The sequence below is a fragment of the Thiemannella venezuelensis genome (genome assembly GCF_014203605.1).
In the GTDB taxonomy this organism is placed as follows: domain Bacteria; phylum Actinomycetota; class Actinomycetes; order Streptosporangiales; family Streptosporangiaceae; genus Planomonospora_A; species Planomonospora_A venezuelensis.
Genome location: NZ_JACHJJ010000001.1, coordinates 443,036 through 555,732 on the forward strand (window position 1 = coordinate 443,036; position 112,697 = coordinate 555,732).

Annotated in this window: 111 protein-coding genes and 3 tRNA genes (2 of these 114 running past the window's edge); 78 read left to right on the forward strand and 36 right to left on the reverse strand. The window is 71.1% G+C overall.

Going from position 1 to position 112,697, the window contains the following annotated elements:
* Window positions 1-177 carry the 5' portion of a hypothetical protein gene (locus FHS22_RS02265; protein ID WP_221473087.1) on the reverse strand. It extends 102 nt beyond the left edge of the window, so only the first 177 of its 279 coding nucleotides appear in the window; the start codon lies at window positions 175-177; the stop codon falls past the left edge of the window.
* A gap of 360 nt (window positions 178-537) precedes the next feature.
* Here FHS22_RS02265 and FHS22_RS02270 point away from each other — a divergent pair, with 360 nt between their 5' ends.
* The 19 genes from FHS22_RS02270 to FHS22_RS02360 all read left to right on the forward strand — a co-directional run bounded on the left by FHS22_RS02270 (window position 538) and on the right by FHS22_RS02360 (window position 20,338).
* Window positions 538-1,413: a helix-turn-helix domain-containing protein gene (locus FHS22_RS02270; protein WP_184937862.1), complete on the forward strand. Its 876-nt coding sequence runs from the start codon at window positions 538-540 to the stop codon at window positions 1,411-1,413.
* 66 nt (window positions 1,414-1,479) lie between these two features.
* The gene (locus FHS22_RS02275) at window positions 1,480-1,689 is read left to right on the forward strand and encodes a DUF397 domain-containing protein (protein ID WP_184937864.1); all 210 of its coding nucleotides are present in this window, start codon (window positions 1,480-1,482) and stop codon (window positions 1,687-1,689) included.
* Between the two features lie 171 nt (window positions 1,690-1,860).
* Window positions 1,861-2,067 carry a DUF397 domain-containing protein gene (locus FHS22_RS02280; protein ID WP_338047557.1) on the forward strand — a complete coding sequence of 69 codons (207 nt, stop codon included), beginning with the start codon at window positions 1,861-1,863 and terminating at the stop codon, window positions 2,065-2,067.
* Between the two features lie 252 nt (window positions 2,068-2,319).
* Window positions 2,320-3,597, forward strand: coding sequence for a geranylgeranyl reductase family protein (locus tag FHS22_RS02285; protein WP_184937868.1), 1,278 nt, complete (start codon window positions 2,320-2,322; stop codon window positions 3,595-3,597).
* Window positions 3,598-3,717: 120 nt separating this feature from the next.
* A complete protein-coding gene (locus tag FHS22_RS02290) occupies window positions 3,718-4,077 on the forward strand; it encodes an NADH-quinone oxidoreductase subunit A (protein WP_031169666.1) in 360 nt (119 codons plus the stop codon).
* Window positions 4,078-4,081: 4 nt separating this feature from the next.
* The gene (locus FHS22_RS02295) at window positions 4,082-4,633 is read left to right on the forward strand and encodes a NuoB/complex I 20 kDa subunit family protein (protein WP_184937870.1); all 552 of its coding nucleotides are present in this window, start codon (window positions 4,082-4,084) and stop codon (window positions 4,631-4,633) included.
* Complete coding sequence (locus FHS22_RS02300) at window positions 4,630-5,316, forward strand: NADH-quinone oxidoreductase subunit C (RefSeq protein WP_184937872.1); 687 nt, start codon at window positions 4,630-4,632, stop codon at window positions 5,314-5,316. Before FHS22_RS02295 ends, FHS22_RS02300 begins: the two co-directional genes overlap by 4 nt.
* Entirely contained in the window at window positions 5,313-6,638 is a 1,326-nt protein-coding gene (locus FHS22_RS02305) for an NADH-quinone oxidoreductase subunit D (protein WP_184937874.1), read from the forward strand. Before FHS22_RS02300 ends, FHS22_RS02305 begins: the two co-directional genes overlap by 4 nt.
* Complete coding sequence (gene nuoE / locus FHS22_RS02310) at window positions 6,635-7,417, forward strand: NADH-quinone oxidoreductase subunit NuoE (protein WP_184937876.1); 783 nt, start codon at window positions 6,635-6,637, stop codon at window positions 7,415-7,417. Before FHS22_RS02305 ends, nuoE begins: the two co-directional genes overlap by 4 nt.
* A complete protein-coding gene (gene nuoF, locus FHS22_RS02315) occupies window positions 7,414-8,700 on the forward strand; it encodes an NADH-quinone oxidoreductase subunit NuoF (protein WP_184937878.1) in 1,287 nt (428 codons plus the stop codon). Before nuoE ends, nuoF begins: the two co-directional genes overlap by 4 nt.
* A gap of 58 nt (window positions 8,701-8,758) precedes the next feature.
* A complete protein-coding gene (locus tag FHS22_RS02320) occupies window positions 8,759-11,182 on the forward strand; it encodes an NADH-quinone oxidoreductase subunit G (protein WP_184937880.1) in 2,424 nt (807 codons plus the stop codon).
* Window positions 11,183-11,265: 83 nt separating this feature from the next.
* Window positions 11,266-12,663, forward strand: a complete 1,398-nt coding sequence (gene nuoH, locus FHS22_RS02325) for an NADH-quinone oxidoreductase subunit NuoH (RefSeq protein ID WP_184937882.1) — start codon at window positions 11,266-11,268, stop codon at window positions 12,661-12,663.
* A complete protein-coding gene (gene nuoI, locus FHS22_RS02330; RefSeq protein ID WP_184937884.1) occupies window positions 12,650-13,165 on the forward strand; it encodes an NADH-quinone oxidoreductase subunit NuoI in 516 nt (171 codons plus the stop codon). The genes nuoH and nuoI overlap by 14 nt, the downstream gene beginning before the upstream one ends.
* Window positions 13,158-14,009 (forward strand): NADH-quinone oxidoreductase subunit J, encoded by an 852-nt coding sequence (locus tag FHS22_RS02335; RefSeq protein ID WP_184937886.1) that lies wholly within the window; start codon window positions 13,158-13,160, stop codon window positions 14,007-14,009. The genes nuoI and FHS22_RS02335 overlap by 8 nt, the downstream gene beginning before the upstream one ends.
* Complete coding sequence (gene nuoK / locus FHS22_RS02340; RefSeq protein WP_184937888.1) at window positions 14,006-14,302, forward strand: NADH-quinone oxidoreductase subunit NuoK; 297 nt, start codon at window positions 14,006-14,008, stop codon at window positions 14,300-14,302. Before FHS22_RS02335 ends, nuoK (FHS22_RS02340) begins: the two co-directional genes overlap by 4 nt.
* 71 nt (window positions 14,303-14,373) lie before the next feature.
* On the forward strand, window positions 14,374-16,218 hold the full coding sequence (nuoL, locus tag FHS22_RS02345) for an NADH-quinone oxidoreductase subunit L (protein ID WP_184938347.1): 1,845 nt from the start codon (window positions 14,374-14,376) through the stop codon (window positions 16,216-16,218).
* Complete coding sequence (locus FHS22_RS02350; protein WP_184937890.1) at window positions 16,218-17,777, forward strand: NADH-quinone oxidoreductase subunit M; 1,560 nt, start codon at window positions 16,218-16,220, stop codon at window positions 17,775-17,777. Before nuoL ends, FHS22_RS02350 begins: the two co-directional genes overlap by 1 nt.
* Window positions 17,774-19,330, forward strand: a complete 1,557-nt coding sequence (gene nuoN / locus FHS22_RS02355) for an NADH-quinone oxidoreductase subunit NuoN (protein WP_338047558.1) — start codon at window positions 17,774-17,776, stop codon at window positions 19,328-19,330. The genes FHS22_RS02350 and nuoN overlap by 4 nt, the downstream gene beginning before the upstream one ends.
* 12 nt (window positions 19,331-19,342) lie before the next feature.
* Window positions 19,343-20,338 carry a polyprenyl synthetase family protein gene (locus tag FHS22_RS02360; protein WP_184937892.1) on the forward strand — a complete coding sequence of 332 codons (996 nt, stop codon included), beginning with the start codon at window positions 19,343-19,345 and terminating at the stop codon, window positions 20,336-20,338.
* A gap of 18 nt (window positions 20,339-20,356) precedes the next feature.
* On the opposite strand, the gene rarD is transcribed toward FHS22_RS02360, so the two are convergent.
* A complete protein-coding gene (rarD, locus tag FHS22_RS02365) occupies window positions 20,357-21,295 on the reverse strand; it encodes an EamA family transporter RarD (protein WP_184937894.1) in 939 nt (312 codons plus the stop codon).
* A gap of 136 nt (window positions 21,296-21,431) precedes the next feature.
* Between rarD and msrA the strand changes: the two genes are divergently transcribed.
* The 3 genes from msrA (at window position 21,432) to FHS22_RS02380 (ending at window position 25,232) form a co-directional block, all read left to right on the forward strand.
* Window positions 21,432-22,094, forward strand: a complete 663-nt coding sequence (msrA, locus tag FHS22_RS02370; RefSeq protein ID WP_184937896.1) for a peptide-methionine (S)-S-oxide reductase MsrA — start codon at window positions 21,432-21,434, stop codon at window positions 22,092-22,094.
* 927 nt (window positions 22,095-23,021) lie between these two features.
* The gene (locus FHS22_RS02375) at window positions 23,022-23,453 is read left to right on the forward strand and encodes a Clp protease N-terminal domain-containing protein (protein WP_184937898.1); all 432 of its coding nucleotides are present in this window, start codon (window positions 23,022-23,024) and stop codon (window positions 23,451-23,453) included.
* A gap of 759 nt (window positions 23,454-24,212) precedes the next feature.
* On the forward strand, window positions 24,213-25,232 hold the full coding sequence (locus FHS22_RS02380; protein WP_184937900.1) for an eIF2A-related protein: 1,020 nt from the start codon (window positions 24,213-24,215) through the stop codon (window positions 25,230-25,232).
* Window positions 25,233-25,365: 133 nt separating this feature from the next.
* Here the strand turns inward: FHS22_RS02380 and FHS22_RS02385 are convergent, their stop codons facing one another.
* Both FHS22_RS02385 and FHS22_RS02390 read right to left on the reverse strand, forming a co-directional pair.
* The gene (locus tag FHS22_RS02385) at window positions 25,366-26,283 is read right to left on the reverse strand and encodes a DUF6891 domain-containing protein (RefSeq protein ID WP_184937902.1); all 918 of its coding nucleotides are present in this window, start codon (window positions 26,281-26,283) and stop codon (window positions 25,366-25,368) included.
* A 182-nt stretch (window positions 26,284-26,465) separates the two neighbouring features.
* Window positions 26,466-26,813: a DoxX family protein gene (locus FHS22_RS02390; protein WP_184937904.1), complete on the reverse strand. Its 348-nt coding sequence runs from the start codon at window positions 26,811-26,813 to the stop codon at window positions 26,466-26,468.
* A gap of 291 nt (window positions 26,814-27,104) precedes the next feature.
* Here FHS22_RS02390 and FHS22_RS02395 point away from each other — a divergent pair, with 291 nt between their 5' ends.
* From FHS22_RS02395 to FHS22_RS02410, 4 genes are all read left to right on the forward strand, one after another.
* Window positions 27,105-28,529, forward strand: a complete 1,425-nt coding sequence (locus FHS22_RS02395) for an amidase (RefSeq protein WP_184937906.1) — start codon at window positions 27,105-27,107, stop codon at window positions 28,527-28,529.
* Between the two features lie 56 nt (window positions 28,530-28,585).
* On the forward strand, window positions 28,586-29,281 hold the full coding sequence (locus FHS22_RS02400) for an NUDIX domain-containing protein (RefSeq protein ID WP_184937908.1): 696 nt from the start codon (window positions 28,586-28,588) through the stop codon (window positions 29,279-29,281).
* A gap of 299 nt (window positions 29,282-29,580) precedes the next feature.
* Complete coding sequence (locus FHS22_RS02405; RefSeq protein ID WP_184937909.1) at window positions 29,581-30,570, forward strand: LysR family transcriptional regulator; 990 nt, start codon at window positions 29,581-29,583, stop codon at window positions 30,568-30,570.
* 129 nt (window positions 30,571-30,699) lie between these two features.
* Window positions 30,700-34,191: a M28 family peptidase gene (locus FHS22_RS02410; RefSeq protein ID WP_338047559.1), complete on the forward strand. Its 3,492-nt coding sequence runs from the start codon at window positions 30,700-30,702 to the stop codon at window positions 34,189-34,191.
* Between the two features lie 84 nt (window positions 34,192-34,275).
* Here FHS22_RS02410 and FHS22_RS02415 read toward each other — a convergent pair whose 3' ends face one another.
* On the reverse strand, window positions 34,276-34,890 hold the full coding sequence (locus FHS22_RS02415; protein ID WP_184937911.1) for a GNAT family N-acetyltransferase: 615 nt from the start codon (window positions 34,888-34,890) through the stop codon (window positions 34,276-34,278).
* 121 nt (window positions 34,891-35,011) lie between these two features.
* On the opposite strand from FHS22_RS02415, the gene FHS22_RS02420 reads away from it, so the two are divergent.
* Window positions 35,012-35,533: a GNAT family N-acetyltransferase gene (locus tag FHS22_RS02420; RefSeq protein ID WP_184937913.1), complete on the forward strand. Its 522-nt coding sequence runs from the start codon at window positions 35,012-35,014 to the stop codon at window positions 35,531-35,533.
* A gap of 99 nt (window positions 35,534-35,632) precedes the next feature.
* Here the strand turns inward: FHS22_RS02420 and FHS22_RS02425 are convergent, their stop codons facing one another.
* Both FHS22_RS02425 and FHS22_RS02430 read right to left on the reverse strand, forming a co-directional pair.
* Window positions 35,633-35,989: a DUF742 domain-containing protein gene (locus tag FHS22_RS02425; protein ID WP_184937915.1), complete on the reverse strand. Its 357-nt coding sequence runs from the start codon at window positions 35,987-35,989 to the stop codon at window positions 35,633-35,635.
* On the reverse strand, window positions 35,986-38,268 hold the full coding sequence (locus tag FHS22_RS02430; RefSeq protein ID WP_184937917.1) for a sensor histidine kinase: 2,283 nt from the start codon (window positions 38,266-38,268) through the stop codon (window positions 35,986-35,988). The genes FHS22_RS02425 and FHS22_RS02430 overlap by 4 nt, the downstream gene beginning before the upstream one ends.
* Before the next feature lie 174 nt (window positions 38,269-38,442).
* Between FHS22_RS02430 and FHS22_RS02435 the strand changes: the two genes are divergently transcribed.
* Window positions 38,443-38,784, forward strand: a complete 342-nt coding sequence (locus FHS22_RS02435) for a hypothetical protein (protein ID WP_184937919.1) — start codon at window positions 38,443-38,445, stop codon at window positions 38,782-38,784.
* Here the strand turns inward: FHS22_RS02435 and FHS22_RS02440 are convergent.
* Window positions 38,694-39,056, reverse strand: a complete 363-nt coding sequence (locus tag FHS22_RS02440; RefSeq protein ID WP_221473088.1) for a barstar family protein — start codon at window positions 39,054-39,056, stop codon at window positions 38,694-38,696. The genes FHS22_RS02435 and FHS22_RS02440 overlap by 91 nt on opposite strands.
* A 145-nt stretch (window positions 39,057-39,201) precedes the next feature.
* On the opposite strand from FHS22_RS02440, the gene FHS22_RS02445 reads away from it, so the two are divergent.
* The 7 genes from FHS22_RS02445 to rfbD all read left to right on the forward strand — a co-directional run bounded on the left by FHS22_RS02445 (window position 39,202) and on the right by rfbD (window position 45,792).
* On the forward strand, window positions 39,202-40,050 hold the full coding sequence (locus FHS22_RS02445; protein WP_184937920.1) for a DMT family transporter: 849 nt from the start codon (window positions 39,202-39,204) through the stop codon (window positions 40,048-40,050).
* On the forward strand, window positions 40,047-40,670 hold the full coding sequence (locus FHS22_RS02450) for a GntR family transcriptional regulator (protein ID WP_184937922.1): 624 nt from the start codon (window positions 40,047-40,049) through the stop codon (window positions 40,668-40,670). Before FHS22_RS02445 ends, FHS22_RS02450 begins: the two co-directional genes overlap by 4 nt.
* 110 nt (window positions 40,671-40,780) lie before the next feature.
* Entirely contained in the window at window positions 40,781-41,140 is a 360-nt protein-coding gene (locus tag FHS22_RS02455) for a hypothetical protein (protein ID WP_338047560.1), read from the forward strand.
* Between the two features lie 329 nt (window positions 41,141-41,469).
* Window positions 41,470-42,927 (forward strand): sugar transferase, encoded by a 1,458-nt coding sequence (locus tag FHS22_RS02460; RefSeq protein WP_184937926.1) that lies wholly within the window; start codon window positions 41,470-41,472, stop codon window positions 42,925-42,927.
* Window positions 42,928-42,929: 2 nt separating this feature from the next.
* Complete coding sequence (locus FHS22_RS02465) at window positions 42,930-43,997, forward strand: glucose-1-phosphate thymidylyltransferase (protein WP_184937928.1); 1,068 nt, start codon at window positions 42,930-42,932, stop codon at window positions 43,995-43,997.
* Window positions 43,994-44,953 (forward strand): dTDP-glucose 4,6-dehydratase, encoded by a 960-nt coding sequence (gene rfbB, locus FHS22_RS02470; protein WP_184937930.1) that lies wholly within the window; start codon window positions 43,994-43,996, stop codon window positions 44,951-44,953. Before FHS22_RS02465 ends, rfbB begins: the two co-directional genes overlap by 4 nt.
* Entirely contained in the window at window positions 44,950-45,792 is an 843-nt protein-coding gene (gene rfbD / locus FHS22_RS02475; protein WP_184937932.1) for a dTDP-4-dehydrorhamnose reductase, read from the forward strand. The genes rfbB and rfbD overlap by 4 nt, the downstream gene beginning before the upstream one ends.
* Here the strand turns inward: rfbD and rfbC are convergent.
* Complete coding sequence (rfbC, locus tag FHS22_RS02480; RefSeq protein ID WP_184937934.1) at window positions 45,753-46,376, reverse strand: dTDP-4-dehydrorhamnose 3,5-epimerase; 624 nt, start codon at window positions 46,374-46,376, stop codon at window positions 45,753-45,755. The genes rfbD and rfbC overlap by 40 nt on opposite strands.
* Before the next feature lie 198 nt (window positions 46,377-46,574).
* Here rfbC and FHS22_RS02485 point away from each other — a divergent pair, with 198 nt between their 5' ends.
* The 9 genes from FHS22_RS02485 to FHS22_RS02525 all read left to right on the forward strand — a co-directional run bounded on the left by FHS22_RS02485 (window position 46,575) and on the right by FHS22_RS02525 (window position 56,171).
* On the forward strand, window positions 46,575-47,780 hold the full coding sequence (locus tag FHS22_RS02485; protein WP_184937936.1) for a class I SAM-dependent methyltransferase: 1,206 nt from the start codon (window positions 46,575-46,577) through the stop codon (window positions 47,778-47,780).
* Window positions 47,777-48,592 (forward strand): sugar phosphate nucleotidyltransferase, encoded by an 816-nt coding sequence (locus FHS22_RS02490; RefSeq protein WP_184937938.1) that lies wholly within the window; start codon window positions 47,777-47,779, stop codon window positions 48,590-48,592. Before FHS22_RS02485 ends, FHS22_RS02490 begins: the two co-directional genes overlap by 4 nt.
* A 2-nt stretch (window positions 48,593-48,594) precedes the next feature.
* On the forward strand, window positions 48,595-49,236 hold the full coding sequence (locus FHS22_RS02495) for a PIG-L deacetylase family protein (RefSeq protein ID WP_184937940.1): 642 nt from the start codon (window positions 48,595-48,597) through the stop codon (window positions 49,234-49,236).
* A 9-nt stretch (window positions 49,237-49,245) separates the two neighbouring features.
* Complete coding sequence (locus tag FHS22_RS02500) at window positions 49,246-50,268, forward strand: NAD-dependent epimerase/dehydratase family protein (protein WP_184937942.1); 1,023 nt, start codon at window positions 49,246-49,248, stop codon at window positions 50,266-50,268.
* Window positions 50,265-51,527 carry a DUF4910 domain-containing protein gene (locus FHS22_RS02505; protein WP_184937944.1) on the forward strand — a complete coding sequence of 421 codons (1,263 nt, stop codon included), beginning with the start codon at window positions 50,265-50,267 and terminating at the stop codon, window positions 51,525-51,527. Before FHS22_RS02500 ends, FHS22_RS02505 begins: the two co-directional genes overlap by 4 nt.
* Window positions 51,524-52,519 (forward strand): hypothetical protein, encoded by a 996-nt coding sequence (locus FHS22_RS02510; RefSeq protein WP_184937946.1) that lies wholly within the window; start codon window positions 51,524-51,526, stop codon window positions 52,517-52,519. Before FHS22_RS02505 ends, FHS22_RS02510 begins: the two co-directional genes overlap by 4 nt.
* Window positions 52,520-52,522: 3 nt before the next feature.
* Complete coding sequence (locus FHS22_RS02515) at window positions 52,523-53,416, forward strand: glycosyltransferase family 2 protein (RefSeq protein WP_184937948.1); 894 nt, start codon at window positions 52,523-52,525, stop codon at window positions 53,414-53,416.
* A gap of 81 nt (window positions 53,417-53,497) precedes the next feature.
* The gene (locus FHS22_RS02520; protein ID WP_184937950.1) at window positions 53,498-55,021 is read left to right on the forward strand and encodes an oligosaccharide flippase family protein; all 1,524 of its coding nucleotides are present in this window, start codon (window positions 53,498-53,500) and stop codon (window positions 55,019-55,021) included.
* 70 nt (window positions 55,022-55,091) lie between these two features.
* A complete protein-coding gene (locus FHS22_RS02525; RefSeq protein WP_184937952.1) occupies window positions 55,092-56,171 on the forward strand; it encodes a hypothetical protein in 1,080 nt (359 codons plus the stop codon).
* A gap of 8 nt (window positions 56,172-56,179) precedes the next feature.
* Here FHS22_RS02525 and FHS22_RS02530 read toward each other — a convergent pair whose 3' ends face one another.
* Complete coding sequence (locus FHS22_RS02530) at window positions 56,180-57,061, reverse strand: DUF6492 family protein (RefSeq protein WP_184937953.1); 882 nt, start codon at window positions 57,059-57,061, stop codon at window positions 56,180-56,182.
* Window positions 57,062-57,291: 230 nt separating this feature from the next.
* On the opposite strand from FHS22_RS02530, the gene FHS22_RS02535 reads away from it, so the two are divergent.
* Complete coding sequence (locus FHS22_RS02535; RefSeq protein ID WP_184937955.1) at window positions 57,292-57,948, forward strand: hypothetical protein; 657 nt, start codon at window positions 57,292-57,294, stop codon at window positions 57,946-57,948.
* Window positions 57,949-57,955: 7 nt separating this feature from the next.
* The gene (locus FHS22_RS02540) at window positions 57,956-59,368 is read left to right on the forward strand and encodes an O-antigen ligase family protein (RefSeq protein WP_184937957.1); all 1,413 of its coding nucleotides are present in this window, start codon (window positions 57,956-57,958) and stop codon (window positions 59,366-59,368) included.
* On the opposite strand, the gene FHS22_RS02545 is transcribed toward FHS22_RS02540, so the two are convergent.
* A complete protein-coding gene (locus FHS22_RS02545; RefSeq protein WP_184937959.1) occupies window positions 59,331-60,290 on the reverse strand; it encodes a glycosyltransferase family 2 protein in 960 nt (319 codons plus the stop codon). The genes FHS22_RS02540 and FHS22_RS02545 overlap by 38 nt on opposite strands.
* Before the next feature lie 217 nt (window positions 60,291-60,507).
* On the opposite strand from FHS22_RS02545, the gene FHS22_RS02550 reads away from it, so the two are divergent.
* Genes FHS22_RS02550 through FHS22_RS02560 form a run of 3 tightly spaced genes read left to right on the forward strand, consistent with a single transcriptional unit; the run spans window position 60,508 to window position 63,866 of the window.
* Window positions 60,508-61,314, forward strand: a complete 807-nt coding sequence (locus FHS22_RS02550; RefSeq protein WP_338047561.1) for a WecB/TagA/CpsF family glycosyltransferase — start codon at window positions 60,508-60,510, stop codon at window positions 61,312-61,314.
* Between the two features lie 22 nt (window positions 61,315-61,336).
* Window positions 61,337-62,539, forward strand: coding sequence for a glycosyltransferase (locus FHS22_RS02555; protein ID WP_184937961.1), 1,203 nt, complete (start codon window positions 61,337-61,339; stop codon window positions 62,537-62,539).
* Between the two features lie 43 nt (window positions 62,540-62,582).
* Complete coding sequence (locus FHS22_RS02560) at window positions 62,583-63,866, forward strand: hypothetical protein (protein WP_221473089.1); 1,284 nt, start codon at window positions 62,583-62,585, stop codon at window positions 63,864-63,866.
* A gap of 43 nt (window positions 63,867-63,909) precedes the next feature.
* Here the strand turns inward: FHS22_RS02560 and FHS22_RS02565 are convergent, their stop codons facing one another.
* From FHS22_RS02565 to FHS22_RS02575, 4 genes are all read right to left on the reverse strand, one after another.
* Entirely contained in the window at window positions 63,910-64,956 is a 1,047-nt protein-coding gene (locus FHS22_RS02565) for a 2-oxoacid:ferredoxin oxidoreductase subunit beta (protein ID WP_184937965.1), read from the reverse strand.
* Window positions 64,949-66,805, reverse strand: coding sequence for a 2-oxoacid:acceptor oxidoreductase subunit alpha (locus FHS22_RS02570; RefSeq protein WP_184937967.1), 1,857 nt, complete (start codon window positions 66,803-66,805; stop codon window positions 64,949-64,951). Before FHS22_RS02570 ends, FHS22_RS02565 begins: the two co-directional genes overlap by 8 nt.
* 205 nt (window positions 66,806-67,010) lie before the next feature.
* Window positions 67,011-67,100 (reverse strand): putative leader peptide, encoded by a 90-nt coding sequence (locus FHS22_RS39520; RefSeq protein WP_377295935.1) that lies wholly within the window; start codon window positions 67,098-67,100, stop codon window positions 67,011-67,013.
* A 138-nt stretch (window positions 67,101-67,238) separates the two neighbouring features.
* The gene (locus tag FHS22_RS02575) at window positions 67,239-68,708 is read right to left on the reverse strand and encodes a polysaccharide deacetylase family protein (protein ID WP_184937969.1); all 1,470 of its coding nucleotides are present in this window, start codon (window positions 68,706-68,708) and stop codon (window positions 67,239-67,241) included.
* Between the two features lie 299 nt (window positions 68,709-69,007).
* Here FHS22_RS02575 and FHS22_RS02580 point away from each other — a divergent pair, with 299 nt between their 5' ends.
* The 4 genes from FHS22_RS02580 to FHS22_RS02595 are packed head-to-tail and all read left to right on the forward strand — an operon-like array spanning window position 69,008 to window position 71,511.
* The gene (locus FHS22_RS02580; RefSeq protein ID WP_184937971.1) at window positions 69,008-69,379 is read left to right on the forward strand and encodes an NADH-quinone oxidoreductase subunit A; all 372 of its coding nucleotides are present in this window, start codon (window positions 69,008-69,010) and stop codon (window positions 69,377-69,379) included.
* Between the two features lie 22 nt (window positions 69,380-69,401).
* Window positions 69,402-69,923: an NADH-quinone oxidoreductase subunit NuoB gene (locus tag FHS22_RS02585; RefSeq protein ID WP_184937973.1), complete on the forward strand. Its 522-nt coding sequence runs from the start codon at window positions 69,402-69,404 to the stop codon at window positions 69,921-69,923.
* 43 nt (window positions 69,924-69,966) lie between these two features.
* On the forward strand, window positions 69,967-70,512 hold the full coding sequence (locus FHS22_RS02590; protein WP_184937975.1) for an NADH-quinone oxidoreductase subunit C: 546 nt from the start codon (window positions 69,967-69,969) through the stop codon (window positions 70,510-70,512).
* 45 nt (window positions 70,513-70,557) lie between these two features.
* The gene (locus FHS22_RS02595; RefSeq protein ID WP_184937977.1) at window positions 70,558-71,511 is read left to right on the forward strand and encodes a complex I subunit 1/NuoH family protein; all 954 of its coding nucleotides are present in this window, start codon (window positions 70,558-70,560) and stop codon (window positions 71,509-71,511) included.
* Between the two features lie 39 nt (window positions 71,512-71,550).
* Here the strand turns inward: FHS22_RS02595 and FHS22_RS02600 are convergent, their stop codons facing one another.
* Complete coding sequence (locus FHS22_RS02600) at window positions 71,551-72,912, reverse strand: serine/threonine-protein kinase (protein ID WP_184937979.1); 1,362 nt, start codon at window positions 72,910-72,912, stop codon at window positions 71,551-71,553.
* A 244-nt stretch (window positions 72,913-73,156) separates the two neighbouring features.
* Between FHS22_RS02600 and FHS22_RS37700 the strand changes: the two genes are divergently transcribed.
* The 8 genes from FHS22_RS37700 to htpX all read left to right on the forward strand — a co-directional run bounded on the left by FHS22_RS37700 (window position 73,157) and on the right by htpX (window position 82,766).
* Entirely contained in the window at window positions 73,157-74,170 is a 1,014-nt protein-coding gene (locus FHS22_RS37700; protein ID WP_260407573.1) for a 4Fe-4S binding protein, read from the forward strand.
* On the forward strand, window positions 74,167-74,706 hold the full coding sequence (locus tag FHS22_RS02610; protein WP_184937981.1) for an NADH-quinone oxidoreductase subunit J family protein: 540 nt from the start codon (window positions 74,167-74,169) through the stop codon (window positions 74,704-74,706). The genes FHS22_RS37700 and FHS22_RS02610 overlap by 4 nt, the downstream gene beginning before the upstream one ends.
* Before the next feature lies 1 nt (window position 74,707).
* Window positions 74,708-75,085, forward strand: coding sequence for an NADH-quinone oxidoreductase subunit NuoK (gene nuoK, locus FHS22_RS02615; RefSeq protein WP_184937983.1), 378 nt, complete (start codon window positions 74,708-74,710; stop codon window positions 75,083-75,085).
* A complete protein-coding gene (locus FHS22_RS02620; RefSeq protein WP_184937985.1) occupies window positions 75,082-77,055 on the forward strand; it encodes an NADH-quinone oxidoreductase subunit 5 family protein in 1,974 nt (657 codons plus the stop codon). The genes nuoK (FHS22_RS02615) and FHS22_RS02620 overlap by 4 nt, the downstream gene beginning before the upstream one ends.
* Before the next feature lie 67 nt (window positions 77,056-77,122).
* A complete protein-coding gene (locus tag FHS22_RS02625; protein WP_184937987.1) occupies window positions 77,123-78,856 on the forward strand; it encodes a complex I subunit 4 family protein in 1,734 nt (577 codons plus the stop codon).
* Window positions 78,853-80,598 carry an NADH-quinone oxidoreductase subunit N gene (locus FHS22_RS02630; RefSeq protein ID WP_184937989.1) on the forward strand — a complete coding sequence of 582 codons (1,746 nt, stop codon included), beginning with the start codon at window positions 78,853-78,855 and terminating at the stop codon, window positions 80,596-80,598. The genes FHS22_RS02625 and FHS22_RS02630 overlap by 4 nt, the downstream gene beginning before the upstream one ends.
* Before the next feature lie 48 nt (window positions 80,599-80,646).
* Entirely contained in the window at window positions 80,647-81,726 is a 1,080-nt protein-coding gene (locus FHS22_RS02635) for a C45 family autoproteolytic acyltransferase/hydrolase (protein ID WP_184937991.1), read from the forward strand.
* Between the two features lie 188 nt (window positions 81,727-81,914).
* Window positions 81,915-82,766: a zinc metalloprotease HtpX gene (htpX, locus tag FHS22_RS02640; protein ID WP_184937993.1), complete on the forward strand. Its 852-nt coding sequence runs from the start codon at window positions 81,915-81,917 to the stop codon at window positions 82,764-82,766.
* 53 nt (window positions 82,767-82,819) lie between these two features.
* On the opposite strand, the gene FHS22_RS02645 is transcribed toward htpX, so the two are convergent.
* The 7 genes from FHS22_RS02645 to FHS22_RS02675 all read right to left on the reverse strand — a co-directional run bounded on the left by FHS22_RS02645 (window position 82,820) and on the right by FHS22_RS02675 (window position 89,368).
* Window positions 82,820-83,983 (reverse strand): TolB-like translocation protein, encoded by a 1,164-nt coding sequence (locus tag FHS22_RS02645; protein WP_184937995.1) that lies wholly within the window; start codon window positions 83,981-83,983, stop codon window positions 82,820-82,822.
* Complete coding sequence (locus FHS22_RS02650) at window positions 83,980-84,498, reverse strand: SigE family RNA polymerase sigma factor (protein WP_184937998.1); 519 nt, start codon at window positions 84,496-84,498, stop codon at window positions 83,980-83,982. The genes FHS22_RS02645 and FHS22_RS02650 overlap by 4 nt, the downstream gene beginning before the upstream one ends.
* Window positions 84,499-84,570: 72 nt before the next feature.
* Window positions 84,571-85,146, reverse strand: a complete 576-nt coding sequence (locus tag FHS22_RS02655; RefSeq protein ID WP_184938000.1) for a pyridoxamine 5'-phosphate oxidase family protein — start codon at window positions 85,144-85,146, stop codon at window positions 84,571-84,573.
* A gap of 21 nt (window positions 85,147-85,167) precedes the next feature.
* Complete coding sequence (locus FHS22_RS02660) at window positions 85,168-86,184, reverse strand: hypothetical protein (protein ID WP_184938002.1); 1,017 nt, start codon at window positions 86,182-86,184, stop codon at window positions 85,168-85,170.
* 158 nt (window positions 86,185-86,342) lie between these two features.
* Window positions 86,343-87,848 (reverse strand): tripartite tricarboxylate transporter permease, encoded by a 1,506-nt coding sequence (locus tag FHS22_RS02665; protein WP_184938004.1) that lies wholly within the window; start codon window positions 87,846-87,848, stop codon window positions 86,343-86,345.
* Window positions 87,849-87,870: 22 nt separating this feature from the next.
* Window positions 87,871-88,332, reverse strand: coding sequence for a tripartite tricarboxylate transporter TctB family protein (locus FHS22_RS02670; protein ID WP_184938006.1), 462 nt, complete (start codon window positions 88,330-88,332; stop codon window positions 87,871-87,873).
* 1 nt (window position 88,333) lies between these two features.
* Window positions 88,334-89,368, reverse strand: coding sequence for a tripartite tricarboxylate transporter substrate-binding protein (locus tag FHS22_RS02675; RefSeq protein WP_221473090.1), 1,035 nt, complete (start codon window positions 89,366-89,368; stop codon window positions 88,334-88,336).
* A 173-nt stretch (window positions 89,369-89,541) separates the two neighbouring features.
* Between FHS22_RS02675 and FHS22_RS02680 the strand changes: the two genes are divergently transcribed.
* Together FHS22_RS02680 and FHS22_RS02685 are read left to right on the forward strand one after the other, a co-directional pair.
* Window positions 89,542-90,225: a response regulator transcription factor gene (locus FHS22_RS02680; RefSeq protein WP_184938008.1), complete on the forward strand. Its 684-nt coding sequence runs from the start codon at window positions 89,542-89,544 to the stop codon at window positions 90,223-90,225.
* 6 nt (window positions 90,226-90,231) lie between these two features.
* Window positions 90,232-91,746: a sensor histidine kinase gene (locus FHS22_RS02685; RefSeq protein ID WP_184938010.1), complete on the forward strand. Its 1,515-nt coding sequence runs from the start codon at window positions 90,232-90,234 to the stop codon at window positions 91,744-91,746.
* A 26-nt stretch (window positions 91,747-91,772) separates the two neighbouring features.
* Here FHS22_RS02685 and FHS22_RS02690 read toward each other — a convergent pair whose 3' ends face one another.
* Window positions 91,773-92,732, reverse strand: a complete 960-nt coding sequence (locus FHS22_RS02690; protein WP_184938012.1) for a TAXI family TRAP transporter solute-binding subunit — start codon at window positions 92,730-92,732, stop codon at window positions 91,773-91,775.
* 191 nt (window positions 92,733-92,923) lie between these two features.
* Window positions 92,924-93,418 carry a YajQ family cyclic di-GMP-binding protein gene (locus FHS22_RS02695; RefSeq protein WP_184938014.1) on the reverse strand — a complete coding sequence of 165 codons (495 nt, stop codon included), beginning with the start codon at window positions 93,416-93,418 and terminating at the stop codon, window positions 92,924-92,926.
* A gap of 278 nt (window positions 93,419-93,696) precedes the next feature.
* On the opposite strand from FHS22_RS02695, the gene FHS22_RS02700 reads away from it, so the two are divergent.
* Window positions 93,697-93,781 (forward strand) — tRNA-Tyr (locus tag FHS22_RS02700).
* Window positions 93,782-93,867: 86 nt separating this feature from the next.
* On the opposite strand, the gene FHS22_RS37705 is transcribed toward FHS22_RS02700, so the two are convergent.
* Both FHS22_RS37705 and FHS22_RS02710 read right to left on the reverse strand, forming a co-directional pair.
* Entirely contained in the window at window positions 93,868-93,996 is a 129-nt protein-coding gene (locus FHS22_RS37705) for a hypothetical protein (protein WP_260407575.1), read from the reverse strand.
* Window positions 93,997-94,128: 132 nt separating this feature from the next.
* Complete coding sequence (locus FHS22_RS02710) at window positions 94,129-94,476, reverse strand: hypothetical protein (protein WP_221473091.1); 348 nt, start codon at window positions 94,474-94,476, stop codon at window positions 94,129-94,131.
* Between the two features lie 297 nt (window positions 94,477-94,773).
* On the opposite strand from FHS22_RS02710, the gene FHS22_RS02715 reads away from it, so the two are divergent.
* The gene (locus FHS22_RS02715; RefSeq protein WP_184938016.1) at window positions 94,774-95,358 is read left to right on the forward strand and encodes a DUF6461 domain-containing protein; all 585 of its coding nucleotides are present in this window, start codon (window positions 94,774-94,776) and stop codon (window positions 95,356-95,358) included.
* 209 nt (window positions 95,359-95,567) lie between these two features.
* Here FHS22_RS02715 and FHS22_RS02720 read toward each other — a convergent pair whose 3' ends face one another.
* The gene (locus tag FHS22_RS02720; RefSeq protein ID WP_184938018.1) at window positions 95,568-96,029 is read right to left on the reverse strand and encodes a hypothetical protein; all 462 of its coding nucleotides are present in this window, start codon (window positions 96,027-96,029) and stop codon (window positions 95,568-95,570) included.
* A 545-nt stretch (window positions 96,030-96,574) separates the two neighbouring features.
* Complete coding sequence (locus FHS22_RS02725) at window positions 96,575-97,459, reverse strand: sigma-70 family RNA polymerase sigma factor (protein WP_184938020.1); 885 nt, start codon at window positions 97,457-97,459, stop codon at window positions 96,575-96,577.
* A 93-nt stretch (window positions 97,460-97,552) separates the two neighbouring features.
* Here FHS22_RS02725 and FHS22_RS02730 point away from each other — a divergent pair, with 93 nt between their 5' ends.
* From FHS22_RS02730 to FHS22_RS02745, 4 genes are all read left to right on the forward strand, one after another.
* Window positions 97,553-98,002 carry a carboxymuconolactone decarboxylase family protein gene (locus FHS22_RS02730; protein WP_184938022.1) on the forward strand — a complete coding sequence of 150 codons (450 nt, stop codon included), beginning with the start codon at window positions 97,553-97,555 and terminating at the stop codon, window positions 98,000-98,002.
* A gap of 137 nt (window positions 98,003-98,139) precedes the next feature.
* Entirely contained in the window at window positions 98,140-100,008 is a 1,869-nt protein-coding gene (locus FHS22_RS02735; RefSeq protein ID WP_184938024.1) for an acyltransferase family protein, read from the forward strand.
* Window positions 100,009-100,031: 23 nt separating this feature from the next.
* Window positions 100,032-100,475, forward strand: a complete 444-nt coding sequence (locus FHS22_RS02740) for a helix-turn-helix transcriptional regulator (protein ID WP_184938025.1) — start codon at window positions 100,032-100,034, stop codon at window positions 100,473-100,475.
* A 10-nt stretch (window positions 100,476-100,485) separates the two neighbouring features.
* Window positions 100,486-100,896, forward strand: coding sequence for a VOC family protein (locus FHS22_RS02745; RefSeq protein WP_184938026.1), 411 nt, complete (start codon window positions 100,486-100,488; stop codon window positions 100,894-100,896).
* An 81-nt stretch (window positions 100,897-100,977) separates the two neighbouring features.
* Here the strand turns inward: FHS22_RS02745 and FHS22_RS02750 are convergent, their stop codons facing one another.
* Entirely contained in the window at window positions 100,978-101,265 is a 288-nt protein-coding gene (locus tag FHS22_RS02750; protein ID WP_184938027.1) for a YciI family protein, read from the reverse strand.
* A gap of 34 nt (window positions 101,266-101,299) precedes the next feature.
* A complete protein-coding gene (locus FHS22_RS02755) occupies window positions 101,300-101,911 on the reverse strand; it encodes a TetR/AcrR family transcriptional regulator (RefSeq protein WP_184938028.1) in 612 nt (203 codons plus the stop codon).
* Window positions 101,912-102,148: 237 nt separating this feature from the next.
* On the opposite strand from FHS22_RS02755, the gene FHS22_RS02760 reads away from it, so the two are divergent.
* Entirely contained in the window at window positions 102,149-102,841 is a 693-nt protein-coding gene (locus FHS22_RS02760) for a formylglycine-generating enzyme family protein (RefSeq protein WP_377295923.1), read from the forward strand.
* A gap of 122 nt (window positions 102,842-102,963) precedes the next feature.
* Here the strand turns inward: FHS22_RS02760 and FHS22_RS02765 are convergent, their stop codons facing one another.
* The 4 genes from FHS22_RS02765 to FHS22_RS02780 all read right to left on the reverse strand — a co-directional run bounded on the left by FHS22_RS02765 (window position 102,964) and on the right by FHS22_RS02780 (window position 105,887).
* A complete protein-coding gene (locus FHS22_RS02765) occupies window positions 102,964-103,863 on the reverse strand; it encodes a hypothetical protein (RefSeq protein ID WP_184938029.1) in 900 nt (299 codons plus the stop codon).
* A gap of 74 nt (window positions 103,864-103,937) precedes the next feature.
* Window positions 103,938-104,561 carry a hypothetical protein gene (locus FHS22_RS02770; RefSeq protein ID WP_184938030.1) on the reverse strand — a complete coding sequence of 208 codons (624 nt, stop codon included), beginning with the start codon at window positions 104,559-104,561 and terminating at the stop codon, window positions 103,938-103,940.
* Between the two features lie 308 nt (window positions 104,562-104,869).
* Window positions 104,870-105,295: a protein-tyrosine phosphatase family protein gene (locus FHS22_RS02775; protein WP_184938031.1), complete on the reverse strand. Its 426-nt coding sequence runs from the start codon at window positions 105,293-105,295 to the stop codon at window positions 104,870-104,872.
* 280 nt (window positions 105,296-105,575) lie between these two features.
* Window positions 105,576-105,887, reverse strand: a complete 312-nt coding sequence (locus tag FHS22_RS02780) for a hypothetical protein (RefSeq protein ID WP_184938033.1) — start codon at window positions 105,885-105,887, stop codon at window positions 105,576-105,578.
* A 67-nt stretch (window positions 105,888-105,954) separates the two neighbouring features.
* On the opposite strand from FHS22_RS02780, the gene FHS22_RS02785 reads away from it, so the two are divergent.
* On the forward strand, window positions 105,955-109,314 hold the full coding sequence (locus FHS22_RS02785) for an ATP-binding protein (RefSeq protein WP_184938034.1): 3,360 nt from the start codon (window positions 105,955-105,957) through the stop codon (window positions 109,312-109,314).
* 95 nt (window positions 109,315-109,409) lie between these two features.
* Here FHS22_RS02785 and FHS22_RS02790 read toward each other — a convergent pair whose 3' ends face one another.
* Window positions 109,410-110,045 carry a hemerythrin domain-containing protein gene (locus FHS22_RS02790; protein ID WP_184938036.1) on the reverse strand — a complete coding sequence of 212 codons (636 nt, stop codon included), beginning with the start codon at window positions 110,043-110,045 and terminating at the stop codon, window positions 109,410-109,412.
* A 210-nt stretch (window positions 110,046-110,255) separates the two neighbouring features.
* Here FHS22_RS02790 and FHS22_RS02795 point away from each other — a divergent pair.
* From FHS22_RS02795 to FHS22_RS02825, 7 genes are all read left to right on the forward strand, one after another.
* Window positions 110,256-110,331 (forward strand) — tRNA-Thr (locus tag FHS22_RS02795).
* 199 nt (window positions 110,332-110,530) lie between these two features.
* Window positions 110,531-110,604 (forward strand) — tRNA-Met (locus tag FHS22_RS02800).
* Between the two features lie 79 nt (window positions 110,605-110,683).
* Window positions 110,684-110,848 (forward strand): 50S ribosomal protein L33, encoded by a 165-nt coding sequence (rpmG, locus tag FHS22_RS02805; protein WP_030921771.1) that lies wholly within the window; start codon window positions 110,684-110,686, stop codon window positions 110,846-110,848.
* Window positions 110,849-111,196: 348 nt separating this feature from the next.
* A complete protein-coding gene (locus FHS22_RS02810) occupies window positions 111,197-111,643 on the forward strand; it encodes a MaoC family dehydratase N-terminal domain-containing protein (RefSeq protein WP_184938038.1) in 447 nt (148 codons plus the stop codon).
* Between the two features lies 1 nt (window position 111,644).
* Window positions 111,645-112,073, forward strand: a complete 429-nt coding sequence (locus tag FHS22_RS02815; RefSeq protein ID WP_184938040.1) for a MaoC family dehydratase — start codon at window positions 111,645-111,647, stop codon at window positions 112,071-112,073.
* A gap of 121 nt (window positions 112,074-112,194) precedes the next feature.
* Complete coding sequence (locus FHS22_RS02820; RefSeq protein WP_184938043.1) at window positions 112,195-112,566, forward strand: hypothetical protein; 372 nt, start codon at window positions 112,195-112,197, stop codon at window positions 112,564-112,566.
* Between the two features lie 70 nt (window positions 112,567-112,636).
* Window positions 112,637-112,697: the start of a UDP-N-acetylmuramate dehydrogenase gene (locus FHS22_RS02825; RefSeq protein ID WP_184938044.1), read on the forward strand. It continues 980 nt past the right edge of the window; the window shows 61 of its 1,041 coding nt (coding positions 1-61); it begins with the start codon at window positions 112,637-112,639; its stop codon lies beyond the right edge, outside the window.

Below are 112,697 nucleotides of genomic sequence, written 5' to 3' on the forward strand. Positions count from 1 at the left end.
GAGCCGGTCGAAGCGGGGGTCCCGGTACCGCCTGACGAAGAGGCTCGCCCTGGTGGCCCGCCAGCCGTTCCGCTCGGCGAACCGGTCGTCGTCGCCCCAGATCCGCCGGTCGGCCGCCTCGACGGCGCGTTCTCGCAACCCCTTGCGGGGTCGTGGTGATGGATTAGTGTTGGACATGTTCTACGGCTCCTCGTTCCCGTCGCTGATGAGATGAGGGGGCTGCGGGACTTCCGGGCGGATGGGTCGCAGCCATCCGCCCGTTCGCATGGATGGCCGTTGAACGGCGTGGCGGGGGATCCCGGCCGCGTGAGGAGCGTGCCGCCGTCTCGGCCGGAGATTTCCTGCCCCTCTTGGCCACGTGCACCTCTTGTGTCGGTCCGGGGTACTACTGTGAGGGTGTGCCTCCGGGATGTTCGATGCAATTCCCGCGGGGATTACTTCAGGGATGCCCGACGGAAGTTGTTTCAACCCTGTAAGTGAGGGTTGTGAGCTCTGCCGTACGGGTACCACTTGATGACGGTTCGTGAGGAGAGCTGAGTGGCGCGCGAGGTCAGCCCCACCGTCAGCCGGCGCCGACTCGCCGCAGAGTTGCGCCGACTCCGCGAGGATGCCCATCTCACCGGCGGCCAGGTGGCCAAAGCCCTCGGCTGGTCAACCTCCAAGATCTCCCGGATCGAGAACGCCCAGGTCGGCGCACAGAAGGACGACGTCGCCGCGTTGGCCTCCCATTACGGGGTGTCCGGGGAATGGCGTGATCTGCTCCTGGAGTTGTCCCGCGAATCGGAGGAGCGGGCATGGTGGGAAGACTACGCAGACGTACTGTCCGACTCCTACTCCACCTACATCGGTTTGGAGGCGGGCGCTGCATCAATGCTGACATGTCAGACTCTCGTCTTCCCCGGCCTGCTCCAGATTCCCGATTACGCCCAGGCGACGATGGGAACGGCGAAGTCCGTCAATGCTCCCTCACCCGGTGAGGCCGCACGTCGCGTACAGGTCCGGATGCGGCGTCAGCGCCTGCTCGATGGCCCTGATCCGCTGCACTTCACTGCGCTGATCGACGAATCAGTCCTGCATCGCCGGTTCAGCACGGCAGAGGTCATGCAGCGCCAGTTGCGCCACGTCATGGAAGTGGCCGCCCGCCCCCATGTCGTGATCCGCATCCAGCCGCTCGGCATAGACCACTCCTTGATGCTTCCGAGCTTCGTCCTGCTGAAGTTCTCCGAGAGAGAGCGATTGGGAAGACTGCATGACGACATCGTCTATCTGGAGAACGCCATGGATGCGACCTTTGAGGAAGACGAGGTGACGACCTACTCCTTCGACCGAGCTTTCCGCCACATGGCCTCCGAAGCCTTCTCGAAGGAGCAGTCGCTGCGCTTGATAACGGACGCCCTACGCCGAACAACTTAGGACAAGGGGCGAATTGCGACCTTACACCCGGGGTATCTCTAACCTGCCCGAGGTAAGGATGTGGTGATGGAGGCGGTGACCTCTCCCAAGATCGTATGGCGCAAGAGCAGCCTCAGCGCCCTCGCCAACGAGTGCGTCGAGACCGGTAGGACCGCGGATGGACGTGTCGCGATCCGAGACTCAAAAGACCCAAAAGGGACAATTTTGGTCTTTGGTGCCAAGGAGTGGGGCAAATTCATCGAAACAGTGAAGAAGGGTAACGTCTTCAGCGTCTAAGGGTGAAGGTGCGCCTTCTTTAAACGTTGATCTAACAACGTTGCTGTAACGTTTGAGTGTCGATGCTTCATTTTCGATCTTGCTTACCAGGTAACATGCTCATGACTCAATGGCAAGGTTCCTCGCTCGAGAACCTTCATCGGAATGAGATATGTGCCTGTGGAGACCCGTGTGACTCTGAACGATCCTGATGGCGTCTCCTGGGTGAAGAGCACTTTGAGCAACCTCAGCAACGAGTGTGTGGAGGTTGCCCGCCCGGCAGGTGGGTCCGTGTTTGTCCGCGACTCTAAGGATCCTTCCGGTCTCATGCTGACGTTCACGCAGGGTGAGTGGCGGGCGTTCCTGGCGGGGGTGCGGAACGGCGAGTTCGACGTCTGAGGCTTATCGATCATGAACCCCCGCGGGCCGTACGGCGGCGCGCGGGGGTTTTCGTGTGCCCGGGCGGGGCAGCGGCGAAGGGGCCGGAGCCGAGGAGCGGGACCGGGGATGCAAGTGATCGTTGATCCCGCCTGACATCGGGCCCCCGGAAGGCGTTAGACTGCCGCCCGACAAGTTTGTGAAGACCTTCACAAAGGAACGAAAGGCCCCTTACCCCGAGGCCGTCAAAGCATGTAGGACAGGACAGGTCCCGTGACCGTGCCAGCCGCCCCGCGGCGGAGTCCCGCTGAGGCTGACGCCGACGTCATCGTCGTCGGCGCCGGGCCCGCCGGATCGACGACCGCTTTTCACCTCGCCCAGGCCGGACTCGACGTCCTGCTGCTCGAGAAGACCACATTCCCCCGCGAGAAGGTCTGCGGCGACGGGCTGACCCCCCGGGCGGTCAAGCAGCTCATCGCGATGGGGATCGACATCGACGCCCCCGGCTGGGTCAGGAACAAGGGCCTGCGCGTCGTCGGCGGAGGGATGCGCTTCGAGCTCGACTGGCCGGAGCTGTCCAGCTACCCCGACTTCGGCCTGGTCCGCACCCGCCAGGACTTCGACGAGATCCTGGCGGGCAACGCCGTGCGCGGCGGGGTCCGCCTGCTGCAGGGCGTCAACGTCACCGGCCCGGTCCTCGACGAGCGCAGCGGGCACATCGTGGGCGTCACCGCGAGGAAGGACGGCGAGCCGGTGACGTACCGCTCCCGGCTCGTGGTCGCCGCCGACGGCAACTCCACCCGGATCTCCCTGGCGATGGGGCTGCACAAGCGCGAGGACCGCCCGATGGGCGTCGCCGTGCGGACCTACTTCACCAGCCCGCGCCACGACGACGACTACCTGGAGACGTGGCTGGAGCTGTGGGACGGCGACCAGTTGCTGCCCGGCTACGGCTGGATCTTCGGGGTCGGGGACGGCACCTCCAACGTGGGCCTGGGACTGCTGAACACCAGCGAGTCCTTCAAGGGTATGGACTACCGTGACCTGCTCAAACGTTGGGTCAAGAACATGCCTCCGGAGTGGGGTTACACCGAGGAGAACATGACGACCCCGATCCGGGGTGCCGCGCTGCCGATGGCCTTCAACCGCCAGCCGCACTACACGCGGGGCCTGGTGCTGGTCGGCGACGCGGGCGGCATGATCAACCCGTTCAACGGGGAGGGAATCGCCTACGCGATGGAGACCGGCCAGATCGCGGCCGAGACCATCGTCCAGGCGCTGGGCAGGACCACGGCCGCCCAGCGCGAGCGGGTGCTGCGGGCGTACCCGCAGATCCTCAAGGACGCCTACGGCGGCTACTTCACGCTCGGCCGGGGCTTCGTGGAGCTCATCGGGAGGCGCGGGGTGATGAACTTCGCCACCCGTCACGCGCTGCCCCATCCCCGGCTGATGCGGTTCGCGCTCAAGCTCCTTGCTAATCTCACCGACCGGCGAGGCGACGCGTCCGACAGGATCATCAACGCTCTGTCGAAGGTCGCGCCACCGGCATGACCTCACAAAACATGCAAACCCGGAGCGAGCCGAGATGATCGCCCTGCCTAGACTTGTGAAACACACCACTGTGACGAGCTGCGCGCCGGCGCGCGTGGAGATGGGAGAGGAGGCGTAGCGATGGAGCTGTACGCACCCATCCTGGTGCTCGCCGTTCTCGCGGCGGGATTCGCGATCTTCTCGGTGACGATCGCCCCCTTCACCGGACCCAGGCGCTGGAACCGCGCGAAACTCGACGCCTACGAATGCGGCATCGAGCCCACGCCCCAGCCGGTCGGCGGCGGGCGCTTCCCGCTGAAGTACATGATCACCGCGATGCTCTTCATCGTGTTCGACATCGAGATCATCTTCCTCTACCCGTGGGCGGTCGCCTTCGACCAGCTCGGGATGTTCGGGCTGGTCGAGATGGTGCTGTTCATCGTCACCGTGCTCGTGGCCTACGCGTACGTGTGGCGCCGCAAGGGCCTGGACTGGGATTAGGACTATGGGACTTGAAGAGAAACTCCCGAGCGGCTTCCTGCTGAGCACGGTCGAGCAGGTGGCCGGCTGGGCGCGAAAGAACTCGGTCTGGCCGGCGACCTTCGGCCTGGCCTGCTGCGCGATCGAGCTGATGTCGACCGGCGGTCCCAAGCACGACCTGGCGCGCTTCGGCATGGAGCGCGCCTCGGCCTCCCCGCGCCAGGCCGACCTGATGATCGTCGCGGGCCGGCTCTCCCAGAAGATGGCCCCGGTCCTGCGCCAGATCTACGACCAGATGGCCGAACCCAAGTGGGTCATCGCCATGGGCGTGTGCGCCTCCAGCGGGGGCATGTTCAACAACTACGCGATCGTGCAGGGCGTGGACCACGTCGTCCCGGTCGACATCTACCTGCCCGGCTGCCCGCCGCGGCCCGAGATGCTCATCGACTCGATCGTCAAGCTGCACGACAAGATCCAGAACATGAAGTTCGGCGCGCACCGCGCCAAGCAGATCGACGAGCTCGAACTGCAGGCGCTCCGGACGCTGCCGCTGATCGACCAGGGGAACGCCAAATGAGCAGCGGCGAGACCGACAACCTTCCCGAGGTACCGCAGGAGCCGGTCGCCCGCCTGGGCATGTTCGGCGCCCAGGACTCCGGTGACACCTCCGGCTACGGCGGCCTGGTCGTACGGCGGGCGCCCCGGCTGTCCACGCCCCGCCCCTACGGCGGCTACTTCGACGCGATCGCGGACGAGCTGGAGCGCGCCCTCGGCGGGGACCTCGCCGACGCGGTCGAGCGCGTGGTCGTGGACCGCGGCGAGCTGACCTTCCACGTCAGGCGCGAGCGCCTGCTGGACGTCCTGCAGCACCTGCGCGACGACCCCGCGCTCCGCTTCGAGCTCTCCCTGGGCGTCTCCGGCGTGCACTACCCCCACCTGGAGGGGGAGGAGCTGCACGCGGTGTACCACCTCTGCTCGATCACGCACAACCGGCGGCTGCGCGTCGAGGCCTCCTGCCCCGACGGTGACCGGCACATCCCGTCCAGCGTCTCGATCTACCCGACGCACGACTGGCACGAGCGGGAGACCTGGGACTTCTTCGGGATCATCTTCGACGGTCACCCGGCGCTGACCCGGATCATGATGCCGGACGACTGGGACGGCCACCCGCAGCGCAAGGACTATCCGCTCGGCGGCATCCCGGTCGAGTACCGCGGCGCTGAGATTCCCCCGCCGGACCAGAGGAGGTCGTACAAGTGAGCGCCCCCTACGAGGAGACGGCCGAAGGCAGGGTCTACACCGTCTCGGGCAACGACTGGACCGAGCTGGTCGGCACGCTGAGCGGCCAGCAGGACGAGCAGCTCGTCGTCAACATGGGTCCGCAGCACCCGTCCACGCACGGCGTGCTCCGCCTGATCCTGAACCTGGACGGCGAGACGGTCACCGAGGCCCGCACGGTCATCGGCTACCTGCACACCGGCATCGAGAAGACCTGCGAGTACCGGACCTGGACCCAGGGGACCACGCTGGTCACCCGGATGGACTACCTCTCGCCGATCTTCAACGAGACCGCCTACTGCATGGCGATCGAGAGGCTGCTGGGCATCACCGAGCAGATCCCGGAGCGGGCCCAGGCCATCCGGGTGCTGACGATGGAGCTCACCCGCATCTCCTCGCACATGGTGGCCATCGGCACCTTCGGCATGGAGCTGGGCGCGACCACGCCGTTCCTCTTCGGGTCCCGCGAGCGCGAGATGGTGCTCGACGTGATGGAGTACATCACCGGCCTGCGGATGAACATGGCCTACATCCGGCCCGGCGGCGTCTCCGTCGACCTGCCGGCCGGCGCCGTGGACAAGGTCGCCGAGCTGCTGAAGGTCATGCCGGAGCGCATCAAGGACATGCGCAAGCTGCTCGACGCCAACCCGGTCTACCTGGCCCGGACCAAGGACGTCGCCTACCTCGACCTCACCGGCTGCATGGCGCTGGGCGTCACCGGCCCGATGCTGCGGGCCGCGGGCCTGCCCTGGGACCTGCGCAAGTCGCAGCCCTACTGCGGGTACGAGACCTACGAGTTCGACGTGCCGACCGAGAGGACCGCCGACGTCTACGGCCGCTACCTCGTCCGGGTGGCCGAGATGGAGGAGTCGCTCAAGATCATTGAGCAGGCTCTCGACCGGCTCTCCGGCCCGCTCAAGGGCGGCCGCGTGATGGTGGACGACAAGAAGATCGGCTGGCCCGCCCAGCTCGCGCTCGGCCCCGACGGCTTCGGCAACTCGCCCGACCACATCGCGCACATCATGGGCACCTCGATGGAGGCGCTGATCCACCACTTCAAGCTGGTGACCGAGGGCTTCCGGGTCCCGGCGGGACAGGCCTTCGCGAGCGTGGAGTCCCCGCGCGGCGAGCTCGGCGCCCACGTGGTCAGCGACGGCGGCACCAAGCCGTACCGGGTGCACTTCCGTGACCCGTCGTTCACGAACCTGCAGGCCGTACCGGCGACGTGCGAGGGCGGCATGGTCGCCGACGTCATCTCGGCGGTGGCCTCGATCGACCCCGTTATGGGAGGTGTGGACCGATGAGCGGCGAGCCGGAGAAGAGTGCGGCGAGCTTCGCGAGCCACGAGGGGAGCGCGACCTTGGACCCCGCTGAGAAGGGGGTCGCGAAGGTGAGCCCGGGCGAGGAGGGACGCACGACCGCGGGTGCCGGTTACTCACCGGAGACCCGCGAGCGTCTGGAGCGGGACGCCAAGGAGATCATCGGCCGCTACCCGAGGCCGCGGTCGGCCCTGCTGCCCCTGCTGCACCTGGTGCAGTCGGAGGACGGCTACGTCTCCGACCGCGGCCAGGAGTTCTGCGCCGAGATGCTCGGCCTGACCAAGGCCGAGGTCGTGGGCGTGGCCACGTTCTACACGATGTACAAGCGCAAGCCGATGGGCGACTACCACGTCGGCGTCTGCATCAACACGCTCTGCGCGGTCATGGGCGGCGACCAGATCTGGGACGAGCTCTCCGAGCACGTCGGTGTCGGCCACGACGAGGCGACCGCGGACGGCAGGATCTCGCTGGAGCGGCTGGAGTGCAACGCCGCCTGCGACTTCGCCCCCGTGATGATGGTCAACTGGGAGTTCTTCGACAACCAGACCCCGGCGTCGGCCAAGCAGCTCGTCGACGACCTGCGGGACGGCAAGGACGTCTCGCCGACCCGCGGCCCGAAGAAGCTGGCCACCTTCAAGGAGGCCTCCCGGGTGCTCTCCGGTCTGCCCGACGACCTGGCCGGCGACGGCCCCGCGGCGGCCGGCGCCTCCCTGGAAGGGCTCAAGGTCGCCAAGGCCAACGGATGGAAGGCCCCTGAGGCATGACGACTCTCACCCCGGTCCTCACCGCGAACTGGGACCGGCCCGACTCCTTCACCCTGAACGGCTACGGGGAGTACGCCGCCGCGAAGAAGGCGCTGAGGATGGACCCCGACGCCGTCATCCAGGCGGTCAAGGACTCCGGACTGCGCGGCCGCGGCGGCGCGGGCTTCCCCACCGGCATGAAGTGGGGCTTCATCCCCCAGGGCGACGGCAAGCCGCACTACCTGGTCGTCAACGCCGACGAGTCCGAGCCCGGCACGTGCAAGGACATCCCGCTGATGATGGCCAACCCGCACTCGCTGGTGGAGGGCGTGATCATCACGTCCTACGCCATCCGGGCGAACCAGGCCTTCATCTACGTGCGCGGCGAGGTCCTGCACGTCATCCGCCGTCTGCACGCGGCCGTGCGCGAGGCCTACGAGGCCGGCTACCTCGGCAAGGACGTCTTCGGCACCGGATACGACCTGGAGCTGGTCGTGCACGCGGGCGCGGGCGCCTACATCTGCGGCGAGGAGACGGCTCTCCTCGACTCGCTGGAGGGGTACCGCGGCCAGCCTCGTCTCAAGCCTCCGTTCCCGGCGGTGGCGGGCCTCTACGCCTGCCCCACTGTGATCAACAACGTCGAGTCGGTCGCGAGTGTTCCCTCGATCATCGCCAACGGCGCCGAGTGGTTCGCGGGCATGGGCACCGAGAAGTCGGCCGGGTTCGGCATCTTCTCGCTCTCCGGCCACGTCACCCGCCCCGGCCAGTACGAGGCCCCGCTGGGCATCACGCTGCGCGAGCTCCTCGACATGGCGGGCGGCATCCGCAAGGGCCACCGGCTGAAGTTCTGGACCCCCGGCGGGTCGAGCACCCCGATCTTCACCGAGGAGCACCTGGACGTGCCGCTCGACTTCGAGTCGGTCGGCGCCAAGGGGTCCATGCTCGGCACCCGGGCCCTGCAGATCTTCGACGAGACGACCTGCGTGGTCCGCGCGGTGATGCGCTGGACCGAGTTCTACGCGCACGAGTCCTGCGGCAAGTGCACCCCCTGCCGGGAGGGCACCTACTGGCTCAAGCAGGTGCTCAAGAGGCTGGAGAAGGGTCAGGGCACCGAGGAGGACCTGACCACGATCACCGACATCGCCGACAACATCCTGGGCCGCTCCTTCTGCGCCCTGGGCGACGGCGCCACCAGCCCCATCCACTCGTCGGTGAAGTACTTCCGCGACGAGTACCTCAAGCACTTCGAGATCGGCGGCTGCCCGTTCGATCACGCCCCGTCCACGGTGTGGGGGGCCAAGTGATCGCGAGAGCCGGCGAGCAGAGCACCGTTTCGGTCATGGGGCCGACGGAGGAGGCACCATGAGCGTCGAACCCACCACCCCGGCGCAGCAGCCGGTGGAGCTGGTGACCCTGACGATCGACGGGTTCCAGGTGAGCGTCCCGAAGGGGACGCTCATCATCCGGGCGGCGGAGCTGCTCGGCATCCAGATCCCGCGCTTCTGCGACCACCCGCTGCTGGACCCGGCCGCCAACTGCCGCCAGTGCCTGGTGGAGATCCCCGACGCGGGCAACGGCCGCGGTTTCCCGAAGCCGCAGCCGTCCTGCGCCATCGAGGTCGCCCCGAACATGGTGGTCCAGACCCAGCTCACCTCCCCGGTCGCGGAGAAGGCGCAGCGCGGTGTCATGGAGCTGCTGCTCATGAACCACCCGCTCGACTGCCCGGTCTGCGACAAGGGCGGCGAGTGCCCGCTGCAGAACCAGGCCATGTCCAACGGCCAGGGCGAGTCCCGCTTCCACGAGCACAAGCGCGTCTTCGCCAAGCCGGTCCCGCTCTCCACCCAGGTGCTGCTGGACCGCGAGCGCTGCGTGCAGTGCGCCCGCTGCCTGCGCTTCTCCGACGAGATCGCCGGCGACCCGCTGATCGAGTTCTTCGAGCGCGGCGCCAAGGAGCAGGTCGGCACCGCCGACGGCAGGCCGTTCGAGTCCTACTTCTCCGGCAACACCGTGCAGATCTGCCCGGTGGGCGCGCTGACCAGCGCCGCCTACCGCTTCCAGGCCCGCCCGTTCGACCTGGTCTCCACCCCCTCCGTCTGCGAGCACTGCGCCGGCGGCTGCTCGCTCCGGGCCGACCACCGGCGCGGCCGGATCACCCGCCGCCTGGCCGGCAACGATCCGGAGGTCAACGAGGAGTGGAACTGCGACAAGGGGCGCTTCGCCTTCACCTACGCCACCCAGCCCGACCGGCTGAAGACCCCGCTCATCCGTGACGAGGACGGCCACCTCGTCCCGGCCTCCTGGCCCGAGGCGCTCGCCGTCGCGGCCAAGGGGCTCGCGGCGGCCCGCGGCCGCGCGGGCGTGCTGGTCGGCGGCCGGGTCACGGTCGAGGAGGCGTACGGCTACGCGAAGTTCGCCCGGATCGCCCTCGCCACCAACGACATCGACTTCCGCTCCCGGCCGCACTCCGCCGAGGAGACGCAGTTCCTCGCGCACGCCGTCGCGGGCAAGGGCATCGAGCTGCGCTACCGCGACCTGGAGGCGGCACCGGCCGTGCTCCTGGCCGGGCTCGAGCCCGAGGAGGAGTCGCCGATCGTCTTCCTGCGGCTGCGCAAGGCCTGGCGGAAGAAGGGCCTGAAGGTCTTCTCCGTCGGACCGTTCGCCACCGCCGCGCTGGCCAAGATGGGCGGCACGCCGGTCCCGTCGGTGCCCGGAGCCGAAGCCGAGGCCATCGAGGACCTGATCTCCGGCGGTTCGCCCGCCGCCGAGGCGGTCAAGCAGCCCGGTGCGATCATCCTCGCCGGCGAGCGGCTCGCCACCTCTCCGGGCGCGCTCTCGGCGCTGCTCCGGCTCGCCGAGGCGAGCGGTGCCCGGCTGGCCTGGGTCCCGCGCCGGGCCGGCGAACGCGGCGCCGTCGAGGCGGGGGCGATGCCGAACCTGCTCCCGATCGGCCGCCCGGTCGCGGACGAGGCCGCCCGCGCCGAGGTGGCCCGGGTGTGGAACGTCGCCTCGCTGCCCGAGACCCCGGGACGCGACACCTCCGCCATCCTGGCGGCGGCGCTGCACGAGGACCTCGACGCCCTCGTCATCGCCGGTGTCGACCCCTACGACCTGGCCGACCCGGACGCCGCGCTGGCGGCCCTGGAGAACACGCCGTTCATCGTCAGCCTGGAGCAGCGCGCCAGCGCGGTCACCGACCGCGCCGACGTGGTGCTGCCGGTCGCGGCGGTGGCCGAGAAGTCCGGCACGTTCGTCAACTGGGAGGGGCGCGGCCGTACCTTCGAGGAAGCCCTGCCGGTCCCCGGCGTGATGAGCGACCTGCGGGTGATCTCCTCGATCGCCGACCACATGGACGTGCACCTGGGCCTGCCGGACCCGGCCGCCGCCCGCCGCGAGCTCGGCTCGATCGGCGCGTGGCGGGGCGCCCGGCCCGAGGCCCCGCGGGTGAGCTTCCGCAAGGGCTCCGCCGCGCAGGCCGGCGAGGCCGTCCTCGCCACCTGGCACCAGCTGCTCGACGACGGCCGCCTGCAGGCCGGCGAGCCGTACCTCGCGGGTACCGCGCACGCCGCCGAGGCGCTGCTCTCGGCCGCCACCGCGGCCGAGGCGGGCATCGCCGACGGTGACAAGATCACTGTCACCTCCGGGAAGGGCTCGCTGAGCCTGCCGGTGCGGATCGCCGACCTGCCCGACCGGATGCTGTGGCTGCCGGCCAACTCCGGCGGCCGCTCGGTCACCCGTGACCTGCGCGCCGTCGCCGGTGACATCGTCAAGATCGGAAGTGCCTCATGAGCGGGAGAGAACCCGACGCAGTGAGCGAAGCGGTCCGCGAGGTGCGGGCGGCCCGCGTGGCGAATGGGGAGTGGTGAGGACCTATGAACGCATGGTCTCTGCTCGCGGCCGCGCCGGTCGAACCGGCCCTTCCGAGCATCGACGACTTCGGCAAGGACCCGATCGGGATCGTCATCCTGAAGTCCGCGGTCATCTTCATCGTCCTGATGCTGGGCGTGCTCTTCGGCGTGTGGTACGAGCGCAAGCTCATCTCCCGCATGCAGAACCGGTACGGCCCCAACCGGGCGGGTAAGTTCGGCCTCCTCCAGTCGGTGGCCGACGGCCTGAAGATGGGTCTCAAGGAAGACCTGATGCCGCGGACCGTGGACAAGGTGATCTACTTCATCGCCCCGGTCGTCCTGGGGGTCCCGGCCTTCCTGGCCTTCTCCGTCATCCCGATGGGCCCGAAGGTCAACATGTTCGGCGTCGAGACGCCGCTGCAGCTGACCGACCTGCCCGTCGCGGTGCTGCTGGTGCTGGCCATGGCCTCCATCGGCGTCTACGGCATCGTGCTCGCCGGATGGGGCTCGCGCTCGCCGTACGCCATGCTGGGCGGCCTGCGCGCGAGCGCGCAGGTGGTCTCCTACGAGATCGCGATGGGCCTGTCGTTCGTGGGCGTGTTCCTCTTCGCGGGCACGCTCTCCACCTCGGGGATCGTCGCCGCGCAGGCCAGCGGCAACACGCTCACCCTGGGCGGCCTCGACATCCCGATGCCCTCGTGGTACATGGTCCTGCTGCTCCCGTCCTTCCTGATCTACATCGTCACGATGCTGGGGGAGACCAACCGCGTCCCGTTCGACCTGCCCGAGGGCGAGGGCGAGCTGGTCGGCGGCTTCCAGACCGAGTACTCCAACTCGCTGAAGTTCGCGGTCATCATGCTCGCCGAGTACGTCAACGTCTTCGTGGTCTCGGCGGTGTCGATCACCCTGTTCATGGGCGGCTGGCGGGCCCCGGCCCCGATCACGACCTTCTGGCCGGAGGCCAACACCGGCTACTGGCCGCTGCTGTGGTTCTTCCTGAAGATGGTGCTCCTCTTCTCCTTCTTCATCTGGGCCCGCGCCTCGCTGCCGCGGGTGCGCTACGACCAGCTCATGTCGCTCGGCTGGAAGATCCTCATCCCGGTCAACCTGGGCTGGATCCTGCTGGTCGCCACCGTGCGCGCCATGCAGATCGAGGGCGTCAACCGGACCATGGTGATGATCCTGGGCGCCCTGGTGGTCGTCGGGTGCTTCGCGATCTGGCTGCGCTTCGACACCGTCCTGCAGCGGCGCAAGGAGGACAGGGCCGCGCAGGTCGAGGCGGAGTTCGAGCAGCTCCAGGCCGAGCCGGCGGCCGGCGGCTTCCCGGTTCCCCCGCTCGACCTGCCGCACTACCGCGGCGTCGCGGCCGCGGCGGAGACGCGCGCAAACAAGACAGCGGAGGTTCCCAGTGGGAGCAACTGATTGGCTCAACCCCATCAAGGGGTTCGGCGTGACCTTCCACACGATGTTCAAGAAGGTCGAGACGGTCAACTACCCCGAGGACAAGCGGCCCACGGCTCCGCGCTTCCACGGCCGGCACCAGCTCAACCGCTGGCCCGACGGCCTGGAGAAGTGCGTCGGCTGCGAGCTGTGCGCCTGGGCGTGCCCGGCCGACGCGATCTACGTGGAGGGCGCCGACAACACCGAGACCGAGCGCTTCTCCCCGGGGGAGCGCTACGGGCGCACCTACCAGATCAACTACCTGCGGTGCATCCTGTGCGGCCTGTGCATCGAGGCCTGTCCGACGCGCGCGCTCACCATGACCAACGAATACGAGCTCGCCGACACGAGCCGTGAGAGCCTTATCTACACCAAGGAGATGCTGCTCGCGCCGCTCGGCCCCGGCATGGAGGCTCCGCCCCACGCCATGCGTCTCGGCGAGACCGAAGAGGACTACTACCGGCTGGGACGTAACAATGGGTGAGACCATCACGTTCTGGGTGCTGGCGGTCGTTTCCGTGGCCGCCGCCCTCGGACTCGTCTTCAGCCGCAAGGCGGTCTACTCGGCCCTGATGCTGGGCGTGGTCATGCTCTCGCTGGCCGTGCTCTACGCCGTCCAGGACGCGCCCTTCCTCGCCGCGGTGCAGATCATCGTCTACACCGGCGCGGTCATGATGCTCTTCCTGTTCGTGCTGATGCTCGTCGGCGTGGACTCCTCCGACTCCCTGGTCGAGACGATCAGGGGGCAGCGCTTCTGGGCGGTCGTCGCCGGCCTGGGCTTCGCGGTCCTGCTGGCCCTGGCGATCGGCAACGCGGTGTTCAGCCCGGCGGCGGGCCTGGGACGGGCCGTGACCGGCCGGGACGGCAACGTCCCCGCGCTGGCCGCGGAGATCTTCACCCGGCACGTGTTCGCCTTCGAGGTCACCTCGGCGCTGCTGATCACCGCCGCGCTCGGCGCGATGGTGCTGGCCCACCGCGAGCGGGTCCGGCCCAAGGCCACCCAGCGGTCCCTGGCCCGCACCCGCTTCGCCGGCCCGCAGCCCTCGCCGCTGCCGGGTCCCGGCACCTACGCCCTGCACAACGCCATCGACATGCCGGCTCTGCTGCCCGACGGCTCGGTGGCCGCCACGTCCATCAACCGGGTGCTCGCCCGGCACGAGCTGGACGAGGGCTTCGCCCCGACCGATCCGGAGAAGGCCGCGCTCATCAGGCAGGTCCTGGAGAAGGACGCGGCCGAGGACGCGGAGCCGGTCGAGGGTGACAAGCCCATCCAGGTGAAGGACGCGCTCTCCGACGAGAACGCGCTCTCCGAGGAGGACGGCAAGTGACCACCCACTACCTGGTGCTCTCCGCGCTGCTGTTCGCGATCGGCGGCATCGGCGTGCTGGTGAGGCGCAACGCGATCGTGGTGTTCATGTGCGTGGAGCTGATGCTCAACGCCTGCAACCTGGCGTTCGTCACCTTCGCCCGGCAGCACGGCAACCTGGACGGCCAGCTCATCGCGTTCTTCGTGATGGTGGTGGCCGCTGCGGAGGTCGTGATCGGCCTCGCCATCATTGTGATGATCTTCCGAACCCGCAGGTCGGCGTCCGTTGACGACGCCAACCTGCTGAAGTACTAGAGGGGTGCCCGGTGCAATCTCCTGCTGAGATCGACCTGCACTCCGGTGGGGTGATCGGGCTCTCCTGGCTGATGATCGCGCTGCCGCTGCTCGGCGCCGCGGTCCTGATGCTGGGCGGGCGCCGTACCGACAGGTGGGGCCACCTCCTCGGCGTGCTGATGTCGCTGGGCGCGTTCGCGGTGGCCGCGGCCTCCTTCGTGGAACTGCTCGGCATGTCGCCGGCCGAGCGCCGCCGCGAGGTCGGGCTGTACGAGTTCATCCCCGGCATGGCGGACCTGGGCCTGCTGATCGACCCGCTCTCGATCAGCTTCGCCCTGCTGATCACAGGTGTCGGATCGCTGATCCACATCTACTCGATCGGCTACATGTCGCACGACCACGACCGCCGCCGGTTCTTCTCCTACCTCAACCTGTTCGTCGCGGCCATGCTCCTGCTGGTCCTGTCGGACAACTACCTCGGCCTGTTCGTCGGCTGGGAGGGCGTGGGTCTCGCGTCCTACCTGCTGATCGGGTTCTGGCAGTTCAAGCCGAGCGCGGCCACCGCCGCGCAGAAGGCGTTCATCGTCAACCGCGTCGGCGACTTCGGCCTGCTGATCGGGATCTTCACGATCTGGACGACGTTCGGCTCGCTCGGCTTCCGCGAGATCTTCTCGCAGGACCCGGGAACGGCCTCCAGCGGCACCATGACCGCGATCGGCCTGCTGCTGCTCGTCGGCGCCTGCGGCAAGTCCGCCCAGCTCCCGCTGCAGTCCTGGCTGCTGGACGCGATGGAGGGCCCGACCCCGGTCTCGGCCCTCATCCACGCCGCGACCATGGTCACCGCCGGCGTCTACCTGGTGGTCCGCTCGGGCTTCTTCTTCGAGGCCTCCGCGACCGCGCAGCTGGTCGTCACGATCGTCGGCGTCGCCACGCTCCTCGCCGGTGCCATCATCGGTTGCGCCAAGGACGACATCAAGAAGGGCCTGGCCGGTTCGACGATGTCGCAGATCGGCTACATGATGCTCGGCGCGGGCCTCGGCCCGGCGGGCTACGCCTTCGCGATCGGCCACCTGATCACGCACGGCTTCTTCAAGGCCAACATGTTCCTCGGCGCCGGCTCGGTCATGCACGCCATGAACGACGAGGTCGACATGCGCCGGTACGGCGGGCTGTTCTCGGTGATGAAGATCACCGCGGTCACGTTCGTCATCGGCTACCTGGCCATCATCGGCTTCCCGCTGCTGTCCGGTTACTTCACCAAGGACGGCATCATCGAGACGGCGATGCACCACAACCAGATCCTCGGCTGGCTCGCGGTGGCCGGCGCCGGTCTGACCGGCTTCTACATGTCGCGGATGGTCTTCATGACCTTCTTCGGCAAGAAGCGCTGGGCCGACGACGCGCACCCGCACGAGTCGCCCGCGGTGATGACCTGGCCGCTGATCATCCTGGCGATCGGCTCGATCGGCCTGGGCGCGTTCCTGGTCCTGGGCAACCGGTTCATGACCTTCCTCGCCCCGGCCGTCGGCCTGCCGCAGGAACTGCCGGAGTTCCACTTCGTCAGCACCCCCGGCCTGGCCACGCTCGCGCTGGTCGCCGTCGGCGCGGCCTTCGCCTGGTTCCGGTACGGCGCCGCCGAGGTGCCCGTCCTGGCCCCGCGCGGCTCCTTCCTCACCGCCTTCGCCCGCCGCGACCTGTACGGCGACGCCCTGAACGAGGCGCTGCTCATGCGCCCCGGCCAGTGGCTGACCCGCATCGCGGTGTTCTTCGACAACCGCGGCGTCGACGGCCTGGTCAACGGGCTGGCCGCGGGGATCGGCGGGACCTCCGGGCGGCTGCGCCGCGTGCAGACCGGCTACGTCCGGTCGTACGCGCTGTCCATCCTCTTCGGTGCCGCCGCCGTCGTTGGCGCGCTGCTCTACGTAGGGAACATGTGATGCCCTGGCTCTCGATCCTGATGGCCGTGCCCGTACTGGGCGCGGTCGGGGTGGCACTGCTCCCCAAGGGCAGTGACAAGCTCGCCAAGCAGGTGGCGCTGCTGGTCTCGCTGGTCGTGCTGGCACTGACCATCGCGATGGCGGTGCAGTTCAGCCCGAACGGCAACCGCTTCCAGTTCGAGGAGAAGTACTCCTGGATCCCCAGCTTCGGGGTCCACTACGGCGTCGCCGTGGACGGCATCGCGCTCGTGCTGATCGCGCTGTCGGCGGTCCTCGTGCCGATCGTCGTCCTCGCCTCCTGGCACGACGCCGAAGGCGCCACCCGGGCGCTCGACCTCAAGAGCGAGCTGATCCCGCCCAAGCGCTCCGCGAAGACCTACTTCGCGCTGCTGCTGGTGCTGGAGGCCATGATGATCGGCGTCTTCGCGGCGACCGACATCTTCCTCTTCTACGTCTTCTTCGAAGCCATGCTGATCCCGATGTACTTCATGATCGGGTCGTACGGCGGCGTGCAGCGGTCCTACGCGGCCGTCAAGTTCCTGCTCTACTCGCTCTTCGGCGGCCTGCTCATGCTGGTCGCGGTGATCGCGCTCTACGTGGTCGCCGAGAAGAACACCTTCATGTACCCCGAGCTGATCGGGGTCATCCAGGACCCGACCACGCAGAAGTGGCTGTTCGCCGGATTCTTCATCGCCTTCGCGGTCAAGGCCCCGCTCTGGCCCTTCCACACCTGGCTGCCCGACGCCGCCGCGCAGGCCCCGGCCGGTGCCGCGGTCCTGCTGGTGGGCGTGCTGGACAAGGTCGGCACGTACGGCATGCTCCGCTTCTGCCTGGAGCTGTTCCCGGACGCGTCGAAGTTCTTCACCCCGCTGGTGATCGTGCTCTCGGTGATCGGCATCATCTACGGCGCGATCGTGGCCATCGGCCAGACCGACATGAAGCGCCTGATCGCCTACACCTCGATCTCGCACTTCGGCTTCATCGCCCTGGGCGTCTTCGCGATGACGCAGAACGCCCAGGCCGGCGCCACGCTCTACATGGTCAACCACGGCTTCTCGACCGGCGCGCTCTTCCTGCTCGCCGGGTTCCTGATCCACCGCCGCGGTTCCAGCCAGATCGCCGACTACGGCGGCGTGCAGAAGGTCGCCCCGCTGCTCGCGGGCTCCTTCCTGATCGCCGGCCTGTCCGGCCTCGCGCTGCCGGGCCTGTCCTCGTTCGTCAGCGAGTTCATGGTCCTGATCGGCACCTACGAGCGCTACGCGATCCCGGCGATCATCGGGGCGCTCGGCGTCATCCTGGCGGCCATCTACATCCTGTGGATGTACAAGCGCACGATGAACGGCCCCACGGCCGAATCGGTCAAGGGCTTCACCGACCTCGACGGCCGGGAGAAGTGGGTGGTGGCTCCGCTGATCGCGGTGATCATCGCACTCGGGTTCTTCCCCAAGCCGGTGCTCGACGTGATCAACCCCGCGGTGGACAAGACCCTCGACAGCGCCCAGGTGCTGGACAAGAAGCCCGTCTCCACCGTCGCTGAGAAGAAGGGGGCCGGCCAGTGAACGGCGGCACCATCGAGGCGCCAACGATCGAGTACGCCCTGCTCGCTCCGATGCTGATCGTCTTCGGCGCGGCGATCATCGGCGTGCTGGTCGAGGCGTTCGCACCTCGCCACCTGCGCAAGGCGATCCACATGCCGCTGACGCTGGTGGCGCTGCTCGGCGCGTTCCTGCTGACGATCCTCCAGGCGGTCCGGGACGGCGTCCCCACCACGCCCGCGGCCATGGGCGCGGTCGCGGTGGACGGCCCCGCCCTGTTCATCTGGGGCATCATCCTCATCCTGGCCTTCGTCAGCACGCTGCTGATCAACGACGACGAGCAGTTCGTCGCGCAGGCGGCGGCCGTACCGGGGAGCAACGACGAGGAGGAGGCGGTCCGCAGCGGCTACGCGCAGACCGAGGTCTACCCGCTGCTGCTCTTCTCGGTCGGCGGCATGCTGCTCTTCCCGGCCGCCAACGACCTGCTGGTCATGTTCGTGGCCCTGGAGGTCCTCTCCCTCCCGCTGTACCTGCTGTGCGGCCTGGCCCGCCGGCGCCGCCTGCTCTCGCAGGAGGCCTCGCTCAAGTACTTCCTGCTCGGCGCGTTCTCCTCGGCCTTCTTCCTGTACGGCACGGCCCTGATCTACGGCTACGCCGGATCGATCGACCTGAGGGCCATCAGCTCCTCGCTGGGCACCGTCGCCGGCCAGGACACCCTGCTGTACATCGGCACGGCGCTGCTCGGCGTCGGCCTGCTCTTCAAGATCGGCGCCGCGCCGTTCCAGGCCTGGAAGCCCGACGTCTACCAGGGCGCGCCCACCGCGGTCACCGCCCTGATGGCCTCCACCGTCCTGGTGGCGGCCTTCGGCGCGGTGCTCCGGGTCTTCTGGGTCGCCCTGGGCAACCTCGACTGGGACTGGCGGCCGGTCATGTGGGGTGTGGCGATTCTCACCATGGTCGTCGGCGCGATCCTGGCCATCACCCAGACCGAGATCAAGCGCATGCTGGCCTACTCCTCGATCGCGCACGCGGGCTTCCTGCTCACCGGCGTGATCGCCACGGGCGCCGTCGAGCAGAACCGGGACGCCCTCTCGGCGATCCTGTTCTACCTCGCGGCGTACGGCTTCACCACGGTCGGCGCCTTCGCGGTGGTCACCATGGTCCGCGACGCGGGCGGCGAGGCCGGGCACCTGTCCCGGTGGGCCGGTCTCGGCAAGCGGGCCCCGGTGCTGGCGGGCATCTTCGCGTTCTTCCTGCTGGCCTTCGCGGGAATCCCGCTGACCAGCGGTTTCTTCGGGAAGTACGCGGTCTTCTCGGCTGCGGTCGCCAGTGACGCGCTGCCGCTGGTCGTCGTGGGCGTGGTCAGCTCGGCCATCGCCGCGTTCTTCTACGTCCGCGTGATCGTGCTGATGTTCTTCAGCGAGCCGGCCGCCGACGGCCCGAGCGTCGCGGTGCCGACCGTCGGCACCTCGGCTGTGGTCGCGCTGGCCGCAGCGGCTACCGTAGTGCTGGGCGTCTTCCCGGAGCCCGTGCTGAGCCTGGCTGACCAGGCCGCCTCCGCACTGTTCGTTCGCTAGGGAGTAGAACTCATGGCTGCGCCACCGGTTGTCGATCTACCGCTCGTCGACGAGCGGCTGGCGCAGGACCTGGCCGTCGGCCTGGCCCAGGTCGAGAAACTGCTCCGCTCCTCCGTGGAGAGCGAGGACGCCTTCGTCACGGAGACGTCCAGGCACCTCATCGAGGCGGGCGGCAAGCGGTTCCGGGCGATGCTCGTGCTGCTCGCCGCCCAGTTCGGCTCGCCGGACGCCCCGGGCGTGGTGCCCGGGGCGGTGGTGATCGAGCTGACCCACCTGGCGACGCTGTACCACGACGACGTCATGGACGAGGCCCCGGTCCGCCGGGGCTCGCCGTCGGCCAACGCCCGGTGGGACAACACCGTGGCCATCCTGACCGGCGACTACCTGTTCGCCCAGGCCTCCGAGATCCTCGCCGACCTCGGCGCGGACATCATCCGGATCCAGGCCCAGACCTTCTCCCGCCTGGTCCGCGGCCAGATCCGCGAGACCACCGGCCCCCGTGACGGGGAGGACCCGGTCCGGCACTACATCGACGTGCTGGCCGACAAGACCGGTTCCCTGATCGCCACCTCCGGCCGGTTCGGCGCGCTGCTGAGCGGCGCCTCACCCGACGTGGTCACCCGGGTGACCAGCGCCTGCGAGGCCATCGGCGTCGCCTGGCAGCTCAGCGACGACCTGCTGGACGTCGCCTCCGAGTCGGCCGAGTCCGGCAAGACGCCCGGCACCGACCTGCGCGAGGGCATCCACACGCTCCCGGTGCTGTACGTGCTGTCCGGCGACGAGCCGGCCGACGCCCGCCTGCGCGAGCTGCTCTCCGGCCCGGTCGCCGAGGAGGACGTCGAGGAGGCCCTGAGCCTGCTGCGCGCCAACCCCGCGATGGACCGGGCCCGCGCCGAGCTGATCTCCTGGACCGACCGGGCCCGCGCCGACCTGTCCGGCCTGCCGGACATCCCGGCCCGCGCCGCCTACCTCGCCCTCTGCGACTACGTGGTCGAGCGCTCCGGCTGACGGGCCGCGGCCGGCGGGTCAGGCGGGGACGGACTCCGCCTCCCGCTCCAGCCCGGCCTCCCGCTCCCGCTCGGTACGGCGGGCCTCGTGCGCGGCACGCAGGCCGTCCCAGGTGAAGACCGACAGGGCCAGCCAGACGATGGCGAACCCGGCCCAGCGGCTGGCGGGCATGGTCTCGTGCGCGATGAACACGCCGCAGAGGAACTGCAGCACCGGGGCGATGTACTGCAGCAGGCCGATCGTGGTGAGCGGGACCCGGATCGCGGCGGAGGTGAAGGCGAGCAGCGGGACGGCGGTGACGACCCCGGCGCCCGCCAGCAGCAGCGCGTGCCCCGCGCCCGCCGAGCCGAAGGTGCTCGCCCCCTGCTGCCCCAGGTAGAGCAGGTAGCCCAGCGCGGGGAGGAGCAGGACGAGCGTCTCGACGGCCATGCTCTCCGCCGCGCCGACCTGGGCGGTCTTCTTGACCAGGCCGTAGGTGCCGAAGCTGACGGCCAGCACCAGCGCGATCCACGGCAGCCGGCCGTAGTCGAGGGTGAGCACGACGACGGCCAGGGTGCCCAGGCCGACCGCGACCCACTGCCAGCGGCGCAGCCGCTCCTTGAGCAGGAAGACGCCGAAGACCACGCTGACCAGAGGGTTGATGAAGTAGCCCAGGGCGCTCTCGACGACGTGCCCGGTGTTCACGGCGTAGATGTAGACGCCCCAGTTGACCGTGATGATCACGGCGGCGAGGACCAGCAGACCGAGCTTGCGGGGAGTGCGGAGCATCTCCCTGACCCAGGACCAGTGGCGCCGTACCGCGAGGATGGCGACGACCGCGACGAGCGACCACGCCATGCGGTGGGCGAGGATCTCCAGCGCGCCGGAGGGCTTCAGGAGCGGCCAGTACAGTGGGAACAGGCCCCACATGGCGTAGGCGGCGACACCGTACAGGACCCCACGACGCGATTCAGGCATGTCACCCATTTTTGCTGCTTACCGTATTTAACACAAGTTAGTAATTCTTGCCCGATCGCTTAGCGATTCTTACGGGAACACTCCGGCGGTCGGGACGGTTGTGCACGTCGGAGAAAGTGCCAGGAGGAGGTTCACGATGGGCTGGTTGTTCGGCAAGGACAAGACTTCCATGGTGTCCCCGGAGAACGCGCTCCCGGGCCGCGAGGCGACGATGCCGGTGCCCGCGCGGCACGCGGTCCTCGACGCCCCGCTCGCCCCGCCGTACCCCGAGGGCACCGAGATCGCCGACTTCGCCCTGGGGTGCTTCTGGGGCGCCGAGCGCAAGTTCTGGCAGACCCCCGGCGTCGTCTCCACCTCGGTCGGCTACGCGGGCGGATACACCCCCAACCCCACCTACGAAGAGGTCTGCACCGGCCTGACCGGTCACACCGAGGTCGTCCGCGTGGCCTTCGACCCGGCCGAGGTCTCCTACGAGGAACTGCTGCGGGTCTTCTGGGAGGCCCACGACCCCACCCAGGGCATGCGCCAGGGCAACGACGTCGGCACCCAGTACCGCTCGGCGGTCTACACCCACTCGCCCGAGCAGGAGAAGGCGGCCCTCGCCTCACGGGACGCCTACGAGAAGGTGCTCGCCGACGCGGGGTACGGCCGCGTCACCACCGAGATCGCCCCGGCCGGTGACTACTTCTATGCCGAGGAGTACCACCAGCAGTACCTTTTCAAGAACCCCGGCGGCTACTGCGGCATCGGCGGCACCGGGGTTTCCTGCCCGGTGGGCATCGCGCCTGCGGGTGAGTGAACCGGGAGGTCTTCAACGAGGTCTCGGTCCTCTGGGCCGAGCACAGCGGGCAATGGTGTCCCGACGACCTGCGTGACTTCGCGATCGACGGCAGGCCGGTCATGTTGCTCGACCTCTACATGGCAGGGTGCCTGACCAGCTACGTCGGCAGTCGGCAAGGCGAGCTGCCGGCTGATCAGCTACGGACCGTACGCGAGTGCGCCCGTGATCTGCGGGCGCTCTTGCCCCGTGTCCGCCGCCGTGGGAACCGTCCGTACGTGGCACGCCTGCTCCGGATAGCCGACCTGATCCTCGGCGATGCAACCCACCAGGAGTCCTCACTCTAGGTGGTGGCGGCGAGGATTTTCTCTACAGGGTCAAGGCGACCCGCCTGCGGCGGCGCGCCAGGCGGCCAGCGGGCCGGTCACGCGGCTCTCCGGCCGGTCCCGGCCCGCGCCGCCCACGCGCTGATGTCCCGCCGGGGGAGCGCTTGGGCCGGGAAAGCCTTCCGGCAGGTCGTATTGATCTCTGCCGGAGGCGGCCGCCGTCAACGGCAGCCCGCGAACCATTGCATGGTTTCGGCGAGCCCTTCCCAGTGCGTGTACGCCTCAGGAGCGAGCACCTCATCGTGGGGACGTGGCCGGACCGGACCCGTCAGAGGTTCATGCCTGTTGGTTGCCTCTACCTAGTCTGACAGGGAGGGGATGGGTTCCGGTCGGTGAGCTCGATTCGCTACCGGTGCATTCGACGCAGCGGCTCAGGTTGTCCCACTTCACCGAGGGCCGTGAGTGGCCGTACGTTGGCTGAGCAGGAGAACGCGCCCTCCTCGGATCACGGGAAGGGCGCATTCTCGATCGCCGTTTGGCCTTGCAAGTGGGTCGGTGACTTGTGGAGCCGCTACGCGGTTGTGGTGAGAGACCTGAGACGCTATCCCCGTGAGGAGGCGCCGTGCTGCGGAAGCTGCTATGGAAGAGGAGGAAGAGGGCGGTCCTTCACCATCCCCTGGAGCGTCTCTTGACGGCTCTTGCTCAGCAGGTGCTGGACCTGGCCGAGCAGGAAGCCCGCACCCGGGGCGACGACCGCGCTACCGCAGAGCACCTCCTGACGGGGTTGGCTCGACTGGATGAGGGTGTGGCCGTCAGGACGCTCAGCAGTCTTGGCATCGATATCGACGCTACACGCAGCCGGGTGGCAAGGGCGGAGCTGGGCCGCATTGTCGAGCGGGCCCGCTGTGAGGCTGCCGAACTCGGTCACCGATACATCGGGACCGAGCACCTCCTACTCGGCGTCATCTGTGAGGAAGGAACCGAGGCTCTGGGCGTCAGCCTCCACCAGGCCCGCGATCAGGTCATCAAGGTGCTCCATGGTCGCGTCTTCTGAAATAGCCGGTCGTCAGTCGTATACGCCTTGCTGGCGGAGGAACTCATCGTGCGCCGCGCGTCGGACGCCTCGCGGGGGAGGCCCGCTGGTGTTGGTCCGGTAGACGTGGCTCACGGTTCCCGGACGTAAGACGCCGCCTTGGGCGGTAGGCACGCGATCGGTATTGAGGGCGTCGGCGACCGACCGCCAGGTCTGCCCGCTGTCCCGAATGGTGATGATCCGCTCCACCACTTCGTCAGGTGGCAGGCGGGGACGGTCCAGCCGTACGCCCCTCGCCCGCGCGGCGGCCAGCCCTTCCCTGGTGCGTCGCGAGATGGGTTCTCGCTCCGGCTCGGCGAACGCTGAGTCGCCTGCGCCCGGCAAAGTCGTTGCCTGAAGCGAAGCGCCGCCGCCGGCAGTACTTGTTCAAGAACCTCGGCGGCCGGTACGGCACCAGCGTCAAATCGGGTGGCCCGTCCGAGTGGGCCTGCAGACGGGCCTGACGGGCTCGGAGACGAGGGACCGGGGTGGGTGCTCGCCTGAGTCGACGCGTGCACGTACGACCTCGTGGATCCGCACCCACTCGGGCCGCGTCGGGTCGTGGTCGATCATGCGGGCAACTGCAGGCGGCTGCGTACGGCATGCACGGGACGCGCCCACGATCACCGAGCGTGCTTCCCCGTCCGCCCGGTCACGTACGAGCCGATCGGCCCCGGCGGGCAGAGGGTGTTGCAGAGACATACAAGCCGATCTCAAGCATGATCCCCTACACCTGGGGATGTGAACACGATCCATCCGCGGCAGCGCCGATCATTGTCTCGCCGTACCCTGCTCCTGGGCGGGCTCGGCGCCCTGGCCGCCGTCGGTGTGCCGATCACGGCCGCCTGCACCCCCGGCCCCGCAGCAAACGCCGCCGACTTCGCACTGAGCGCCACTCTCACCGGCCACGACAGCTTCGTCTTCTCGGCGGCGTTCAGTCCGGACGGCAAGACCCTCGCCACCAGCAGCGCCGACAGCACGGTGCGGTTGTGGGACGTGGCCGGCCGCAGCACCGTCGCCACTCTCACCGGCCACACCAGCAGTGTCTTCTCGGTGGCGTTCAGTCCGGACGGCAAGACCCTCGCCACCGGCGGCCTCGACAAGAGTGTGAAGTTGTGGGACGTGGCCGGTCGCAGCGCTCTCGCCACTCTCACCGGCCACACCAGCGAGGTCTACTCGGTGGCGTTCAGTCCGGACGGCAAGACCCTCGCCACCGGCGGCCTCGACAGCACGGTGCGGTTGTGGGACGTGGCCGGTCGCAGCGCTCTCGCCACTCTCACCGGCCACACCGGCACTGTCTCCTCGGTGGCGTTCAGCCCGGACGGTGAAACCCTCGCCACCGGCAGCGCCGACAAGAGTGTGAAGTTGTGGGACGTGGCCGGCCGCAGCGCTCTCGCCACCCTCACCGGCCACACGGACCATGTCCACTCGGTGGCGTTCAGCCCGGACGGTGAAACCCTCGCCACCGGCGGCAACGACAAGAGTGTGAAGTTGTGGGACGTGGCCGGCCGCAGCGCTCTCGCCACCCTCACCGGCCACACGGACCATGTCTATGAGGTGGCCTTCAGTCCGGACGGTGAAACCCTCGCCACCGGCGGCCTCGACAAGAGTGTGAAGTTGTGGGACGTGGCCGGCCGCAGCACCGTCGCCACTCTCACCGGCCACACCGACTCCGTCACCTCGGTGGCCTTCAGCCCGGGCGGCGAAACCCTCGCCACCGGCGGCAACGACAAGAGCGTGAAGTTGTGGCAGGCCCGCTGATCCCGTAGGTCATCACCGCTGCAGCCTTACCGCCGCAATCCGGTCCGATCCTTCCCGGAGACCGCGATCGCGGCCGTGGGCTGGTGGCCGGGCGGTGGCCTCGAGACGCTGCGTCACGGGTGCGCGTGCGGCATCACCCGATGAGGCGTTTGCGCCAGTCGAGGGGGGTGACGGCGATGCTCCGCGCGGGATCGCCGTTCCACTCCACCGAGAGGCCGGTCTCTCTGAGCGCGGCCACGACCTCCCGGCCGATGGACGCCGTCGTATCCGGTGAACCGTCGAACCCGCCGTACAGGAGTGCCAGCCCGTGCCCGGCAGCGGCCGAGTCCGTGCACTGGCTGTGGAAGTAGACATAGCCGCGGGCGTCCGGCGAGCCTGCCGCTCCGATCTCCGCCTGGCCGCAGGTGCGGCAGCAGGTGAAGTCCTCCCTCGCCGTGATGCCTGAGGCCTCCAGGGCGGCGAAGGCCCGGCCGAGCCGTTCCGGATCCGTCTCCCCCCGCCAGGAGGCCTGCTCCTCGACGCGGTCCAGCCACATCCTGTCCACCAGCAGGCGTGCCTGGCCGGGGGAGACCGGCCGGCGGTCGCCTGAGACGAGGTAGTCCTCCGCGAGCCCGGCCAGTTGCGCCCGCGTCGCGTAACCGCCCACGATCACTTCACGGACGCGCGCATCGAGCCGTGCGCGTTCGTCCTCGTCAAGATCGAGCGGGGGCGGAGGCTCGGGGGCACCCAGGTCCAGCGCGGTCCAGTCCAGTCCGGAACCCCAGTCGTCCTCCAGTCGCGCCCACCGGGTCATGGCCGCGATCACCGGGCCGGGTCCGCCGAGTGTCGCCTGGAAGTGCCGATCGGGCGCCCCGTCGCGGTGTTCCAGCACGTAGTCGCCCCCGTCCTCGTGCCACACCTGGATGAAGACCTCGGGCAGGTCGGGAATCCGCTGGACCACCAGGAACCTGTCGTCCCGGCCTCCCAGCCGGCCGACCAGTCCGGCGAGTTCCCCGGCGTCCGCCCGGACGTGCCGGCGGCCTTCCTCTGTCAGCACGGTGATTGCGAACATACCGGCCACTCTGGCACAGGGCACGGACAGACGATCATCAGCATCCGTCCTCAGCCCGCCCGCGTCACCGCCGGCCGACCTGCCGGAGCGGTACGCCCGTGCCGCGACGGGCAAGGGGCACGAGTGCCTCGCCGTGAACAACGACGTGGATCTGCGGCTGCCGTACCCGGGTTCGGGCGGGATCAGTGGTAGGCCAGGTTGACGCCCAGGGCGGCCACCGCCAGGGAGAAGAACAGGGCCCAGGCGCCGAAGTCGTGGTCGCGGGCGCGCAGGTGGGCGCCGAACGCGCCGAGGAAGTACAGCACGAGGCCGCCGGCGGCGAGCGTGCCCAGCACCGGTACGGCGAACCCGGCCAGCAGGCCCAGTGAGCCCGCGGCCAGCAGGGCGCCCAGCGGGAGCGTCCAGGACCGGGGCACGCGGAGCTTGTCCGCCTGCCTCTTGGGGTAGTCGTGGCCGATGAGGTTGGCGACGGCGGCCACGGCGATGACGGCTGAGGTGAGGAGGGTGACCACGACGTAAGCGGTGAACATCGAGGACTCCTTTCCGTGAGGGATGACGGGCTGCTGTCCGTCCTGCAGACGCGGCCCCCTGCCGGGGACGTGACATGCATCCGTACGAAGCGGGACGCCGGGCCGGGGCCCGGTGGCGTTCGGGGGCGCGTCGGCCGTCGTCCCGGCGGGGTTGGCGGGGTAAACCGTTGGACGCGTCCCGCGGAGGGCGAGCAGGATGCGTTCGGAAGGGTCGTCCCGGCGCACCTGCCGGGCGCCGGTGCCACCGGCGTCCATCGGGGGCCGGGCTCTCCGGCGGACGGGAGAAGCGCCATGGAGCTCCACGAGTACGCGAGGTACGACGCCGTCGGGCTCCGCGAGCTGATCGGCAGGGGCGAGGTCACCGCGGCGGAGGTGGAGGCCGTGGCGCGGCGGGCGCTCGAATGGGCCGATGCCAGGGTCAACGGCCTGACCATGCCGGTGTTCGGGACCGCGCTCGGCCACTGCGGCGACGGCCCGCTCGGCGGAGTGCCGTTCCTGATCAAGGACCACGGCCCGGTCGCCGAGGGGGTGCCGTTCTCCCTGGGCAGCCGCGCCCTGCAGGAGGTCGCGGCCTGGCACGACACCGATCTGATGAAGAGGTTCAGGGCCGCCGGGCTGGCCACGCTCGGGGTGACCACGGTGCCGGAGATGGTGGTGGACTTCGTCACCGAGTCGGACAGGTACGGGATCACCCGCAACCCCTGGGACCTGGACCGCACCCCGGGCGGGTCGAGCGGCGGCGCGGCGGCGCTGGTGGCGGCCGGCGCCGTACCGCTCGCGCACGCGAGTGACGGCGCGGGCTCGATCCGCGTCCCCGCCTCCTGCTGCGGGCTGGTGGGCCTCAAACCGAGCCGGGGCCGTGTCACGAGCGGCCCGGACATGGGCGAACCGATGTTCGGGATGGCCTACGAGTTCGGGCTTGCCAGGACCGTCAGGGACGCGGCATGCCTGCTCGACGCGGTGCACGGCCCCGCGGTGGGCGACAAGTACACCGCGCCGCCGCCGCTGCGGCCGTACGTGTCCGAGCCGGGCGCGGACCCCGGCCGGCTGCGGGTCGCGGTGACCACCGCCTCCTGGTCGGGCTCGCCGGTGGACCCGGAGGTGGCCGCCGCCGCGGTCGCCGTGGGGACCGTGCTGGAGGAGATGGGGCACCACGTCTCCGACGGCGGTCCGGTGGTCGACTGGGAGGCGACGGTGCGGGCCATGGACGCCCAGCGGGTCGCGATCGCCTCGACCGTGCTGCTGGCGCCCCGGGAGCCGGACCCGGCCCTGCTGGAGCCCTCGACCAGGCGCATGCTCCAGGACGCGCGGGAGACCAGCGCGCTCGACCTGATCATCGGCTTCCACGCCCAGAACCGGGTGACGCGCTCGGTCAGCGCGTTCTTCACCGGGTGCGACCTGCTCGTCACGCCGGTGCTGGCGCAGTTGCCGGTGCCGCACGGGACGTTCCGCTACGACGAGGAGAACCATCCGGCGCCGGCCGAGCGGCTGGCGAGGATCTTCGACTACGGGCCGTTCACGATGGTGTTCAACGTCTCGGGGCACCCGGCGATCAGCCTGCCGCTGGGGTGGAGCGGGAGCGGCCTGCCGATCGGGGTGCAGCTGGCGGCCCCCTACGGGCGGGAGGACCTGCTCCTGCGGGTCGCGGCTCGGCTGGAGGAGGCCGTGCCGTGGCGGGACAGGGTCCCGGGCGTGTCCGTCCTGCGCGCGAGGTGACGCCCGCCCGACGGTCCCGGGCCCCGGAGGGTCCGGGACCGCGGGATGCTGGGGGCATGACATCAGAGGACCGTGTGCCCGGCGGGACGCCGGGAGTGGACGTGCCCGACCGGCGGGGCCGTACCGGGCTGGACCGGGCGGGGCTGGACCTGACCGGCAACCCCCGGGTGCGGGTGCGGGAGGTGGAGCTCCTCTCGTCGAGCTGGTACGTGCTGCGCAGGACGCGGTTCGACTACCGGCGCTCGGACGGGAGCTGGAGCGTCGAGGAGCGCGAGACCTACGACCGCGGCAACGGCGCGACCGTCCTGCTCTACGACGCCGAGCGGGCGACCGTGCTGCTCACCCGGCAGTTCCGCTACCCGGTCTACGTCAACGGGCACCCCGACGGGATGCTGCTGGAGACCGCGGCGGGGCTCCTCGACGACGACGACCCGGAGACCGCGATCCGGCGTGAGGCGGCCGAGGAGACGGGATACGGGATCGGTGAGGTCCGGCACGTCTTCGACGTCTACATGAGTCCCGGCTCGGTCACCGAGCGCGTGCACTTCTTCGCGGCGCCGTACGGCTCGGAGAGCAGGACCGGCGAGGGCGGCGGGCTGGCCGGCGACGGCGAGGACATCGAGGTGGTGGAGCTGCCCTTCGAGAAGGCGCTGGAGATGGTCGGGACGGGGGAGATCGCCGATGCGAAGACCATCATGCTGCTGCAGTGGGCGGCGCTGTCCGGTCCGTTCGCCCGTCCTACCGGAAAATGACGGCGGTGTCCCGTCCAGGGGTGCGCGGCCGGCGGACGGATTTTATCGTGGGACTGACAAGCGGGCTCCGATAAAAGCGCTTTCCGGATGGGCGTTCCCCGGCCTCCGGTGGATTCGATGGAAAGGCGCGCTGCCTGCCCGGCTGACCTGGTCTGATCCGAGCTTGGGAACGGTCCATAAATGGGCGGCCGACCACGGGAACGGTTACCGGTTGCGACTTAACATCGGCCTTTCGATGTTGTCAAAATGTCATTCACGTTCATCTTCGTCGATGTGGTCGGTTTCTTTACCATGTCCGCATGGACTTGGAAGTGCGCCATCTTCGGGTCGTCCATGCCATCGCCGGGCATGGCAGCATCTCCAAGGCGGCCTCCTCCCTCGGGCTGTCCCAGCCGTCCCTGGCCGGCCAGCTCCAGAGGATCGAGCGCATGCTCGGAGGACGCCTCTTCGAGCGGGTCCCCGAGGGGAGCCGCCCCACGCCGCTGGGTGAGTGGATCATCGAGCGCTCCAGCTCGATGCTCCACGCCTTCGACACCCTGCAGCGCGACGCCCGCCACTACGTCGAGAGGGGTGCCGGGAACCCGGTGATCCGGGTGGGGTGCGCGGACACGGCCCTGGCCGGTCACGTCAGCACCTGCATGTACGACCTCTTCCCCGACGGGAACTTCACCATCCGCACCGAGGAGTGCCTCGACACCCTGCCCGCGCTCCTGGAGTCCAGGAGGCTGGAACTGGCCGTGCTGGCCGACTACCCCGGCCACGAGCTGGTCTCCTCTCCCGAGGTGGTGTACGAGGCCTCCACCGTCGAGCCGCTCTTCGTCGGGCTCTCCGCCGCCCACCCGCTGGCCGCCCGGGCGGAGATCGACCTGGCGGACCTGGCGGAGGAGAACTGGGCGATGCAGCCCAACGCCGAGACGGGGTACCGCGAGCACTTCTGGACGGTCTGCCACCGGTACGGCTTCGCCCCGCGCCTGTCCTTCTCCGTCAACGGCCCGCTCGCCCGCGACCTGATCAGGGCCGGCAAGTGCGTGGGACTGTTCCTGCCCACCTCCCGGGAGCAGCCGGGCATCGTCGTCCGCCCGCTGGCGGGCTCGCCCCTGCTGATGCGCAACGTCCTGGGCTGGACTCCGTACGGCCTGCCGGCCGGGACCATGGTCTCGCTGGTGAGCGCGGTGATGCGCACGTACTGGAGCGAGGCCGCGAAGGTCCCCCGGTACGCCGAGTGGCTCGAACGGCGCGCCCTGGCCCCGCTGGACGACTCCTTCACCTGCGCGGTGGGGGGCCTATAGGCCGAACCTATGGAGGTCTGGGGGGTTCTGTGACAGGCGGTGCCGATGTCACGTTGGTCACGCCCTGGCCGGCCACGGCTCCTACGTCCCCAACACCCCCCAGGGGACGCGCGAAAGGAGTCATCCAGAGTGAAGACCAAGGTCAAGTTAGGGGCTGCGGCCGTACTGGCCCTCGCAGCCCTGACCACGCCCATGCTCGTGGGCACGGCAGGCGCCGCAGGCATGTCTGCGGCGCCCGGGTCCGACGCCCGCTCCACCGCGACCGACCCGGTGCCCCTCGGCGACGTGCAGGAGAACCGGGAGGCCTTCGCGCCCCCGGACCCCGCCGAGCGCAGGCGCGCGATCGCCAGTGCCGACAAGGCGCTGGCCGCCCAGCCCGGCAGCCTGCGAAAGGCCCCGGAGGACAGGTTCGAGCGGGTCCGCGCCACCGCGGGGACCCGCGGGGTCCAGTACATCCACTACAAGCGGGTCTACGGCGGCCTGCCGGTGTACGGCGGCGACGTGATCGTCGTGACGGACCAGAGCGGTGCCGAGGTGCAGAGCCTCGCCTCGGGCCAGCGCGCGGAGATCACCGTGGACACGCGGGCCGAGGTCAGCGCCAGGGCCGCCGCCGCCACCGCGCGCGGCGAGCTCAGGACCGTCGAGACCGCCGGCAAGCCGGTCCTCGTCGTGCACGCGGCCGCGGCCGAACCCCGGCTCGCCTGGGAGGTGCTGGTCACCGGGCAGGGCGCGGAGGCGCCGAGCGTGCTGCACGTCTACGTGGACGCGAAGACCGGTGCGGTCATCGACAAGGTCGACGAGGTCAAGGCCGGGACCGGGAACGGCCACTACAACGGCAACGTGAGCATCACCACCTCCGGCTCCGGCGGTTCCTACTCGATGACCGACGCCTCCCGCCCGGGGCTGCGCTGCGGCGGCCAGAACGGCTCGGCCTACACCGGCACCGACGACGCCTGGGGCAACGGCCAGGGCACCAACCTGGAGACCGCCTGCGTCGACGCGATGTACGCGGCGCAGAAGGAATGGGACATGTTGCGTGAGTGGTTCGGGCGCAACGGGTTCAACGGAAGCGGGGGCGCCTTCCCCGCCCGCGTCGGCCTCAACGACGTCAACGCCTTCTGGAACGGCTCCTACACCAACTACGGCCACAACCAGGCCAACACCAAGCAGGCCACCCCGATCGACGTGGTCGCCCACGAGTACGGCCACGCGGTCTTCCAGCACTCCGGCAGCGGCGGGGCGGGCAGCGGCAACGAGACCGGCGGCCTGAACGAGTCCACCGGCGACATCCTGGGCGCGCTGACCGAGCACTACATCAACGCGCCGGCCACCTACGACGAGCCGGACTACCTGGTCGGCGAGGAGGTCAACCTGGTCGGGCAGGGCCCGATCCGCAACATGTACAACCCGGGCGCGCTCGGCGACCCCAACTGCTACAGCTCCTCGATCCCCAACACCGAGGTGCACGCCGCGGCCGGCCCGCAGAACCACTGGTTCTACCTGCTGGCCGAGGGCACCAACCCGCCCGGCAAGCCGTCCAGCACCGTCTGCTCCGGTCCGGCGACGCTGACCGGCATCGGCATCCAGAAGGCCGGGCAGATCTTCATGGGCGGCCTGAACACCAAGACCATCCCCTGGAACCACGCCAAGGCGCGGGTGGCCACGCTGAACGCGGCCAAGACGCTGTTCCCGGGCAGCTGCGTGGAGTTCGACGCCACCAAGGCGGCCTGGAGCGCGATCAACGTCCCGGCGCAGAGCAACGAGCCGACCTGCCAGCCCACCGGCAACGACTTCTCGGTCTCGGTCGCCCCGTCCTCCGGCACCGTCGAGCCGGGCGGCTCGGCCACGGCCACGCTCTCCAGCGCGGTCGTCTCGGGCAGCGCGCAGACCCTGACCCTGTCGGCGACCGGGGCGCCCGCGGGCACCCAGGTGAGCTTCAACCCGGCCTCCATCACGGCGGGCCAGAGCTCGACGGTGACGATCAGCACGTCGGCGAGCACCCCGGAGGGGAGCTCCCAGATCGTGCTGAAGGCCACGAGCCCGTCCACGAGCAAGACCGCGGCCTTCGCCCTGACCGTCGACGGCGACGGCGGGCCCGGCCCGGTCGAGCCGCCGGACATCAGCCTCGACAAGGTCAAGGCGCACCTGCAGCAGTTCCAGACCATCGCCACCGGCAACGGAGGCAACCGCAGGTCCACCGGAGCGGGCTACACCGCGTCGGTGACCTATATCGAGCAGAAGCTGACCGCCGCCGGCTACACCGTGCGCCGGCAGGCCTGCACCTCGGGCTGCACCGCCGGGTCCGGGCCCAACCTGATCGCGGACTGGCCCGGCGGTGACGAGAACCAGGTCATCATGGCCGGCGCCCACCTCGACAGTGTCTCGGCCGGTCCCGGCATCAACGACAACGCCTCGGGCTCGTCGGCGCTGCTGGAGGTCGCGCTGACCCTGGCGGAGAAGAAGCCGGAGATGGCCAAGCACGTGCGGTTCGGCTGGTGGACCGACGAGGAGCAGGGTCTCAACGGCTCGGAGTTCTACGTCAACTCGCTCGGCGCCACCGAGCGGAGCAAGATCAAGGTCTACCACAACTACGACATGGTGGGCTCGGTCAACGGCGGCTACTTCATCAACAACATCAACACCGAGGCCGCGCGGTACCTCAAGGAGTTCTACGACGGGCTGAACCTCCGGCCCGAGGAGAACACCGAGGGAGCCAACCGATCCGACGACGCCTCCTTCCGCAACGCGGGCATCGCCACCTCCGGGGTGGCGGCGGGCGCCAGCGCCACCAAGACCTCGGCGCAGGCCTCCAAGTGGGGCGGCACGGCCGGTCAGTCGTACGACCCCTGCTACCACCGGTCGTGCGACACCCTGAGCAACATCAGCGACACGGTCCTGGACCGGGCCTCCGACGCCGCGGCGTACGGGATCTGGAAGCTGGCCGTGGGCGAGGGCACCCCGGGCGAGGACGACTTCTCCGTCTCGGTGAACCCGTCCTCCGGCACCGTCCAGGCGGGCGGCTCGACCACCGCGACGCTGGCCACCGCGGTCACCCGCGGCGCGGTCCAGGACGTCGCGCTCACCGCCTCCGGCGCCCCCGCCGGGGTCACCGTGGCCTTCGACCCGGCGACGGTCAAGGCGGGCGAGAGCTCGACGGTGCGGATCACCGCCGCCGCGGGCACCGCGGCGGGCACCTACCCGATCACCCTCAAGGGGACCGGCGCCTCGGCGAGCCACTCCGTCACCTACACCCTGACGGTCGGCGGGGACGGCGGCGGGCGGGTCTTCACCAACGACACGCCGTTCCAGATCATGGACGGGTACCAGGACGAGACCAGCATCCCGGTCGCGCTCTCCGGCTCCCCGAACTCCACGTTCGAGGTCGCGGCGGACATCAGGCACACCTGCGCGCAGGACCTGCGGCTGACCCTGGTCCAGCCGAACGGGACGGCGCGGGTGCTGAAGTACGAGTCGTACGGCAGCTGCACGCCGTACAACGGGCCGGTGAAGTTCACGGTGAGCAACACCGCCCGCCTCGGCAACGGCACCTGGACCCTGCGCGTCGGCGACTACTTCCGCGGTGACACCGGCACGTTCAACGGCTGGAAGATCACCTTCTAGCCGCTCCCGCACGGAAGGAAGGCGGACCCGGGCGGCCCGGACGGATCTCTCTCCGTCCGGGCCGCCGTCGTCGCGCGGGGACCGTCACCCCTCCCGGACCGTGCTCCGGCCGAGGTAGGTGAGGGGGCCCGGGTCGGGGACCGGGATCTCGTGGAAGCCGAGGCGGTCGTAGAAGGCGCGGGCGGGCGCGTTGGCGGTGACCATGGCCAGGTGCACGGCCGGCACCCCCTTGCGGTGCAGGGCGTCGAGGAAGGCGTTCATCAGCGCGCGGCCGTGCCCCTTGCGCTGGTGGCCGGGGAGCAGGTCGATGTGGAGGTGGGCCGGGTAGCCGGCGGTCTCCGGGACGATCATGCGCTCCGGGCGGTACATGAGGTCGATCATCACCTCGCTCGGGGTCGCGGGCGGCCCGGTCAGGGCGGGGAAGCGTTCTCTCATGCGGGGCAGCCAAGAGGCGCGGTAGGCCGCCACGAAGGCGGCGGTGTCGGCGGTGCCCAGGACGTAGCCGACCGCGCGCTCCCCGTCGTCGAGGACGAAGGCCAGGTCCGGCTCCAGCTCGGCGTAGGGAGCGGCGAAGATGCTGGGCATCAGGTCGAGGTCGGGATAGATGCGCCGTGAGTCCCCGCCCTCGTGCGCGGTCCGCACGCAGATGTCGTAGAGGGCGGCGCGGTCGTCGGGGCGGTAGGGCCGGACGGTCGTCATGGAGGCCATGATGCCTTGTGTGAGAGCGCTCTCACAAGATCCTGCGGCCCGTCGGCGGGTGTTCTCCGGTGAGGCGGAAGTATGTGGTGACCAGGGAGGATCACCCTGTTACCCTCTCGCCATGGCCGAGGTGGAGCTGCGGGGCTGGCGCCCCGACGACGTGCCCGTGGTGCTGGCGGCCTTCCGCTCGCCCGACATGGCCCAGCAGGCGGCCCGTCCGATCGACACCCCCGCCGCGGCGCTGGAGTGGATGGCGTTCTGGGGATTCCGGGACGACGCCCGGGCCTTCGCCGTCACGGTGGCCGGCGAGGTCGTGGGGAACGTCGCGGTGAGCAACATCGACGCGCACGACACCGGCTGGGTCTCCTACTGGACCGCGCCGCACGCCCGGGGGCGCGGGATCGCGGCGGCCGCCGCGGTCAAGCTGGCCGAGTGGGCGTTCACCGAGCGCGGGCTGTTCCGGCTGGAGCTGGGGCACCGGCTGAACAACCCCGCCTCCTGCGCGGTGGCGACCAGGGCCGGGTTCGCGGTCGAGGGGGTCGAACGCGCCAAGCTCAGGTACGGCGGCGAGCGCCACGACGTGGAGCGCCACGCCCGCCTGGCCACCGACCGGTTCGCCGTACCGGGGGCCGGAGGGCGCTGAGAGGCCGGAGCCGCTCCGGAGGGCGGTGCGGGGGAGAGGGGCGATCAGGGGGCTCCCCTCGGAGGGACCCTTCAGCGGGGGCCCCTTCAGCGGGCCCCCTCAGAGGGCCCTGAGACCGGCGAGGACGTCGCGCAGGATGCTCTCGCGGGGGGCGGCGACGGCCGCGGCGGGGATGCGGACGGTCAGCAGGCCGGAGTCGCGCAGGTCGCCGAGGAGCACCTGGACCACTCCGACGGCCAGTCCGGTCGTCGAGGCCGCCTCGGCGACCGAGATCGGCCGGCGGCAGGCGGCCAGGACGCGCCGGTGCTCGGGGGGCAGGTCGGGCGGGGCGGGCCGGATCGCCGAGACCGTGGCGATCAGGTCGAAGCTGTCGCCCCTGGGGCGGGTCCGGCCCCGGGTGACCGTGTAGGGGCGGACGATGGGCCCGGCGTCCTGGTCCATCCAGCGCTCGGTCATTCGCCGTCACCCTCTTCCTCCGCGCGGCGCCAGCCCGCGCGGAACGACGTGAGCACGGTGCTCGGGGAGACCGCCGCGCCGTTTTCGGCATGCCGCGGGCCGGCGGCCTGCCCGTTGGTCTGGGGATCACCGGGGCTTCGCGCGTCCGCGGTGTTCCGGACGCGCCGGGGCAGCCCGCCGGGGCCGGAGCGCGCTCCGGGGGTCCCCGGCGCGGCCCCCTCCCCGGGTACGGCCTCCGCCGCGGGCACGGGGGCCTGCCCGGGCACGGACCGGGAGCCGGGGGCGTGCTCCGGCACGGCCCTGCGGACCCGCTTGGGCAGACCGCCGCCGTCGGCGGGCACCCGCTCGACCTCGACCGTGTAGGAGATCGGGGACTCCGGCGTCAGGGCCGCCGGGACGCGGGGGGCGAGGGGCTCCGGAGCCCGGGCGACCAGCTCGCCGGGGATGAGCACGATCGCGGTGACCCCGCCGAACGGCGACGGCCGCAGGGAGACCCGGATGCCGTGGCGGGCGGCGAGCCTGCCGACCACGAACAGGCCGAGCCGGTCGCTGTCGGCCAGGTCGAACTCGGGCGGTTCCGCCAGCCGCGCGTTGAAGTAGGACATCTCCGCGGGGGTCATGCCGAGGCCGCGGTCCTCCACCTCGATCGCGTAGCCCTTGGCCACCACCTCGCCGTGCACGCGCACCGTGGTGCTGGGCGGGGAGAAGATCGCGGCGTTCTCCACGAGCTCGGCGACCAGGTGGATCACGTCGGTGACGACCGTGCCGACGAGCGCCGGGCCGTGCGGCACGGTGATCGCGACGCGGAGGTAGTCCTCGACCTCCTCGACGGCGGCGCGCACCACGTCGTAGATCGTGACCGGCACCCGCCAGCCGCGCCCGGGGACCGATCCCGACAGGATGATCAGGCCCTCGGAGTGGCGCCTCATGCGGGTGGTCAGGTGGTCCAGGGCGAACAGGTCGTCGAGGACCTCGGGGTCGGTGGTGCGCTGCTCCATCGCCTCCAGCATGGCGAGCTGCCGGTGCAGGAGCGACTGACTGCGCCGGGCCAGGTTCACGAAGACCTTGTTGACGCCCTTGCGCATCTCGGCCTGGCCGACGGCCGCCTCGACGGCGGTGCGCTGGACCGAGGAGAACGCCTCGCTGAGGCTCACGACCTCCGCGGTGGTGCCGTGCTCCAGATCGGGGCTCTCGGACTTCGCGCAGACGTCCTCCCCCCTGCGGAGCCGGGTGACGATGTCGGGCAGGCGCCGGTCCGCCAGGTCGAGGGCCGCCTGCTGCAGGCCGACGAACTCGGTGCTGATCCGGCGGCCGAAGCGCACCGAGATGAAGATCGACGCGGCGACCGCGACCAGGCCGAGCCCGGCCGCGACGCCGATCTGGACCATGATGGCGGCGGCCAGGGGCGAGGCGCGGTCGGCGAGGCGCTGGCTGACGTCGCCGGCGACGCGGTCGAAGGAGTCCGCCAGCGCGGCGGCGCCCGTCGCCCAGGAGACGTCGGCGCGCTTCGCGGTGGGGAAGGCGTCCTCGATCCGCTCGAACGCGGCGGCGGGGGCGGACCGGGCGAGCCGCCGGTAGGACTCCTGGAACTCCGGGTCGAGCTGCTCGAAGCCGATGGAGTAGAGCATCCTGCGGCCGGTGGTCAGTTCGGCGAACCTCGCGCGCTCCCGCGCGCCGACGGGCCCGGCGGCGACCCCGGAGATCAGCGCCGCCTGCTGGCTCAGCAGCTCGCGGCTCCGTCCCACCAGGGTGACGGCCCGGACCTGGTCGATCAGGTCGATGTCGGCGGAGGTCCGCAGCTTCTCGTAGACGTCGAAGGCGAGCTGGATGACGGGGCTGTAGGCGTCGAGGGCGTCCAGCAGGGTGCTGGAGCGGCTGTCCACCCCGCTGCGGGCCTCGGTGAGCCGGTCCGCCGCGGCCAGCAGCCGGACGATCCGCTCCCACAGGGGGTCCGGGATGTCCGCCCGGCTCTCCGCGGCGAGCCGTTCGAGCTCCTCCCGCGCGGCGTTGGTCCGGGTCCGCTGGGCGTCGAGGGCGGAGCGCGAGCCGGAGGGGTCGCCCAGCAGGGTCAGGGAGAGCAGCCGCTCATGCTGGAGCGCGGTGGTGAACGCGCGGGTGGGGACGGTCACGTGGTCGTGGACCGCGCTGACGGCGAGGAGTTCCTGGCCGCTCCGCACGGTGATCGCCGCCGCGAACCCCCAGATCGTCACGAGTGAGACGAGAGGCACCAGGAGCAGGGCGAAGATCTTCGCCTTGATCGAATACTTGCGGCCGGCCATGGTACCTCGCATTGCGGATATGCGCGGTTAACAGTGGCGAAACCCTAGCAATGCCGACGAGATAGGACCAGAGACCCGTGCGATCGGCCGGAAGAAAGGGTTTGTGTCTCCGCGGTGATGCGGAACCCCGGGCCCTCCGGGCACGTCTGTAGTTGTCAGGAAGGGGAGGCGCCCATGATGAGGGTTGCGGAACTGGTCGAGTCGGAGCTGGCCCGCGCGGCGGAGGCGGTGCTGACCAGGGGCGGCGAGCTGGAACGCGCGGGGAGGGTGCAGCTGGTCAGGTTCGGCCCGCGGCTCATGACCGCCGAGGTGGACGACGGCGCCGCGTGCGTGGAGTTCCGCATCGCCGACGGCTCCCTGGAGTGGTACTGCACCTGCGCCGAGGGCCGCCGGGGCGTGTTCTGCGCCCACTGCGCGGCGACGGCTCAGTCGGTCAGGAGGAGGACGGACAAGAACGCCTCCTGCGGCGTGCCGTCGGTGACGGCCTCGGAGAGCACGGTCCGGATCGCGTCGTAGGACGGCCGGTGCGCGCCGCGCAGCACCGACGGCTCCGACCAGACCAGCACGTGCTCGCCCGGCGGCAGCCAGGACAGGTCGGTCAGGCAGTCGTACAGCGCGTCGAGGTTGTGCCCGAAGCGGCCGGGGAACGACAGCGCCTCGGCGATCGCGGTCATGGCCTCGGCCGAGGTGGTGACCGCCGAGCCGTCCAGCCGGTGCGGCGCGACGGCGCCGAGCATCTCCTCGTAAGCCGCCATCGGACCCCGCTCGAACATTCCCCTGGACGTCACCGGCCACCCCCGTACGTTCGCCCTCGCCCTGTCCCGGCAGGCTACCCAGCCGGGAGATCCCGACAAACGGGCAAAAGATTCACTTAACCGACTCTGTGCATATATTTGGGTGGACATCAGTGTCTGGTTGTCTGACAATCAGACCATGAAACTCGCCGTCGTCGGGGCCGCCGTCCTCTGGGGCACCGCAGGGACCGCCGGGCTCCTGGTCGCGGGCGTCGACCCGGTCTCCCTCGCCGCCGCCCGCCTGGTGGTCGGCGGGCTGGTGCTGGCCGCCGCCGCGGGCGCGGCCGTCCGGGTGCTGCCCCGCCGGGGCCTGCTCGCCGCGGCGGCGCTGGGCGTGGCCGCCTACCAGCTCTGCTACTTCGCCGCGGTCAGCCGCACCGGAGTGGCCATCGGCACCGTGGTCGCCATCGGCAGCGGCCCGGTCTTCACCGGACTGCTCTCCTGGCTGCTCGACCGGGTGCCGCCCACCCGGCGCTGGGCCGGGGCGACCGCGGCGGCGATCGCCGGCTGCGCCGTCCTGACCGGCGGGGGAGGCGAGGCCCGCGCGGACGGGATCCTGCTCGCGCTCCTCGGCGGCCTGATCTACGCCGGCTACTCGGTGGCCGCGGCCCGGGTGATCGGCACCGGAGCCTCCTCCGACGCGGTGATGGGCGCGATGTTCGGCGGGGCCGCGCTCGTCATGCTCCCGGTCCTGCTGCACACCGGGACCGGCTGGCTCGCCGATCCGCGCGGCCTGCTCACCGCGCTCTACCTGGGCTGCGCCACCACCGCGCTGGCCTACTTCCTGTACGGCAGGGGCCTGCGCACCACCCCGGTGGCGACCGCCGCCACCCTCGCCCTGGCCGAGCCCGCCGTCGCCACCCTGCTCGGCGTCGCCGTACTCGGCGAGACGCTGACCCCGGTCTCGGCCGCCGGGCTGCTGCTGCTCGGCGGGAGCCTGGTCGTGGTCGCCCTGCCCGGGAGGGAACCGGCAGAATCATTCGCGTGACCCTCCCCATCCGTCCCGTCTCCGCGGTCGCCGCGCTGGCCGACGCGCTCCGCGGCCGGGTGCTCTCCGGCGAGATCGCGCCGGGCACGGCCCTGCCCGAGCAGGAGCTCTCCGCGGTGTACGGCGTGGCCCGCCCGACCGTCCGCGAGGCGCTGGCGGTCCTGGTCCACGAAGGGCTGCTCCGCAGGGAGCGCAACCGCAGCGCCCAGGTGGCCGAGGTGACCGTCGCCGACCTCGACGACCTGATGTTCGTCCGGCGCCCGCTGGAGGACCTGATGGCCCGCTCGCTGGCCGGCCGGCGGGTGGCGGAGGCGGACGGGGCGCTGGCGCGGATGGCCGCGCTGCCCGGCGGCGCCCCCTGGTCCGACGTGGTCGCCGAGCACATGGCGCTGCACCAGGCGCTGATCGTCGCGGTGGGCAGCCCCCGCCTGGAGCGGCTCTACGCCACGCTGGCGGCCGAGACCAGGCTCGGCCTGGTCCGGCTCCGCGCGCTCTACGCCGACCGGGACATGCTGGTGGCCGAGCACCGGGAGCTGCTCGACGCCATCGCCCGGGGCCCGTCCGGAGAGGCCCGCCGCGCGGTCGCCGCCCATCTCGACCACGGCTGGGGCGAGCGCTGACCGTACGACTTGGGCGGTTCTATTGCACGACAAGCCCTCAAGTCGTCAGAATCGCGGCCATGCACGGCAATTCCATGCCGGATAACTACGTATACGTCACCGAAGAAGGCGTGACCCGCCACTACGCGGACGGCAGCGTCGACGCCCTCGCGTGGGAGGACGTCGTCGAGGTACGGGTCGTGGGGAACTCCCCGGGGGGCGGCGCGGGGACCCCCGCGGCCGGCACCGCGACCGGTGCCGCGGGTGACGCGGAAGCAGACGTCCTGTACATCCTTCTCGACCGTGAGGGCCAGGGCTGCGTCGTGCCCAGATCGGCCACCGACGGAGCCTTCCTCAGCAGGCTCCGCTATCTGCCGGACTTCGACCTCGACCGGCTCAGCGCGGCGATGGACGCCGCCCGCGGCTCCTCCGTCGTCGTCTGGCGCAGCCCCGATCCGCCCTCGGCGCTGCCGGACCTGGAGTACGACTAGCCTCTCCCGCGGCCGGACGGGAGGCCGCCCCGCCGGCCGGTCCGGCGCGGGCGGGGGCCGTCCGGTGAGGGGGCGGGAGAGGCCGCCCTCCGATCACCCGATGGATTCAGGTGATCTGGCGCGCATGTTTGGACCGTTCCGTCAAGGCGTGACGATGTGCTTATTTCGGCCAATAGTGGACAGCTGTCTCGTATTCCACTCGTGAACCTTGATCACTATCATTTCCACTGTTACTAACGCGCCTGATGCATTTGAGAAATCTGTAAACCACTGAGACTCGGTGCACGTCTTTTTCAGCGGTCGATGCTGGGGCAGTTGGGTGGGGTGGTATGCGGGTGGGGACAGAGGAGCCCGCCGTCGTGCTCCTCGATGGCGATGTGGCACGTTCCGCGCCGAGCATCTGGACGCGGTCCTATGCCCGGGTCCTGGTGGCCGGCGACCTTGCGTGCGCGGTGCTCGCGTGCGAGTCGGTGCTGGGCACCAGGCTCTGGTTCGGCGCCTACATCCCGGTGACGGAGGCGCTGCTGGGCCTGGGGCTCGCCCTGGCGTGGCCGCTGGCGATGGCCCTGGGCGGCGCCTACCGCCGGCGTGCGCACGGCGAGGGGACGGAGGAGTTCCGAGGGGTCTTCGAGGGAGGCGTCGGCCTCACGGCCGCCGTCGCGATCGGCGCTTACGCGACACAGACCAGCATCGCCAGGAGTTTCGTCATGGCGATGCTTCCCGCGGCCCTCATCCTCACGATTTTTTTCCGTTACCGCATGCGCAAGAGGCTGCACCGGCGGCGCGCCGCCGGAGAATACCTCCGCCACGTGGTCGCCGTCGGCCACCGGGAGTCGGTGCTCGACCTGGTGATCCAGCTGCGCAGGCAGCCGTACCACGGGATGACCGTGGTCGCCGCGTGCCTGCCGGAGGGGGCCGAGCGGAGGGACGTCGACGGGGTCCCGGTGCTCGGCGACTTCTCCGGGGTCCTCGAAGCGGTGACCAAGGCGCAGGCCGACGCCGTCGCCGTCCTGGCCTGCCCCGAGCTGGACGGCGCCGCGCTGCGCCGGCTCGCCTGGGATCTGGAGAACGACCGCACCGACCTGTTCGTGGCGCCCGCGCTGATGGACGTCGCGGGTCCGCGCGTCAGCATCCGCCCGGTGGCGGGGATGCCGCTGCTCCACGTCGAGCATCCCGAGTTCACCGGCACCAAATACTGGATGAAGTCCCTGTTCGACCGCTGCGGCGCCGGACTGGCCCTGCTCGTGCTGGCGGTGCCGATGCTGGTGATCGCGGTGCTGATCCGGTCGACCAGCCCGGGGCCGGCGCTGTTCCGGCAGACCCGGGTCGGAAAGGACGGCCGGGAGTTCGAGGTCGTCAAGTTCCGCACCATGGTCGTCGACGCAGAGCGCCTCAAGACGCAGCTCCAGGGCGAGAACGAGTTCGACGACGTGCTCTTCAAGATCCGCAACGATCCGCGGGTCACCCGGGTGGGGGCCTTCCTCCGCCGCTACTCCCTCGACGAGCTGCCCCAGCTCCTCAACGTGGTCCGCGGTGAGATGTCGCTGGTCGGGCCGCGCCCTCCGCTGCCCGCGGAGGTCGAGCAGTACGGCGCCGACGTCCGCCGCCGCCTGGTGGTCAAACCGGGCATGACCGGCCTGTGGCAGGTCAGCGGCCGCTCCGACCTGTCATGGGAGGAGTCGGTCCGGCTCGACCTGCGCTACGTCGAGAACTGGTCCCTCTTCCTGGACCTGCAGATCCTCTGGAAGACCTGGAGCGCCGTCGTCAGCGGAGAAGGGGCGTACTGAACGTGAAAGCACTCGTGCTGGCCGGCGGGTCGGGCACGCGGCTGAGGCCGATCACCCACACCTCCGCCAAGCAGCTCGTGCCGGTGGCCAACAAGCCCGTGCTCTTCTACGGGCTGGAGGCCATCGCCGCCGCGGGCGTCCGGGAGCTGGGCCTCGTGGTCGGCGACACCCACGCCGAGATCGAGGCGGCCGTCGGCGACGGCTCCGCGTTCGGGCTGCAGGTGACCTACCTGCGCCAGGAGGCTCCGCTCGGGCTCGCCCACGCGGTGCTGATCGCCCGCGACTACCTCGCCGACGACGACTTCGTCATGTACCTCGGCGACAACTTCATCGTCGGCGGCATCGACGGCATCGTGGAGCGGTTCGGCCGGGACCGCCCCGCCGCGCAGATCATGCTCACCCGGGTCGGCGACCCGCGGCAGTTCGGCGTCGCCGAGCTCGACGCCTCGGGGCGGGTGGTCGGGCTGGAGGAGAAGCCGGCCGAGCCCAAGAGCGACCTGGCGCTCGTCGGCGTCTACCTGTTCACCCCCGCCATCCACGAGGCGGTGGCCGAGCTCAAGCCCTCCTGGAGGGGAGAGCTGGAGATCACCGACGCGATCCAGTGGCTGATCGAGGAGGGCCTGAGGGTCGAGTCGGACGTCATCACCGGCTACTGGAAGGACACCGGCAACGTCGCCGACATGCTGGAGGTCAACCGGCTGGTCCTGGAGTCCCTGGAGACCCGGGTGGACGGCCGGGTGGACGGCGCCAGCGAGCTGATCGGCCGGGTGGTCGTCGAACCCGGCGCCGTGGTCGAGCGCTCCCGCATCGTCGGCCCGGCGGTCATCGGTCCCGGGGCACGGGTCTCCGGCAGCTACGTCGGCCCCTTCACCTCCATCGCCGCGGACTGCGTGGTCAGCGGCAGTGAGATCGAGTACTCGATCGTGCTGCCCAGGGCCTCGATCTCCGGAGTCTCCAGGATCGAGGCCTCGCTCATCGGCCACGACGTCGAGGTCACCCCCGCACCCGCCGCACCCCGAGCCCACCGCCTCGTGCTGGGCGATCACAGCAAGGTCCAGATCAGCTCATGACAGCGTCCACCCGGGAGCCCTCGCGGGTCCTCGTCACCGGCGGCGCCGGGTTCATCGGCTCCGCCTACACCCGCATGCTGGCGGCGGACGGGATCGCCGTGACGGTCCTCGACAAGCTCACCTACGCGGGCAACCCGGCGAACCTCGAAGGGGTCGCCCACACGTTCGTGCACGGCGACGTCTGCGATCCCGTGCTCCTGTCCCAGGTGGTCCCCGGCCACGACGCCGTCGTCAACTTCGCGGCCGAGTCCCATGTGGACCGGTCGATCGAGGGGGCCGCCGAGTTCGTGCGGACCAACGTCCTGGGCGTCCAGGCCCTCATGCAGGCCTGCCTGGACGCGGGGATCCCGCGCGTGGTGCAGGTCTCCACCGACGAGGTGTACGGGTCGATCGACTCCGGGTCGTGGAACGAGTTCGCGCCGCTGCGCCCGCGCTCGCCGTACGCGGCCTCGAAGGCGGGCGGGGACATGATCGCCCGGTCCTACGCGATCACCCACGGGCTCCCGGTCTCCATCACCCGCTGCGGCAACAACTACGGCCCCCGCCAGTACCCGGAGAAGGTGATCCCGCTCTTCGTCACCAACCTCCTGCAGGGGCGCAAGGTCCCGCTCTACGGGGACGGCGGCAACGTCCGCGACTGGGTCCACGTCGACGACCACTGCGCGGGCATCCGGCTGGTGGCCCGGATGGGCGAGCCGGGCGAGGTCTACCACATCGCCGGTACGGCGGAGCTGAGCAACGTGCGGCTCACCGAGCGGATCCTGGCGGCCTGCGGGGCCGGATGGGACATGGTCGAGCACGTCGAGGACCGCAAGGGGCACGACCGCCGCTACTCCCTGGACGACGCCAGACTGCGCGCGATGGGCTACGCGCCCAGGGTCGGCTTCGACCAGGGCCTGGCGGAGACCGTCCGCTGGTACGCGGAGAACCCGGACTGGTGGAAGGCGCTCCTGTGACGCGATGGCTGGTCACCGGCGCCCGGGGCATGCTCGGCACCGACCTGGTCGCCCTCCTGCGGCGGGAGGGCGAGCAGGTCGCGGCACTGGGCCGCGCCGAACTCGACGTGCGCGACGTGCGGGCGGTGGCGGAGGCCGTACGACTGCACAAGCCCGACGCGGTGGTCAACTGCGCGGGCTGGACGGCCGTGGACGACGCCGAGGCGCACGAGGCCGAGGCCCTCGCGGTCAACGGCCACGCCGTGCGGGCCCTGGCGGAGGGCTGCGCGGAGCTGGGCGCCCGGCTGGTGCAGGTCTCCACGGACTACGTCTTCGACGGCACCGCGCGGCGGCCGTACCGGGAGGACGACCCGACCGGCCCGGTCGGCGCCTACGGCCGGAGCAAGCTGGCCGGCGAGCGCGCGGCGCTGGAGCGCGACCACCTCGTGGTGCGCACGGCCTGGCTGTACGGCGCACACGGGGCGAACTTCGTCCGGACCATGATCCGGCTGGAGGCCGAGCGGGAGACCGTCTCCGTGGTGGACGACCAGCACGGGCAGCCGACCTGGACCGCCGACCTGGCGGCCGAGCTGGTCCGGCTGGTGCGCGCCGACGCGGCCCCCGGCGTGCACCACGCCGTCAACGCCGGCCGGACGACCTGGTACGGCCTGGCCCGCGAGGTCTTCACCCTGCTGGGCGCCGACCCGGAGCGGGTCCGGCCGGTCACGACCGCCGAGTTCCCGCGCCCGGCCCGGCGGCCCGCCTACAGCGTGCTCGGGCGCCGCACCGGGCCCGCCCTGCGGGACTGGCGGGACGCCCTTCACACGGCGTGGCCCTCGCTGACCGGAGGCGCCCCGTGATGCGCCCGCTCGTGGGCCAGGCAGGCGGCGTAGTCCGGGAGCAGCCCGGCGGCCCGCGCCTCCTCCAGCGTGGGGGCGGCGGCGTCCTTCTCCGAGAGCAGCGGCTCGCCCTCCAGCGGCCAGTCGATGCCGACGGCGGGGTCGAGCGGGTGGACACCGCGCTCGCGCCCCGGCGCGTACGGCTGCGAGCACGCGTACAGGACGGTCGCCCGGTCGCTGAGCGCGAGGAACGCGTGGCCGAGGCCCTCGGCGATGTAGAGGCCCCGGCGGGCCGAGTCGTCCAGGCGCACGGCCTCCCAGCGGCCGAAGGTCGGCGATCCGGTGCGGACGTCCACCACCACGTCGAGGATCGCGCCGGAGACGCACATGACGTACTTGGCCTGACCGGGCGGGACGTCCGCGAAGTGCACGCCGCGCAGCACGCCGCGCCCCGACACCGAGCAGTTGAGCTGCGCGAGGTCGAGCCGGTGGCCGGCGGCCAGGCGCAGGTCGGCCGCGCGGAACGCCTCGAGGAACGCGCCGCGGGAGTCCGCGTGGACGCGGGGGGTGTACTGCCAGGCTCCGTCGATGCTCAGGGGCTCCATGAGCCGAAGCATGCCATGACATCGAGGACCGGTTCAGCATTGTGATCATGAATTGTCCGGAAGGGATCTTTTCAGCATGACCGTGCAGCACAGGTGTAACGCCCGTCGTGATCCAGGCGAACTAGTAAGGCGTGTCGTGTCCGACGTGGTGACCAGGGCCTCGGTGACGGTCGCGTCCGGTGGCGGGGGAGTGCATCGATGACGAGCTGCCGGCTGTGCGGTTCGGCGAGGCTGGAGAGCGTCGTCGACCTGGGGGCGACCCCGCCCTGCGAGCTGTTCCTCACCGCGGAGCGGCTCGACCTGCCCGAGCCGACCTACCCGCTGCACCTGCGGGTGTGCACCGAGTGCCGGCTCGCGCAGATCCCGCCGCTGATCACGCCCGAGGACACCTTCACCGAGTACGCCTACTTCTCCTCCTACTCCACCTCCTGGGTGGAGCACGCCCGGGAGTTCGTCCGGGCGCGGGACCTGGCGCAGGACGCCTTCGTGGTCGAGGTCGCCAGCAACGACGGCTACCTGCTCCAGCACGTGGTCGGGCGGGGGATCCGCTGCCTGGGCATCGAGCCGTCCGCCAACGTCGGCCAGGCGGCCAGGGAGAAGGGGGTGCCGACCCTCACCGCCTTCCTCACCCCGGAGACCGGCGCGGCCGTGCGCGCCGAGCACGGCCCCGCGGACCTCGTCGTGGCCAACAACGTCTACGCGCACATCCCGGACATCGTGGGGTTCACCCGGGGACTGCGGGCCCTGGTGGCCGACGACGGCCTGGTCTCCGTCGAGGTCCAGCACCTGCTGACGCTGATGGAGCTGAACCAGTACGACACGATCTACCACGAGCACTTCCAGTACTACACGGTCGCCTCCGCGCAGCGGGCCCTGGCGAGCGGCGGGCTGACGCTGGTGGACGTGGAACTGCTGCCCACGCACGGCGGCTCGATCCGCCTGTGGGCCCGCCCCTCCGGCGAGCCCGGCCCGCGGGTGGCCGACGTCCTGGCCCGGGAGAAGGCCGCCGGGCTGCACGAGCTGTCCGGCTACACCGACTTCGCCGCCCGGGTGGCCAGGGTCCGCCGGGACCTGCTCCGCTTCCTCGTCGACGCCGCCGACCAGGGCAGGACGGTGGTCGGGTACGGCGCGCCCGGCAAGGGCAACACGCTGCTCAACCACTGCGGGATCCGCCCCGACCTGCTGGCCTACACCGTGGACCGCAACCCCTACAAGCACGGCAGGTTCACCCCCGGCACCCGGATCCCGATCCTGCCGCCCGAGCGGATCGCCGAGGACCGGCCCGACTACGTGCTGGTCCTGCCGTGGAACCTGCGCGAGGAGATCGTCGAGCAGCTGTCCTACGTCCGCGAGTGGGGGGGCCGGCTGGTCTTCCCGATCCCCAGCCTGGAGGTCGTCCCGTGAAGGTGGTCCTCTTCTGCGGCGGGTACGGCACGCGCATGCGCAGCGGCGCCCCCGGCGACCCGCCCAAGCCGATGCAACTCGTCGGCCCCCGGCCGCTGATCTGGCACGTCATGCGCTACTACGCGCACTACGGGCACACCGAGTTCATCCTCTGCCTGGGGTACGGCGCCGAGCACATCAAGGACTTCTTCCTGAACTACCGGGAGACCACGTCCAACGACTTCGTCATGCGCGGCGGCGCCGTCGAGCTGCTGTCCACCGACATCGCCGACTGGTCGATCTCGTTCGTCCAGACGGGCATCGAGTCGCCGATCGGGGAGCGGCTCCGCCGGGTCCGCGAGCACCTCGACGGCGACGAGCTGTTCCTGGCCAACTACGCCGACGTGCTCACCGACGCGCCGCTGCCCGACATGATCGAGCGGTTCGCCGCCTCCGGCGCGGGCGCGTCCATGGTGGTCGTCCCGCCGACCGACACCTTCCACTGCATCGAGGTCGGCGAGAACGGCTCGGTCGGCGGGATCACCCCGGTCAGCGAGATGCCGCTGTGGATCAACGGCGGCTACTTCGTGCTCCGCCAGGAGATCTTCGACCACATCCCGCCGGGCGGCGACCTGGTCGCCGACGGCTGCGCGGAGCTGGCCAAGGCGGGCCGGCTGCTGGCCTACCCGCACCGGGGCTTCTGGAAGCCCACCGACACCATCCGGGAGCGGGTCGCGCTCAACGAGGCCTACGCCCGCGGAGACCGGCCGTGGATGGTCTGGGAGCGCGAAGAACTGCAAGGCCCCCGCCGGCCGGTCCGGCAGGTGTCGTGACGATGCTCCGGCTGATTCCCGAGCGCTGCGCGGAGATCCTGCTGCTCGGCGCGCACTGCGACGACATCGCCATCGGGGCCGGCGGCGCCCTGCTGGAGATCTGCCGCGCCAACCCGGAGACGCGGGTCACGGCGCTCGTGCTCTCCGGCGGGGGCAGCGAGCGGGAGGACGAGGAACGGGCCGCGCTGGCCGCGTTCTGCCCCAAGGCGGACCTGGAGGTGACCGTCCTGGACGTCCCGGACGGGCGGCTGCCCGTCCACTGGGAGCGGGCCAAGCAGGCGGTGGAGGAGGTGCGGCGCCGGTGCGAGCCGGACGTGGTCCTCGCGCCCGCGCCGCACGACGCGCACCAGGACCACCGGGCCCTGGCCCGGCTGGTGCCCACCGCCTTCCGCGACCACCTGGTGCTGGGCTACGAGATCCTCAAGTGGGAGTCCGACCTGGCCCAGCCGAACGTCTTCGTCCCGCTGCCGGCGGAGGCGCTGGCGGAGAAATGGGCCCTGCTGCACGAGCACTACCCCTCGCAGCACGGCCGTACCTGGTTCGACGAGGAGGCCTTCCGCGGCCTGGCCAGGGTGCGCGGAGTGCAGTGCCAGAGCCGCTACGCCGAGGCGTTCCATTCGGCGAAGATCGTTTTCGGGTACTAAGGAGATGCTGTGCGTGTTCTCGTGACAGGTCATCAGGGCTATCTCGGCACGGCCATGGTCCCCGCCCTGCAGGCGGCGGGTCATGACGTGGTCGGCCTGGACTCAGGATTGTTCGCCGACTGCGCGCTGGGACCGGTCCCGGTGGAGCCGCCGGGGTTCCGGGTGGACCTGCGGGACGCCGGTCCCGAGCACGTCGCCGGGTTCGACGCGGTGATCCACCTGGCGGCGCTGTCCAACGACCCGCTCGGCGCGCTGGCGCCGGAACTGACCTATGACATCAACCACCACGCGTCCGTGCGGCTGGCCAAGCTGGCCCGGGACGCAGGGGTCAGGCGTTTCCTCTACGCCTCCACCTGCTCGGTCTACGGCGCCTCCGGAGGCGACGAACTGGTCGGCGAGGACGCGCCCCTGCGCCCGGTCACCCCCTACGCCGAGTCGAAGGTCCGCGTCGAGGACGACCTGTCGGGCCTGGCCGACGACGACTTCACACCCGTGTTCCTGCGCAACGCGACCGCCTTCGGCTTCTCCCCGCGGCCGCGGGTGGACATCGTGCTGAACAACCTGGTCGGCCACGCCCTGCTGACCGGGAAGGTGAAGGTGCTCTCCGACGGGACGCCGTGGCGGCCGCTCGTGCACGTCAACGACATCTCCGGCGCGTTCCTGCTGGCGCTGACCGCGCCGCGTGAGGCCGTGCACGCCAAGGCGTTCAACGTGGGCACCGAGCAGAACAACGTCACGGTGGCGGAGATCGCGGGGGAGGTCGTGGAGGCCGTGCCGGGCTCCGAGCTGCTGATCACCGGTGAGGCCGGGGGCGACCCGCGCTCGTACCGGGTGGACTTCTCCCGGCTGCGGGCCGCCTTACCCGACTACCAGGCGAGCTGGACGATCAAGGCGGGCGCGGTCGAGCTGATCGAGGCCTACCAGCGCCACGGCCTGACCGAGCCCGACTTCGCGCAGCGCTTCACCCGGCTCGCCTGGCTGGCCGGGCGCCGTGAGGCGGGCCTCATCGACGGGACACTGCGGGCGACATGACCGGTACGGGAGCGGGAGAGCGGATGCACGCCCTGGTACGGCGGCTGCATCCGCTCCACAGGAGCATGACCGGCGACGGCGTGCGGCAGACCCTGGAGATCATCGCGGAGGAGGTGCCGCTGACGGTCCACGAGGTGCCGACGGGGACACCGGTCCTGGACTGGCAGGTGCCCCGCGAGTGGAACATCAGGGACGCCTACCTCAAGAACCGGGCGGGCGAGCGGGTGGTGGACCTCGCCCGCAGCCCCCTGCACGTGGTGGGCTACAGCGTGCCGGTGTCGCGGACGATGACACTGGCCGAGCTCCGCGGGCACCTGCACACGCTGCCCGACCAGCCGGAGCTGGTGCCGTACCGGACCTCCTACTACGGCGACACGTGGGGTCTGTGCCTGAGCGAGAACACGCTGAGGGGGCTGCGCGAGGACGAGGAGTACGAGGTGCTCATCGACTCGACGCTGGCCGACGGGCACCTGACCTACGCCGAGCACGTGGTGGAGGGATCGGGCGCGGGCGAGGTGCTGATCGAGTGCCACACCTGCCACCCGGCGCTGGCCAGTGAGACGCTGGCGGGCATCGCCGTGGCGGTCGAACTGGCCCGCTCGCTGACCGCCCCGCGCCACACGTACCGGTTCGTGTTCGCGCCGGGCACGATCGGGTCGATCACGTGGTTGGCGCGCAACCGCGACCGGGTGGAGCACATCAGGCACGGGCTGGTGCTGGCGTGCGCCGGGGATCCCGGCGGGCTGACGTACAAGCGCAGCCGCAGAGGCGACGCCGGGGTGGACAGGGCGGCCGCGCACGTCGTGGCCGCCCGGGGCGGCACGGTCGTGGACTTCACCCCGTTCGGCTACGACGAGCGGCAGTTCTGCTCACCCGGGTTCGACCTGCCCGTCGGCCTGCTGACCCGCACGCCCAACGGGGCCTTCCCCGAATACCACACCTCCGCGGACGACCCGGGGTTCGTGACCGCCGAGGCGCTCGCCGACACGTTCACGGCCGTCCGCGAGATTGTCGAGGTCCTGGAGGAGAACCGCACCTACGTCAATCTCTCCCCCTACGGGGAGCCGCAGCTGGGCAGGAGGGGGCTCTACGGGACCCCGGGGCTCGACCAGATGGCGATCCTGTGGGTGCTCAACCTCTCCGACGGCACGCATGACCTGCTCGCGATAGCGCAACGTTCGGCGATCCCGTTCGCCGCGGTGGCGCAGGCAGCCCGCGCGCTGGCCGCCGCCGCTCTGATCAAGGAGGTGGGGACATGACCGCGTACAGGGTCGGCGACGTGGTGGAAGTGCTCAGTGTCCGGGAGATCCTGGCGACGCTGGACGAGGACGGCGAGCTGGACGGCCTGCCCTTCATGCCGGAGATGCTGGAGTTCTGCGGGCGGCGGCTCACCGTCGGCAAGGTGGCGCACAAGCTGTGCGACACCATCGAGCGCAGCGGGTTGCGGCGCATGCCCGACGCGGTGCATCTGACGGGCTCGCGGTGCGACGGGAGCGCGCACGGCGGCTGTCAGACGGCCTGCCTGCTGTACTGGAAGACCGCGTGGCTGAAGCGCGTGGAGAAGGGCCCGGGAGGAGACGCGCGGGACACGTTCCCGCCGGCCGGCCCGGGGCCCGTCGACGTGGAGGTCCTCAGCCGGAGGACCAGCCGGGAGCCGTTTTCCGATGGCTCGCCCCGCTACGCCTGCCAGGCGACGGAGATCCTGCGGGCCGCGCCGGAACGCCTGCCGGTCAAGGACCTGCGGCAGTACGCGTGGGACGTGCGCTCGGGCAACAACACCGTGGCCGAGACGGTGCGCGGTGTCCTCATCGCGCTGTTCGACAAGTTCCAGTACCTCAGCAGGCGGGTGCTGCCCCGATGGCTGCGGTTGCGGGGCGGGCGGCCGTGGGGCTTCCTGAAGGGCCGCGCCGTCGGCCCGACCCCGGTGGCCGCGCTCGACCTGAAGCCGGGCGAGATCGTCAGGATCCGCTCCAAGCGCGAGATCGAGCTGACGCTCAACGAGCGGCTGCAGAACCGGGGCATGGGGTTCGAGGACGGGCTCACCGCCTTCTGCGGCCGGACGGCGAGGGTCACCGGACGCGTGGAGCGGTGCATCGACGAGACCACCGGACGGATGCTGCAGATGAAGACCCCGTCCGTGGTGCTGGAGAACGTCGTCTGCCCCGGTACGAACAGCCTCAACTGCCCGCGGGGCCACCTGCCGTTCTGGCGGGAGATCTGGCTCGAGCGGGTCGAACAGACAAAGGAGTGAGGGATGCTGGTTTCCATAGGCCTTCCCGTGTACAACGGCGCCGACGTCATGGAGGGCGTGATCCGCTCGGTGCTCGCCCAGGAGCACGGGGACGTCGAGCTGGTCATCGCGGACAACGCCTCGACGGACGGCACCGAGGAGCTCTGCCGCGACCTGGCGGCCTCCGACAGCCGTATCGCCTACCACCGGCACGCCCAGAACCTGGGCATGCTCAAGAACTTCGAGTACGCGATCCAGGCGGCCAAGGGCGAGTACTTCCGGTGGATCGGCGACGACGACCGGCTCGACCCGACGTACGTGACCCGCTGCGTCAACGCCTTCCAGGCCGATCCCCGGCTGCTCCTGGTCACCACGCAGATCTCCTACACGGGGCCTGACGGGGTGGTGCGGACGCAGCCGTACGAGGAGTTCAAGCCCGGCTCCGGCCTGGGTTCTGACGACCCGGTCGAGCGGGTGGCGGAGATACTGCGGCTGCTCACCGAGACTTACCTGATCATCGATCCGCTCTACGGGATGGTCAGACGGGAGCCGATCGCGGCCATGCAGCGCCGCAACATGCCGCAGGAGGACCAGGTGTTCGCCACCCGCATGGCCATGGCGGGGCCGTGGGAGCACATCAACGAGGTGCTCGCACACCGGCACTGGGCGATCAAGTTCCGCGCGACGCTCGCCAGGCGCCTCGGCGTGCCGGCCTGGCAGGGGTACTGCTCGACGATCCTGCAGTGCCGCGAGACGGTCTACTGGGCGCAGGCCGCGGCCCGCGCGGGTGAGATCACTCCCGAGCAGGCCAGGCAGATCAGAGCCGCCGTGCGGGCGCTGTACGTACGCCGCCACCGACTGGCCGCGGTCCGCCGTGCCCGCAAGGCCGGCCGGCTGGTGCTCGGCCGGGCGCACTGACGCGCGGGCCCTATGTAACGGCTGTCCCTTCCGTGTCGATTCTCTCGGTACGGGTGGGTGACAGCCCTGTGAAGGACGGCGATGGCGCAACAGCAGGGCACAGGGCCGCTGGTGACAGATCAAGAGGGTGACGGCTCCGGCGCGCCCTCGATCGGCCGGCTGGCGGGCAGGGGGCTGCGGTGGGGGCTCCTGGGCACCCTGCTGACCAGGGCGGGCTCGTTCCTCATGGGCCTGGTGATGGCGCGCCTGCTCGGCTCGGAGGACTTCGGGCTCTACGCCGTCGCGCTGGCGGCGATGACGATCCTGATGACCGTCAAGGACCTCGGCATCATGGCCGCCGTCGTGCAGTGGCGGGGCAGGCTGGAGGACATCGCGCCGACGGCGACGGTCCTGTCGTTCATCTCCGCCATCGGGCTCTACCTGGTCTTCTTCACGGGTGCGCCGTACTTCGCCGCGCTGGCCGGGGCCGAGGAGGCGGCACCGGTGGTCCGGCTGCTCACCGCGGTCATCCTCGTGGAGGGGTTCACCGCGGTGCGGTCGGCGGCGCTGATGCGCCGCTTCGAGCAAGACAAGATCACCATGGCCGTCGGGGTGGGTTTCCTGGCCAACGGGACCATCGCGATCACCCTGGCCGCGCAGGGCGCGGGCGCGTTCAGCTTCGCCTGGGGGCAGGTGGCCGCCGCCGTGATCGCGGGATCGATCATGTTCAGGCAGGCCGGACTGCCCCTGCGGCTGGGACTGGACCGGGACGTCGCGGTGCGGCTGCTGAAGTTCGGCATCCCGTCGGCCGCCGCCATCGGTCTGGAGACCATGCTGATGAACGCCGGCTACCTGGTGGTCGGCAACATCATGGGACCGGTCTGGCTGGGGTACTTCCTGCTGGCCTTCAACGTGTCGAGCTGGGTGCCGGGCGTGATCGGCATGGCCGTGCGCTACGTGTCGATCCCCGGGTTCTCCCGGCTCTCGGAACAGGACCCGGACGCGTTCGCCGAGGGAGTGCGCCGGTCCGCGACGCTGCTGCTCAACGCCGTGCTGCCGGTCGCCATGGTGATGATCGTGCTGTCCCATCCGCTGATCGCCTTCCTCTACGGCGAGCAGTGGAACTACTCGGCGGGTGTGCTGCGCTTCCTGGCGGTGGTGATGGTGACCCGGATGCTGACGGCGTTCGCGCTCGACGTGCTCACCGGGCAGGGCAACACCAAGGCCGGGATGTGGATGAACGTCGGGCACGGCGTGCTGCTCATCCCCATACTGATCGTCGGGACCCGGTTCGACGGCATCCGCGGTGCGGCCGTCGGGCAGGCACTGGCCGGTGTGGTGGTGGCGCTGCCGATCGCGGCCTTCATGCTGCGGCGCTGCGGCGTGCCGATCCGGCCCATCGCCGTCTCGATGCTCCGCCCCCTGTGGGGATTCGGCTGCGGGCTCGCCGTGACCGCAGGGGTGAACTGGCTGGTGGCGGGGCCGGCCGTGGCCGAACTCGTGCTGGGGTCCGCCGCGGGGCTGGTCGTCTACGTGGTGTTGGTGGTGCCGCGCCGGCGATTAAGGGAGGTCTCCGGGCGGGCGGCCGGTCTCCTGAGCCGCCGTCTGCGACTCACCCGCGAGTGAGGCGTATGTCAGAGTAGGCGAAGAGAGCTGTTCTACGTTGCAGATCCTGCAATGGAATAGGCGGGGAAACATGGAGTTCTGGAATATCGTCATCGGTCTCCTGCGGCGGAAACTCGTCGCGACGCTGCTGATAGTGTTCCCGCTGACCGCCGCACTTGTGGCGTTCTTCCTGGTTCCCGCCCGATACACCGCTTCCAGCTTCATCGTGCTCACCACCTCGGCCACCGGGGAACTGCTCCCGCAGGACCCGAACAAGAAAGGTGCGCTGACCAACCCGCTGCTGGAGTTCAACGACGGGCTGCGCACCACCTCGGCCATTCTCATCAGCGCCCTGACCACGCCCCAGGTGCTGACCCAGCTCGGTGCGCCGCCGGAAGGCAACACCGAGCTCACCATCGACGACGGGCGCAGCAGCGACGTGCTGCTCCAACTCGGCGGCCCCTTCGTCTACATCGAGGTGGACGCCACGTCCGCGGCCAAGGCGGAGAAGGTGGTGAAGGACACCAGGGAGCGGGTCCGCGGCGAGCTGCACAAGCGGCAGGTGGCGCTGGGCGCGCCCGCGGCCACCTACATCTCGGCGGTGGACGTCATCCCGCCGACCATGGCGAAGCAGTCCCTGGCGAACAAGGCGCAGGCGACCGGCACGGTGCTCGTGACCGCCTTCCTCTGCCTGTTCGGTGCCGTGTACGCCAGGGAACGTTCCCGCATCGCGAAGGCCGCGCGAGGAGATGCCGCGCTTCCCGCCGGGGCGGTCCGGGCGCCCGAGCCCGAGGAGCGGCGGCCCGCCCCCGAATCCGCGCCGGTCGGGTCCGGCGCGGCGCCCGAACCCCCCACCGGGGCGCCCGGACCTCCGGCCGAGGCTCCGGAGCCCGCCGAGGTCCCGGAGCCCGCCGAGCACGAGGGCCGTCCCGAACCGGTCGGAGCGGCAGCGGAGGCGGGGCCCGCCGGGTTCGCCGAGACGACCGCGGAGGTCAGGATTCCCAGGCCCGCCGCGTCGCCGGAACCGGCCAAGCACGAGGAGCCCTACAGGCCCCCCGAGCCGGATCTGGACGACGACTCGATCACGGCCGTCTTCCCGGTCATCGTCATAGATGACCCGGCCGAGAACGTCAACGGCCAGGTCGAGTCGTCACCGGGGAAGTCCGGCTGAACCGGTTCTCAACGAGCGGCCACCTGCCGGCCGCGCTCGATGGCGGCCCGCCGGACCTCGGGGCCGGTGCCGGAGTGCGAGGAGATCATCAGGCCGATGGTGTCGGGGCCGAGCCGCTCGGCGAAGGCCAGCGCGTCCTCCATGGTCATCGGCGTGCGCTCGTAGTTGTTCAGGCACACCTCCGGACTGGTGGCGGGACGCTCCTGCTCGGGGAGGGCCTCGTCGGCGAAGACGCCGTACAGCATGAACTCGGAGATGTGCAGCTGCGAGGTGAAGACCTCCAGCCAGTGCCGGCCGGCCACCTCGCTGAGCCTGTTCTGCATGGCCGTGACGATCGCCGGGTCCCAGAAGAGCAGCGCGCCGACGTAGTCGGGCAGCGGAGGCGGAGGTGCGGGCGGCAGGCCGAGCAGCCGCCGGGAGACCTGGTGCCAGAGGACGTGCCGCTCCATCTCCTTCTTCACCCCGCCCTCCGCACGCGTCAGGCTCAACCTCCCGTCCTCGGTGAACGACTTGACCGAGACGGGACGGACCAGCACCACGTCGGAGTCGGCCATCAGCACCGTGTCGGCGTCCACGGCCGTGGCAGCGGCGATCTTGGCTGCCTGCTGCATGATCCAGCCGCGCACCGGCGGCCACGGCCGGGCACCGTTGATCCATACGCCGCCGCTGTTCAGCGGGAGCCGGACGTAGCGGCGGGGGATCAGCTCCGGATGGGTCCAGATGCGACAGCGCGGACCCTGGTAGCGGGCGAAGGAGGATCTGTGCGCCGCCGGGACTATCACGTGGTGGACCGTGTCGTCACCGGTGAACTCCAGCACCGATCTGTGCAGATCCGCGAACAGTTCCGCGTCGGGGCCGTAAGTCGGGGTGATGACAGCCAGTTCCGCCATGCCGGACTTCCAATCAGCGGGAGACAGGGATACAGCCGGCGCATCCTGATGCTCGGCACCTTATTTCGTATCGATCCAGGCCGGGGGGGATGTTACACGTGACTGCGTAACGCCCCATGATGGTTGAGCGATGACTTCTGAGGACGGGAGGGAAACGGATGGACTTCTGGGGGGCTGTCCTCGTCGTTTTCCGGCGATGGTATGTGTTCTTCCCCGCCCTCCTCCTCTCCATGGGCGGTGTGGTCGGGCTGTACATGACGGTTCCCGTGACATACACCTCCATGGCCGTCGTGGTGCTCACCGTGCCGCCGACCGGCGGGACGCAGCCGCTGGACGAGCAGTTTCCCAACTGGCCGAGCAATCCGCTGCTGAACTTCAACGACGGGCTCAACATGGCGGCCTCCATGGTCATCCACGCGGTCAACAGGCCCGAGGTCGCCGCCGAGCTGGGTGCCACCCCGGACGGGACGACGTACAAGGCCACTAACGGGGCCACCAACCCGGAGCTGCTGATGAACAGCCCCTTCGTGTTCATCGAGGGGGAGGCGGCCACCGCCGGGGAGGCGCGGGAGATCGTCCGGAAGGCCGCCGCCCGCGCCCGCGTGGAGCTGGACAACCGCCAGAAGCTGGTCAACGCGCCGCGCAGCACCTACATCACCATGGTCGACGTCATGCCGCCCACGACCCCGCTGAAGATGAGCGGCAGCCGGATGCGGGCGGTCGTGGTCGGCCTGGCCGTCGGCCTCATCATGACCCTGTTCCTGGTCTTCTCGGCGGAGAGCTTCGCCAACGCCCGCCAGGCCGGGAAGGCACGCCGGCCGCAGGCCCAGCGGCTGCCCGTCCCGGACGAACGGGAACGCTCCACGGCCCCCGCGCTGACCCGCTGAGCCGGCCATGACAGCGACCCCCGTGACAGCGACCCCCGTGACGGCGACCCCCGTGACGGCGACCGGCGTGACGGCGACCGGTGGCGGCCGCCGTGTGCTGCCCCGGCGCGCCGACGGCGCCACACTGGCCTGCTTCTACCTCGTCGCCCTGCTCCTGATCCCGGCCCGGCAGGTGCTGCGCGGACTGCCCATCTCGCTCACCGTTCACGACATCCTGGGCGGGGGCATCCTGCTGTGCTGGCTGCTGGCCCACTTCAGCACCCGCCTCGGCATCGCGAAGGGGCCGAACCCGATGCGGCGGGCCGTCTTCGTCTTCGCCACGGTGCTCCTGTTCTCCTACGGCTACACCTCCTTCCGCTACCTGCCGAACGACGAGCTCAACAGCTCCGACCACATGCTGATCGTGATGATCGGCTACATCGGGATCACCCTGGGCATCTGCGACGGAGTGCGCGGCAGGGAACGCCTCGACTTCGTCCTCAAGACCATCGCGGTCTCGGGCGCCATCGTCTCCGCCATCGGCGGGCTGCAGTTCCTGTTCGCGTTCGACCTGACCGAGTTCATGCGCGTGCCGCTCCTGCGTCCCACCACGGAGGAGGAACTGGAACGGATGATCGAACGCGGGTCACTGCGCCGGGTGGCCTCCACCACCGGCCACCCGATCGAGTTCGGCGTGGTGAGCGCGATGATCCTGCCCCTGGCCGTGCACTACGCCCACCGGGCGCGGGCGGCCGGTCGCGGAGCGGTGCGCTGGTGGGTGTGCGCGGGCCTGGTCGCCAGCGGGCTGATGTGGTCGGTCTCCCGTTCGGCCGTGCTGGCCGTGCTGGCCGCGGGCATCGTGCTGTTCCTCGGCTGGTCGAGACGGCGCAGGATCCAGGCGCTGATCGCCGTCGTGATCGCGCTGGCGGTGACCAGGGTGCTGGTGCCCGGCCTGCTGGGCGTGTTCTACGGGCTCTTCGCGAACGCCACCAATGACGAGAGCATCACCTACCGCACGCACGACTACGACAACGCGGTCGCGGAGATATCCCGGTATCCCTGGCTCGGCCGCGGAATCGGCACCTGGTACGCGCCCAAACACCAGATCTTCGACAACCAGTACATCCTGACGGCCGTCGAGAGCGGCATCATCGGCGTGGTCGTGTTCTTCGGCCTCTTCATCGTCGCCCAGTACGCCCTGATCCGGGTGCGGCTCATGTCCGCCGGGGACGAGCAGACCAAGGACCTCGCGCTGGCCCTCTCGGCCGCGCTGGTCATCCCGCTGCTCGGGTCGGCGACCTTCGACCTCCTGGCCTTCCCCATGGTCTCCGGTCTCAGCTTCGCCCTGCTGGGCGCGGTGGGCGCACTGCTGCGCGCCGTTCAGGAACGGCCCCGCACCGGTCTCACTGGGGAAGGTCCTTCATCCGCCGCGACGGCATGAGCAGCGCCTGGAGCGAGGCCTTGGCGGTGACCCGGCCCGCGGCCGCGCGCACCGCCGTACCCAGCACCATGGCCAGGTAGTACGCCGCGCCGGCCACCGGGCCCCTGCGCCGCCTGAACAGTTTGACCTTGTTCACCATGAGGAGCGCGGCCAGCGTCGGGTTGACGCCCGACTCGCCGCCGATGTGCTCCACCACCGAGGCCGGCTCGAACCAGAGCGCGTAGCCGTGATCGGCCGCCCGCAGCGCGTACTCCGTCTCCTCGCTGTAGAGCAGGAACGACTCGTCCCACGGGCCGACCTCGGCCAGTGCCACCGCCGAGATGAGCATGGCGGCGCCGGTCGCCCAGACGGCCGCGCCCGGTGCCTCGTACAGCCGGGCATCGGTGATCAGCTCGCCCAGCCTGCCGAGGCGGCCGGCCGCGTTCCCGCCGATGAGCGCCTCGGCCCAGGCCCTGCCCACGGTCGGCATGCGGCGCAGCGAGTGCTGCAGGGTGCCGTCGGGGTTGACGATGAGAGGGACCGCGATGCCGCGGCCGGGCCGGCGCAGCGCCGCCACGAGCGGGGCGAGCGAACCGGGCCGCAGGCGGCAGTCGGGATTGATCACGTAGACCGCGTCGCACTCGCCGTCGCCGATGGTGGCGACGGCCGCGTTGATCGCCGCGGAGTAGCCGGCGTTCCGGCCCACCTGGACGACGCGCACGGGCAGGGCGGTTCTGCTCTCCGCCACCCGCACCGAGTCGTCCTTGGAGGCGTTGTCGGCCACGATGACGCTGACCAGGTGGACGCCCTCGGCCCCCGCCGCGATGGAGTCCAGGCACTCGCCCAGCACCCCGGCGCTGTTGTAGGTGACGATCACGACGGCGATCCTGGCGGGGCCGCCGGAGCCCTCCTCAGGCAGCACGGAGATCCCGCCGGTGCTCATGTCTCCGGGCGGCGCTGCCGCCGCCCCGCGCCGTCAGCTTGGTACCCCTCGCCAATTCCCCGATGTCCCTGTCTCTCGTTCACGGCTCCGACTGCCTTATATCCGGTACGGCGGGCCGGTCGTTACAGACGGGGCCGGCCGCCTGGACCGGCCGTGCCTCCCGGTCGGAGCCCGGAGGTAACGGGCGCCCTCCGATGACCGATCTAACGGATAGGCCGTGATCGCTGGGGGGAGTGCGGACATCACCGAGAACGACATCCCGCGCGTACGGGTGGGCGCCGTCGACGTCATGGCCCTGACCGAGTCGCAGGTGGGTGAGCACGTGGCCGCCGAGTGGCGGCAGCGCCGGGGCGGTTCGATCGTCACCGCCAACGTCGACATCGCCCGCAAGGCCACCGCGGACCCCGCGCTCGCCGAGCTCGTCGCGGGCGCGGAGCTGGTGGTCGCCGACGGCATGCCGCTGGTGTGGGCGGCCCGGCTGTCCGGCACGCCGGTCCCCGCCCGGGTCACCGGCGCCTCCCTGGTCTTCAGCCTGAGCGAACTGGCCGCCAGGGAGGGCCGCACGGTGTTCCTGCTCGGCGGTGAGCCGGGCGTTCCCGATGGGGCGGGCCGGGTGCTCGCCGACCGCTACCCGGGGCTGAAAGTGGCCGGGACCCACTCGCCGCCCTTCGGATTCGATACCGACCAGGACGGCCTGCGGGAGGCCGTGGAGAAGGTTGCGGCCGCGGCCCCGGATCTCGTCTTCGTCGGCCTGGGATTCCCCAAGCAGGAGCGTTTCATCGCCGCGCTGCGTCCCCGGCTGCCGTCCGCATGGCATCTCGGCTGCGGCGCCGGCATCCCGATGGCCGCCGGGCAGTTCCAGCGCGCTCCCGCCGCGCTCCAGCGGGCCGGCGGCGAATGGCTGTACCGGCTCTGGCTGGAGCCGCGCCGTCTGGCAGGGCGCTACCTCCGCGACGACCTGCCCTTCGCGCTCAGGGTGCTCGCCGCGGCCGCCTGGAAGCGGCTGGCGGGCCGCGTTTCCTGACCTCTACCGAGATTGGTGACAGATGACCCGTCCCCCGCTGGCCGTCGTGCCCGGCCCCGCCACGCCGGAGGAGGCTCCGCCGCCGTCCGGCTACGTCTGCTTCTCGGCCCAGGACTGGTGGTACCACAACAGGGCGCACTCGGATTTCCAGCTCATGCGGCAGGTCGCCGGGCAGCGGAGGGTCCTGGTCGTCAACAGCATCGGTATGCGCATGCCGGTGCCCGGCCGCTCCACCCACGTGCTGCGGCGCATCTTCCGCAAGCTGCGCAGTGTGGCCAAGTTCGTCCGCCGGCCGTTCCCCGGCTTCTACGTGATGTCGCCGCTGCCGCTGCCGCTGTACGGCTCGCGGCTGGGCCGCAGGCTGGGAGCCGCCCTGGTGAGGGCCCAGGTCAGGGTGGTCTGCCTGGCGCTGGGGCTGCGCCGGCCGGTGATCGTGGCCACCCTTCCCACGGCCTGGGACGTGGTGCGGCCGATGCGCCGCCGCTGCCTGGTCTACAACCGCTCCGACCACCATTCGGCCTTCCCCGAGTCGGGCGGGACGTCGATCGCGGACATGGAGCGTGCGCTGCTGGAACGTGCCGACCATGTCGTATACGTCAGCAACACCCTGATGGCGCAGGAGCGCCCCATCACCGGAGAGCGGGCGTACTTCCTCGACCACGGCGTGGACCTGGACCACTTCACGCGCGTCCCCCCCGAGCGCCGGCCCGCGGACCTGCTGGCCGTACCGGGTCCGCGGATCGGCTTCTTCGGCGCGCTCGACGACTTCGTGGTCGACTTCGATCTGCTGGATCGGCTGGCCGAAGAGCTGCCCGAGGCGTCTTTGGTGCTGATCGGCGACGCCAACGGGCCGACCGAGCGGCTCACCCGGCATCGGAACGTGTACTGGCTCGGCTTCCGCCCTTATGAGCAGATTCCGGCCTACGGCTCCGGGTTCGACGTGGCGATCATGCCCTGGCTGGACAACGAATGGATCAGGAACAGCAACCCGATCAAGCTGAAGGAGTATCTCGCCCTCGGCCTGCCGGTGGTCAGCACGCCCTTCGGCGAGCTGGAGAGATACCCGGACCAGGTGATCACGGCTTCGGGGGCCGCCGACTTCGCCGAGGCGGTCAGGACGGCGCTGAAGGAGGGCGGGCCGCTGCCCGCCGAGGAACTGCGTTCCTCGGTGGCGGACGCGGCCTGGTCGGTCCGCGCGGCCGATCTCATGCGGCTGGTCGAATGAGACCATGGCTACGACGTCACCCCAGAGCGCTCCCGGGAGGGACATGGTCCGGAGCCGAAGCAAGAAGTGGTACCTGCAGGTGTTCGCGGTCGTCATCGCACTCGCGGTGGGATGGGTGACCCTGAGCACCGGTTCCTCGGGGACGGATCAGCCCTCCAGGGTCGAGTGGGAGGGCGGCCCCGCCTACTACCGGGCCTACCCCGCCGCCGACGCCGCAGGCTGGAGCAAGGACACCTTCTTCCCCATCGGAGTCTGGTTCGAGTCGGTCGTGGAGGAGAAGGACGTCCTCGTCGACAAGGAGGCGGGTCTCAACACCTACTTCGCGCTCACCGACAACAGCGACGCCGGTTTCATCAGGAAACACGGCATGTGGGCCATCACCGGCAAGCCCCTGGACGGAGCGGGCGCGGAGACGGTCGGGTGGCTGATCTCGGACGAGCCGGACATGTGGGCCGGGGCCGGGGACAACAAGTGGACGGGGAAGAACCAGGGTGAGGGCGAGCCGTGCGAACCGGCGCAGACGCCCTGCGGCTACACCGTGATGCGCGAGCTGAAGGACCGGCTGCCCAAGGGCGACGGCCGCATGTACTACGCCAACTACGGCAAGGGCGTGGCGATGTGGGAGACGGAGGCGGAGGCCGAGAAGTTCGTCAACGGGTACACCGACATCATGTCGACGGACCTGTACTGGTACAGCGACCCGTTCATCTGCGAGGAGGCCGAGCGCTTCCTGCAGTTGCCGCGTACCCGGTGCCCGCGCGCCGCGGGCTACGGCCTGCTCATGGACAAGGAGCGCAAGCTGGACGGCCGGGACGGCAAGCGCCAGCCGATCTACGCGTTCGTCGAGGTCGGCTGGCCGATGGAGGACGGCAGGGCGATCGAGCCCGAGCAGGTCCGGGGCGCGGTGATGCAGTCGCTCATCCACGAGGCGAGGGGCATCATCTACTTCAACCACAACTTCGGCGGCCCCTGCATCAGCCAGCACGTGCTGCGCGACTGCTACCCGGAGACCCGGGCCGCGGTGACCGAGGTGAACAGGCAGATCACCCGGCTGGCCCCGGTGCTCAACACGCAGTCGTACGTCCACGGCTTCGGCACGGGCCTCGACACGATGCTGAAGGAGCGCGACGGCTCGTACTACGTGTTCGCCATGATCGGCCAGGGTACGGAGCCGGGGCCGCGCACGCTGACCCTGCCGTCCCGGATCGCCTCGGCGGGCAGCGTGGAGGTGCTCTTCGAGAACCGGACCGTGCCGGTGGAGGGCGGGCGGTTCGAGGACACCTTCGCCTCCGAGCACACCGCGCACATCTACAAGATCACGCCGTGAGTCTCCGGTGCCGGGCCGCTCGGCGGCCCGGCACCGCGGGACGTCAGCCGATGCGCCAGGTGTCCCCGGACAGGAGCAGGCCGTCGAGATCGCCGGGGCCGCCCTGCGCGACGGCCTCCTCCAGCTGCGCCGCCATCAGCTCGTCGTAGGACGGGCGGTCGACGCTGCGGAAGATCCCGATCGGGACGTGCTCGAAGGCGGGCTCGTCCAGCCGGGAGAGCGCGAAGGCCAGCGACGGGTCGGCGCGGTGCGCGTCGTGCACGAGGATCTCGTCCTCGGCCACCGACGCCCGGTCGACGACCTCGATGCCGCCGTCGGCCGCGCGCCGTACCGCCTTGGAGGCCGAGACGATCGGCCGGCCGTGCTCCAGGCGCAGCGTGATGTCGTCGCGCTGCTCGGGGTCCTTGAGCTGGTCGAAGGCGCCGTCGTTGAAGATGTTGCAGTTCTGGTAGATCTCCACCAGCGAGGTGCCGTTGTGCTCGGCGGCCTCGCGCAGCACCGACTGCAGGTGCTTGCGGTCGGAGTCGATGGTCCTGGCCACGAAGGAGGCCTCGGCGCCGATCGCCAGCGAGATCGGGTTGAACGGCTTGTCCAGCGAGCCCATCGGGGTGGACTTCGTGATCTTGCCGACCTCGGAGGTCGGGGAGTACTGGCCCTTGGTCAGGCCGTAGATCCTGTTGTTGAACAGCAGGATGTTCAGGTTGACGTTGCGGCGCAGGGCGTGGATCAGGTGGTTGCCGCCGATGGAGAGCGAGTCGCCGTCACCGGTGATCACCCACACGCTCAGGTCGGGGCGGGAGGCGGCCAGGCCGGTGGCGATCGCCGGGGCGCGGCCGTGGATGGAGTGGAACCCGTAGGTGTTCATGTAGTACGGGAACCGGGAGGAGCAGCCGATGCCCGAGACGAACACCATGTTCTCGCGCTTGAGGCCGAGCTCCGGGACGAAGGACTGGACCGCGGCGAGGATCGCGTAGTCACCGCAGCCCGGGCACCAGCGCACCTCCTGGTCGCTCTTGTAGTCCTTCATGGACTGCTTGACGTCGGACTTGGGGACCAGGGACAGGCCCCGGCCGTTCAGAAGCTCACTCACTGTCGATCACGTCCTGGATCACGCCGGCCAGCTCCTCGGCCTTGAACGGCAAGCCGCGCACGCGGTTGTAGCTGATGATGTCGACCAGGAAGCGGGCGCGCAGCAGCAGCGCCAGCTGGCCGAGGTTGATCTCCGGGAGCAGCACCTTGTCGTAGGACTTCAGCACCTCGCCGGTGTTGGCGGGCAGCGGGCTGAGGTGCCGCAGGTGCGCCTGGGCGACCTTCCCGCCCGAGGCGCGGATGCGCCGTACGGCCGCCGCGATCGGGCCGTAGGTCGAGCCCCAGCCCAGCACGAGCACGCGGGTCCCGCCGCCGGGGCCGTCCGGGTCGTCGACCTCCAGCGCCGGGATGTCCTTGGCGATCCCGTCGATCTTGGCCTGGCGGAGCCGGACCATGCGGTCGTGGTTGTCGGGGTCGTAGGAGATGTTGCCGGTGCCGTCGGCCTTCTCGATGCCGCCGATGCGGTGCTCCAGGCCCGCGGTGCCCGGGACGGCCCAGGGGCGGGCCAGGGTCTCGGGGTCGCGGAGGTACGGCAGGAAGGCCTCGCCGTCGTTCGGCCCGGCGGCGAACTCGGTGGAGATGTCCGGCAGGTCGGCGGCGGCGGGCACCTTCCACGGCTCGGAGCCGTTGGCGAGGTAGCCGTCGGAGAGCAGCATGACCGGCGTGCGGTACTTCACCGCGAGCCGGGCCGCCTCGACCGCCGCGTCGAAGCAGTCGCTCGGCGACATCGGCGCGACGACCGGGAGCGGCGACTCGCCGTTGCGGCCGTACAGAGCCATCAGCAGGTCGGTCTGCTCGGTCTTGGTCGGCATGCCGGTCGACGGGCCCGAGCGCTGCACGTCCACCACGATCAGCGGCAGCTCGGTCATCACGGCCAGGCCGACGGTCTCGGCCTTCAGCGCCACGCCGGGGCCGGAGGTCGTGGTGACGCCCAGCGCCCCGCCGAAGGAGGCGCCGAGCGCCGCGCCGACGCCCGCGATCTCGTCCTCCGCCTGGAAGGTGCGGATGCCGAACCGCTTGTGCTTGGAGAGCTCGTGCAGGATGTCGGAGGCAGGCGTGATCGGGTAGGAGCCGAGGAACAGCGGGAGCCTCGCCTGCACGCTCGCGGCGATCAGGCCGTAGGCGAGAGCCTGGTTGCCGGAGATGTTGCGGTAGACGCCGGCGGGCAGCTTGGCGGGCTTGACCTCGTAGGAGACCGAGAAGGACTCGGTGGTCTCGCCGTAGTTCCAGCCCGCGGTGAAGGCCGCGATGTTGGCCTTGGCGATGTCGGGCTTCTTGGCGAACTTGGTCTCCAGGAAGGAGACCGTCGCCTCGGTCGGCCGGTGGTAGAGCCAGCTCAGCAGGCCGAGGGCGAACATGTTCTTGGAGCGCTCGGCGTCCTTCTTGGACAGCTCGAAGCCCTCCAGGGCCTTGACCGTCAGCGAGGTGAGCGGCACCGCGTGGACCCGCCACTCGGCGAGCGAGCCGTCCTCCAGCGGGCTGGCGTCGTAGCCGACCTTCTGCAGGTTGCGCTTGGTGAACTCGTCGGTGTTGGCGATGATGTCGGCCCCGCGCGGCAGGTCGCCCAGGTTCGCCTTGAGCGCGGCGGGGTTCATCGCGACCAGGACGTTGGGGGCGTCGCCGGGGGTGAGGATGTCGTGGTCGGCGAAGTGCAGCTGGAAGCTCGACACGCCCGGCAGGGTGCCTGCGGGGGCGCGGATCTCGGCCGGGAAGTTGGGCAGGGTGGACAGGTCGTTGCCGAACTCCGCCGTTCCCGCCGTGAAGCGATCACCCGTCAGCTGCATGCCGTCGCCGGAGTCGCCGGCGAAGCGGATGATCACGCGGTCGAGTTGCTGAACCTGCTTGGTCACAGCTCAGTCCTCCTCGACGCGCAAGGGCGCCGTTGCTGATGGCATGTTCTTCATTTCCATGCTAGATCCCTCGGGGTCACGCGGTGGTCTATCGCGTTCCACTCGGCGGAGGAGTGTGACGTATGTCGCATATCCTCGGCGGGCCGCAGCGGTGGGGCGTGGGGGCGCGGGCGTCGTGCTCGTGGCGCGGGGAGGCCACGGGGGGTCACGATCGCGGACGGTGAGCCCGACACAGCCCGGCGGCGAGCCGGCACAGATCCACGTGCAGACGGCCGAAGAGGACAGTTGGGGTCACAGTGCCCAACTATATGTCCCGCAGCACGCCCGCCCTCATCCCCTCCGGCTATGGGGCCATAGTCCCCGGCTATGACACGGCCTTCGGCTGTGACACGGCCTCCCGCGGCGGTCCCGCCGTCCCGCACGGCCGGCCGCCCTACCGCGCCGGGGTCGGGCCGGAGTCGTAGATCGTCCCCGGCTGCATCCCGGCGGAGCCGTACAGCTCCGGCACCGTGACGAAGGTGTAGCCCCGGGCCGAGAGGGTCCGCAGGATCTCGGGGGTCGCCTCGACGGTCGGGCGGTGCACGTCGTGCATCAGGATGATCGCCCCCTGGCCCGCCCCGGAGACGGCCGCGCGGGCGATGGCCCCGGGGTCGGAGGTCTTCAGGTCCGCCGTGTCGGCGCTCCAGCGGACCACCGACAGGCCCAGCCTGCGGGCGACGTCGGTGACGTCCCGGTCGACGGCGCCGTACGGCGGGCGCATCAGGGCCGGGGTCTGCCCGGTGGCCCGGGCGACCGCCTGCTGCGCCCGGGTGAGCTGGTGGGCGATCTTGCTGGTGGACAGCGAGGTGAGGGAGCGGTGGGACCAGGTGTGGCCGCCCACCAGGTGGCCCTCCTCGCTCATCCGGCGGAGCAGTTCGGGGCGTGCGTAGGCGTTCGAGCCGAGGGTGAAGAAGGTGGCCCGCGCCCCGTACCGGTTCAGGACGTCCAGCAGCCTCCCGGTGTCGGGGCCGGGTCCGTCGTCGTAGGTCAGCGCCACGCACCTGGCCTTCGCGCAGTCCACGGTGCCGGCCTTCGTGCTCCTGGCCTCGGGGCCGCCGGACGCCGCCGCCCCGATCGTCTCCGCGGAGGAGACCGGGGCCGTCGCCGCCCGCACCGAGGTGGCCGCCCGGCGCGCCCGCTCCCCGGAGGGGGAGAGCAGGTCCGTCACGCGCTCCGCCGGTACGGCCACCGCCACCCGGCCGAGCGACCCGGCCGCCACCTGGTAGTCGTCGAACTCCACGACGAGGTCGCCGTGGCGGTTGAAGGCGAGGGAGTCGAAGAGCCGCTCGTCCGCCCGGACGGCGTCGACGTCCACGCCGGTCCGCCGGCCGGTCAGCTCCTGGCGGGCGAGGGAGGCCAGCACGGTCAGCGCCGAGCGGTCCTTGAGCAGGCCGGCGGAGTCCATGGCGCGCTTCTCCACCCGGTCGTACCAGACCGTGGTCCTGGAGTTGGCCCAGCCGGTGCCGGCGAACTCGCCGATGCCCAGCCGTACCCCGACGACCTGGTCGGAGGCGGCGGTGAGCTGCCAGTCCACGTTGAGCTCGGGGGAGGCGGTGGCGACGGAGGCGGCGGTGTCGCTGCGGAAGCGGCCGAGCCGCGCCGAGACCACCTCGTGGAGCTTCGCGGTGAGCTGCGGGGCGTCGTCCAGCACGGGGTAGGCGGCATGCGCGCGGCGGTCGCCGGAGTCGCCCTCGGTGAGGGTCTTCGTGCTCAGTCCCCGGACCAGGGAGGGGTCCACGTACTCGATCAGCGTGGGCTCCGAGGGGAGGAGCTTCTCCGCCGCGATGGAGCTGGTGGCCGCGCCGCAACCGATCATGGTCGCGGTGAGCAGCGTGATTCCTCCGGCGAATCGCAGTTTGCGCATGAATGTCACGTTAGACGGAGAGTAACCCGCTTTACCCTCTCTTGGGGTTACCGGGAAAGAGGCTTTGTCGAATCCGGGTTTGGCCACTCCGGAACGTGACGGAGCCTGCGGCGACAGTCATCGGAGAACGCCGGCATGCGGAGATCGCTGTCGCCCGGAGAGTGGAATCCCCGTCCTCGATGAACGGGCGTACCGGGATCTCCGGCGGGATCCACCTGATCCGAGCGGTTGCAGCGGCGCCTCCACGAGCTCGTGCCCCGGTCCTGTGAAGGGAGGCGGTCCGCGGTTACGATCGGTCCGTGGACGGATACTTCGATCGCTACGCCGTGGTCGCGGTGCTCCTCGCGATCGGGATCGCCGTCGTCGCGGGGGGCCTGTTCGTCAACCGGCTGCTCCGCCCGGACCGGCCGACGCCCGAGAAGCTGACCACCTACGAGTGCGGCGTCGACCCCGTGGGCGACGGCTGGGCCCAGTCGCAGGTCCGCTACTACGTGTTCGCCTACCTCTACGTGGTGTTCGCGGTGGACGCGGTCTTCCTCTTCCCCTGGGCGACGGTCTTCGCCGCGCCCGGCTTCGGGATGACCACCCTGGTGGAGATGTTCGTCTTCCTGGGCTTCATCGCGCTGGGAATCCTCTACGCCTGGCGCAAGCGCGTACTCGCCTGGACGTGATCGGCGAGGGAGAATGCGTGACATGGCGGATCTCCCGATGCCCACCCTGGGGCCGGTCGCGCGGCTGGCCCCCAAACCCATGCGCTTCATCCTCAACTGGGGGCGGCGCTACTCGCTCTGGGCGTTCAACTTCGGCCTGGCCTGCTGCGCGATCGAGTTCATCGCGACCACGATGAGCCGGCACGACTTCATCAGGTTCGGCGTGATCCCGTTCGCGAACGGCCCGCGGCAGGCCGACCTGATGATCGTATCGGGCACGGTGACCGACAAGATGGCCCCGGCGGTGAAGCGGCTCTACGAGCAGATGCCCGACCCGAAGTACGTGATCTCCTTCGGCGCCTGCTCCAACACCGGAGGGCCGTACTGGGACTCCTACTGCGTCACCAAGGGCGTCGACCAGATCATCCCGGTGGACGTCTACGTCCCCGGCTGCCCGCCCCGGCCGGAGGCCCTGCTCCACGGCATCATGAAGCTCCAGGAGAAGATCGCCGCCGAGTCGCTCGCCGACCGCTACGGCCCCTCCCGGCAGGAGCCGGGCGCGTGAGCGGGCCGGACGCGAGCCCCGGGCCTCCGGAGGAGGAGACCGCATGAACTTCCCCGCCGAGCGGTACGGCTCCCGCGTGCAGCTCTCGGAGTCCTTCGGCGAGACCACCGCGGACGTGGCGGCCGGAGACTGGCTGGAGGTGCTGGCGGCCGCGCGGGACGCGGGCTACGCGTTCCTCGACTGGCTGACCGGCGTCGACGATCCGCCGGACGGGTTCCGCGTCGTCGCGCACCTCTACGACCCGGTGGAGCGCGCCCGGCTGCTGCTGCGCACCCGCGTGCCGCGCGCCGACCCCCGCCTGCCCAGCGCGGTCGGGGTGTTCCGGGGCGCGAACTGGCACGAGCGGGAGACCTTCGAGATGTTCGGCGTGGTCTTCGAGGGGCACCCGAACCTGGTCCCGCTGCTGCTGCCCGAGGGCTTCGAGGGCTTCCCGCTCCGCAAGGACTTCGTGCTCGCCTCGCGGGTCGCCAAGGCCTGGCCGGGAGCCAAGGAACCCGGTGAGTCGGACCACGGCTCGCCGAGCCGCCGCAAGACGCTCCCGCCGGGCGTTCCGGCCGACTGGGGCCGTGAGGCCCCCGATGCCCCGTGACCGCCGAGCCCGGCCGTGCCGTGACGGCTTCCCGATGGAGGCAGGATGCCTGAGGTGCTCGACGTCGCCGTCCGGCTCGTCGCGATCGTCGCGGCCTTCCTCGTGCTGCCGCTGGTCGCCGGGCAGATGGAGCACAAGGCCATGGCCCACATGCAGGCCCGGCTCGGCCCGATGTACGCCGGAGGCTTCCACGGCTGGGCCCAGCTGATCGCCGACGGGGTCAAGTTCGTCCAGAAGGAGGACGTGATCCCGGCCGCCGCCGACCGCCGGGTCTTCGGCCTGGCTCCCGGCGTGGCGCTGGTGCCGTACCTGGTGGTGATGGTCGTCATCCCGGTCGGGCCCGGCCTGGTCGGGGTGGACCTGGACGCCGGGTTGTTCTTCGTGCTCGCGGTGATGGGCGTCGGGGTGCTCGGCTCGATCATGGCCGGCTGGTCCTCCGGGAACAAGTACTCCCTGATGGGCGGGATGCGCTCGGCCGCCCAGCTGATGTCCTACGAGCTCCCGCTGGTGCTGGCGGCCTCCAGCGTCGCGATGGCGGCGGGCACGCTCTCCCTGCCGGGCATCGTGGAGGCCTGGCAGTGGTGGTGGCTGCCCTGGCAGGCGATCGGCGGGGTGGTGTTCTTCACGGCGGGCCTGGCCGAGCTGCGCCGTCCGCCGTTCGACATGCCGCTCGCCGAGTCCGAGATCATCATGGGGCCCATGACGGAGTACACCGGGATCCGGTTCGCCTTCTTCCTGCTGGCCGAGTACGCCGGGATCATCGTGCTCTCCGCGCTGACCGGCGTGCTCTTCCTGGGCGGCTGGCACGGGCCGCTGCTGCCCGGGCCCGTGTGGATGCTCCTCAAGGTGTTCGCGCTGGTGTTCGTGGTGATCTGGCTCCGGGTGAGCTATCCCCGGCTCCGCGAGGACCAGCTCCAGAAGCTCGCCTGGGCCGGGCTGGTCCCGCTGGCGCTGGTCCAGCTCGCGCTCACCGGGGTCGTCAAGGTCCTCGCCGTGTGATCCGTCTCCCGGGCGGGGAGCCCCTCCGCCCGGGGCGGGTCACTGGACGATCCGCAGCATGATGTCGGCGGCCGTCGGCCGGTTGGCGGGTGCCTTCTCCAGGCAGGCGCCGGCCAGCGGGCGCAGCGAGGCCGGCAGCGGCGACAGGTCGGGCTGGTGGTTGATCACCCGGTTGAGGATGGCGGGGATGGTGTCCGAGCCGAAGGCGACGCGGCCCGAGGCGGCGAAGATCATGGTGGACGCCCAGCTGAACACGTCGGACTCCGGGCCGACGTGCCCTCCGGCGAGCTGCTCGGGGGACATGTAGGCGGGGGTGCCCATGACGCTGGAGGTCGCGGTGACCTGGTCGAGGGCGCGGGCGATGCCGAAGTCGATCACGCGGGGCCCGTCGGAGCCGATCAGCACGTTGGCCGGCTTGAAGTCGCGGTGCACGACGCCGGCCTTGTGGATGGCGGCCAGCGCCCCGGCCGTGGCCAGGGCCAGCCGGGTCAGCCCGTCCCCGTCCCGGGGGCCCTTGTCGCGCACGAGCTGCTCCAGGGAGACCCCGTCCACGTACTCGCTGACGACGTAGGCCTGGTCGTCGTTGATGTTGACGTCCAGCACCCGGGCGGTGGAGAACGTCGCGACCTTGCGCGTCGCCTCGACCTCCCGCAGGAACCGGTCGCGGGCGGCCCTGTCCCCGATGAAACGCTCGTGCAGGACCTTGATCGCCACCTTCCGCCCCTGCGGGGTGAGGGCCAGGTGGACTGTTCCCTGGCCGCCGCGGCCGAGGACGTCGATCACCCGGTACGGCCCGATCCACTCCTGGGGCCGGTCGGACTGCGCGAACTGCATGTGCGTCAGGGGAGGCTGGTCGCTGTGCAGCGTGTTCTTCAGGTAAGGGGGCTGGGTGGAGTGCGGGACGGGGGTGTACTGCGCGGAGGGCGGGCCGTACTGCGGATGCGCGGACTGGGCGGGCGGAGCCGGAGCCGGGTGCAGGTACAGCCCGGCGGGCGGGGGCACCGGGGCGTGGTAGGGCTGCGGTCCTGAGGAGGGCTGCGCCCGGAAGACCGCGGTCCGGATGATCAGGGCGTGGGTCATCCCGCCGAGCCAGCTGCCGAGCAACCCGATCGTGAGCAGGACGTCCAGCCAGGTCGGGATCAGATCGGAGTCCCCGTACGTGCCCGCCCCGATGACGAACACGCCCATCCCGAGGGTGTACAGGGCGGTCGCGAAGACGAGCGGCACGCTCCGCAGCCGCCGGGCGGCGAACCCCATGATGAACGGCGTTCCGAAGCCGCAGGTGAACAGGGGGATCAGCGCCCACAGCACGGTCAGGCCCGTGTTGGAGGGGGAGGGCTGCGGCCCGTGCGGCTGCTGCGGGTGGTGCGGGTGCCAGGTGGGGCCGTACTGCTGGGACATGGCGCGAACAATACGTACATCTGAAGACTCTTGCAGTCCCCTTGCCGATGGATTTCCGCGACGTGGCGCGGAAGTCGAACACACAGACTGTGGATAACCGCTGTGGATAACCGGCGGAGTCCGGGGATGACGTCCTCCCTCGGACTGCCGCATTCCCGAGCGGCGTGCCGTACGTCATGATGTTGAAGTGGCGCGGATACCAGGAGTGGGACTGGCGAAGGGACTGTCGATCACCCTTCGCCACATGCTGAGCAGATCGGTGACCCAGCAGTATCCCGAGGTGCGGCCGGACCTGCCCGCCCGGAGCCGGGGGGTGATCGCGCTGGTCGAGGAGAACTGCACGGTGTGCATGCTCTGCGCCCGCGAGTGTCCCGACTGGTGCATCTACATCGACTCGCACAAGGAGACGCTCCCCGCCCCGGAGGGCGGGCGCCCGCGGGCCCGGAACGTGCTGGACCGCTTCGCGATCGACTTCTCGCTCTGCATGTACTGCGGGATCTGCATCGAGGTCTGCCCCTTCGACGCGCTGTTCTGGTCCCCGGAGTTCGAGTACGCCGAGGGCGACATCCGCAACCTCGTCCACGAGAAGGACCGCCTGGCGGCCTGGGTCCAGACCGTCCCCCCGCCCCCGGCGCACGAGCCCAACGCCGACCCGCCCAAGGAACTCGCCGCCGCATCCCGCCCCGCCCGTCCCGACACCCCCCGCCCCGCCCGGGCCCGTCCCGCCTCAGGCGAGGCGGGAGCCGTACGGCCGGGCGGGCCCGAGCAGCCGGGCGCCGGGGAGCGGGGAGCCGCCACCGGGGTGCAGGAGGCCGGGGGCGCGGAGGCCGGGGGCGCGGTCGCGGGTGAGCCGGGCGGTGGTGAGCCGGGCGGTGGTGAGCCGGGCGGTGGTGAGCCGGGCGGTGAGCCGGGTGCCGGGCGGTCCGCCGCCGGCGGGCCGGGCGGCGGCGAAGGGGCCGCCGGGAGCAGGCCCGCGAGGCCGGAGCGGAGGCCGTCGGCCGGGCACGCCAGCGTCCGGGCGATCAGGCCGCCGGGCGCGCTTCCGAAGAAACCCGGTCCGGCTCCGGACCCGCCGTCTTCTGAGCCGCCGTCTTCCGGGCCGCCGTCTTCTGATCCGCCGGCCCCGGGCCCGCCGTCCACAGGTCGGCCGCCGTCCGGGAAGTTGTCCACAGATGGGGGTGGCGCGCCCCCGGAGAAGGGCGCGCCGGAGCAGACTGCTGCCACGGACCCCGGTGGAGAGCCCGAGGAGGAGTCGTGACGGAAGCGGTGCCGTCCTATCTGTCGCCGACCGGCCAGGAGATCGTCTTCCTCCTCCTCGGCGCGATGGCGGTCGGTTCGGCGCTGCTGGTCGTGACCACCAGGCAACTCGTCCACGCCGCGCTCTGGCTGGTCGTCTGCTTCGGCGCCCTGGCCGGGTGCTACCTGGTCCTGACGGCCGAGTTCGTCGCGTGGGTCCAGGTGCTGATCTACGTCGGGGCCGTCATCGTCCTGCTCCTGTTCGGCATCATGCTCACCCGCGCCCCGATCGGCAGGACCGCCGACCTGGACAGCGGGAACCGGGCCGTCGCCGCGGTGGTGGCGGTCGCGACCGCGGCCGTGCTGGTCACCGTGGTCGTCGACGGCTTCCGCAACGCCTACGCCCCCCTCGATCCCGGGGCGGGTTCGGCCGGGGAGCTGGGCTCCGCGATCTTCCGCAACTGGGTGCTGCCCTTCGAGGCGCTCTCGGTCCTCCTGCTGGCCGCCCTGATCGGCGCCATCGTCATCTCCCGCACCGACATCCGGGGGAGGGACTGACGTGCACGTCGTCTATCCGGCGGTCGTCTCGGCGCTGCTGTTCTCCATCGGGGTCTACGGCGTGCTCGCCCGCCGCAACACCATCCTGGTCCTGATGTCCGTCGAGCTCATGCTCAACGCGGTCAACCTCAACCTGGTCGCCTTCGACGTGTGGCTGCGGGACCGGCTCCACGGAGGCCAGGTGCTCACGCTCTTCGTCATCGTGATCGCCGCCGCCGAGGTCGGCCTCGGTCTGGCGATCATCCTCGCGCTCTACCGCAACCGCCGGACCGTGGACCTCGACCGCCTCCGCGCCCTCGCCGAACCCGCGCCCGGCGACGGCGCCGCGTCACCGGCGCCCGGGCGGGAGACCGCGGCCCGGGCGGAGGAGACGCCATGATCACGACCGCCGCGCTCGTCGTCCTGCTCCCGTTCCTGGCGGCCGTCGCCGGCCTGCTCGGCTCCCGATGGCCCCGGCACGTCCGCGGGGACCATCCCGGGGGCGCGCAGACCGGGCCGGAGCGGGCCGAGGCGGAGCGCGCCGACCTGGCCGCGGGCCGCAGGGCCGCCTGGATCGCCGTCGTGCCCACCGCGGTCTCCGCGGTCCTCGCGGTCTGGCTGGCGTTCACCCGCTGGGCGGAGTCCGGACACGACCCGGGCGGGCCGTTCCCGTTCGAGGCCGGCGGCGGCACGCCCGGCGCCGTCACCGGGACGCTCACCGTCATCGACACGGGCTCGGTGCCGATCTCGCTCGGACTGCTGGTCGACGGGCTCGCCGCGACGATCGGCGTGCTGGTCACGCTGGTCGCGCTCGCCGTGCAGACCTACTCCGTCGGCTACCTGCACGGCGACCGCCGCTACCCGTCCTACAGCGCGTTCATCAGCCTGTTCACCAGCGCCATGCTCCTGGTCGTCTACGCGGCCGACCTCCTCGTCCTCTACGTGGGCTGGGAGATCATGGGCCTGTGCTCCTACCTGCTGATCGGGCACTGGTGGGAGGACCGGGCCAACTCCCGGGCCGCGGTCAAGGCGTTCCTGGTCACCCGGCTCGGCGACGTGGGCTTCCTGTTCGGGATCTTCGTCCTCGGCACGGCGGCCGGCAGCTTCAGGATCGCCGACGTGCTCGCCGCGGTCCCGGGCATGTCCTCCGGCACGGTCGTCGCCGCGACGATGCTGCTGCTGGCCGGGGTGGCGGGCAAGAGCGCCCAGGTCCCGCTGCACACCTGGCTCCCGGACGCGATGGCCGGTCCGACTCCGATCAGCGCGCTCATCCACGCCGCCACCATGGTCGCCGCCGGGATCTTCATCGTCGCCCGCCTCCACCCGGCCTTCCTCGCCGCCGGGCCCACCCTGGACGTGCTCGCGGTCCTGGCCGCGCTCGGCATGCTCGGCGCCGCGCTGGCCGCCCTCGCCCAGGACGACCTCAAACGCGTCCTGGCCTACTCCACGATCAGCCAGCTCGCCTACATGGCGGCGGCGCTGGCCGCGGGCTCCGACAGCGCCGCCGTCTTCCACCTGGTCACCCACGGCGCGTTCAAGGCGCTGCTCTTCCTCTGCGCCGGAGCGGTCATCCACGCGGTCGGCTCCAACCTGATGAGCGCCATGGGCGGCCTGCGCAGGGAGCTCCCCGTCACCTTCGCCACGATGACGATCGGCTTCGCCGCGCTGATGGGCCTCCCCCCGGCCAGCGGCTTCTTCAGCAAGGACGAGGTGCTGGTCGCCGTCGAGCGCGCCGTCGCGCAGGGGCCGCTCACCGACGCGGCCGCCCTGCTGCTGTACGGCAGCGCCCTGGCCACGGTCGCGGTGACCGGCGCCTACGCCACCCGCGCCTGGCTACGGACCTTCTTCGGGCAGCGCGCGGTCGTCGCGCTTCCCGAACCCGCCCCCGGCGTCGCCCACGTGATCGACACCCGTGAGGCACCGGCCACCATGCGCTGGCCGCTCATCGTCCTCGCGGTCCCGGCCCTGCTGCTGGGCTTCGCAGGCCTGTCCGGCGTGCACTGGGGCACGGCCGCGCTGAGCGTCGCCGTGGCCCTGCTCGGCGCCGGAGCCGTCTACGCCGTCTGGCGGAGCGACCCCCTGTCCGACCCGGCCCGCATGCTCGGCCCCTTCCGCGTCCCCTGCGAGCGGGCCTTCTACGCCGACTCCGCCTACCGGGCGCTGTTCGCCCGCCCGGTCCTCGCCCTCGCCCGCCTGGTCGTCCGCACCGACGACCGGGTGGTGGACGGCGCGGTGCGCGGCTCCGGCCGGGCGGCACTGGGCCTGTCCGGACTGGTGCGTCTCACGCAGAACGGCAACGCCCAGCTCTACGTGACCGGCCTGCTCGCGGGCGTGCTCCTCATCGCGGTCGGGGCGGTGGTGTTCGGTTGATCCCTCTTCTCCTGTTCCTGGTGGCTCTCGTGGTGCTGCTCCTGATCCGGCTGGCGGTGATGCGGCGATGAGCTGGTTGCCGGTTCTGCTGCTCGCGGTGCCTCTGGCCGGGGCGGTCGCGCTGCTCGCGCCGTCGCGGATGGACGCCCCCTCCCGGGGGAGGCTGCTGCGCGTCCACGGGCTGGCCGTCTCCGGGGTCACGTTCGCGCTGTCCGCGGTGCTCGCGGCCACCTTCGACTACGGCGACCCGGCCCGGGTGCAGTTCGAGACCGACCTGGCCTGGATCCCGGGCCTGGACCTCAGGTTCCACCTCGGCGTCGACGGGATCTCGCTGCCGCTGGTCGTGCTGACGGCGCTGCTGACCTTCCTCTGCTTCGTCTACCTGTGCCGGGGCCGCGCCGACGGCCCGGGGCAGCTGCTGCGCCCCAGGGCGGGCGGGAACAGACCGCGTGCCCTGGTCTTCACGCTGCTCGTCCTCGAAGTCGGCATGATCGGCACGTTCCTCGCCCTCGACCTGCTGCTGTTCTTCGTGTTCTTCGAGGTCGTCCTCATCCCGATGTACTTCGTGATCGCCGTCTGGGGCGGTCGCGCACGCCGGGCGGCGGCGGTCAAGTTCATCCTCTACACGCTGCTCGGCTCGGTCGTGCTGCTGCTCGGCCTGCTGATCGTCTGGGCGCAGGCCGGCACCCTGGACATGGTCGCCCTCGCCCGGGCGCACGGCACCGGCATGTCCCACTCGGTGCAGGTCGTCGCCTTCGTCGCGGTCGGCATCGGCCTGGCGGTCAAGACCCCGATGTGGCCGCTGCACACCTGGCTGCCCGACGCCCACACCGAGGCTCCCACCGTCGGCTCGGTGCTCCTGGCGGGCGTGCTGCTCAAGATGGGCACCTACGGCTTCGCGCGCATCGCGATCCCCGTCCTGCCCGACGGCGCCGCCGCGGTCGCCCCCTGGCTGGGCGCCTTCGCGGTGATCGGCATCATCTACGGCTCACTGGCCTGCCTGGCCCAGCGCGACCTCAAGCGGATGATCGCCTACTCCTCGATCGGTCACATGGGTTTCGTGCTGCTCGGCTTCGCCACGCTGACCCCGGTCGGCGTCAACGCCGCCCTGTTCGGCAACATCGCCCACGGCCTGATCACCGGCCTGCTGTTTTTCCTTGCCGGAGCGGTCAAGGAGCGGTACGGCACCGCCGACATGCCCGCGCTCGGCGGAGGCATGCTCTCCCGCCTGCCGCATCTCGGGTCCCTGCTGACCTTCGCCTGCATCGCCTCGCTCGGCCTGCCGGGGCTGGCCGGTTTCTGGGGGGAGATGCTCGCGCTCCTGGGGGCCTTCGACCCGGCCCCGGGCCTGTCCCGCCCGCTCTTCCTGGTCTTCATGGCCGTCGGCGGCCTCGGCGCGGTGCTGACCGCCGCCTACTTCCTGGTCATGCTCTCCCGCGTCACGCACGGGCGCCCCACGGAGACCGTCCACGCCCCCGTGCTCGCCTCGTCGGCAGTGGCGGGAGGCTCCACCGGGCAGGGCGTCGCGGCCCCGGCGGAGGCGACGGGCGTGGTCCGCGCCGCCGGTGCGGGCGGCGGAGCGCACGGGTCCGGCACGGGCGGCGGTGCCCGGGGCGGGGAGCCCTCGGGCGGAGGTTCCGGGGCCCGCGCCGCCGGGGGCGGCGGGTTCCGCGACGTCATGGGACACGAGCTGGCGGCCTGGGTGCCGCTGGTCCTGCTGATCGTGCTGTTCGGGCTCTGGCCGAAGGCGCTCCTCCTCATCACCGATCCGGTGGTCCGGACCTTCATGGGGGCACCGTGATCCAGTCGATCGACTACTACGCGATCGCCGCGCCGCTGATCCTCGCGCTGGCCGCCGGGCTCGTCCTGGTCCTGGACGCCTTCCTGCCGCGCAGGCCGTACGTGCGGCCCGGGCTGGGCCTGGTCGCGCTGGCCGGGGTGTTCGGGGCGCTGGGCGTGGTCGTCTCCCAGGCGCTGCGCGGCGGGGCCCCGCTGCGGACCTTCTGCGTCCCCGAAGGCCTCGCGGGCCCCGAGCGGGCCGGGCTGGGCGCGCTCCCCCCTCAGGGAGGCCCGTCCGGCGGGGGCGGTGCGGCGGCCGCCTCCTCGTGCTCGTTCGTGGTGGACGGCTTCACCCTGGTTCTCGCGGGACTCGTGCTCCTGGCCGGCGCGGTCGTGGTGCTGCTGTCGATGGCGGAGCTCTCCGACGGGGAGGTCCCCGTCGGAGAGTGGTATTTCCTGCTGCTGTGCGTCCTCGCCGGCGCGGTCTCCCTGCCCGCCGCGAGAGACCTGATCATGCTGGTGGTCGCGCTGGAGCTGGTCTCGCTCCCGGTCTTCGCGCTCACCGCGCTCAGACGCTACGACGGGCGGGCCTCCGAGGCGGCCGTCAAGCTCTTCCTGGTCTCAGTGGTCTCGACGGCGGTGATGCTCTTCGGCGTCTCCCTGCTGTACGGCATGACCGGGACCGTCTACCTCGACCGGCTGGCCCGGACCATGCGCGAGGCCGTCCCGCAGGTCATCGGCGGCCCCGGGGTGGAGCCGGTGAGCACCGCCGGCGGAGCCATGGCGACCATCGGCCGGACGAACGACCGGTGGGCCTCCTTCCCGGACCACGCCTCGCTCCAGGTCTCCTACGACCTGCCGCCCGTGGTCACCGTGGCCGTGGTGCTGGTGATCGCCGGGTTCGCCTTCAAGGTCGCGGCGGTGCCGTTCCACGCCTGGGCGGCCGACGTCTACCAGGGGGCCCCGGTCCCGGTCGCGGCGCTGCTCTCGGTGATCTCCAAGGCGGCGGGGTTCGCCGGGCTCATCCTCGTCCTGGTCGCCGCCCTGGGCGGCCAGGCCGCCACCTGGGCGCCGATCATCGCGGTCCTCGCCGCGCTGACCATGACCGCGGGCAACCTCCTGGCGCTCCGGCAGCGCGACGCGGTCCGCCTCCTCGCCTGGTCCTCGGTCGCCCAGTCCGGCTACATCCTCGCCCCGCTCGGTGTCCTCACAGGTGAGGCGATGGGCGCCTCCGTCGCCTACCTGGTCTTCTACGCGGCCATGAACCTCGGGGCGTTCACCGTGGTCATGCTGGTGTCGCGGCGGGGCGGCGGTGGGCTCGACGACTACCGGGGGCTGGTGTTCCGGAGTCCGGCGGCCGGGCTGGCGCTCGCGTTCTTCCTGGTCTGCCTGGCCGGGCTGCCACCGGGGCTGGCCGGGCTGTTCGCCAAGATCGTGGTGTTCAGGGAGATCGTCGACGGCGGCGGAGCCTGGCTGGCCGCGGTGATGGCGGTCAACACCGTCATCGGCCTCTACTACTACGTCGCCTGGGCCGTACGGATCTTCACCCCCGTCCGCGTGCCGCTGGACGGCACCGCGGGCACGGCCGCGGGCGGCGGGAGCGCGGGGACGGACGGTCCGCCTTCCGGGGCGGGCGGCGCCTCCCGCGGATGGCTGCCCGTGGGGGCGGCGATCGCCCTGGCGGGTCTGGTCGCGGTGGCGTTCTCGGTGGCCCCGCAGTGGGTGCTCGACCTGGTGCCGGGATCCTTCACCGGCCACGGCTAGCCGGCCGGGCGCCGGGATCACGTCGGCGGAACCCCTGCGAAGGAAGAGATGAACCCCGAAAGACGACACATCACCGTGAGCGCGGCCACCCCCTTCGAGCGCGGCAGGGAACGCGGCGAGCAGCTCCGCGACGTGCTTCCCGGCGGACTCGGGATCTACTCCGAGCTCTTCCGCCTGGCAGGCCTGACCGAGGACCGGGTCCGCGAGGACGCGCTCCGCACGGCGGACGCGGTCGGCGCGTTCCGCCCCCGTCTGCGGGAGGAGATGGACGGCGTCGCCGCGGGCGCCGGGATCGATCCATGGCGGATCTCCGCGCTCAACGCGCGCACCGAGATCCTCGCGCAGAGCGGTACGGGCCGTCCGGGCGAGTGCTCGACCATCGTGCGCCGTCTCGAGGCCGGCGCGGGCGGCCCGCGCACCTTCGGCGTGCAGACCTGGGACTGGCACGTGGAGCTCGCGCCGTACTGGCACACGCACGAGGTGCGCGGCGGCCGGTACGACGTGGCCGGGGTCACCGAGCACGGCATCCTCGGCAAGGTCGGGGTCAACGGCGCCGGGCTCGCGCTGCACTTCAACATCCTCGGGCACCGGGCGGACGGCGCCGGGGGCGTTCCGGTGCACCTCCTCGCCGCGACCGTGCTGGAGGAGGCCGGGTCGGTCGCGGAGGCGCTCGACCTCGTGCGGTCGGCGCCGGTCAGCGCGTCGAGTTCGTTCACCCTCTTCGACCGGGAGGCGGCCGTCACCGCCGACATCACCCCGGTCGGGGTGTTCGTGGTGGAGCCGGTCGGGGGGAGCGTCATCCGGACCAACCACTTCCTCTCGCCGGTGCCCCGCGCGGGCGAGAAGAACGAGCTCTACCAGCCGGACTCGGGCGAGCGCTACGACCTCGTGGCCTCCCGCCTGGCGCGCGGTCCGGAGCCGCGGAGCGCGACCGAGCTGCTCGGCCTCCTCCGCTCCGAACCGGGCCAGCCGCAGCTGTGCTGCGTGCCGGACATGGCGCTGCCGCTCGGTCAGCGCTGGGCGACCCTCTCCACGATCGTGCTGGAACCCGCCGACCGGTCGATGCGCGTCACCGAGGGTTCGCCGCTCGGTGCACGGGACCGGCCGTGGCGGGTGCTCACGGCCTGAGCGGTCGGGACGGCCGACCGGGGATCCCCTGCGCACGGCCGGGCGGTCGGCACGGGCACCGGCCGGTCCGCGATCCCCCGCGTCACCCCTGTCACGGGCCGGGGAGCCCGCCTCGCCGTTCCCGGGAACGTTCGGCCAGGCCGGAGACGTTGGTCCAGGTGAGTCGCCGTCACCGGAAGGAGGACGTGGTGCACCGCAACGGCCTGCGTACCGCTGTCCTCCTCGGCGCGCTCTCCACTGTGATCATCGCGGTGGGGGCGTGGCTGGGAGGCGGCACCGGCGTGCAGTTCGCGGTCCTGGCCGCCCTGCTGGGCAACGGCGCCGCCTACTTCCTCTCCGACCGGATCGCGCTGTCCGCCATGCGGGCCCGGCCGGTCGGCGAGGTCGAGCAGCCGGTTCTCTACCGGATCGTGCGCGAGCTCTCCACCGAGGCGCGCCAGCCCATGCCCCGGCTGTACGTCTCGCCGACCATGCAGCCCAACGCCTTCGCGACCGGCCGCAACCCGCGCAACGCAGCGGTCTGCGTGACCTACGGCATCACCCGGCTCCTCGACGAGCGCGAGCTGCGCGGGGTCGTCGGGCACGAGCTCTCCCACGTGTACAACCGGGACATCCTGATCTCCTCGGTGGCCGGCGCCCTCGCCTCGATGATCACCTACCTCGGCTACGCCGGCCTGTTCCTCGGCGGCGGGGACGACGACGAGGGCCCCGGCTTCCTCGGCGCGCTGCTGATGACGGTGCTCGGCCCGGCCGCCGCCGGGATGATCCAGCTGGCGATCTCCCGGTCCCGCGAGTTCCAGGCGGACGAGTCGGGCGCCCGGCTGACCGGCGACCCGCTGGCCCTCGCCTCGGCGCTGCGGAAGATCGAGATGGGCGTGCGGCGGCTGCCGCTCCCCGAGAACGGGCGCCTCGCCTCCACCTCCCATCTCATGATCGCCAACCCCTTCCGGGGGACGGGCATCAGCCGGATGTTCTCCACCCACCCGCCCACCGCCGAGCGCGTCGCCCGCCTGGAGCGCATGGCCGGCTACCGCCGCTGAACCACCGGGCACGCCCCGGCGGTACGGCCCGCGCCGGGACGCGAGCCGTACCGTCACATGACGATGCCGGGAACCAGCAGGTGGGAGAAGGACGGATAGCTGTGCAGCTCGCGCGTCCCGCCGGTCCTGACGTTCACCGCGTAGACGGTCGTGACCGCGTCCCGCGGCGGAGCGTCGGCCGACGACACGGTGGTCAGGGCTGTGACCTCGGTGTCGTTGAGCCAGTGTCCCAGGCGGATGACGGTGGTGTCCTCGGGCAGGCCCCGGATCCGGATCCTGCCCTGGACCTTCCCCGTCGCGGAGTCGAAGACGACGAGGGTGCCGTCCTCCGCGTGCCGGTCGTCCTCGCGCCCGTTTCCGATCTTGGTCATCGTCCGGCCGTCGGGCGCGAACGCGCTGAACCGCTGGCCGTACTCCGGGATGCCGGACTCGCGAACCTCGCCTCCGGGGGAGACGAGCCGGATCCGTGACCGGTCGTCCGCCCAGCGGACCACCACGACCGGACCCCCGCCGTCCGCGACGCTCACGGGCATCCACCCGGTGGGAAGCCGGGTGGTCCGGCCGTTGCGCATGTCGATCGAGACGGCGAGCGGCTTCTCCGGGCCGAAGGAGGTGAAGGCCAGCCGGCGTCCGTCGCCGGACAGCCGGAGGAAGACCTCCGCCGCCTCCAGTTGCTCCTGCCCCACCTTCACCGGGGCGGTGAACTCCTTGCCGCTCTCCAGCTCACGGACCTTGAAGGTCCGGTCCCGGCGGCTGTAGTAGGCCATGGCGCGGCCGTCCGGGGTGATCACCAGCGGGCTGAACACGCTCCCGTCCGAGCCGCCGAGTCCCAGGGCCTGGGGCACGTCATAGGTCTCGCCGCCCCGGGTGACCACCCGCCACACGCCGTGCACGCAGTCCGGCGGCACGCCCTGCCCGGTGCACGAGGTGAGGTACGCGTAGGAGAGAGGGTCCACCCCGCGGGCCGGCAGCGGCGACGAGCTGATCTCCCAGCTCCGGGGGCCCACCGGCGAGGCCACCATGTCGCGCGCCCCGCGGCCCGGCAGCAGGCCGGTGGCCACGCTCGTCCCGAGGACCGCGACCGCGGTCGCGGCGGCGGCCACCAGCAGCGCGCCCGTCCGCCGCCTGTGCCGGCTCCTCCGGATCGCCCGGTCGGCGAGGTCCACCGCCGGAGCCTCGTCCGCGATCTCGTGCAGGGTGTCGTGCAGCCGGGTCATCGGTTCACCTCCAGGGTCTCGACCTCGACGAGCAGGTGGGCCAGCTCGGGTGCGAGCATGCGCAGGCGTCCCAGCGCGTGGTGGGTCTGGCTCTTGACGGTGCCGAGCGAGCAGTTCAGCAGTTCGGCCGTCTCACGCTCGCTGCGGTCCTCGTAGAAGCGCAGGACGATCACGGCGCGCTGCCGGGGGGTCAGCCGGGCGAGGGCCTGGCGCAGGACGATCCGGTCGACCGTGGAGTCGTCGTGGGAGCGGCCGTACTCCGGCGGGTCGGCGCTGGGCAGCTCCCTGCGGACGCGGCGCCGCCAGGAGACGTGCTGGTTGATCAGTGCCTTGCGGGTGTACGCCTCGGGGTTGCCGCCTTTCCGGAGCTTGGGCCACTGCCCGGCGACCTTGGCGAGGACACTCTGCAGCAGGTCTTCGGCGAGATGGGCGTCGCCCGTGAGCAGGTACGCGGTCCGGATCAGCGACTGCTGGCGGGCCTGCACGAACTCACGGAAGCCGTCATAACGGTCCAATGCGGTCTCCTCTCGCCCGTTGACAACGCGGGTGAGGGCCGCGGAGGTTGGAACCCTCCCGGAAGTTCCGGCTCAGGAGTGCACGGAGGCCGGGTCGGTCTCCTCCGGGGAGAGGCCGGGGATGCCGTCGATGCTCTCCCGGTTGTTCTTCGCCCGGTAGGCGCGTTTGGCCTGGGTGTCCTTGCGCTGCGCCCACTCGTCCAGCAGCGCGCGGTCCTGCTCGAAGGACATGAAGGGCACCGAGAAGCCGCAGGAGTCCGCGACGCGGTCGCACTCGACGACGATGACCGACCGGACTCCGGGGTGCGGGCCGAACCGTTCGAGCAGGCCGGGGAAGTCCGGGTCCTCCGGGACGACCACCCGGCCGGTGCCGTACAGGCGCACGATGTTCGGCGGGCCGGAGAAGGCGCAGAACATGATCGTGATCCGGCCGTTCTGGCGGAGGTGGGCGATGGTCTCGACGCCGCTGCCGTCGAGGTCGAGGTAGGCGACCGTGGTGTCGCCGAGGACGGTGAAGGTGTCGGGGTATCCCTTGGGGGAGACGTTGACGTGGCCGCCCTGTTCGGGGGCGGTGGCGACGAAGTAGACCGGCTGCGCTTCGATGAACGTGCGCAGCCGGTCGTCGATCCGATCATAGATTTTCCCCATGAAGGGGAAGATATCGGGCGGTCACTCGCCGGGCAGCCACCAGGTCCACGTGGTGCTCTTGATCCGGAAGGAGTCCAGCTTGCGGGTGGCGCCGGTCTCGGCGTTCACCGTCCGCTTCACCGCCGAGCCGGGCTTCTCGTCCGAGCCCTCGCGGGAGGTCCAGAGCGTGAGCGTGCCGGCGGCGTCCCAGAAGAGGCGCTGCGAGGACTCGCCCTTGGGGATGCCGAGCGCGACGGCCTCGGAGACGGTGTCCGCGGCCAGGTCGTAGGTGCGCAGGCGGGGCCTGTTCGACCCGCCCGTGACGACGACGGCCACCGTGTTGCCGTCGTCGGCCAGCGCGACCGGGCTGTTGTTGGACACGATCTGCGGGACGACCTGGCTCGCGGTCTGCTCGCCCGCGGCGTCGAAGACCGCGAACTCGGTGGTGTTGTCGTCGGTGAACCGGCTGGTGAGCAGGTGCTCGCCGTCGGGGCTGAAGCTCAGCACGCTGTCGCTGGTCGGCAGCGTGACGACCTTGCCGGTCTTCAGGTTGGCGACGAGGGTCGGGAGCCTGTCCGCCTCGTCGTAGTAGTCGACCACGACGATCGAGCCGTCCGGGGAGATCACCGTGTCGACCTCCGCCATGCCCAGCCCCTTGGGCAGGGCGGCGGCCTTGCCGGGCAGCGGGCGGACCTTCCCGCTGTTCACGTCGCGGACGACGAGTCCGCCGTCCTTGAAGTAGTTCACGAACCGGCCGTCACCGCTGACCGCGAACGGCGTGGCGGCCTCCTTGTCCGCCTTGCCCTTCGCGTTCCGGGGATGGACCTGGGCGTCGGCCAGCTTGACGGTCTTCCCGCTGCGCATGGTCAGCGTCCAGGCGCCGCAGGGGACGGTGTAGTCCTTCTCGGGGCAGCTGCCGACCCACGCGTACCGGACGGAGTCGGGGGTGGCGGAGGCGGCTCCCGTATACGCCTGCGCCGGGGTGGCGATCACTGCGGAGGCCGCTGCGGCGGCCAGGGCGAGCGCGGCGAGGCCGCGGGAGGGAGGGATGAGGGCCATCGGGGGAATCCTTTCGTCACCTGGGTAGATGCGGGGTGGTCATGAAAGGTTGCGTCACGAATAGGCCACGAACCCCTCCCCTGCGACCATGCGCTCGATCCGTCCGGGTACGGCGGAGCGCCCGCCGCGGGCCTCGATCTCCGGCCGCGCCGGCAGCCCTACTCGTCCTCCGCGAACACGATCTCGCGGCGCCTGCGGATCGCCGGGAGGACGGCGACGGCGAGCGCCGCCGCGGCCAGGGCCAGGAGCACCGCGGAGATCGGCCGGGTCAGGAAGACCGACGCGTCGCCACGGGAGATGATGAGCGCCCGCCGCAGGTTCTCCTCGAGCAGGGGGCCGAGGACGAAGCCGAGCAGCAGCGGCGCCGGCTCGCAGCCGCACTTGATCAGGACGTAGCCCAGGATCCCGAAGAACACGATCGCGTAGACGTCGTACGCGTTGAACCCCAGGGAGTACGTGCCGATCGCGGCGAACAGGATGATCATCGGGAACAGCACCTGGTACGGGATGCGGAGCATACGCACCCAGAAGCCGATCAGCGGCAGGTTCAGCAGCACGAGCAGCACGTTGCCGATCCACATCGACGCGATCAGCCCCCAGAACAGCTCCGGCTCGTCGGTGATGACGTTCGGGCCGGGGGTGATGCCGTGGACGATGAACGCGCCGACCATCAGCGCCATGACCGGGTGGGCGGGCAGGCCCAGGGTGAGCAGCGGGATGAACGACGTCTGCGCGGCGGCGTTGTTCGCGGACTCGGGGCCCGCGACGCCCTCGATCGCGCCGTTCCCGAACTCCTGCCGCCGCTTCGAGATCCGCTTCTCGACGGCGTAGGAGGTGAAGGAGGCCAGCACGTGGCCGCCGCCGGGCAGGACGCCGAGCGCGGCGCCGAGACCGGTGCCCCGCAGGATCGGGCCGACGATCCGGCGCCGGTCCTCGCGGGTCGGCCAGAGGTTCCTCACCCTGCTGACGATCGCGGTCCGGGTTCGCTCGTCCTCCAGGTTGCGCAGGATCTCGGCCACCCCGAACATGCCGACGGCGACCGACACGAAGTCGATGCCGCCGTACAGCTCGCGCCGGTCGAACACGAACCGGGGCGTGCCGGTGTAGATGTCCTGGCCGACCGTGCCGAGCAGGACGCCGAGCGCGATCATCGCCAGTGCCTTGAGCGCCGTGCCGCGCGCCAGCGCGATCGACACGATCAGGCCGAGCAGCACCAGTGAGAAGTACTCGGCCGGACCGAACGCCAACGCGATGCGGGCCAGCGGCGGGGCCGCGACGGCCAGCACGACGGTGGCCGCCGTACCCGCGACGAAGGACCCGATCGCGGCGGCTGCCAGCGCTGCGCCCGCCCGGCCCTGCCGGGCCATCTGGTGCCCGTCCAGCGCGGTGACCGCCGCCGACGACTCACCGGGCAGGTTGATCAGGATGGCGGTCGTCGAGCCGCCGTACTGCGCGCCGTAGTAGATGCCGGCCAGCATGATCAGCGCCGTCACCGGCTCGAAGCCGAACGTGATCGGCAGCAGCATCGCCACCGTCGCCGTCGGGCCGATGCCGGGCAGCACGCCGACCGCCGTCCCGAGCAGCACTCCCACGAAGCAGTAGAGGACGTTCTGGACCAGGAGGGCGGTCGAGAAGCCCAGCGCGAGGTTGTCGAGAAGTTCCATGCCCCTCAGTCCGGATGCCGCGTCAGAACCCCAGCCACGGGCCCCACAGCGGGATCCGCAGCTGAAGTCCGACGACGAAGACGAGCGTGCCGGCCGCGGTCAGCCCGGCGGCCACGGCCACGGCCGTGAGCAGCCGCACGCGCGAGCCGGCCAGCGTGGTGAGCAGGGCGGTCACCGCCGAGGCCGGCACGAACCCGAGGCCTCGGACGGTGAGTCCGAAGAACAGGACCGCGAGCACGATGAGGGCGATCGCACGCCAGGGGATCGGCCCGAACGAGACCACCTCGCCGGCGACGAGTCCCTTGACGGCGATCGCCAGGCCCAGGGCGGCCACGGCCGCGCCGACCAGCAGCGGGAAGGCGCCGGGGCCCATCCGCAGCGGGGTGCCCAGCTCGTAGCCGAGCGACCCCGCCACGAACGCGCCACCGATCAGGACGAAGATCCCCCCGGCGAGGACGTCCGGGAAGGACCGGCGGCGCTCCACCTCAGGAGGCCTTGACGCCGGCGTCGGCGATGACCTTCGCCCAGGTGCCGAGCTGCTCTTCGAGCTTGGCCCGGTGCGCCTGCGGGGTCGCGTCCCCGGCCGGGACCGGCGCGGTGCCGAGCTTGGCCATCTGGTCGACGACCTTCTGGTCGGCCAGTGCCGTCGTCAGCGCCCCGGTCAGCTTCTGCACGGCGTCCTGCGGCGTTCCCTTCGGGACGTAGAGACCGTGCCACACGCTGACCTGGAGCTGGGGCAGCCCGGCCTCGGTCGTGGTGGGCAGGTCGGGCAGGCTCTTCACCCGCTCCGGCGTGGTGACCGCGTACGCCTTCACCTCGCCCGCGGAGATCTGGCCGCTGGTGTTGGTCGTCTGGTCGCACATGAAGTCGACCTGGCCGCCGACGAGGTCGGTCAGCGCGGGGCCGGTGCCCTCGTACGGGACCTCCTGGAGCTTGACCCCGGCGGCGGTCTGGAACAGCAGGCCGCACAGGTGGGACGCGGCACCGATGCCGGCGTTGGCCAGCGTGACCTTGCCGGCGTTCGCCTTCACGTAGGTGACGAGGTCCTGGAGCGTCTCGGGCTCGAAGTCCTTGCGGGCGACGATCGTCATCGGCACCTCGGTGACGAGGCCGACCATCTCGAAGTCCTCGAGCGGCTTGTAGCCCAGGTCCTTGTACAGGGCGGGCGCCGTCGACATGCCGATGTGGTGCATGAGCACGGTGTAGCCGTCGGGCTGGGCCCGAGCCACCTCGCCGCTCCCGACCGTGCCGCCCGCGCCTTCGACGTTCTGGACGACGATCTTGCCGCCGAGCTCGGCGGCCATCGGCTCGGCGATCATGCGGGTGACGGTGTCCGTCGGGCCGCCCGCGCTGAACGGCACGACGAACGTGATGTTCCGGTCCGGGTAGCCGCCGGTGGCGCCTCCACCCGTGGCACCGCCGGTGGCGCCACCGGTGCCGGAACAGGCGGCGACGAGCGAGACGGCGCCGATCGCGGCGATCATCCGTGCGGCGGCTCGGTACCTGCCGGTCGTTCTCATGTCGCGGCCTCCTCGTCAGCGCATGGGCATTCGTCGGTGAGTGCGCCGCCTCAGTCTCGGCTGGCAGGGCCGCGGATGGTGTCAGAGAAATCCCAAGGAATGCGCCGGATGTCAGAGGAATCCCAAGAAGTGAAGGGCTAACGCGAGCGACGACCCGGGCCGTACAATCCGGTATGCGGATCACCATCATCGAGGATGACGACCGCGTGGCGCGGGGTCTGGTGACCGTCCTCGCCCAGGCGGGCTTCGAGGTCCACCGCATCGCCACCGCCGCCGAGGCCGTACGCGCCGCCCCGTCCGACGTGGTCCTCGTCGACCTGGGCCTGCCCGACGGCGACGGACTCGACGTGATCCGCAGGCTGCGCGACCGCCCGGAGACCGCCGTCATCGCCGTGACGGCACGATCGGAGGAGCACGAGCGGGTCCGCGGCCTGCGCGCCGGCGCCGACGACTACATCGTGAAACCGTTCGGCGTCCCGGAGCTGCTGGCCCGGATCGACGCCGTCCTGCGCCGCACCCGGGCGGCCCGTGCCCTGAGCCACCCGGACGAGCCGCTCGTCCTCGGCCCGATGCGGATCGGCGTCGGCACCCGCGAGGTCGCCGTCGACGGCGCGCCCGTGACGCTGACCCGCAAGGAGTTCGAACTGCTCCTGCTGCTGGCCCGGCGGGCGCCGAACGTGGTGAGCCGCGACGTCATCCTCGACCAGATCTGGGGCGCGACCTGGGAGTCCTCGAGCCGCACCCTGGACACCCACATCGCGGCGCTGCGGCACAAGATCGCACCGGCCGTTCTCATCCGCACGATCCACGGGGTCGGCTATCGGCTCCTGGCCGACCGGCCGGAGCCGATCGGCTGACGCGCCGTGCACCGGCGCCTGCTCGTGGTCCTGGTCCCCCTCGCGGTGCTGCTCGTCTCGGCGCTCGGGGTGCCGCTCGGCGTCACCGTGGCCGAGCGCGAGATGCAGGAGACGTACGTCGACCGGCTCAACGACGTCGGCAGGTTCGCGTCGCTGGCCGAGACCGCGCTGTCGACCGGCCGGACCGAGGCGCTCCAGCAGGAGCTGACGCGCTACCACGAGCTGTACGGCATCCCGGTCGCCGTGATCGACACCTCCGGCGCGGTGCTGCTCGGACCGGCCCGTGCGTACCGGGAGACGGCGCGGGCCGAGCGGGCGCTGCCCCGGATCGTGACCGCGGCGCTGGCCGGGGCGAGGCCCGAACCGTCCGGGGAATGGGCGCCGTGGGACGACTCCCCGCTCGTGGTCGCGGAACCGGTGGGCCGGGACAGCGAGGTCGTCGGCGCGGTCGTGACGGTCTCCGACCTGTCGAAGACGCGCCGTCGCATCCTCGTGCGGTGGGCCCGGCTCGCCGGGCTCGGACTGCTGCCGCTGGTCGCGCTGGTGGCCGTCGCCTGGCCGGTGTCGGCATGGGTGCTGCGGCCGGTGCGGGAGCTGGACGCGGCGAGCTCACGGATCTCGCAGGGCGACCTCACGATCCGGGCGGACGCCGAGGCCGGTCCGGTCGAGCTGCGGCGACTGGCGGAGTCGTTCAACACCATGATGGACGCGGTCGAGAACGCCGTGCAGCGGCAGCGGGCGTTCGTGTCCGACGCGTCGCACCAGTTGCGCAATCCGCTGACCAGCCTCCGGCTCGCGGTGGAGAGCCTGCAACCGCATCTGCGCGCGGACGGCAACGGGCGGCAGGCGTACGACGTCGCCGTCGAGGAGCTGAAGGCGATGCAGCGGACGCTGAACTCCCTGCAGGCCAGCGCGCGGATGGAGAGCATACGGACGGCGTCGCCGGTGGATCTCGACGCGGTGCTGGCGACCCGGGTGGACCGGTGGCGGGCGTTGACCGCGACGGTGGGGCAGACACTCGCGGTCGACGTGCCGCCGGGGCTGCGGCTGCTGGAGCCGTCGGGCGGCCTGGGCAGCATCCTGGACGAGCTGATCAGCAACGCGTTACGGCTGTCGGACGCGCGGGTGGTCGAGGTGGCCGCCGGAGTCGTTCCCAGTGGTCCGGGCGCCGGAGCCGTGCCCGGTGGCCCGGGCGCCGGGCACGACCACGCCTCCGCGGCCGGAGGCGTGGTCACGATCACCGTCCGCGACGACGGCCAGGGGATCGACGCGTCCGAGCGGGCCCAGGCACTACGGAGGTTCTGGCGGTCGCCGCGGCACCAGAACGTGCCCGGGACCGGCCTGGGCCTGGCGATCTGCGCCGACCTGGTCGGGGCGGCCGGGGGCGAGCTGCGGCTGGAGGAGGGCCTGCCGCGTCCGGACGGATCCGGGCACGGATTCGCCGCGGTGGTCGCGTTGCCGGTCGTTCCGAGGGAGCCGTCGTCGTCCGGCGCCCCGGCCCCGGCCCCGTCACCGGGCTGAGGGCCGGGCTCCACCGCCGGCCCGGGTCAGCGCTTGCGGTCGCGGAACCAGGCCGCCGCGCCGGGATGGAGCGGGATCGACGCGGTGGAGATCCCGGTGCGGACGTTGATCCGCCACGCCTCTGGAACGGCTCCGGCCTCGTCGCGCCCGGCGGAGGTGATCGTGCCGGCATGCGTGAAGATCGTGCCGGTGACGGCGTAGACCAGGTCGTGGGGCAGGTCGTTGCGGGCGAGAAGCACGTTCGGCACGGCGACGGTGCGGGTGGCCGGGACGCCCGCGTAGGCGGTCGCGGGGATCATGGCCGGAGTGTAGGGGCCCGGGAACGCCGTGAAGAGCGTGTCCGCCTGCGCGTCCAACGGGATCAGCCGGATCGGGTGCCGCTGCGCCAGCTCCGTGACGGCAGGTGTCGGGACGCCGGTCAGGGAGAACATGGCGTCGATCCCGCCGTCGCGCAGCGCGGCCGCCGACTCGGCCTGGCTGAGGTACCGGACGTCGGCGTCCACCAGGCCGAGCCTCAGGACCCGCAGCGACGTGAACTCGGTGCCCGAATCGCGGGCGCCGAGGGATACACGCCTGCCCGCGAGGTCCCGGAACTCGTCGATCGCCGAACCTGCCATGACCACGAGATGCAGGTGGCTGTCGTAGAGCCGGCATACCGCCGAGAGCCCCTCGGGCGCGCTCCCGTCGGCCGTGATCAGCGCGTCCAGGCTCGTCAGCCCGAGGTGCACCTCGCCGGCCCGCAACATCCGGATGTTGTCGGTGGACGCCCCGCTCGGCACGGTGACCACCCGGACGCCCGGCACCTGCTCGGAGATGTGCCCGGCCAGCGAACCGCCGATGCGCCGGTACACCGCCCCCGCCGGCCCGGTGGCCAGCCGCAGGCGGACCTCGTCGGCCTCGGGCTGCCGGGAGCAGCCGGCGAGCAGCCCTCCGGCGGCCAGGAGCGCCGCCCGCCGGCTGAGCCGCGGCTCCGGGTTCAGCGCCATGCCGAGATGATACGGACGGGACGGCGACCCGTGGTGCGGCACGCCCGGCACCTGCGTGGGGGAGCGGCCCGAGGCACAGGGGGAGGACGCGTGCCCTGGCGGACGGCGCCCCCGGCCGTGTGCCCCGGATGTGCGCTCCCGGGTGGGCGGGACTCTGAGACGGAGGCTCAGAGCAGCGATCGCCCGCCGGGCTAGCGGTAGTTCGTGAACTGGAGGGCGATCTCCAGGTCCTTGCCCTTGAGCAGGGCGATGACCTCCTGGAGCTCGTCCCTCTTCTTGGAGCTCACCCGCAGCTCTTCACCCTGGATCTGGGCCTTGACGCCCTTCGGGCCCTCGTCCCGGATGATCTTCGAGATCTTCTTGGCGTGCTCCTGGTCGATGCCCTCCTTGAGGGTGACCACGAGGCGGTACTCCTTGCCGGACAGCTTGGGCTCGCCCGCGTCAAGGATCTTGAGCGAGAGGCCCCGCCTGATCAGCTTGTCCTTGAACACGTCGAGGACCGCGTTGGCGCGCTCCTCGCTGTTGGCCTTGATCTCGACGGCCTTCTGACCGCCGGACCAGGCGATGCTCGCGCCGGTGCCCTTGAAGTCGAACCGGTGCCCGACCTCCTTGACCGTCTGGTTCAGCGCGTTGTCGGCCTCCTGGTGGTCGATCTTGCTGACGATGTCGAAACTGCTGTCGGCCATGCGTCGACTGTCCTCTCTGACTCTCCCGAACGACCATAGCGCTTCGCCCATCGGCACATGGTGAAGGTGATCGTCAACACCGGAACGCTTACGGCGCAAAGGGTGCATCCCGTACCGGTACGGCCTTCCCGGCCGGGGCGGGGCGAGGCCGTGCCGACGACCGAATGCCCTGCTCAGGCCAGCGGAGGGCGGGTCGCCGGGGACGGCCGCCGCCGATGTCACATCACGTCCGGAAGTCCGCTATTCTTCTTCCTGTCGCCGCTTCGAGCGGATGACGCGGCAGGTTGCCCGAGTGGTCAAAGGGAGCGGTCTGTAAAACCGTCGGCTCAGCCTACGCAGGTTCAAGTCCTGCACCTGCCACCAGCCAGACCGGCAGCTCAGAGGCCCTACGGGGCCTCTTCTGCTTTTCCAGGACATGCAGCCGTAGGCCGCTCCGTACGGCTCGCACGTCACGCGGGCGGCGCGTCATCAATCCTGCGGTTGGCGATCTCCCGCTGTCCGTCGACGCACTTGGCGTAGACGCGGAGGAGGACGTCCACGCTGTGCCCCGCCCATTCGGCCACATCAGGGGCGGCCACGCCCGCGTTGAGCCAGAGCGAGACCGCCGCAGGCCGTACGGTCGCCGTGTCAGGCGAGAGACGGCCTGAGCAGGAGCGAGGGCCAGTGCGCGGGCCTCTCGGCGCCGACCTCCACGCCCGTCACCGAGCCCTTCAGGAGGTCTCTTCCGACTCGAACACCCGGTTCTCCGTCCACCGCCATACCCGCCGATGAGAAGCAGCCTTCCAGACCTCGGTAGCCGTCACCGCGTGAGTGATCCAATCGTGCAGCTCCGGCAGGACGATCTCACGCAACGCTTCCCGGATCTCAGCACGATCCGCGGAGCGGGCAGGCCGTACCGACAGTGCGATCCCGTGGACCCCGGGGTGGATACCGCCTGCACGACCTGGACGCCAACTGACCGCCAAGGGCCAGTCGCTCGGCACCTCACCGAAGAAGCCCAGCTCACGAACATGCTCGAAACTCTCGCCGAGGCCTTCCTTGAGATCCGAGCGGGTCAAAGGCCACGACGCACCCCGAGCCAGTCGGCGATCACGAGCAGACACATCCACCTCACAAATCCGCCCCGCGGTCCGGGTGGGACAAATGACAGTCTCCGGCTCCGGGGTAATCACCAGAGGCAAGCGCCGGGTTCGTAGCCGGCTCTTCCCGCCGCCGCCGTCCCGGACCGAGCAGGCCAAGGCCAGGGCACCAAGTTCGCTAGAGGTTTCCACGCCGGCAGCGCATGGACAACGAGTGAAGTTGTCGGCTGCCTCTGCAACGATCACCGCGATACGGCTTCCAGGGAAGGCGGGCGAATGGGCAGTGCCACGGCGGCGACCTACGAATGGCTCTGCGAGGAGTTCAGCGACGACACCGACGAGACCTGGCTCTGCGCCGGCTTCGTGCGGGGCCTGTCCCCTCGGGAAGCACTGCGGCGGATCCACGTCACCCCGGGCTCTCTGAGCGGGTCGGGACAGGGCGTCGCGGCCTACGCGGCCGGTGGCGGAACCGTCCTGATCGAGTACGGCTCGCCGAGAACCGTCTACGACAAGGCCCATCTGCTGTCGGTGGGCACCGCCGCGGCCGCGGTGTACGTGAACATCAACAACGACGGCTTCACCTACTGCGTCGACGGCCGGCGGATCACCACGTTCAGCCTGTACGCCTATTCCCTGCGGGAGGGCGTCGATCCCGAGCGGCTTCAGGCGGATGTCGATGACCTCGGCATGGACGTCGACGGCGACCAGCTCGGTTTCCCCGACGATCCCGTCGCCAGCGCTCTGGCTCTCGCCGAACGTGCCACAGGCGTCCGCCTGTCTGCCGCCCGTCTCGCCCGTCCGGCTCTGATCGGATCCACCGATCATATCTACCCCATGGCCGCTGACGCCCTTGGTTCATGAAGGTCCGGGACATACGCGGAACGATCTCGGCCCGTCGTGCCCGATGCGGTGCGAAACGTCAGGTCGCGGCACTACACGCCGCGTGGGAGGCCTTCTCTTCTCATCCGCGGGTTCACGTCGTCATCACAGCAGGAGGCGTACCAGGACTGAAGGAAAGCAAGTGCATCCGCGATCACGTGGTGAGTCTGCCGGCGGTCCTCCTGATCTGGTCAACGGCTCGTGGGCGCCGGGATGTTCGCCTTTCGGGAATCGATGACGGCGACTGCCCGACTGATCAGGATCACCATGCCGACGATCATGATCACCGCACCCGAAAGTTCGGCGAACGCCGCCATCACGTACTCGCCGTCCGGATCGCCGACTCCGGACGGCGAGCCGTTGAGCCATCGTGACGCGGCCATCGCCTGGTGCAGGACCAGGGCGCCGAACGCGAAGGTGATCCCTCCCAGGACGAAGCCCGGAGGCGCCGGCCGGGAACGCTCGCTGGAAGAGAAGGCCTTCCCGGCTCCGACCACCAGGGCGACCGGGACCATGAGGAACCAGCCGATCTCCAGACTCATGATCGCGTTCAGGCGCAGATGCTCGAATCCGTCACCCCGCGGGGAGTGCAGGAGCGGGATCATCAGGATCCCGCTGAGGAGCCCGATGGCGAGGAAACGGAAGAACCACATGGCCGACATGGTCTCGGATGGCGGAGAGGGTGGGTCAAGAGTCGGAGTGGGAGAGCTTCCACGGATGGCAGAGCATGATCGGCTCCATGGATCATGGTTGGGGAGGGGGGAGCCTGCGGGATATATGCGGGATGATCTTCTGTCGTGCGGGACAGGGAAGATGCTTTCTCCCTGGTCAGAAGCTCTGCCGTCACTCGGGACGCAGCCCTCTTGAAACCACTGCCCCTGTGCGGTGAGCAGTCGTGAGGCTCTGTCACCGGACAGGCGCGCCATGGGCGCCGGTTTCCGCCAGGCAGTCCTGCTCGGTGCGCTCTTCCAGCTTGCAGATCAGTTCGTCGGCGGGTGGGGCGGCCGGATCGGAATGAGGTGCGCTTCGCCAGGGTCTCCCGGAACGGGCCCTTCCCATCGCGTGTCCCTGCCGCATACGTGGACACGGAGGCGGCAGGGAGCGCTGCCGCAGGTCGGCCGCCATGTATCGATGAGAGCGGTCACATGCAGCCGGGAGCGGCCGGGCGCTGTCCTGCGGCGACGGTCCCGGCAGTGGCTCACACCGGGTCGGGCAGGTCCATCGCCGCGAGCCGGGCCGGGTCGATCACAGTGGCGATGGCGGCGATCCGGCCCCCGACGACGGTGAACGCCATGACCGAGAGCGCGGTGCCGTCCTCGCGCCAGGAGACGAACCCGGGAAGGCCGTCGACGAGCACCGCCCGCCCTCGCGCGGCTGCGCCGCCGGCGACGCGCGCGGTCGCGCCGGCGGCGACCTTGGTGGCGCCGAGGACGACGACCACACCGTCGGAGGTGTCGACGGTCAGCCGCACCTCGGGGTCGAGCACGCGCAGCAATCCCTCGAAATCACCGAGGCGGGCCGCCGCCAGGAAGGCCTGGACCACCTTTCGCTGCTCCCGGCGGGCGGCCGTCGGCCGCCCGGCCGCCTGAACCTTCCTGCGCGCCCGGCTGGCGAGCATCTTGGCGGCGTCGGCGGACCTGCCGAGGATCCGGCCGATCTCGTCGAACGGCACCGCGAACAGGTCGTGCAGTACGAACGCCAGCCGCTCGCCCGGCCCGAGCGACTCCAGGACGACGAGCAGCGCGAGCCCGACCGAGTCGGCGAGCGCCGCGTCGTCCTCCGGCGCGGGGCCGTCGTCGACCGCCACCACGAGCTGGGGCAGCCGGTCGTCGTAGGACGCCTCGGGGCGGGCCCGGCGCGATCGCAGGACGTCGAGGCTGATCCGGCCGACCACGGTGGTCAGCCAGCCGGCGAGGTTGTGGATGTCCGCGGCGTCCTGGCGGGAGAGCCGCAGCCAGGCCTCCTGGACCACGTCCTCGGCGTCGGCGTGTGATCCGAGCAGGCGGTGGGCGACCGCGCGCAGCCGGTCGCGCTGGGCTTCGAACGCTTCGGCCACCGGGTCCGCCGGGCTGGTGTCGGGCATGTCGTTACCTTCCTCGGATCTGCTCCGTCATGGGTGATGACGGATCCGGACGGGTCCGGGTAACGGACGAACACCGATGAAGGAGCACGACCGATGCAAGCACGCATGAAGAGCGCGGCGAACGCCGACGTGACCGCAGCGATCCAGAGCCTCTACAAGGCGGTGTACTCCGGCGGCGTCGACCCGCGCGTACTCGAACTGGTCCACCTGCGGGCCAGCCAGATCAACGGCTGCAGCCCGTGCGTGTTCGCCGGGATCGCGTCGGCCAAACGGCGCGGGGAGACCGACGAGCGGCTGCACAACGTGGTCACGTGGCGCGAGACGCCCTTCTTCACCGAGGCGGAGCGGGCGGCGCTCGCGCTGGCCGAGGCCGCCACCCGGATCCAGGACGGGGCGCCGGGGGTGACCGACGGGATCTGGGACGCCGCCGCCGCCCACTTCGACGAGAACCAGCTGTCCGCGATCATCCTGGACATCGCGCTGACCAACTTCTTCAACCGGATCAACCACACGATCCGGGAACAGGCCGGCACGACCTGGTGAGCCGGGCGGGGCGTCATGCGGTCCGGGCGCGCGGCCGCGGCCGCTCCGGCCCGCCGCATGAATGACGCTCACCCGAATGGCCGCAGAACTGACGGAAATTTGTCCGGCTAGTTAAAGGAGTCATATTCTGTGACGTCATGTCAGTCGCCCGCCACGCCCTTCAGCGCCCCCGGGCCGCGAGGCCCGAGCGCAGACTGGAGATCGACGGGTTACGTGCGGTAGCCGTACTCCTCGTAGTGATCTACCACATCTGGCCGCGCCGGGTCTCGGGCGGAGTCGACGTCTTCCTGATGCTCACCGGCTTCCTGATCACCGGCTCGCTCCTGCGCAACGAGCACGTCAAGCTCTGGGCCTTCATCAGGCGCCTGCTGCGCAGGCTTCTGCCGGCCGCGGGGCTGACGCTGTTCGGCGTGCTGATCGGCATGGTGCTGATCCTGCCGAAGACGCGCTGGGACGTCACGGTCGCCGAGGTCGTCGCCTCCGCCCTGTACTACGAGAACTGGCAGCTGGCCTTCTCGGCGGTGGACTACCTGTCCGCGGGCAACGCGGTGAGCCCGGTGCAGCACTTCTGGTCGCTGGCGATCCAGGGCCAGTTCTACGTGATCTGGCCGGTGCTCCTGCTGATGGCCCGGCGGAAGCTCCAGGTCTTCGTGGGGCTGATGGCCGCGGTGTTCGTGCTCTCCCTGGCGTACTCGATCCTCCGGACGGCCACCGACCAGGCCTGGGCCTACTTCGACACCGGCGCGAGGCTGTGGGAACTGGCACTGGGCGGGCTGCTCGCCGTGGCCCTGCCGTTCCTGAAGGTGCCGCGACCCGTGCGGGTGGTGCTCGGCTGGCTCGGGCTGGCCGCACTGGTCGCGTGCGGGCTGGTGCTGCAGGTCTCCACGAGCTTCCCGGGATACGTCGCGCTGTGGCCGACGCTGGCCGCCGCGGCGGTCATCGTTGCGGGGGCGGCCGGCGGCGCGGACCGGCTGCTGACGCTCCGCCCGGTGCTGTACGTCGGCCGCGTCTCCTACGCGCTCTACCTGTGGCACTGGCCGATCTTCGTCTTCTACCTCGTGGCCACGGACCGGACCGCGGCGAGCTGGAAGGGCATCCTGCTGATCCTGGCCGCCAGCTTCGCGCTGGCCGCGGTGACGACCGAGCTGACGGACCGGACGGGCGGCTGGGGGCCGCTGCTGCTGGCGCCCGCGCTCGTCGGGGCCGTGGTGGTGACCTTCCTGCCCCGGCAGGACAGCGGGATCACGCCCGCTCCGGCGCTGGCGGCCAAGGACCGGCCCCGGTCGTACGAGGACGGCTGCGCGCAGCACCCCAAGGACGCAGAGGTCCTCGTCTGCCGCTACGGAGCGAAGAACCCGGACAAGACCATCGCCCTGGTCGGAAACTCCCACGCCGCCCACTGGCTGCCCGTCCTCGAACTGCTCGGCGAGGACAACGGCTGGCAGATCGTCAACATCACCAAGGGCGCCTGCGCCCTGTCCACGACCGTGCAGCTCTACAGGGGCAAGCCCCAGCCCACATGCGACCAGTGGCAGGAGGGCGTGCTCGCCGAGCTCCGCACGATCGGTCCGGACCTGCTGATCACCACCGCGACCGAGTCCAGCGAATGGGAGCGCGGCGAGAACATGCCCGGCGGGTACCTGGAGCGGTGGCGGCAGCTCGGCGCCATGGGCATCGACGTCCTGGCCATCCGCGACACGCCGCGGATGGGCTTCGATCCGCCCGAGTGCGTGGAGACCAAGGGCGCCGCCGCCTGCGTCGCGCCTCGCAGTCTCAGCCTGGCCGAGCGCATGCCGACGGCCGGGCCGATACCCGACAACGTGACGGTCGCCGATTTCAACGCCACGTTCTGCCCGGACGACCGCTGCCCGTCGGTGATCGGCGACACGCTGGTCTACTCCGACAACGGCCACATCACGGCGACGTTCGTGCGCTCGCTCGCCCCTGCGCTGGAGAAAGAGGTGCTGCGGGCGCTCGCAGGCCGGCAGGCGAAGTCCCAGGGGTAGCCGGCGCGACGTACGATCTGCATGTGACCAGCAGCCCCACCGAGGCGCAGCACCTGCGCGACCTCGCGCGGCTGCGCCGCGTCCGCGACCGGATCGACCGGGAGTACGCGCAGCCGCTGGACGTCGAGGCGCTGGCCCGCGGCGCGAACATGTCGGCCGGGCACCTCAGCCGCCGGTTCCGGCTCGCCTACGGCGAGTCGCCGTACGCCTATCTGATGACGCGGCGCATCGAGCGCGCGATGGCGCTGCTGCGCCGTGGCGACCTCAGCGTCACCGAGGTCTGCTTCGCGGTCGGCTGCTCGTCGCTGGGCACCTTCAGCACCCGCTTCACCGAGCTGGTCGGCATGTCGCCCAGCGTCTACCGGCGCGAGGCGGCGCGCGCGACGGCGGGGATGCCGCCGTGCGTGGCGAAACAGGTGACCAGGCCGGTCCGGGAGCGGGAAGCGCCGGCCCCGGAGCGCGCCTAGCCTGGTCGCCATGGACATCACCATCCACACGAGCGTCCTCCCGCACGACGACCCGGAGGCCTCCCTGGCCTTCTACCGGGACATCCTCGGCTTCGAGGTCCGCAACGACGTCGGGAGCGGCACGATGCGCTGGATCACGGTCGGTCCCGCGGGCCGGCCCGGCACGTCCATCCTCCTGGCGCCGCCGGCCGTCGACCCCGGCATCACCGAGGACGAGCGGCGCACCATCGCCGCGATGATGGCCAAGGGCACCTACGGCTGGATCCTGCTGGCCACCCCCGACCTCGACGGCACCTTCGAGAGGCTGCAGGCCGGCGACGCCGAGGTCGTCCAGGAGCCGATCGAGCAGCCGTACGGGGTCCGGGACTGCGCCTTCCGCGATCCCGCGGGCAACCTGATCCGCATCCAGGAACTGCGTTAGCCGTACGGCGGCCGCAGCCGCCTGCGCGGAGGACCGGTAGGCGGCCCGGCCGGGCCGGGCGGACTCAGGCGAGCAGGAACGTCAGGCGAGCAGGAACGCCAGGCGGTCGTCGGCCAGCCACGGCGCGATCTCGACGATCTCCGCGCTGACGACGCCCTGTTCGACGAACGGGTCGGCCGCCACGCGGGCCTCCAGGTCCTCCCGTGAGGTGCCGTGCGCCACGATCGCGCCGCCCAGTCCCGGCTGGATGCCGCCGACCAGCAGGAACACGCCGTCGTCGACGCCGCGCTCGATCCATTCCCGGTGGCCGGGCATGTGCTGTCCGGCCGCGCTCCTGTCGGCGGAGAACCTCAGCAACACCACGAACATGTGATCCCTCTCAGATGGTCGAACCCAGGTCGTGTCAGGTGCCGGCCCGTGGGCCGTCCACCGGTGCGGTGCCCTGGGCGCCGGCGGAGTACCGGCTCAGCCAGTGGTGCATCCGCTGCACCTCGCGGTGGATGAAGTCCTCGTCTTTGAAGGCGTGCGCCAGCGTGGCGACGCCCTGGCTGAAGGCCAGCACGTGCATGGCCAGTGCGTCGGCCTGCTCCCGGTGCCCCAGCCGCGTGAACTGCTCGCGCAGCCAGGTGCGGAAGAGCGTGAACAGCCCGCCGGCCTCGTCCAGCGCGGGGTGGCCGAGTTTGGCCAGTTCGGTGGTCATGGTGCCCACCGGGCAGCCGTAGTTCTGGATGTCGGCGCGGTTGGCCGCCACGATCTCGACGAACCGGCGGATCCGGGCGGCGGGGTCGGCCTCCTCGGCCTCCCACCGCGTGAGCATCCGCCGCCTGTCCTCCAGCCGTGCGGCGATCACCGCGCGCAGGATGTCGTCCTTGGACTTGAAGTGGTAGTAGAAGTTCCCTCGCGAGATGTGCACGGCCTCGGCGATCGCCGCGAAAGACGTGTGCTCGTAGCCCTGCCGGTAGAACAGCCGGTCGGCCGCCTCGACGATCTGAGTCCGGGTCGCTTCCGCCTTCACGCTCTTGCACCTCCTGCGTCGCCGGTAGATCACGGGAACTTTCTAGGACGCTTGTCCTAGGCAGGATTTTAGGACAGTCGTCCTACGCGGTGTCAACCGGGCCCGGCAGGCGGTGGCCTTTCGGGATGGCGGGCCGAGCACACCGGAGGAGCCGGTGGCGCCGGCCCGGCCGGCCCCGGTGCGGCTCCGGCCGTCGCGCGCCGGTCGCCGATCTGATCGTGTAGGGTCCGGCGTGCCATGAGCCTTGAACCGACGCCGAGCCGGGCGGTCTCCGAGTACATGATCGAGATTCCCGCCGGGGTGATCCACCTGCGGGACGAGGGCGCGAAGGCGAACTGGAGGGTCGAGGTCGGGGCGTTCCGGCTGGCGCCGTACCCCGTGACCCGCGAGCTGTACCGCGCCGTCCGGGGCGAGGCGCCCACGAGTACGGCGGGGCCCCGGACTCCGGTGACCGAGGTCTCCTGGCAGGAGGCCGTGCGGTTCTGCAACCTGCTCTCCCGGGCGGAGGGACTCGACCCCTGTTACACGACGGGCGGCGATCCCGACGGGCAGGACGTGGTCTGCGACCGGGAGGCGGGCGGTTACCGGCTGCCGTCCGAGGCGGAGTGGGAGTACGCGTGCCGGGCCGGGACCTCCGGCGTCCGCTACGGGGAACTGGACGAGATCGCCTGGTACCGCGGGAACTCCGGCGGGCAGGTGCACGACGTGGCGACCAGGGCGCCGAACGCGTGGGGCCTCTACGACATGATCGGCAATGTGTGGGAATGGTGCTGGGACCTCTACGATCCCGGCGTCTACGGCCCGTACCGCGTGTTCCGCGGCGGCGGCAGCCACGATCACCCCCGCGGGTGCCGGGCGTCGTGCCGCCGCAAGAGCCACCCGGCCTTCCGCGTCGACGATCTCGGCTTCCGGCTCGCCCGGTCGCTGTGAGCGGGACGAGCCGGTCTACGTCCACCGGGCCGGTCCGGCCGTGAACCTGCGGCGGACCGGCCCGGTCGCCGCCGCCCGGTCCCGCGGTGCGGACCCGGGTACGGCCGCCGCGGGCGCGAGCCCTAGTTGTATCTGTACAGCCGGGTGGCGACCCGGCGGTTGCCGTTGAACACCGAGGCCCGGTACATGCTCACGGAGAGGTCGCCGTGCTCGGCCTTCCCGCAGGTGCCGGCCCCGGCCAGCTGATGGATCTCGAAACGCGCCGTCGGGTCGCCCCCCACGAAGTACTCCGCCCGGGCCTGGTACTTGTCGGCGCTCGTGTCGCACGCGAAGACGAAGGTCTTCCTCTCGGAGAAGCACGTGCTGGCGGCGCCCTTCGTCGAGGTGCAGACCTCGGCCCGCGCCCGCGCGGCGGCGGGGGTGACGCGTGTCTCCCGCTTGACGGGGTGCTCGGCGACGTCGCGGACCGTCTTCCACCGGCTGACCTTGATGCGGCGGTTGCCCTTGTAGATCGCGGCTCTGAACGTCACCACCTTGCCGACTCCGAGGCTTCCCCGGGCCTCGCCCTTGCGCGCGAGGTTGTGGATGACGTATTTCGTGCCGAGGTAACCGTTCAGGTAGTACTCCACCGCCGGGTGGAGCCTGTCGGTCGTCGTGTCCTCGATCGAGATCCCCGGCCGGTCGCTGTCGTCCGGCCCCACGCACGCCGTCGCGCCCCTGACGCGGACGCATTCGAGTCCCGCCCTGCCGGTGGCGGACCCCGTGTGGGCGGCAGTTCCGGTGTGGGCGGCGGGTTCGGTGTGGGCGGCGGGCGCCGTATCGACTGCCGGTGCCGTCGCGCTGGAGGCGGGCGCCGTATCGACTGCCGGTGCCGTCGCGCTGGAGGCGGGCGCCTTGCCTGCCGTGCGGGTGTCGCTGCCGGCCGCGGCTCCCTGGACGGTGAACGCGGTGGCCGCGGCCACGGCCACCACGATGATTTTGCGACCTAAGACCACGTGGACCTCTCCCGGCTCATGAGTCACATAGATTTTCCTGATTGTGACGTTATATAAGCCGATGCGGTTCCAAGTGGTGCTTTAGTGGGAATTTCCCGTCGTCAATCGGCGGACGGCTGCACCGCCTGCCGTACGGGGGCGGAGAGGGTTCCGAACAGAGGGCGGGCCGGGGTTACCGGGCCGGTTTCCGCGGACGGACTCCCGTCCGGGAGAGGGGACAGGCTCTCGAGATGGGGCCACCAGCCCGGATGGCGCTTCATCACCTCCTGAAGAGGCAGGCAGGTTGCGACCATGTGGGTGGCGTACATGACCCAGGGGGTCAGGCCGTCCTTCGCGGAGGGAACCTGCCGGGACATCTGCAGGGCGGAGCTCAGGACGTCGGCCAGCATCTCCGCCGTCATGTGGATGCGGGCCCTGTCCTTCCCCTTCGGAGGGATCGGCTTGGCCTCGTAGAAGTACGGATACAGCTCCGGATGCTCCACGAACAACCGCAGTGTCTGGTGCAGGAGGTTGAACACGCCCTGGGTGGTGGTAACCCCCGCGATGCCGTTGCTGATCCTCACCTGCTCCGCCGCGGCGGTGGACTGCCGGGCCGCGTAGCGGATCGCCACCATCGTCGTGACGAGGCCGCACACGGCCACGACGAGGCCGCACACGGCCACGACGAGGCCGCCGACGGCCACGATGAGACCGCCGACCTCCACGGCGAATCCGCTGGTTTCCACGGTGGCTCCGTCCACTCACCCTCCAGGAATCGCGAATATGCGTTTGATCGGCAGAACGTCTTCCGGGCGCGATTCGCTCCCGGCGGATGTGAATTTCCGCCCGCGGTTCGGCGATTCGTTCTCCCGCCCCGCAGGGACCGCCGAGGACGAGGGACGACAGGCGGTGACCGGGCCGCGCGGCCGCGGTGAATGAGAGAGGCCGCAGCGCCATGGCGCACATCCCCGCCGGACCGTCCCCCGCTCCAGGGCGGGGCCGGTCTCCCCGGCGACCCGCCGGGGGAAGGGGCTCGGAGGCCGCGCGGCCCCTCTCACGGGGGAAGGAACCGTCCGACGTAGCCGTGCTGCCCGGGAGTCTCGACGGCGTGGACGCTGTAGTGCGCGCGGACGTAGTCCACCGCCTCCTGCGCCGGAACACCGTCGATGACGCAGATGCAGGCCAGCGCGGTGCCCGTCCTGCCGCGACCGCCCGCGCAGGCGACCTCGACCCGCTCCGCCGCGGACCGGGCCCACGCCTCCCGCAGGGCCCGCGCGACCTCCCCGTCGTCGGCGGGCAGGCCGAAGTCGGGCCAGAGCAGCCAGCGCGCCTCCCACGGGACGGGAGACGGCTCCCGGTCGAGCAGGTACAGCGCGAACTCCGGGGCGGGTCCGCCGGGAAGCGGGAGGTACAGCCCGCGACCGCGGATCAGCCGCCCGGAGGGGAGCCGCAGCACCCCTGGTTCCCCCGGCTCCCACATGTGATCAACGTACCCCGGTCGCGCGGCTCCCGGAGGTGCTCACGGGCCGCCGGAGGGCGGAACGCTCACGGACCGACGATGAGGGCCGGGGAACCGAACGGCTCGCCCGCCCGGGCGGGGTCGCCGGCCCGGGAGGACCGGCCGGAAGGTCCGGGCGGTCCGGGCGGTCCGGGCGGTCCGGGTACGGCGGGCGGATCATGCCCTCATACCGCCCGCGGGCCGCGGGCGGCCACGCCGCCGTCCGCGGTGACATCCCCAGGATGCCCCGGCCGCCGCCGGATCAGCGGTCGAGCGCGGCCCACAGGACGGCGAACTCCTCCGCGGTCAGCGGGTTCAGGCCGAAGTCGTCCGGGTGGAGCGGACCCTCGGCCAGGAAACCGTGCTCGTCCTCCAGATGGCGCCAGGAGTAGCGCCGGGCGAGGCCGTCCGAGCCGAGCTCGGCGTGGCGGACCGGGCAGTACTCGCCGCCGTCGTCGGCGACGGTCTCGAACAGCCACACCCGGCCGTCGCCGTCCACGCCGTGCCAGTACAGGTGGGGCCGGTCGCTCTCGTCGAGTGCCCGGACCATGTGCTTGCGCTGCTCCTGCAGCATCCTTCACCTCACCGCTCGAGAAGCCGTCAACCGAAAAGCAATGTCCGGTCCCTAGTCTGGCCTCCTTATGTTGCGCGTACTCGGTCCCCTGCAGGCGGAGATCAACGGTCGCGCGGCGGACCTGGGCACCTCCCGGCAGCGCGCCGTGATCGCCAGGCTGGTCGCCGCGGGCGGGCACGTGGTCTCCACCGATCGTTTCATCGAGGACCTGTGGCGCGGGCAGCCGCCGCCCAAGGCGCTGGCCGCGCTGCAGGTCTACGTCTCGAACCTGCGGCGGGCCCTGGAGCCCGGCCGGGTGCCGCGCACTCCCGCGACCGTGCTGGTCAGCGCCGCCCCGGGATACCGCCTCCGGCTGGAACCCGAGCTGGTGGACGCCTGGCTCTTCCCCGTGCTCGCCGGGTCCGCCGCGGACGCGCTGGCCGAGGGGGACGGGGAGCGGGCGCTCGGCCTGGCCGAACGGGCGCTCGGACTCTGGCAGGGACCCGCCTACGCGGAGTTCGCCGACGAGGAGTGGGCCGAGCCGGAGGCGGCCCGCCTGGAGGAGCTGCGGCTCGTCGCGGTGGAGCACCGGGCGGAGGCGCTGCTGGCGCTCGGGCGCAACGCCGAGGTCGAGCTCGAACCGCACGTGCGCGCGCACCCGCTCCGGGAGAACGCCGTACGGCTGCTGGCCCTGGCCCGCTACCGGGCCGGGCGGCAGGCGGACGCGCTGGCCGCGATCAGGCGGGCCCGCACGGTTCTCGCCGAGGAACTCGGTGTGGACCCGGGGCCGGGACTGCGCACCCTGGAGGCGGACATCCTCGCGCACGCCGAGTCGCTGCACCGCGAGCCCCCCGCCCGGCTCCGGGTCTCCCCGGCCGCGGGCGAAGGCCCGCCCGAAGGCCTCCCGCCTCTTGACGGCGCACGGCCGCCGGGAGAGGAACGCGACCGGGCGGGCGGACCCGGCCGAGACGGCGGGCACGCCCGCGGCTCCGAGCGGGCCGACGGCCTCGTCGGGCGTACGGCGGAGCTGGCCGTGCTGCACGAGATCGCCGCCTCACCCGGCCTGCACACCGTCTGGCTGGGCGGGGAGGCGGGCGCGGGCAAGAGCACGCTGGCCGAGGCGTTCGCCGCGGGGCTGGCGGCCGAGGGCCGGCTGACCGCCACGGGCCGGTGCCCGGAGACGGACGGCGGGGCGCCGCCCGCGTGGGCGTGGAGCGAGGTGCTGCGCGCGCTGGCCGCCGTACGCCCGCCCGGCGACGGCCTGGCGGTACGGCTGGCGCCCCTGCTGACCGACGACGCCCCGCCCGCCGGCCAGTTCCACCTGGCCAGGGCGGTGGAGGAGTATCTGGCGGGAGCCGCACGGGACGGTGCGCGGCCGCTGGTCGTGCTGGAGGACGTGCACCGCGCCGACGGGGAGACCCTCCAGCTCCTGCGGCACCTGGTGGTACGGCTCGCCGGGCTCGGCATCACGGTCCTGGCCACCTACCGGCCCGCCGAGGCGGGTGACCACCTCGGCGCCACCTGGGCGGCCCTGGCCGGGAGGAACACCCACCGGATCGATCTCGGCGGGCTCGGCGGCGACGACGTGGCCCGGCTGCTGCGGGAACGTTCCGGGGTCGAGGTGGACGCGGCGACCGCGCGCACGGTGGCGGAGCGGACCGGGGGCAACCCGCTGTTCGTGTCCGAGACCGCGCGGCTGATCGGCGCGGAGGGCGCGTCCGCGGCCAGGACGCTCCCGCCCGGCGTCCGGGACCTGATCAGGCGCAGGGTCTCCAGGCTGCCCGCGACCGCCAGGACCGCGCTGCGGGACGCGGCGATCGTCGGCCGCGACGTGGACGTGGACGTGCTGCTCGCGATGGAGGGCGCCGACGAGGACACCGTCCTGGAGGGCCTGGAGGCCGGGGTGCTGACCGGCCTGCTCACCGAGCCCGCGCCGGGCCGGGTGCGTTTCGCCCACGTGCTCGTGCGCGAGACGCTCTACGAGGACACTCCGGGCATCCGCCGTACCCGCCTGCACGGCAGGGTGCTCGACGCGCTGGAGCGGGTCCGGCCGGGCGACGTCTCCGCGCTCGGGCACCACGCGCTCGCGGCGGCGACCCCGGGTACGGCGGGGCGCGCGCTGCCGTACGTCACGGCGGCGGCCTCGGCCGCGGCGGGCCTGTACGCCTACCGGGAGGCGGGAGCGCTGTACCGGGGGGCGCTCGGCCTCACCGACGACGACCGGACCCGGTTCGACCTGCTCTGCGGGCTGGTGCGGGTGCAGGCGCAGGAGGGCAACGTCATGGCCGCCCGGGAGAACCGGGAGCGGGCCATCGCGGTGGCGCGGCGGCTCGGTGCCGGGGCGGCGCGGGCGATCACCTCGTTCGAGGCCCCGGTGACGTGGAGCATCCAGCCGGACGGGCAGCGCGACGAGGCCCTCGTCGCGATGATCGAGGAGGCGCTGGAGACGGCGGAGGGCGAGGAGCGCTGCCGGCTCCTGGCCATGCTGGTCTTCGAGATCGAGGGCACCGACGACGCACGGGCCGATGCGGCCGCGTCGGAGGCGCTCGACCTCGCCCGGGGGCTGGGCCGTACCGAGCTGACCTGCCTGGCGCTCAACGCGCGCTATTTCGCGGTGCTGAGCCCGCACCGGCGCGACGAGCTGGAGGCGGTGGGCCGGGAGCTGGTCGAGCTGGGCGGCTCCGCCGGGCCGCCCGGATACGCGATGCAGGGCCACCACGCCCTCTTCATGGTGAGCCTGGGCCGCAACGACCTGGCCGCCGCGCGGCACCACGCCGATCTGGCGATCGAGCGCGCCACCGACGGGCAGCTCGGCCCGGCGCTGGGCGTGCTGTCGCTGCTCGACACGCTGCTGCTGGTGCTGAAGGGGGAGTTCGAGCAGGCGGAGCGGTCCTACGCGGCGGCCGCCGAGCGCATGCACCAGGCCGGGGTCATGAACGCGCTGGGCCTCATCCCCGTCGGCCTGCTCTTCGTCCGGCTGGCCTCGGGCCGGGGGGAGAGGTCCCTGCCGGACATGGCGGCCTACGCCGCGCACGTGCCGCCGGAGCAGATCTCGGAGATGCACGTCCGGGCGCTCGTCGCGGCGGGGCGCCTGCGGGAGGCGCGAGACGCCTGGCGGCCCGGCCTGGAGGGTCCCCGGGACGCCTTCTGGGTGGTACGGCTGGCGCTGCGGGCGGAGAACGCGATCGGCCTGCGGGACGCGGCGGTGGCCGAACGGTGCCACCGGGAGCTCGTGCCGTGGGAGGACGAGCTGGCCGGGTTCCAGACGGGGTCCGTCGTCTACCGGCCGGTCGCCCACATCCTGGGCGATCTCGCCGAGTTCCTCGGCCGGGACGGTTCGGTCCACTACGCGAGGGCGGTGCGGACCGCAGAGCTGGTCGGCGCCCCGCACTGGGCGCGCGAGGCCGCCGAGGCCCTGGAACGGGCTCGGACGCGGACGGGACGCTGAGCCCCGGTCCGGGGCGGGACCCGGCCCGCGGTGGCGGCCGGAGCACGGACCGGCCGGAGCGCGGACCGGCCGGAGCGCGGACCGGCCGGAGCCGCTCAGGCCGGGGGGCCGAAGACGAGCCGCCGGCGGCGCCGGTAGCCGGGGCGTACCAGCGCCAGCAGCAGGGCCAGGACCGGCCCCGCGGCCCTGTGCAGCCGGGCGAGCTCGTCCGGCCTGGCGTAGTGCTCGATCCTGGGCAGGTCGAACCTCATGTTCCCGCCCTTGCGGACCGCGTTCTCGACCCGCTCCCAGTCGGCCACGGGCACGTACTTCGTGATGATCGGGAAGAGCAGCCGCTCCTCCTCCTCGATGTGCTCGTCGAGCATGTCGGCGAGCCGGGTCAGCGCGGGGGCGAGCGCCGCGGCGTCCCGGGCGGAGGCGAACCGGGCCGCGTGCGTGGTGATCTCGTCCAGCAGCGGGTCCAGCTCGGAGTGGTCGTCGCTCAGGTCGCGCAGGTCGACCTCGGCCCCCGCGGAGCGTTCGATCACGGGCCAGAGCAGCCGGTCCTCGATCGTGTGGTGGTGGTGGATGCTCTTGCACAGCGTCGCGACGTCCTCGGAGATCGCGGTGGCGCGGGCGGCGCCGGCGGACTGCCGTCCGGCGGCCAGCTCGGTCGCCAGGTCCGCGAGGCGGCGGGCGTCGCCCCGCATGGCGCGGTGCGCGATCGTGAATCCCAGCAGGTCGGGGGTCATCTCGAGGTTCTCCTGTGGTCGGTGCGGATGCCGCTGACCACGATGCGACGGCCCGGTTGGGGCTTAGTTGGCGGGGACTTGCGGTCCGCCGGTCCGCCGGTCCGCCGGGTCCGGGACGGAACCGGAGCGGGCGCGCATTCGATTTCGCATCGCGCGCGGGAGGCGTGTATGGTTACACCTGTCCGCAGGCGCGAGAGCAAGAGCGGGCAGGCCCCTATAGCTCAGTCGGCAGAGCGTCTCCATGGTAAGGAGAAGGTCAACGGTTCGATTCCGTTTGGGGGCTCCACAGCCTCAATGCCCTGACCGACCGGTTGGGGCATTCGGCTTGGGTGGATGTGAAGGCCACCCGGAAATGCTCAAGGTTCCCGGCACACAGACGGGCATGATGGGGGAAATCCCCCGGCGACCGCCCTGACGTGCGCAAGTGCGTAGTAGCACTGCGAGTCGGGTATCCTTGCGGGGCCGGTCGATTTCGCCGGCTCCAAGGCGGAGTAGCTCAGTCAGGCAGAGCAAACGGCTCATAATCGTTGTGTCGCCGGTTCAAGTCCGGCCTCCGCTACTACCCTCCCGGGCCCCATTCACCAACAGGGGCTCCGGCATGGGTTGTCCCAGTCCCGAACGTAGAAAGGCACTCCCAAGTGGCTGCCACAGACGTTAGGCCGAAGATCACGCTGGCCTGCCAGGAGTGCAAGCACCGCAACTACATCACGCGGAAGAACCGGCGCAACGACCCGGACCGGCTTGAGCTCAAGAAGTACTGCCCGAACTGCAAGACGCACCAGGCGCACCGCGAGACCCGCTAGGTCCTGCCTGCGACGGGCCCCGGGCCCGCGCACCGGCGGGAGACCCGGGTCTCCGCCGGCGAGGGGCTCCATCGACGGAGCCGGCGTCTCGGTGCGGCCTCCCGTCCCGCGGCGGGAGTCGAAGCACTTCTTCGGCGTTCACAACGCATCACGGACCGGCGTCCTCATCCATGAGGGCGCCGGTTTGTCGTATCCGCACATCATTCCGGCCCGGGTGTTGACCGCGATCGACATCCGGCCCCGGCGCGTGCCGGGCTACGGTTTCCTGGTGGCCGAGCGGGGGATCGACCCCCCGAATCTTGTTCTGTTACTCTCGCCGCACCAGCTCGGATTCCGTAAAGGAGCACGATGGCTCTGAACCGTGATTTCGTTGGGCGGGCGTCCGCGCCTTCCACGCCCTACGAGGTCAGCCGTGTGAAGATCAAAGAGTTCGCGACGGCGATCGGCGACAACAACCCGATCTACCACGACCGGGAGGCCGCGCGGGCCGCGGGGCACCCCGACGTCATCGCCCCGCCGACCTTCCCCATCGTGTTCAGCCTGTCCGGCGGGGCGATCCTCGCCGACCCCGAGCTCGGCCTGAACTTCGCGATGGTGGTCCACGGCGAGCAGCGCTTCGAGTACCGCCGCCCGGTCCACGCCGGAGACGAGCTGGTCAGCGTCTCCACCGTGACCGACATCCGCAGCGTCGGCCGCAACGAGTTCATCACCGTGCGGAGCGACGTCACGACCGTCGGGGGCGAGCTCGTCTGCACGACCTACAACACCATCGTCGAGCGCGGAGGGGCAGGCTGACATGGCCGCGACTGTCAAGTACGACGAGGTCGAGGCCGGCCAGGAGATCCCGGCCGTCGACTACCCGGTCCGCCGCGCCAACCTGGTGATGTACGCCGGGGCCTCGGGGGACTTCAACCCCATCCACTGGAACGAGCGCTTCGCCAAGACCGTCGGCCTGCCCGACGTGATCGCGCACGGCATGTTCACCATGGCCCAGGCGGGCCGCTTCGTCACCGACTGGGCCGGCGACCCGGGCGCGGTCGTCGACTACGGGGTGCGCTTCTCCTCCATGGTGGTCGTCCCCGACGACGACAACGGCGCCGTCATCACGGTGAGCGGCGTCGTCGAGGAGAAGCTCGAGGACAAGCGCGTGGTGGTCGCCCTGACCGCGAGGTGCGACGGCTCCCGGGTGCTCTCCAAGGCGCGCGCGGTGGTCCAGCTCTCCTGACCGTTGCGGCCTGCGGCCCGGCCCCGGGCCGGGCGGGGGCCTCCGGGCCCTGCACCGGAAGCCCTGCACCGGAAGCCGCGGGCCGGAGAATCTTCCCCCGGCCCGTGGGTAACGTCAGGAAATGAGCGAAACACCACGTCATGTGAGAGAGCGGGCCGAGGAGCGGACCGGCGAGGGAGCCTCGGAGCGGGCCGGGGAGGAGGCGTCCAAGGCCGCGCGGACCGGTGGCTCGGCCCGGCAGATGGAGCAGCCCGACGCCAAGCGGGTCGCCGACGCCGAGGCGGCGCCCGAGCAGGAGCCCAAGGGCTCCGAGCTGGTCGGCCGTGAGGACGACAACGAGCTCGAAGGCGATCCCGAGCGGATGGTCGCCTCCCAGCGGTTGTGGGACGGGAGCCTGGCGACGTCGCGGCTGGACGAGGCCATGCCCCGGGGCCAGGACGAGGATCCGGCGGGGGCGCCGGATCCCGGCGGGCGCGGCGGCGGGACGGCCTGACCGGTACCGGTGCCGGTGCACGCCGCATAGGGTGGTCGGCGGATTTCGGATCGACCCCCGAGGACGTGGCATGGCAGAGCGGGTGGCAGGGGTACGGCTGGCGCCGTACACGACGTTGGGGCTGGGCGGCC

Coding starts and splice junctions, on each gene's coding strand:
- FHS22_RS02275 (WP_184937864.1), top strand. CDS start 1,480: ATGGAGGCGGTGACCTCTCCCAAGATCGTATGGCGCAAGAGCAGCCTC.
- FHS22_RS02290 (WP_031169666.1), top strand. CDS start 3,718: ATGGAGCTGTACGCACCCATCCTGGTGCTCGCCGTTCTCGCGGCGGGA.
- FHS22_RS02295 (WP_184937870.1), top strand. CDS start 4,082: ATGGGACTTGAAGAGAAACTCCCGAGCGGCTTCCTGCTGAGCACGGTC.
- FHS22_RS02300 (WP_184937872.1), top strand. CDS start 4,630: ATGAGCAGCGGCGAGACCGACAACCTTCCCGAGGTACCGCAGGAGCCG.
- nuoE (WP_184937876.1), top strand. CDS start 6,635: ATGAGCGGCGAGCCGGAGAAGAGTGCGGCGAGCTTCGCGAGCCACGAG.
- nuoF (WP_184937878.1), top strand. CDS start 7,414: ATGACGACTCTCACCCCGGTCCTCACCGCGAACTGGGACCGGCCCGAC.
- FHS22_RS02320 (WP_184937880.1), top strand. CDS start 8,759: ATGAGCGTCGAACCCACCACCCCGGCGCAGCAGCCGGTGGAGCTGGTG.
- nuoH (WP_184937882.1), top strand. CDS start 11,266: ATGAACGCATGGTCTCTGCTCGCGGCCGCGCCGGTCGAACCGGCCCTT.
- FHS22_RS02335 (WP_184937886.1), top strand. CDS start 13,158: ATGGGTGAGACCATCACGTTCTGGGTGCTGGCGGTCGTTTCCGTGGCC.
- nuoL (WP_184938347.1), top strand. CDS start 14,374: ATGATCGCGCTGCCGCTGCTCGGCGCCGCGGTCCTGATGCTGGGCGGG.
- FHS22_RS02350 (WP_184937890.1), top strand. CDS start 16,218: ATGCCCTGGCTCTCGATCCTGATGGCCGTGCCCGTACTGGGCGCGGTC.
- FHS22_RS02360 (WP_184937892.1), top strand. CDS start 19,343: ATGGCTGCGCCACCGGTTGTCGATCTACCGCTCGTCGACGAGCGGCTG.
- rarD (WP_184937894.1), bottom strand. CDS start 21,295: ATGCCTGAATCGCGTCGTGGGGTCCTGTACGGTGTCGCCGCCTACGCC.
- msrA (WP_184937896.1), top strand. CDS start 21,432: ATGGGCTGGTTGTTCGGCAAGGACAAGACTTCCATGGTGTCCCCGGAG.
- FHS22_RS02385 (WP_184937902.1), bottom strand. CDS start 26,283: ATGTTCGCAATCACCGTGCTGACAGAGGAAGGCCGCCGGCACGTCCGG.
- FHS22_RS02390 (WP_184937904.1), bottom strand. CDS start 26,813: ATGTTCACCGCTTACGTCGTGGTCACCCTCCTCACCTCAGCCGTCATC.
- FHS22_RS02395 (WP_184937906.1), top strand. CDS start 27,105: ATGGAGCTCCACGAGTACGCGAGGTACGACGCCGTCGGGCTCCGCGAG.
- FHS22_RS02400 (WP_184937908.1), top strand. CDS start 28,586: ATGACATCAGAGGACCGTGTGCCCGGCGGGACGCCGGGAGTGGACGTG.
- FHS22_RS02405 (WP_184937909.1), top strand. CDS start 29,581: ATGGACTTGGAAGTGCGCCATCTTCGGGTCGTCCATGCCATCGCCGGG.
- FHS22_RS02415 (WP_184937911.1), bottom strand. CDS start 34,890: ATGACGACCGTCCGGCCCTACCGCCCCGACGACCGCGCCGCCCTCTAC.
- FHS22_RS02420 (WP_184937913.1), top strand. CDS start 35,012: ATGGCCGAGGTGGAGCTGCGGGGCTGGCGCCCCGACGACGTGCCCGTG.
- FHS22_RS02425 (WP_184937915.1), bottom strand. CDS start 35,989: ATGACCGAGCGCTGGATGGACCAGGACGCCGGGCCCATCGTCCGCCCC.
- FHS22_RS02430 (WP_184937917.1), bottom strand. CDS start 38,268: ATGGCCGGCCGCAAGTATTCGATCAAGGCGAAGATCTTCGCCCTGCTC.
- FHS22_RS02435 (WP_184937919.1), top strand. CDS start 38,443: ATGATGAGGGTTGCGGAACTGGTCGAGTCGGAGCTGGCCCGCGCGGCG.
- FHS22_RS02445 (WP_184937920.1), top strand. CDS start 39,202: ATGAAACTCGCCGTCGTCGGGGCCGCCGTCCTCTGGGGCACCGCAGGG.
- FHS22_RS02460 (WP_184937926.1), top strand. CDS start 41,470: ATGCGGGTGGGGACAGAGGAGCCCGCCGTCGTGCTCCTCGATGGCGAT.
- rfbB (WP_184937930.1), top strand. CDS start 43,994: ATGACAGCGTCCACCCGGGAGCCCTCGCGGGTCCTCGTCACCGGCGGC.
- rfbC (WP_184937934.1), bottom strand. CDS start 46,376: ATGGAGCCCCTGAGCATCGACGGAGCCTGGCAGTACACCCCCCGCGTC.
- FHS22_RS02485 (WP_184937936.1), top strand. CDS start 46,575: ATGACGAGCTGCCGGCTGTGCGGTTCGGCGAGGCTGGAGAGCGTCGTC.
- FHS22_RS02495 (WP_184937940.1), top strand. CDS start 48,595: ATGCTCCGGCTGATTCCCGAGCGCTGCGCGGAGATCCTGCTGCTCGGC.
- FHS22_RS02505 (WP_184937944.1), top strand. CDS start 50,265: ATGACCGGTACGGGAGCGGGAGAGCGGATGCACGCCCTGGTACGGCGG.
- FHS22_RS02510 (WP_184937946.1), top strand. CDS start 51,524: ATGACCGCGTACAGGGTCGGCGACGTGGTGGAAGTGCTCAGTGTCCGG.
- FHS22_RS02515 (WP_184937948.1), top strand. CDS start 52,523: ATGCTGGTTTCCATAGGCCTTCCCGTGTACAACGGCGCCGACGTCATG.
- FHS22_RS02520 (WP_184937950.1), top strand. CDS start 53,498: ATGGCGCAACAGCAGGGCACAGGGCCGCTGGTGACAGATCAAGAGGGT.
- FHS22_RS02525 (WP_184937952.1), top strand. CDS start 55,092: ATGGAGTTCTGGAATATCGTCATCGGTCTCCTGCGGCGGAAACTCGTC.
- FHS22_RS02530 (WP_184937953.1), bottom strand. CDS start 57,061: ATGGCGGAACTGGCTGTCATCACCCCGACTTACGGCCCCGACGCGGAA.
- FHS22_RS02535 (WP_184937955.1), top strand. CDS start 57,292: ATGGGCGGTGTGGTCGGGCTGTACATGACGGTTCCCGTGACATACACC.
- FHS22_RS02540 (WP_184937957.1), top strand. CDS start 57,956: ATGACAGCGACCCCCGTGACAGCGACCCCCGTGACGGCGACCCCCGTG.
- FHS22_RS02545 (WP_184937959.1), bottom strand. CDS start 60,290: ATGAGCACCGGCGGGATCTCCGTGCTGCCTGAGGAGGGCTCCGGCGGC.
- FHS22_RS02555 (WP_184937961.1), top strand. CDS start 61,337: ATGACCCGTCCCCCGCTGGCCGTCGTGCCCGGCCCCGCCACGCCGGAG.
- FHS22_RS02560 (WP_221473089.1), top strand. CDS start 62,583: ATGGTCCGGAGCCGAAGCAAGAAGTGGTACCTGCAGGTGTTCGCGGTC.
- FHS22_RS02575 (WP_184937969.1), bottom strand. CDS start 68,708: ATGCGCAAACTGCGATTCGCCGGAGGAATCACGCTGCTCACCGCGACC.
- FHS22_RS02585 (WP_184937973.1), top strand. CDS start 69,402: ATGGCGGATCTCCCGATGCCCACCCTGGGGCCGGTCGCGCGGCTGGCC.
- FHS22_RS02590 (WP_184937975.1), top strand. CDS start 69,967: ATGAACTTCCCCGCCGAGCGGTACGGCTCCCGCGTGCAGCTCTCGGAG.
- FHS22_RS02595 (WP_184937977.1), top strand. CDS start 70,558: ATGCCTGAGGTGCTCGACGTCGCCGTCCGGCTCGTCGCGATCGTCGCG.
- FHS22_RS02600 (WP_184937979.1), bottom strand. CDS start 72,912: ATGTCCCAGCAGTACGGCCCCACCTGGCACCCGCACCACCCGCAGCAG.
- FHS22_RS37700 (WP_260407573.1), top strand. CDS start 73,157: ATGCTGAGCAGATCGGTGACCCAGCAGTATCCCGAGGTGCGGCCGGAC.
- FHS22_RS02620 (WP_184937985.1), top strand. CDS start 75,082: ATGATCACGACCGCCGCGCTCGTCGTCCTGCTCCCGTTCCTGGCGGCC.
- FHS22_RS02625 (WP_184937987.1), top strand. CDS start 77,123: ATGAGCTGGTTGCCGGTTCTGCTGCTCGCGGTGCCTCTGGCCGGGGCG.
- FHS22_RS02635 (WP_184937991.1), top strand. CDS start 80,647: ATGAACCCCGAAAGACGACACATCACCGTGAGCGCGGCCACCCCCTTC.
- FHS22_RS02645 (WP_184937995.1), bottom strand. CDS start 83,983: ATGACCCGGCTGCACGACACCCTGCACGAGATCGCGGACGAGGCTCCG.
- FHS22_RS02655 (WP_184938000.1), bottom strand. CDS start 85,146: ATGGGGAAAATCTATGATCGGATCGACGACCGGCTGCGCACGTTCATC.
- FHS22_RS02660 (WP_184938002.1), bottom strand. CDS start 86,184: ATGGCCCTCATCCCTCCCTCCCGCGGCCTCGCCGCGCTCGCCCTGGCC.
- FHS22_RS02665 (WP_184938004.1), bottom strand. CDS start 87,848: ATGGAACTTCTCGACAACCTCGCGCTGGGCTTCTCGACCGCCCTCCTG.
- FHS22_RS02675 (WP_221473090.1), bottom strand. CDS start 89,368: ATGAGAACGACCGGCAGGTACCGAGCCGCCGCACGGATGATCGCCGCG.
- FHS22_RS02680 (WP_184938008.1), top strand. CDS start 89,542: ATGCGGATCACCATCATCGAGGATGACGACCGCGTGGCGCGGGGTCTG.
- FHS22_RS02690 (WP_184938012.1), bottom strand. CDS start 92,732: ATGGCGCTGAACCCGGAGCCGCGGCTCAGCCGGCGGGCGGCGCTCCTG.
- FHS22_RS02695 (WP_184938014.1), bottom strand. CDS start 93,418: ATGGCCGACAGCAGTTTCGACATCGTCAGCAAGATCGACCACCAGGAG.
- FHS22_RS02715 (WP_184938016.1), top strand. CDS start 94,774: ATGGGCAGTGCCACGGCGGCGACCTACGAATGGCTCTGCGAGGAGTTC.
- FHS22_RS02720 (WP_184938018.1), bottom strand. CDS start 96,029: ATGTGGTTCTTCCGTTTCCTCGCCATCGGGCTCCTCAGCGGGATCCTG.
- FHS22_RS02725 (WP_184938020.1), bottom strand. CDS start 97,459: ATGCCCGACACCAGCCCGGCGGACCCGGTGGCCGAAGCGTTCGAAGCC.
- FHS22_RS02730 (WP_184938022.1), top strand. CDS start 97,553: ATGCAAGCACGCATGAAGAGCGCGGCGAACGCCGACGTGACCGCAGCG.
- FHS22_RS02735 (WP_184938024.1), top strand. CDS start 98,140: ATGTCAGTCGCCCGCCACGCCCTTCAGCGCCCCCGGGCCGCGAGGCCC.
- FHS22_RS02745 (WP_184938026.1), top strand. CDS start 100,486: ATGGACATCACCATCCACACGAGCGTCCTCCCGCACGACGACCCGGAG.
- FHS22_RS02750 (WP_184938027.1), bottom strand. CDS start 101,265: ATGTTCGTGGTGTTGCTGAGGTTCTCCGCCGACAGGAGCGCGGCCGGA.
- FHS22_RS02760 (WP_377295923.1), top strand. CDS start 102,149: ATGAGCCTTGAACCGACGCCGAGCCGGGCGGTCTCCGAGTACATGATC.
- FHS22_RS02775 (WP_184938031.1), bottom strand. CDS start 105,295: ATGTGGGAGCCGGGGGAACCAGGGGTGCTGCGGCTCCCCTCCGGGCGG.
- FHS22_RS02780 (WP_184938033.1), bottom strand. CDS start 105,887: ATGCTGCAGGAGCAGCGCAAGCACATGGTCCGGGCACTCGACGAGAGC.
- FHS22_RS02785 (WP_184938034.1), top strand. CDS start 105,955: ATGTTGCGCGTACTCGGTCCCCTGCAGGCGGAGATCAACGGTCGCGCG.
- FHS22_RS02790 (WP_184938036.1), bottom strand. CDS start 110,045: ATGACCCCCGACCTGCTGGGATTCACGATCGCGCACCGCGCCATGCGG.
- FHS22_RS02810 (WP_184938038.1), top strand. CDS start 111,197: ATGGCTCTGAACCGTGATTTCGTTGGGCGGGCGTCCGCGCCTTCCACG.
- FHS22_RS02815 (WP_184938040.1), top strand. CDS start 111,645: ATGGCCGCGACTGTCAAGTACGACGAGGTCGAGGCCGGCCAGGAGATC.
- FHS22_RS02820 (WP_184938043.1), top strand. CDS start 112,195: ATGAGCGAAACACCACGTCATGTGAGAGAGCGGGCCGAGGAGCGGACC.